101 protein-coding genes, 3 tRNA genes, 1 pseudogene and 1 riboswitch (2 of these 106 only partly in view) are annotated in these 114,182 nt (G+C 70.7%); of the genes and pseudogenes, 56 read left to right on the top strand and 49 right to left on the bottom strand.

Features of this window, described 5'->3' with window-relative positions; genetic code table 11:
• Nucleotides 1-401 carry the end of an LLM class flavin-dependent oxidoreductase gene (locus IG05_RS0120175; protein ID WP_030344451.1) on the top strand. It extends 502 nt beyond the left edge of the window, so 401 of the gene's 903 nt are visible here — the last part of the coding sequence; its start codon lies beyond the left edge, outside the window; the stop codon is at nt 399-401.
• Between the two features lie 139 nt (nt 402-540).
• Nucleotides 541-1,431 carry a Cof-type HAD-IIB family hydrolase gene (locus IG05_RS0120170; protein WP_199808351.1) on the top strand — a complete coding sequence of 297 codons (891 nt, stop codon included), beginning with the start codon at nt 541-543 and terminating at the stop codon, nt 1,429-1,431.
• 28 nt (nt 1,432-1,459) lie between these two features.
• Here IG05_RS0120170 and cydD read toward each other — a convergent pair whose 3' ends face one another.
• Genes cydD through IG05_RS0120155 form a run of 3 tightly spaced genes read right to left on the bottom strand, consistent with a single transcriptional unit; the run spans nt 1,460 to nt 7,560 of the window.
• A complete protein-coding gene (gene cydD / locus IG05_RS0120165; RefSeq protein ID WP_030344448.1) occupies nt 1,460-4,957 on the bottom strand; it encodes a thiol reductant ABC exporter subunit CydD in 3,498 nt (1,165 codons plus the stop codon).
• Nucleotides 4,958-5,016: 59 nt separating this feature from the next.
• Entirely contained in the window at nt 5,017-6,036 is a 1,020-nt protein-coding gene (gene cydB / locus IG05_RS0120160) for a cytochrome d ubiquinol oxidase subunit II (protein WP_030344446.1), read from the bottom strand.
• Nucleotides 6,037-6,051: 15 nt separating this feature from the next.
• Complete coding sequence (locus tag IG05_RS0120155; RefSeq protein ID WP_030344444.1) at nt 6,052-7,560, bottom strand: cytochrome ubiquinol oxidase subunit I; 1,509 nt, start codon at nt 7,558-7,560, stop codon at nt 6,052-6,054.
• Nucleotides 7,561-7,768: 208 nt separating this feature from the next.
• Here IG05_RS0120155 and IG05_RS0120150 point away from each other — a divergent pair, with 208 nt between their 5' ends.
• Nucleotides 7,769-8,146, top strand: a complete 378-nt coding sequence (locus IG05_RS0120150; RefSeq protein WP_030344442.1) for a cyclophilin-like fold protein — start codon at nt 7,769-7,771, stop codon at nt 8,144-8,146.
• Nucleotides 8,147-8,160: 14 nt separating this feature from the next.
• Here IG05_RS0120150 and hisC read toward each other — a convergent pair whose 3' ends face one another.
• Nucleotides 8,161-9,240 (bottom strand): histidinol-phosphate transaminase, encoded by a 1,080-nt coding sequence (gene hisC / locus IG05_RS0120145; protein WP_030344441.1) that lies wholly within the window; start codon nt 9,238-9,240, stop codon nt 8,161-8,163.
• A gap of 454 nt (nt 9,241-9,694) precedes the next feature.
• Between hisC and IG05_RS0120140 the strand changes: the two genes are divergently transcribed.
• From IG05_RS0120140 to IG05_RS0120130, 3 genes are all read left to right on the top strand, one after another.
• Nucleotides 9,695-10,807 (top strand): LacI family DNA-binding transcriptional regulator, encoded by a 1,113-nt coding sequence (locus IG05_RS0120140; RefSeq protein WP_078894338.1) that lies wholly within the window; start codon nt 9,695-9,697, stop codon nt 10,805-10,807.
• A gap of 325 nt (nt 10,808-11,132) precedes the next feature.
• Nucleotides 11,133-12,218, top strand: a complete 1,086-nt coding sequence (locus IG05_RS0120135) for a metallophosphoesterase (protein WP_030344437.1) — start codon at nt 11,133-11,135, stop codon at nt 12,216-12,218.
• A 182-nt stretch (nt 12,219-12,400) separates the two neighbouring features.
• A complete protein-coding gene (locus tag IG05_RS0120130; RefSeq protein ID WP_030344435.1) occupies nt 12,401-13,264 on the top strand; it encodes a membrane protein in 864 nt (287 codons plus the stop codon).
• Nucleotides 13,265-13,343: 79 nt separating this feature from the next.
• Here the strand turns inward: IG05_RS0120130 and thiC are convergent, their stop codons facing one another.
• On the bottom strand, nt 13,344-15,128 hold the full coding sequence (gene thiC, locus IG05_RS0120125; RefSeq protein ID WP_030344433.1) for a phosphomethylpyrimidine synthase ThiC: 1,785 nt from the start codon (nt 15,126-15,128) through the stop codon (nt 13,344-13,346).
• A riboswitch (TPP riboswitch) is annotated at nt 15,121-15,298 on the bottom strand. Its footprint overlaps the gene before it by 8 nt.
• A gap of 80 nt (nt 15,299-15,378) precedes the next feature.
• Between thiC and IG05_RS0120120 the strand changes: the two genes are divergently transcribed.
• Nucleotides 15,379-16,836 (top strand): YibE/F family protein, encoded by a 1,458-nt coding sequence (locus tag IG05_RS0120120; protein WP_037814279.1) that lies wholly within the window; start codon nt 15,379-15,381, stop codon nt 16,834-16,836.
• A gap of 132 nt (nt 16,837-16,968) precedes the next feature.
• Here IG05_RS0120120 and IG05_RS0120115 read toward each other — a convergent pair whose 3' ends face one another.
• The 4 genes from IG05_RS0120115 to IG05_RS0120100 form a co-directional block, all read right to left on the bottom strand.
• Nucleotides 16,969-17,406, bottom strand: a complete 438-nt coding sequence (locus IG05_RS0120115) for an SsgA family sporulation/cell division regulator (protein ID WP_030344430.1) — start codon at nt 17,404-17,406, stop codon at nt 16,969-16,971.
• A 99-nt stretch (nt 17,407-17,505) separates the two neighbouring features.
• Nucleotides 17,506-18,462, bottom strand: coding sequence for an IclR family transcriptional regulator (locus IG05_RS0120110; protein ID WP_420707610.1), 957 nt, complete (start codon nt 18,460-18,462; stop codon nt 17,506-17,508).
• Between the two features lie 195 nt (nt 18,463-18,657).
• Nucleotides 18,658-18,870 (bottom strand): DUF5326 family protein, encoded by a 213-nt coding sequence (locus IG05_RS0120105; protein ID WP_030344425.1) that lies wholly within the window; start codon nt 18,868-18,870, stop codon nt 18,658-18,660.
• A 132-nt stretch (nt 18,871-19,002) separates the two neighbouring features.
• Nucleotides 19,003-19,320: a cupin domain-containing protein gene (locus IG05_RS0120100; RefSeq protein WP_030344424.1), complete on the bottom strand. Its 318-nt coding sequence runs from the start codon at nt 19,318-19,320 to the stop codon at nt 19,003-19,005.
• Between the two features lie 58 nt (nt 19,321-19,378).
• Here IG05_RS0120100 and IG05_RS0120095 point away from each other — a divergent pair, with 58 nt between their 5' ends.
• The 4 genes from IG05_RS0120095 to IG05_RS0120080 all read left to right on the top strand — a co-directional run bounded on the left by IG05_RS0120095 (nt 19,379) and on the right by IG05_RS0120080 (nt 22,080).
• Nucleotides 19,379-19,756 carry a phage holin family protein gene (locus tag IG05_RS0120095; RefSeq protein ID WP_030344422.1) on the top strand — a complete coding sequence of 126 codons (378 nt, stop codon included), beginning with the start codon at nt 19,379-19,381 and terminating at the stop codon, nt 19,754-19,756.
• 7 nt (nt 19,757-19,763) lie between these two features.
• Nucleotides 19,764-20,255, top strand: a complete 492-nt coding sequence (locus tag IG05_RS0120090; RefSeq protein ID WP_030344420.1) for a low molecular weight protein-tyrosine-phosphatase — start codon at nt 19,764-19,766, stop codon at nt 20,253-20,255.
• Nucleotides 20,252-21,400, top strand: a complete 1,149-nt coding sequence (locus IG05_RS0120085) for a cystathionine gamma-lyase (protein WP_030344419.1) — start codon at nt 20,252-20,254, stop codon at nt 21,398-21,400. The genes IG05_RS0120090 and IG05_RS0120085 overlap by 4 nt, the downstream gene beginning before the upstream one ends.
• A 197-nt stretch (nt 21,401-21,597) precedes the next feature.
• Nucleotides 21,598-22,080: an NUDIX domain-containing protein gene (locus IG05_RS0120080; protein ID WP_030344417.1), complete on the top strand. Its 483-nt coding sequence runs from the start codon at nt 21,598-21,600 to the stop codon at nt 22,078-22,080.
• 24 nt (nt 22,081-22,104) lie between these two features.
• Here the strand turns inward: IG05_RS0120080 and IG05_RS49395 are convergent.
• A pseudogene (locus IG05_RS49395) lies at nt 22,105-22,188 on the bottom strand (hydrolase); the annotation flags it as partial.
• A gap of 152 nt (nt 22,189-22,340) precedes the next feature.
• On the opposite strand from IG05_RS49395, the gene IG05_RS0120075 reads away from it, so the two are divergent.
• On the top strand, nt 22,341-23,207 hold the full coding sequence (locus IG05_RS0120075; RefSeq protein WP_030344415.1) for a GNAT family N-acetyltransferase: 867 nt from the start codon (nt 22,341-22,343) through the stop codon (nt 23,205-23,207).
• A gap of 74 nt (nt 23,208-23,281) precedes the next feature.
• Here the strand turns inward: IG05_RS0120075 and IG05_RS0120070 are convergent, their stop codons facing one another.
• Both IG05_RS0120070 and IG05_RS0120065 read right to left on the bottom strand, forming a co-directional pair.
• Complete coding sequence (locus IG05_RS0120070; RefSeq protein WP_030344414.1) at nt 23,282-23,701, bottom strand: GlcG/HbpS family heme-binding protein; 420 nt, start codon at nt 23,699-23,701, stop codon at nt 23,282-23,284.
• Nucleotides 23,702-23,798: 97 nt separating this feature from the next.
• The gene (locus tag IG05_RS0120065; RefSeq protein WP_030344412.1) at nt 23,799-25,007 is read right to left on the bottom strand and encodes an MFS transporter; all 1,209 of its coding nucleotides are present in this window, start codon (nt 25,005-25,007) and stop codon (nt 23,799-23,801) included.
• 145 nt (nt 25,008-25,152) lie between these two features.
• On the opposite strand from IG05_RS0120065, the gene IG05_RS0120060 reads away from it, so the two are divergent.
• Nucleotides 25,153-25,611: a MarR family winged helix-turn-helix transcriptional regulator gene (locus tag IG05_RS0120060; RefSeq protein WP_030344410.1), complete on the top strand. Its 459-nt coding sequence runs from the start codon at nt 25,153-25,155 to the stop codon at nt 25,609-25,611.
• Nucleotides 25,612-25,621: 10 nt separating this feature from the next.
• Entirely contained in the window at nt 25,622-26,074 is a 453-nt protein-coding gene (locus tag IG05_RS0120055; RefSeq protein WP_030344408.1) for a GNAT family N-acetyltransferase, read from the top strand.
• A 93-nt stretch (nt 26,075-26,167) separates the two neighbouring features.
• Here the strand turns inward: IG05_RS0120055 and IG05_RS0120050 are convergent, their stop codons facing one another.
• Both IG05_RS0120050 and dnaB read right to left on the bottom strand, forming a co-directional pair.
• Nucleotides 26,168-27,553 carry a serine hydrolase domain-containing protein gene (locus IG05_RS0120050; RefSeq protein WP_030344407.1) on the bottom strand — a complete coding sequence of 462 codons (1,386 nt, stop codon included), beginning with the start codon at nt 27,551-27,553 and terminating at the stop codon, nt 26,168-26,170.
• A 71-nt stretch (nt 27,554-27,624) separates the two neighbouring features.
• Nucleotides 27,625-29,103 carry a replicative DNA helicase gene (dnaB, locus tag IG05_RS0120045; RefSeq protein ID WP_030344405.1) on the bottom strand — a complete coding sequence of 493 codons (1,479 nt, stop codon included), beginning with the start codon at nt 29,101-29,103 and terminating at the stop codon, nt 27,625-27,627.
• Nucleotides 29,104-29,584: 481 nt separating this feature from the next.
• On the opposite strand from dnaB, the gene IG05_RS0120040 reads away from it, so the two are divergent.
• Nucleotides 29,585-30,922 carry an MATE family efflux transporter gene (locus IG05_RS0120040; protein WP_030344403.1) on the top strand — a complete coding sequence of 446 codons (1,338 nt, stop codon included), beginning with the start codon at nt 29,585-29,587 and terminating at the stop codon, nt 30,920-30,922.
• Between the two features lie 102 nt (nt 30,923-31,024).
• Here the strand turns inward: IG05_RS0120040 and rplI are convergent, their stop codons facing one another.
• From rplI to rpsF, 4 genes are all read right to left on the bottom strand, one after another.
• Entirely contained in the window at nt 31,025-31,471 is a 447-nt protein-coding gene (gene rplI, locus IG05_RS0120035; RefSeq protein WP_030344398.1) for a 50S ribosomal protein L9, read from the bottom strand.
• Between the two features lie 18 nt (nt 31,472-31,489).
• Nucleotides 31,490-31,726: a 30S ribosomal protein S18 gene (gene rpsR / locus IG05_RS0120030; RefSeq protein ID WP_003949403.1), complete on the bottom strand. Its 237-nt coding sequence runs from the start codon at nt 31,724-31,726 to the stop codon at nt 31,490-31,492.
• A 57-nt stretch (nt 31,727-31,783) separates the two neighbouring features.
• Nucleotides 31,784-32,362 (bottom strand): single-stranded DNA-binding protein, encoded by a 579-nt coding sequence (locus IG05_RS0120025; RefSeq protein ID WP_030344397.1) that lies wholly within the window; start codon nt 32,360-32,362, stop codon nt 31,784-31,786.
• Nucleotides 32,363-32,440: 78 nt separating this feature from the next.
• Nucleotides 32,441-32,731 carry a 30S ribosomal protein S6 gene (gene rpsF, locus IG05_RS0120020; RefSeq protein ID WP_030344396.1) on the bottom strand — a complete coding sequence of 97 codons (291 nt, stop codon included), beginning with the start codon at nt 32,729-32,731 and terminating at the stop codon, nt 32,441-32,443.
• 275 nt (nt 32,732-33,006) lie between these two features.
• Between rpsF and IG05_RS0120015 the strand changes: the two genes are divergently transcribed.
• The 3 genes from IG05_RS0120015 (at nt 33,007) to IG05_RS0120005 (ending at nt 35,676) form a co-directional block, all read left to right on the top strand.
• Entirely contained in the window at nt 33,007-33,321 is a 315-nt protein-coding gene (locus IG05_RS0120015) for a hypothetical protein (RefSeq protein ID WP_030344395.1), read from the top strand.
• A 119-nt stretch (nt 33,322-33,440) separates the two neighbouring features.
• Complete coding sequence (locus tag IG05_RS0120010; RefSeq protein ID WP_030344394.1) at nt 33,441-34,559, top strand: lipid II:glycine glycyltransferase FemX; 1,119 nt, start codon at nt 33,441-33,443, stop codon at nt 34,557-34,559.
• Between the two features lie 85 nt (nt 34,560-34,644).
• Nucleotides 34,645-35,676 (top strand): alanine racemase, encoded by a 1,032-nt coding sequence (locus IG05_RS0120005; protein ID WP_030344393.1) that lies wholly within the window; start codon nt 34,645-34,647, stop codon nt 35,674-35,676.
• A gap of 128 nt (nt 35,677-35,804) precedes the next feature.
• On the opposite strand, the gene IG05_RS0120000 is transcribed toward IG05_RS0120005, so the two are convergent.
• Together IG05_RS0120000 and IG05_RS0119995 are read right to left on the bottom strand one after the other, a co-directional pair.
• Entirely contained in the window at nt 35,805-37,358 is a 1,554-nt protein-coding gene (locus IG05_RS0120000; RefSeq protein WP_199808350.1) for a glycosyltransferase family 87 protein, read from the bottom strand.
• 129 nt (nt 37,359-37,487) lie between these two features.
• The gene (locus tag IG05_RS0119995) at nt 37,488-40,205 is read right to left on the bottom strand and encodes a transglycosylase domain-containing protein (RefSeq protein ID WP_199808349.1); all 2,718 of its coding nucleotides are present in this window, start codon (nt 40,203-40,205) and stop codon (nt 37,488-37,490) included.
• A gap of 396 nt (nt 40,206-40,601) precedes the next feature.
• Here IG05_RS0119995 and IG05_RS0119990 point away from each other — a divergent pair, with 396 nt between their 5' ends.
• The 3 genes from IG05_RS0119990 (at nt 40,602) to IG05_RS0119980 (ending at nt 43,782) form a co-directional block, all read left to right on the top strand.
• Nucleotides 40,602-41,285 (top strand): PadR family transcriptional regulator, encoded by a 684-nt coding sequence (locus IG05_RS0119990; protein WP_030344390.1) that lies wholly within the window; start codon nt 40,602-40,604, stop codon nt 41,283-41,285.
• Between the two features lie 43 nt (nt 41,286-41,328).
• Entirely contained in the window at nt 41,329-42,411 is a 1,083-nt protein-coding gene (locus IG05_RS0119985; RefSeq protein WP_030344389.1) for an inositol-3-phosphate synthase, read from the top strand.
• Nucleotides 42,412-42,501: 90 nt separating this feature from the next.
• Nucleotides 42,502-43,782: an MFS transporter gene (locus IG05_RS0119980; RefSeq protein WP_030344388.1), complete on the top strand. Its 1,281-nt coding sequence runs from the start codon at nt 42,502-42,504 to the stop codon at nt 43,780-43,782.
• Between the two features lie 94 nt (nt 43,783-43,876).
• Here the strand turns inward: IG05_RS0119980 and IG05_RS0119975 are convergent, their stop codons facing one another.
• Entirely contained in the window at nt 43,877-45,319 is a 1,443-nt protein-coding gene (locus IG05_RS0119975) for a CCA tRNA nucleotidyltransferase (RefSeq protein WP_030344386.1), read from the bottom strand.
• 257 nt (nt 45,320-45,576) lie between these two features.
• Between IG05_RS0119975 and IG05_RS0119970 the strand changes: the two genes are divergently transcribed.
• From IG05_RS0119970 to trxA, 7 genes are all read left to right on the top strand, one after another.
• Nucleotides 45,577-47,949 (top strand): DUF6049 family protein, encoded by a 2,373-nt coding sequence (locus IG05_RS0119970; protein ID WP_030344384.1) that lies wholly within the window; start codon nt 45,577-45,579, stop codon nt 47,947-47,949.
• 45 nt (nt 47,950-47,994) lie between these two features.
• The gene (gene murJ, locus IG05_RS0119965) at nt 47,995-50,334 is read left to right on the top strand and encodes a murein biosynthesis integral membrane protein MurJ (RefSeq protein WP_030344382.1); all 2,340 of its coding nucleotides are present in this window, start codon (nt 47,995-47,997) and stop codon (nt 50,332-50,334) included.
• Nucleotides 50,335-50,452: 118 nt separating this feature from the next.
• Nucleotides 50,453-52,174: a protein kinase family protein gene (locus IG05_RS0119960; protein WP_030344380.1), complete on the top strand. Its 1,722-nt coding sequence runs from the start codon at nt 50,453-50,455 to the stop codon at nt 52,172-52,174.
• 26 nt (nt 52,175-52,200) lie between these two features.
• Complete coding sequence (gene sigM / locus IG05_RS0119955; RefSeq protein WP_030344379.1) at nt 52,201-52,950, top strand: RNA polymerase sigma factor SigM; 750 nt, start codon at nt 52,201-52,203, stop codon at nt 52,948-52,950.
• Nucleotides 52,947-53,825 (top strand): membrane protein, encoded by an 879-nt coding sequence (locus tag IG05_RS0119950; protein WP_030344377.1) that lies wholly within the window; start codon nt 52,947-52,949, stop codon nt 53,823-53,825. Before sigM ends, IG05_RS0119950 begins: the two co-directional genes overlap by 4 nt.
• A gap of 155 nt (nt 53,826-53,980) precedes the next feature.
• Nucleotides 53,981-54,949 carry a thioredoxin-disulfide reductase gene (trxB, locus tag IG05_RS0119945; protein WP_030344376.1) on the top strand — a complete coding sequence of 323 codons (969 nt, stop codon included), beginning with the start codon at nt 53,981-53,983 and terminating at the stop codon, nt 54,947-54,949.
• A 48-nt stretch (nt 54,950-54,997) separates the two neighbouring features.
• Nucleotides 54,998-55,330 (top strand): thioredoxin, encoded by a 333-nt coding sequence (gene trxA, locus IG05_RS0119940; RefSeq protein WP_030344374.1) that lies wholly within the window; start codon nt 54,998-55,000, stop codon nt 55,328-55,330.
• An 85-nt stretch (nt 55,331-55,415) separates the two neighbouring features.
• Here trxA and IG05_RS0119935 read toward each other — a convergent pair whose 3' ends face one another.
• From IG05_RS0119935 to rpmH, 9 genes are all read right to left on the bottom strand, one after another.
• Complete coding sequence (locus IG05_RS0119935) at nt 55,416-56,033, bottom strand: GNAT family N-acetyltransferase (protein ID WP_030344372.1); 618 nt, start codon at nt 56,031-56,033, stop codon at nt 55,416-55,418.
• Between the two features lie 323 nt (nt 56,034-56,356).
• Nucleotides 56,357-57,454: a ParB/RepB/Spo0J family partition protein gene (locus tag IG05_RS0119930; protein WP_030344370.1), complete on the bottom strand. Its 1,098-nt coding sequence runs from the start codon at nt 57,452-57,454 to the stop codon at nt 56,357-56,359.
• Complete coding sequence (locus IG05_RS0119925) at nt 57,451-58,524, bottom strand: ParA family protein (RefSeq protein ID WP_078894346.1); 1,074 nt, start codon at nt 58,522-58,524, stop codon at nt 57,451-57,453. The genes IG05_RS0119930 and IG05_RS0119925 overlap by 4 nt, the downstream gene beginning before the upstream one ends.
• Nucleotides 58,525-58,847: 323 nt before the next feature.
• Nucleotides 58,848-59,564 carry a 16S rRNA (guanine(527)-N(7))-methyltransferase RsmG gene (gene rsmG / locus IG05_RS0119920; RefSeq protein ID WP_030344367.1) on the bottom strand — a complete coding sequence of 239 codons (717 nt, stop codon included), beginning with the start codon at nt 59,562-59,564 and terminating at the stop codon, nt 58,848-58,850.
• A gap of 117 nt (nt 59,565-59,681) precedes the next feature.
• Nucleotides 59,682-60,194 (bottom strand): protein jag, encoded by a 513-nt coding sequence (locus tag IG05_RS0119915; RefSeq protein WP_030344365.1) that lies wholly within the window; start codon nt 60,192-60,194, stop codon nt 59,682-59,684.
• 15 nt (nt 60,195-60,209) lie between these two features.
• Nucleotides 60,210-61,481, bottom strand: coding sequence for a membrane protein insertase YidC (yidC, locus tag IG05_RS0119910; protein ID WP_030344364.1), 1,272 nt, complete (start codon nt 61,479-61,481; stop codon nt 60,210-60,212).
• Between the two features lie 3 nt (nt 61,482-61,484).
• Nucleotides 61,485-61,850, bottom strand: a complete 366-nt coding sequence (gene yidD, locus IG05_RS0119905) for a membrane protein insertion efficiency factor YidD (RefSeq protein WP_030344362.1) — start codon at nt 61,848-61,850, stop codon at nt 61,485-61,487.
• Nucleotides 61,847-62,218, bottom strand: a complete 372-nt coding sequence (rnpA, locus tag IG05_RS45470) for a ribonuclease P protein component (RefSeq protein ID WP_078611778.1) — start codon at nt 62,216-62,218, stop codon at nt 61,847-61,849. The genes yidD and rnpA overlap by 4 nt, the downstream gene beginning before the upstream one ends.
• A 21-nt stretch (nt 62,219-62,239) precedes the next feature.
• Entirely contained in the window at nt 62,240-62,377 is a 138-nt protein-coding gene (gene rpmH / locus IG05_RS0119895) for a 50S ribosomal protein L34 (RefSeq protein WP_003956500.1), read from the bottom strand.
• Between the two features lie 394 nt (nt 62,378-62,771).
• On the opposite strand from rpmH, the gene dnaA reads away from it, so the two are divergent.
• The 9 genes from dnaA (at nt 62,772) to IG05_RS0119850 (ending at nt 75,705) form a co-directional block, all read left to right on the top strand.
• Complete coding sequence (dnaA, locus tag IG05_RS0119890; RefSeq protein WP_078894336.1) at nt 62,772-64,724, top strand: chromosomal replication initiator protein DnaA; 1,953 nt, start codon at nt 62,772-62,774, stop codon at nt 64,722-64,724.
• A 1,054-nt stretch (nt 64,725-65,778) separates the two neighbouring features.
• Nucleotides 65,779-66,909, top strand: a complete 1,131-nt coding sequence (dnaN, locus tag IG05_RS0119885; protein ID WP_030344357.1) for a DNA polymerase III subunit beta — start codon at nt 65,779-65,781, stop codon at nt 66,907-66,909.
• A gap of 190 nt (nt 66,910-67,099) precedes the next feature.
• Nucleotides 67,100-67,975: a phosphogluconate dehydrogenase (NAD(+)-dependent, decarboxylating) gene (gnd, locus tag IG05_RS0119880; protein WP_030344355.1), complete on the top strand. Its 876-nt coding sequence runs from the start codon at nt 67,100-67,102 to the stop codon at nt 67,973-67,975.
• Nucleotides 67,976-68,021: 46 nt separating this feature from the next.
• The gene (recF, locus tag IG05_RS0119875) at nt 68,022-69,143 is read left to right on the top strand and encodes a DNA replication/repair protein RecF (RefSeq protein WP_030344350.1); all 1,122 of its coding nucleotides are present in this window, start codon (nt 68,022-68,024) and stop codon (nt 69,141-69,143) included.
• On the top strand, nt 69,140-69,670 hold the full coding sequence (locus IG05_RS0119870) for a DUF721 domain-containing protein (RefSeq protein ID WP_030344348.1): 531 nt from the start codon (nt 69,140-69,142) through the stop codon (nt 69,668-69,670). Before recF ends, IG05_RS0119870 begins: the two co-directional genes overlap by 4 nt.
• Before the next feature lie 384 nt (nt 69,671-70,054).
• Nucleotides 70,055-72,124, top strand: a complete 2,070-nt coding sequence (gyrB, locus tag IG05_RS0119865; protein WP_030344346.1) for a DNA topoisomerase (ATP-hydrolyzing) subunit B — start codon at nt 70,055-70,057, stop codon at nt 72,122-72,124.
• 42 nt (nt 72,125-72,166) lie between these two features.
• The gene (gene gyrA, locus IG05_RS0119860) at nt 72,167-74,761 is read left to right on the top strand and encodes a DNA gyrase subunit A (protein WP_030344344.1); all 2,595 of its coding nucleotides are present in this window, start codon (nt 72,167-72,169) and stop codon (nt 74,759-74,761) included.
• Between the two features lie 18 nt (nt 74,762-74,779).
• Nucleotides 74,780-75,517, top strand: coding sequence for a DUF3566 domain-containing protein (locus IG05_RS0119855; RefSeq protein ID WP_030344343.1), 738 nt, complete (start codon nt 74,780-74,782; stop codon nt 75,515-75,517).
• 111 nt (nt 75,518-75,628) lie between these two features.
• Nucleotides 75,629-75,705: transfer RNA gene (locus IG05_RS0119850), tRNA-Ile, on the top strand.
• Nucleotides 75,706-76,031: 326 nt separating this feature from the next.
• On the opposite strand, the gene IG05_RS0119845 is transcribed toward IG05_RS0119850, so the two are convergent.
• Complete coding sequence (locus IG05_RS0119845; RefSeq protein ID WP_030344341.1) at nt 76,032-80,075, bottom strand: WD40 repeat domain-containing protein; 4,044 nt, start codon at nt 80,073-80,075, stop codon at nt 76,032-76,034.
• 488 nt (nt 80,076-80,563) lie between these two features.
• Between IG05_RS0119845 and IG05_RS0119840 the strand changes: the two genes are divergently transcribed.
• A complete protein-coding gene (locus IG05_RS0119840) occupies nt 80,564-81,040 on the top strand; it encodes a hypothetical protein (RefSeq protein ID WP_030344339.1) in 477 nt (158 codons plus the stop codon).
• Nucleotides 81,041-81,115: 75 nt separating this feature from the next.
• A complete protein-coding gene (locus IG05_RS0119835) occupies nt 81,116-81,334 on the top strand; it encodes a ferredoxin (RefSeq protein WP_030344337.1) in 219 nt (72 codons plus the stop codon).
• On the opposite strand, the gene IG05_RS0119830 is transcribed toward IG05_RS0119835, so the two are convergent.
• Both IG05_RS0119830 and IG05_RS0119825 read right to left on the bottom strand, forming a co-directional pair.
• Nucleotides 81,324-82,100, bottom strand: a complete 777-nt coding sequence (locus IG05_RS0119830) for a glycosyltransferase family 2 protein (protein WP_420707609.1) — start codon at nt 82,098-82,100, stop codon at nt 81,324-81,326. The two genes, IG05_RS0119835 and IG05_RS0119830, sit on opposite strands and share 11 nt — an antisense overlap.
• A gap of 173 nt (nt 82,101-82,273) precedes the next feature.
• Nucleotides 82,274-82,615, bottom strand: a complete 342-nt coding sequence (locus IG05_RS0119825; protein ID WP_030344333.1) for a DUF6344 domain-containing protein — start codon at nt 82,613-82,615, stop codon at nt 82,274-82,276.
• A 349-nt stretch (nt 82,616-82,964) separates the two neighbouring features.
• Here IG05_RS0119825 and IG05_RS49390 point away from each other — a divergent pair, with 349 nt between their 5' ends.
• Complete coding sequence (locus IG05_RS49390) at nt 82,965-83,093, top strand: DLW-39 family protein (RefSeq protein ID WP_003999697.1); 129 nt, start codon at nt 82,965-82,967, stop codon at nt 83,091-83,093.
• Between the two features lie 273 nt (nt 83,094-83,366).
• On the top strand, nt 83,367-84,725 hold the full coding sequence (locus IG05_RS0119815; RefSeq protein ID WP_037814290.1) for a hypothetical protein: 1,359 nt from the start codon (nt 83,367-83,369) through the stop codon (nt 84,723-84,725).
• Here the strand turns inward: IG05_RS0119815 and IG05_RS0119810 are convergent.
• Together IG05_RS0119810 and IG05_RS0119805 are read right to left on the bottom strand one after the other, a co-directional pair.
• The gene (locus IG05_RS0119810; protein ID WP_030344330.1) at nt 84,689-86,269 is read right to left on the bottom strand and encodes a serine/threonine-protein kinase; all 1,581 of its coding nucleotides are present in this window, start codon (nt 86,267-86,269) and stop codon (nt 84,689-84,691) included. The genes IG05_RS0119815 and IG05_RS0119810 overlap by 37 nt on opposite strands.
• Nucleotides 86,270-86,415: 146 nt before the next feature.
• Nucleotides 86,416-86,964 (bottom strand): helix-turn-helix domain-containing protein, encoded by a 549-nt coding sequence (locus IG05_RS0119805; RefSeq protein WP_030344328.1) that lies wholly within the window; start codon nt 86,962-86,964, stop codon nt 86,416-86,418.
• 182 nt (nt 86,965-87,146) lie between these two features.
• On the opposite strand from IG05_RS0119805, the gene IG05_RS0119800 reads away from it, so the two are divergent.
• Nucleotides 87,147-87,219: transfer RNA gene (locus IG05_RS0119800), tRNA-Ala, on the top strand.
• Nucleotides 87,220-87,294: 75 nt separating this feature from the next.
• Here the strand turns inward: IG05_RS0119800 and IG05_RS0119795 are convergent.
• Nucleotides 87,295-87,996, bottom strand: a complete 702-nt coding sequence (locus IG05_RS0119795) for a DUF5324 family protein (RefSeq protein ID WP_030344327.1) — start codon at nt 87,994-87,996, stop codon at nt 87,295-87,297.
• 268 nt (nt 87,997-88,264) lie between these two features.
• On the opposite strand from IG05_RS0119795, the gene IG05_RS0119790 reads away from it, so the two are divergent.
• Together IG05_RS0119790 and IG05_RS0119785 are read left to right on the top strand one after the other, a co-directional pair.
• Nucleotides 88,265-88,795, top strand: coding sequence for a peptidylprolyl isomerase (locus tag IG05_RS0119790; RefSeq protein WP_030344325.1), 531 nt, complete (start codon nt 88,265-88,267; stop codon nt 88,793-88,795).
• A gap of 103 nt (nt 88,796-88,898) precedes the next feature.
• A complete protein-coding gene (locus tag IG05_RS0119785; protein WP_030344323.1) occupies nt 88,899-89,786 on the top strand; it encodes a rhomboid family intramembrane serine protease in 888 nt (295 codons plus the stop codon).
• A gap of 298 nt (nt 89,787-90,084) precedes the next feature.
• Here the strand turns inward: IG05_RS0119785 and crgA are convergent, their stop codons facing one another.
• Complete coding sequence (gene crgA, locus IG05_RS0119780; protein WP_030344322.1) at nt 90,085-90,339, bottom strand: cell division protein CrgA; 255 nt, start codon at nt 90,337-90,339, stop codon at nt 90,085-90,087.
• Nucleotides 90,340-90,491: 152 nt separating this feature from the next.
• On the opposite strand from crgA, the gene IG05_RS0119775 reads away from it, so the two are divergent.
• The 6 genes from IG05_RS0119775 to IG05_RS0119750 all read left to right on the top strand — a co-directional run bounded on the left by IG05_RS0119775 (nt 90,492) and on the right by IG05_RS0119750 (nt 94,750).
• Nucleotides 90,492-91,280, top strand: coding sequence for a DUF881 domain-containing protein (locus IG05_RS0119775; RefSeq protein ID WP_030344320.1), 789 nt, complete (start codon nt 90,492-90,494; stop codon nt 91,278-91,280).
• Between the two features lie 21 nt (nt 91,281-91,301).
• On the top strand, nt 91,302-91,991 hold the full coding sequence (locus tag IG05_RS0119770) for a class E sortase (protein ID WP_030344319.1): 690 nt from the start codon (nt 91,302-91,304) through the stop codon (nt 91,989-91,991).
• A 63-nt stretch (nt 91,992-92,054) separates the two neighbouring features.
• Nucleotides 92,055-92,216, top strand: a complete 162-nt coding sequence (locus tag IG05_RS46990) for a hypothetical protein (protein WP_030344318.1) — start codon at nt 92,055-92,057, stop codon at nt 92,214-92,216.
• Nucleotides 92,213-92,851: an aminodeoxychorismate/anthranilate synthase component II gene (locus IG05_RS0119760; protein ID WP_030344316.1), complete on the top strand. Its 639-nt coding sequence runs from the start codon at nt 92,213-92,215 to the stop codon at nt 92,849-92,851. The genes IG05_RS46990 and IG05_RS0119760 overlap by 4 nt, the downstream gene beginning before the upstream one ends.
• Nucleotides 92,848-93,963, top strand: coding sequence for a class E sortase (locus tag IG05_RS48435; RefSeq protein ID WP_030344315.1), 1,116 nt, complete (start codon nt 92,848-92,850; stop codon nt 93,961-93,963). Before IG05_RS0119760 ends, IG05_RS48435 begins: the two co-directional genes overlap by 4 nt.
• A gap of 28 nt (nt 93,964-93,991) precedes the next feature.
• Nucleotides 93,992-94,750, top strand: coding sequence for a class E sortase (locus IG05_RS0119750; protein ID WP_030344313.1), 759 nt, complete (start codon nt 93,992-93,994; stop codon nt 94,748-94,750).
• A gap of 63 nt (nt 94,751-94,813) precedes the next feature.
• Here IG05_RS0119750 and pknB read toward each other — a convergent pair whose 3' ends face one another.
• From pknB to IG05_RS0119720, 6 genes are all read right to left on the bottom strand, one after another.
• On the bottom strand, nt 94,814-96,826 hold the full coding sequence (gene pknB, locus IG05_RS0119745; protein ID WP_030344312.1) for a Stk1 family PASTA domain-containing Ser/Thr kinase: 2,013 nt from the start codon (nt 96,824-96,826) through the stop codon (nt 94,814-94,816).
• Between the two features lie 195 nt (nt 96,827-97,021).
• Nucleotides 97,022-98,509 carry a peptidoglycan D,D-transpeptidase FtsI family protein gene (locus IG05_RS0119740; RefSeq protein WP_030344311.1) on the bottom strand — a complete coding sequence of 496 codons (1,488 nt, stop codon included), beginning with the start codon at nt 98,507-98,509 and terminating at the stop codon, nt 97,022-97,024.
• Nucleotides 98,506-99,948 carry an FtsW/RodA/SpoVE family cell cycle protein gene (locus IG05_RS0119735; RefSeq protein WP_030344310.1) on the bottom strand — a complete coding sequence of 481 codons (1,443 nt, stop codon included), beginning with the start codon at nt 99,946-99,948 and terminating at the stop codon, nt 98,506-98,508. The genes IG05_RS0119740 and IG05_RS0119735 overlap by 4 nt, the downstream gene beginning before the upstream one ends.
• Nucleotides 99,949-99,975: 27 nt before the next feature.
• On the bottom strand, nt 99,976-101,544 hold the full coding sequence (locus IG05_RS0119730; protein ID WP_030344309.1) for a Stp1/IreP family PP2C-type Ser/Thr phosphatase: 1,569 nt from the start codon (nt 101,542-101,544) through the stop codon (nt 99,976-99,978).
• A 140-nt stretch (nt 101,545-101,684) separates the two neighbouring features.
• Nucleotides 101,685-102,212, bottom strand: coding sequence for an FHA domain-containing protein FhaB/FipA (locus IG05_RS0119725; RefSeq protein WP_030344307.1), 528 nt, complete (start codon nt 102,210-102,212; stop codon nt 101,685-101,687).
• Nucleotides 102,213-102,222: 10 nt separating this feature from the next.
• A complete protein-coding gene (locus IG05_RS0119720; protein ID WP_030344305.1) occupies nt 102,223-103,077 on the bottom strand; it encodes an FhaA domain-containing protein in 855 nt (284 codons plus the stop codon).
• A gap of 428 nt (nt 103,078-103,505) precedes the next feature.
• Between IG05_RS0119720 and IG05_RS0119715 the strand changes: the two genes are divergently transcribed.
• The 4 genes from IG05_RS0119715 to IG05_RS0119700 all read left to right on the top strand — a co-directional run bounded on the left by IG05_RS0119715 (nt 103,506) and on the right by IG05_RS0119700 (nt 106,857).
• Nucleotides 103,506-103,589: transfer RNA gene (locus IG05_RS0119715), tRNA-Leu, on the top strand.
• A gap of 489 nt (nt 103,590-104,078) precedes the next feature.
• Nucleotides 104,079-105,578 carry a DUF2252 domain-containing protein gene (locus IG05_RS0119710; RefSeq protein WP_234335935.1) on the top strand — a complete coding sequence of 500 codons (1,500 nt, stop codon included), beginning with the start codon at nt 104,079-104,081 and terminating at the stop codon, nt 105,576-105,578.
• 87 nt (nt 105,579-105,665) lie between these two features.
• Nucleotides 105,666-106,478 (top strand): J domain-containing protein, encoded by an 813-nt coding sequence (locus tag IG05_RS0119705; protein WP_030344301.1) that lies wholly within the window; start codon nt 105,666-105,668, stop codon nt 106,476-106,478.
• 49 nt (nt 106,479-106,527) lie between these two features.
• On the top strand, nt 106,528-106,857 hold the full coding sequence (locus IG05_RS0119700) for a rhodanese-like domain-containing protein (protein ID WP_030344299.1): 330 nt from the start codon (nt 106,528-106,530) through the stop codon (nt 106,855-106,857).
• A gap of 152 nt (nt 106,858-107,009) precedes the next feature.
• Here IG05_RS0119700 and IG05_RS0119695 read toward each other — a convergent pair whose 3' ends face one another.
• The 6 genes from IG05_RS0119695 to paaA all read right to left on the bottom strand — a co-directional run bounded on the left by IG05_RS0119695 (nt 107,010) and on the right by paaA (nt 112,035).
• Nucleotides 107,010-108,152, bottom strand: coding sequence for an acyl-CoA dehydrogenase family protein (locus IG05_RS0119695; protein ID WP_030344297.1), 1,143 nt, complete (start codon nt 108,150-108,152; stop codon nt 107,010-107,012).
• A gap of 272 nt (nt 108,153-108,424) precedes the next feature.
• A complete protein-coding gene (locus IG05_RS0119690) occupies nt 108,425-109,489 on the bottom strand; it encodes a 2Fe-2S iron-sulfur cluster-binding protein (RefSeq protein WP_030344295.1) in 1,065 nt (354 codons plus the stop codon).
• Nucleotides 109,489-110,034, bottom strand: a complete 546-nt coding sequence (gene paaD / locus IG05_RS0119685; RefSeq protein WP_030344294.1) for a 1,2-phenylacetyl-CoA epoxidase subunit PaaD — start codon at nt 110,032-110,034, stop codon at nt 109,489-109,491. Before paaD ends, IG05_RS0119690 begins: the two co-directional genes overlap by 1 nt.
• Nucleotides 110,028-110,759, bottom strand: a complete 732-nt coding sequence (gene paaC / locus IG05_RS0119680) for a 1,2-phenylacetyl-CoA epoxidase subunit PaaC (protein WP_030344292.1) — start codon at nt 110,757-110,759, stop codon at nt 110,028-110,030. Before paaC ends, paaD begins: the two co-directional genes overlap by 7 nt.
• Nucleotides 110,756-111,043: a 1,2-phenylacetyl-CoA epoxidase subunit PaaB gene (gene paaB / locus IG05_RS0119675; RefSeq protein ID WP_014673816.1), complete on the bottom strand. Its 288-nt coding sequence runs from the start codon at nt 111,041-111,043 to the stop codon at nt 110,756-110,758. Before paaB ends, paaC begins: the two co-directional genes overlap by 4 nt.
• Nucleotides 111,040-112,035, bottom strand: coding sequence for a 1,2-phenylacetyl-CoA epoxidase subunit PaaA (paaA, locus tag IG05_RS0119670; protein WP_030344290.1), 996 nt, complete (start codon nt 112,033-112,035; stop codon nt 111,040-111,042). The genes paaB and paaA overlap by 4 nt, the downstream gene beginning before the upstream one ends.
• 455 nt (nt 112,036-112,490) lie before the next feature.
• On the opposite strand from paaA, the gene IG05_RS0119665 reads away from it, so the two are divergent.
• A complete protein-coding gene (locus IG05_RS0119665; protein ID WP_030344288.1) occupies nt 112,491-113,264 on the top strand; it encodes a DUF5819 family protein in 774 nt (257 codons plus the stop codon).
• Nucleotides 113,261-114,182, top strand: partial view of an HTTM domain-containing protein gene (locus IG05_RS0119660; protein ID WP_030344286.1) — the 5' portion only. It continues 290 nt past the right edge of the window; 922 of the gene's 1,212 nt are visible here — the first part of the coding sequence; its start codon is at nt 113,261-113,263; the stop codon falls past the right edge of the window. Before IG05_RS0119665 ends, IG05_RS0119660 begins: the two co-directional genes overlap by 4 nt.

The raw sequence follows: 114,182 nt of genomic DNA, 5'->3' as shown, positions 1-114,182 counted from the left end.
GGCTGCCGTTCGCCGTGGCGGCCACCGGCCCGCGCGGCCTGAAGCTCGCCGCGCGGCACGGCCAGGCGTGGGTGACCACCGGCGACCCGAAGCTGTACGAGAACGGCACGCCGGAGCAGTCCGTCGAGGCCCTGCGCGGGCAGATCGGCAAGCTGTCCGAGGCGTGCGAGGCCATCGGGCGGGACGCCGCCGGGCTGGACAAGGTCCTGCTCACCGGCTTCACCCCGGACCGCGGCCGGCCCCTCGCGTCCCTGGACGCCTTCGTGGACTTCGCCGGCCGCCACCGGGAGCTGGGCTTCACCGAGATCGTGATCCACTGGCCCGTCCCGGACTCCGACTTCGCCGCGGACGAGAAGGTCTTCGAGCGGATCGCCATGGAGGCCCTCGCCCAGCTGGACTGAGCGGTCGACCGGGCCTTCTGGGCGGGGTCCCTGAGCGGGCCTCAGCGGGCTTCCCGACCGGGCTTCCCGAGCCGGGCGGGCCCTCCTGGACGTCATCTGTGTCTCATCCGTGCACAGTCACGCACGGCCGTGCAGGCATATGCGCGAGAATGACCGGGTGACCTCAGCGACCAGACAGCCCGGGACCCCTGCCGCCGCCACCCCCGCGCGGCTGATCGCCACCGACCTCGACGGCACCCTGCTGCGCGACGACAAATCGGTCTCCCCGCGGACCGTCGCCGCCCTGGCCGCCGCCGAGGAAGCCGGGATCGAGGTCTTCTTCGTCACCGGCCGGCCGGCCCGCTGGATGGACGTGGTCAGCGACCACGTCCACGGCCACGGCCTGGCCATCTGCGGCAACGGCGCCGCCGTGGTCGACCTGCACGGCGGCCCCGGCGCCCACCGGTTCGTGAAGGTCCGCGAAATGCGCCGGGAGAACGCGCTGAAGGCCGTGCGGCTGCTGCGCGACGCGGCACCCGGCACGGTGTTCGCGGTCGAGCAGACGTACGGCTTCCACCAGGAGCCGGACTATCCCAAGCTGCACATGGAGATACCCGACACCCTCCTGCCCGCCGAGGAACTGCTCGCCCCGGACGGCCCCGACGCCGACCAGCCCGTCCTCAAGATCCTCGCCTACCACCCCTCCCTCGACCCCGACGCCTTCCTCACCCTGGCCCGGCTGGCCGTCACCGAACACGCCAACGTCACCCGCTCCAGCCCCAGCGCCCTGCTCGAACTGAGCGGCCCCGGCGTCTCCAAGGCCAGCACCCTCGCCCTGTGCTGCGCCGAGCGCGGCATCTCGCCCGAGGAGGTCGTGGCCTTCGGAGACATGCCCAACGACGTCGAGATGCTGACCTGGGCCGGCCGGTCCTACGCGATGGGCAACGCCCACCCGGCCGCCATCGCCGCCGCGTCGGGCCGCACGGTCGCCAACAACGACGACGGTGTCGCCGTGGTGATCGAGCAGCTGCTGGCGGACCGGGTGCGGTAGCGCCGCGGAGCCCGGGCGCGACACCTCGTCAGGCCGCCTGCAGCGCCTCCGTCTCGGCCTCCCGGCGCGCCATCTCCCGTAGCGGCCCGGCCTCGGCCATCAGCGTCTCGTACGGCCCCCGCTGCACCACTCGGCCCGCGTCGAGCACGATCACCTCGTCGACGGCGTCCAGCCCCGCCATCCGGTGGGTGATCAGCAGCGTCGTACGGCCCTCCGTGGCGGCCAGCAGATCGGCGGTCAGCGCGTCGGCCGTCGGCAGGTCCAGGTGTTCGGCGGGCTCGTCCAGGACCAGCACCGGGAAACCGGCGAGCAGCGCGCGGGCCAGCGCCAGCCGCTGCCGCTGGCCGCCGGACAGCCGCGCCCCGTGCTCGCCGACGAGCGTGTCCAGGCCGTCGGGCAGCGAGTCCACCCAGTCCAGCAGCCGGGCCCGGGCCAGCGCGCCGCGCAGATCGCCCTCGGCCGCGTCCTTCCTGGCCAGCAGCAGGTTCTCGCGCACCGAGCTGTCGAAGAGGTGCGCGTCCTGCGCGCACAGCCCGACGAGCCGCCGTACGTCGTCACCGGCCAGCGCGCACGCGTCCACACCGGCGAGCGTGTACGAACCCGCCTGCGGGTCGAGGAACCGCAGCAGCACCTGCGCGAGGGTCGTCTTGCCGGAGCCGGACGCCCCCACCACCGCGACCCGGCGCCCCTGCTCCAGGGTCAGGTCGACCCCGGCCAGCGCGTCCTGCCGCTGCCCCTCGTACCGTGCGACCACGCCCTGGACGACCAGCGGGAACGGCGAGGCGGGCGCCTGGCGGGGCGACTCCGGCTCGCGTACGGGCTCGGGGGCGTCCAGCACCTCGTACACGCGCTCCGCGCTGCGCCGCACCCGCTGCCGGTACCGCACGGCGAGCGGCAGCCCGACCACGGCTTCGAAGGCGGCCAGCGGGGTCAGGACCACCACGGCCATCGCCACACCGCCCAGCCGGCCGGACGCCACCGCCTGGGCGCCGAACACCGCGGTGCCCGTGACGGTCAGCCCGGAGATCAGCGCGGTCAGCCCGTCCCCGAGCCCGGTGACCGCGGCGGACCGCGCGGCGATCCGGGTGAGGGTGCCGTCGGCCCGGCGGGCCGCGTCCGCACGGGCCGGCAGCGCACCGGCGACGGCCAGCTCGGCCGTGCCGGTGAGCAGGTCGGTCACCCGGGTCGCGAGGACGCCCCGGGCGGGCGCCAGCCGCTGCTCGGCCCGCCGGGCCACGGCCGCGGTCAGCAGCGGGACGCCGGCACCGGCCGCCAGCAGGCCCACGGCGAGGACGGCACCGGCCTCGGGCAGCAGCCAGGCCGTGAAGCCGACCGAGGCGGCGGACACGGTGAGGGCGACTCCGGCGGGCAGCAGCCAGCGCAGCCAGTAGTCCTGGAAGGCGTCCACGTCCGCGACCAGCCGGCTGAGCAGATCACCGCGCCGGACGCCGCGCAGCCCCGCGGGAGCCAGTCGCTCCAGCCGCCGGTACACCGCCACCCGGGTGTCGGCCAGCATCCGCAGCACGGCGTCGTGCGACACCAGCCGCTCGGCGTACCGGAACACGGCCCGCCCGATCCCGAAGGCCCGGGTCGCGGTCACCGCCACCATCAGGTACAGCACCGGCGGCTGCTGCGAGGCCCGCGAGATGAGCCACCCGGAGGTCGCCATCAGCCCGACCGCACTGCCGACCGCCAGGCTTCCCAGCCCCAGGGCCCCGGCCAGCCGCCCCGACCACCGCCGTCCGTCCCCCCGCACCCGAGCCAGCACACGCCGCGCCCGCCCGGCCGTCGGGTCGCCCTCCAGCCCGGCGAGCCGGGGGGCGGGTTGGCCAGGGCGGGAGTCCAAGGGGCGGAGCTCCCTGGGAGGTCCGCTGTACCCAGGGCGCCGTACGGACTCGGCACCTCCCAGCCGTACCACCCTGTCGGCCACCCCCAACAGCGCCGGCCGGTGCACGACGACCAACACGGTGCGCCCCACGGCCAGCCTCCGCACCGCTGCTACGACATCCTCCTCCGTCGCCCCGTCCAACGCGGCCGTCGGCTCGTCCAGCACCAGTACAGGCCGATCCGCGAGAAACGCCCGGGCCAGCGCCAGCCGCTGCCGCTGTCCCGCCGACAGCCCCGCCCCGTCCTCCCCGAGCACGGTGTCGACACCATCCGGCAGCCCCGCCACGAACTCCCACGCCCCCGCGTCCCGCAGGGCCCGGCGCACAGCGTCGTCATCGGCCCCCGGCCGGGCCAGCCGCACGTTCTCCGCAATGGTCCCCGCATACAGATGCGGCCGCTGCGGCACCCAGGCGATCCGCGACCGCCACTCCGCCAGATCCAGTCCGGCGAGATCCGCACCCCCGATCCGCACCCGCCCCTCGGTGGGCCGTACGAACCCCAGCAGCACAGCCAGCAGCGTCGACTTGCCCGCCCCGCTCGGCCCGACCAGCGCCACGGTCTCCCCGGGCCGCACGGTGAACGACACACCGGTCACCGCGTCCGAATCCCGCCCCGGATAACGAACGGTGACCCCTTCGAAGGACACGGCACCCGCAGGCACCGCACCGGCACCCGACGCCGGCACCGGCGTCTCCAGCACCGTGAAGATCTCCTCCGCCGCGGCCAGCCCCTCCGCCGCCGCGTGGTACTGCGCCCCCACCTGCCGCAGCGGCAGATAGGCCTCGGGCGCCAGCACCAGGATCACCAGCCCGATGTACAGGTCCATCTCTCCGTGCACGAGCCGCATCCCGATCGTCACGGCGACCAGCGCCACGGACAGCGTGGCCAGCAGCTCCAGTGCGAAGGAGGAGAGGAAGGCGATCCGCAGGGTCCGCAGCGTGGCCTGCCGGTACTCACCGGTGATCCGCCGAATGGACGCGGCCTGCGCCTTGGCCCGGCCGAACACCTTCAGCGTGGGCAGTCCCGCGACGACGTCCAGGAAGTGGCCGGACAACCGCGACAGCAACCGCCACTGCCGGTCCATCCGGGACTGGGTCGCCCAGCCGATCAGCATCATGAAGACCGGGATCAGCGGCAGCGTCCCGACGATGATCGCCGCCGACACCCAGTCCTCGGTGACGATCCGCGCCAGCACCGCCACCGGCACCACCACGGCGAGGCCCAACTGCGGCAGGTAGCGCGAGAAGTAGTCGTCCAGGGCGTCGACGCCGCGGGTGGCCAGGGTGACCAGCGAGCCGGTCCGCTGACCGCTCAGCCACTCCGGCCCGAGCGCCGCGGCCCGGTCGAGCAGCCGCCCGCGCAGTTCGGACTTCACGGCCGCACTCGCCCGGTGCGCCGCGAGTTCGGTGAGCCACGCGACAACCGCTCGCCCCACGGCCACGACAGCCAGCAACAGCAGGGGAGTGCGCAGCTCAGCGGCCGACTGCCCGTGCTGGAACGCTCCGACGACGATCTCGGCGACGAGCATCGCCTGGGCGATGACCAGACCGGCGCCCACGGCACCCAGCCCGACGACCGCCACGAGGAAGAGCCGGGTGGCGCGGGCGTACCGCAGAAGGCGTGGATCGATCGGTTTCACGTGAAACAGGCCCTTCGGTCCAGAGGGTGTGTTTCACGTGAAACACACCCTCGGCGGACTCAGTGCGCGGCGCCGCCGGCGGCGTCGGCAGCGAGGTGCTGCGTGCCGATCCGCTTGCGGAACACCCAGTAGGTCCACCCCTGATAGAGCAGGACGACCGGTGTGGCGATGACCGCCAGCCACGTCATGATCTTCAGGGTGTACGGGCTGGACGAGGCGTTGGTGACCGTCAGGCTCCAGTCCCCGTTCAGCGTGGACGGCATGACGTTCGGGAAGAGCGACAGGAAGAGCATCGCCACGGCGGCCACGATGGTGACGCCGGACAGTGTGAACGCCCATCCCTCGCGTCCGAGCTGGTTGGCCACGAGGGCGGCCACCAGAGCGACGACAGCCACGATCAGGGCGATCAGGCTCGTGCCGTCACCGCTGTCGGCCTGCGTCCACAGCAGGAAGGCGAGCGCCACGACGGCCGCGACCAGCCCGGCCCACCGGGCCAGCTTCCGCGCCCGTACCCGGACGTCCCCGACGGTCTTCAGCGCGGTGAACACCGCCCCGTGGAAGGTGAACAGCGTGAGCGTCACCAGACCGCCGAGCAGGGCGTAGGGGTTGAACAGGTCCCCGACGCCGCCGACGTACTCGAAGTGCCGGTCGATCTTCACACCCCGCACGATGTTCCCGAAGGCCACGCCCCACAGGAACGCCGGGAGCAGCGACGTCCAGAAGATCGCCGTCTCCCAGTTGCGCTGCCAGGTCTCCTCCGGCCGCTTGGCCCGGTACTCGAAGGCGACACCCCGGACGATCAGGCAGACCAGGATGACCAGGAACGGCAGGTAGAAGCCGGAGAAGAGGGTGGCGTACCACTCCGGGAACGCGGCGAAGGTGGCACCGCCCGCGGTGAGCAGCCACACCTCGTTGCCGTCCCAGACCGGGCCGATGGTGTTGATCAGCACCCGGCGCTCGGGCCGGCTCCGGGCCAGCAGCTTGGTGAGGATGCCGACTCCGAAGTCGAAGCCCTCCAGGAAGAAGTAGCCGGTCCACAGGACGGCGATCAGGACGAACCAGACGTCGTGAAGTTCCATGGCTGTTCCCTCGGCCTAGTAGGAGAAGGCCATCGGCTTGTCGGCGTCACTGGTGTCGCCGCCGATCTTCGTGGGCGGGTTGAGGTCGGCCTCCGTCAGCTCGGGCGGGCCGGCCTTGACGTACTTCGCGAGCAGCTTGACCTCGACCACGGCGAGGATCGCGTAGAGCGCGGTGAAGACGGCCATCGAGGTGAGGACCTCGCCCTGGGAGACACCGGGGGAGACCGCGTCCCGGGTCCGCAGGACGCCGTAGACGACCCACGGCTGACGGCCCATCTCGGTGAAGATCCAGCCCCAGGAGTTGGCGATCAGCGGGAAGGCCATCGTCCAGGTCGCGATGCGCCAGAACCAGGGGCCGAGGTTGGGGCTGAGCGCCTTGTTCTTGAACAGCACCAGGTGCGGCACCTCGTCCTCGCCGACCCGCAGGTGCTGCGGCAGCAGGAACTTTTTGCGGGTCAGCCAGAGACCGGCCACGCCGATGGCGAGGGAGGCCATGCCGAAGCCGATCATCCAGCGGAAGCCCCAGAAGGCGACCGGGATGTTGGGCCGGTAGTCACCGGGCCCGAACTTCTGCTGCTCGGCCTTGTTGACGTCGTTGATGCCGGGCACGTAGGAGGTGAAGTTGTCATTGGCGAGGAAGGACAGCAGGCCCGGGATCTCGATGGCCACGCTGTTGTGGCCCTTGTCCACGTCGCCGTAGGCGAAGATCGAGAACGGCGCCGGCTTCTGCCCGTCCCACAGCGCCTCGGCGGCGGCCATCTTCATCGGCTGCTGCTTGAACATCACCTTGCCGAGCGTGTCGCCGCTGACCGCGGTGAGCAGACCGGCGATGACCACGGTGACCAGGCCCAGCCGCAGCGAGGTCTTCATCTCGCGGATGTGCTTCTTGCGGGCCAGGTGGTAGGCGGAGATGCCCACCATGAAGGCGCCACCGGTCAGGAAGGCCGCGGAGAGGGTGTGGAAGGCCTGGCTGAGGGCGGTGTTCTGGGTCAGCACGGCCCAGAAGTCGGTCAGCTCGGCCCGTCCCTTCGCCTGGTCGATCTTGTAGCCGACCGGGTGCTGCATCCAGGAGTTGGCCGCGAGGATGAAGTACGCCGACAGGACCGTGCCGATCGAGACCATCCAGATGCAGGCCAGGTGGATCTTCGGGGGCAGCTTGTCCCAGCCGAAGATCCACAGGCCGATGAAGGTGGACTCGAAGAAGAATGCGATCAGCGCCTCGAACGCCAGCGGGGCGCCGAAGATGTCACCGACGAAGCGCGAGTAGTCCGACCAGTTCATGCCGAACTGGAACTCCTGCACGATGCCGGTGACCACGCCCATCGCGATGTTGATCAGGAAGAGCTTGCCCCAGAACTTCGTCGCCCTGAGGTACTTCTCCTTCTCCGTGCGCACCCAGGCCGTCTGCAGCCCGGCCGTGAGGGCGGCCAGGGAGATCGTCAGCGGGACGAACAGGAAGTGGTAGACGGTGGTGATGCCGAACTGCCAGCGCGCCAGTGTCTCGGGCGCCAAAGCCAGGTCCACGTCGTCACTCTCCTTACTACGCCGTGGTACAGCGGCGATTTGCCCCTTTTGCTACACACATACGGAGCAAACGGGACGCGCTTGTGAACGCGTTCACATTCACAAGCCATTATGACGCACTGATTTTCGGCCGCGGAAGGGGGGTCCCCCCTTCGCCTCCGCGTCAAGATCTTGGCAGCGACTTCAACATCTTGTTGAATTGCGCGCCATGCAGATACGCATCTCCTGGCCTGCGGGCAACATCACCGCGACCCTCGACGCAAGCACCCCGACCGCACAGGCCCTCGCCAAGGCCCTTCCGCTCTCCTCGACCGCGCGCATCTGGGGCGAAGAGGTGTATTTCGGCACGGGTGTCTCTGTTTCACGTGAAACGGACGCCCGACAGGTCGTGGAACCGGGCACGGTGGCCTTCTGGACGGACGGCGACGCACTCGCCCTCCCCTACGGCCCCACGCCGATCTCACGAGGCGAGGAATGCCGCCTCGCGAGCCCCTGCAACCTCCTCGGCAGCCTGGACGGGGACGCCGGTCTCCTGGCAACCGTGCGCGCCGGCGACCCCGTCCGGGTGGAGCTGATCGAGGAGTAGAGCCGACTGCCGAGCTAGACCTCCTTGCGGAATCCCTCGGCCACCTTCAGGAAGATGTCGTTCGCCTCGGCCTCGCCGACCGTGACCCGCACACCCTCGCCCGGGAACGGCCGGACCACCACACCGTGCTCCTCACAGGCCTGCGCGAACGGGACCGTACGCTCCCCCAGCCGCAGCCACACGAAGTTGGCCTGCGTCTCCGGCACCGTCCACCCCTGGGACCGCAGCGCGTCGACCACGCGCGTGCGCTCGCACACCAGCGAGCCGACCCGGCCCAGCAGCTCGTCCTCGGCCCGCAGCGAGGCGACCGCCGCGTCCTGCGCCAGCTGGCTCACCCCGAACGGCACCGCCGTCTTGCGCAGCGCCGCCGCCACCGGCTCGTGGGCGATCGCGAAACCGACGCGCAGTCCGGCCAGCCCGTACGCCTTGGAGAACGTCCGCAGAACGCAGACGTTCGGCCGCTGCCGGTACAGCTCGACACCGTCGGGCACCTCGGTGTCGCGGATGAACTCCCGGTAGGCCTCGTCCAGCACCACCAGTACATCCTCGGGCACCCGGTCGAGGAACCGTTCCAGCTCGGCCCGTCGCACCACCGTGCCGGTCGGGTTGTTGGGGTTGCAGACGAAGATCAGCCGCGTGCGGTCGGTGATCGCGTCCGCCATCGCGTCCAGGTCGTGCACATCACCCGGCGTCAGCGGCACCTGCACCGAGCGGGCGCCGCTGATCTGCGCGATGATCGGGTACGCCTCGAACGACCGCCAGGCGTAGATCACCTCGTCGCCGGGACCGCTGGTGGCCTGGATCAACTGCTGGGCGACCCCCACCGAACCGGTGCCGGTGGCCAGGTGGGAGAGGGGCACACCGAAGCGGTCGGACAGCTCGTTCATCAGCCCGGTGCAGCCCATGTCCGGGTAGCGGTTGAAGTCGCAGGCCGCCGCCGTCACGCTCTCCAGCACGCCGGGCAGCGGCGGGTACGGGTTCTCGTTGGAGGACAGCTTGTAGGCGACCGGGCCGCCGGTCGCGGCCGGCTTGCCCGGCTTGTAGGTGGGGATACCCTCCAGCTCGGCGCGCAGCTTGGGGCTCGTCTCGCTCACCGCAGTCCTCCTCGCGACCACCGGCGGCCCGTCGACACCACCGGCTTCCAATACTCCTCACCTTAAGAGGATTCCGCCCCGCTGCGAACAGGTCCGGGCACCCGGCAGCGCGGGGAACCTTCCCGGGGGAGCGGTGGATCCCGCGCCGTCCCCCGGCATCCAGGGCATCGCCGTACGAAGGCGTACGTTTCGGGGGGCGCGCCGTACATATATCTATGCGCCGGTGGCTTGCGCCGTGGCGCGCGTCCCCCGTGAAGGTGAGTTGAGACCTCTTCGAGACATCCGGCACTTGGCAGGCCCATCCGCGTCGACAAGTAACGTCTTACCATTGGATCGCTCAACTGCCTTGTTTTCACAGGCAGTTGACCTCCGTTGACCATGCAGAAACGTGCCTGTCAACGCGTGCATATGCGTCCGCACTACCCCACCACATGAGCCCTACTATCGGCTCGCCATGACAGCAGCAGGGAAGCACCAGGTGAGCCGCGCGGAAACCTCACGTCGAGGCAGTCGGCCGGGCCGGGCGGGCATCAGAGACGTAGCCGCCGCCGCCGGGGTCTCCATCACGACCGTGTCCGACGCCCTCAACGGCAAGGGCCGGCTCCCGGATGCCACCCGGCGCCATGTCCGCGAGGTGGCCGACCGGCTGGGGTACCGGCCCTCGGCCGCCGCCCGCACCCTCCGTACCGGCAAGTCGGGTCTGATCGGCCTGACCGTGACGACGTACGGGGATGAACCTTTCACCTTCACGGAGTTCGCGTACTTCGCCGAGATGGCCCGGGCCGCCACCTCGGCCGCGCTCGCCCGCGGCTACGCCCTCGTCATCCTGCCCGCGACCTCCCGGCACGACGTCTGGTCCAACGTCGCCCTGGACGGCACGGTCGTCATCGACCCCTCCGACCAGGACCCGGTGGTCAGCGAGCTCGTCCGGCAGGGCCTGCCGGTCGTCTCCGACGGCCGCCCGGCCGGTTCGCTGCCCGTCACCGCCTGGGTCGACAACGACCACGAGGCCGCCGTCCTCGGCATCCTCGACCACCTCGCCGACGCCGGCGCCCGCCGCATCGGCCTGCTCACGGGCACCACGACGGACACCTACACCCACCTGTCGACCACCGCCTACCTGCGCTGGTGCGAACGCGTCGGCCAGGATCCGGTCTACGAGGCATACCCGGCGCACGACCCGTGCGCGGGCGCCGTCGCCGCCGACCGGCTGCTCGCCCGGCCCGACCGGCCCGACGCGGTCTACGGCCTGTTCGACCCCAACGGCACCGATCTGCTCGCCGCCGCCCGCCGCTACGGCCTCCGCGTCCCGGACGACCTACTGCTGGTCTGCTGCAGCGAGTCCACCGTCTACGCCAGCACCGAGCCGCCCATCAGCACGCTCTCGCTGAAGCCGCGCCGTATCGGCACCGCCGTCGTCCAGCTCCTCATCGACGCCATCGAAGGTGTCGACTCCGACCATCCGGTCGAGCAGGTGATACCGACGGAGCTGATCGTGCGCACCTCCTCCCAGCGGCGGCCCCCGCGCACGACGGTCAGCCCGCCGCGGACACCGGACGACACGTAACGCCGCCACCGCACCGGCCCGGGGCCCGGCCGGTGCGGTCCGGACCGGCCGGTGCGACGTGGGCAGGACGCCGACGCGCACCCGGCCGGCCGAGGACCGGCGGGCGTGACATCGGCCGGTCGACGCCCCGATCGGCCGACAGCCCGTCGAACATCTGCCCAAACGGGGCGAAAGCCGCGGGGAACCGGAGTCTTGTTCCGATTCACCACCCCTGGGTCATCACACGGCGCGACGCGCATTCCTATGATGGGCCCACGACACCGCGGACCGCTGCGACCAGGCAGTCCGAAGCGGTGCAGATGCGGCGCGATGGTGGAGGGGTCTGATGACTCAGGGGGCCGGTCAGGGACCCGAGGCGGAGCGGACGGCGACGCTGCGCGACTTCCGGGTACCCGCGTACGTCCATGAGACCGCTCCGTACGTCCGCAACATCCACCCCGGCGACGTCGTCCCGCCCGCCGACGAGGCGTACCCCGAGGGCTACACGCCCACACAGCGCGACCTGCCCGTCATCAACCGCGGCGACACCGTCCAGGTCCCCGTCGAGCCCGCCACCGCGCCCGCCGCGCCCGCGCCGCAGCCCGCGCCCGGCCCCGGACCGCTCTACGTCGTCGGTGACGTCCACGGCTACCTGGACGAGCTGGTGGCCGCCCTTCGGGAGCAGGGGCTGATCGACGCCTCGGGCCAGTGGTGCGCCGGCACGACCCGGCTGTGGTTCCTCGGCGACTTCACCGACCGCGGTCCCGACGGCATCGGCGTCATCGACCTGGTCATGCGACTGTCCGCCGAGGCCGCTGCCGCGGGCGGCTACTGCAAGGCCCTGATGGGCAACCACGAGCTGCTGCTGCTCGGCGCCAAGCGGTTCGGCGACACCCCCGTCAACTCCGGCGCGGGCACCGCCACGTTCCAGGCGGCCTGGCTGCTCAACGGCGGCCAGAAGACCGACATGGACCGCCTCCAGGACCACCACCTGCAGTGGATGGCCCGTCTCGACGCCGTCGAGGAGGTCGACGGCTATCTGCTGCTCCACTCCGACACCACCGCCTATCTCGACTACGGCGACTCCATCGAGGCGGTCAACGACACCGTCCGCGAGACGCTGACCCGCAACGACGCCGACGAGGTCTGGGACCTCTTCCGCAAGTTCACCAAGCGCTTCTCCTTCCGCGACGAGGGCGGCGCCGACGCCGTGCGCTCCCTCCTCGATACGTACGGCGGCGCCCGGGTCGTTCACGGGCACAGCCCCATTCCCTACCTCCTCGGCGAGGTCGGCTCCGAGGACGGCGAGGAGAACAGCGGCCCGGTCGTCGAGGGACCGCACATCTACGCCGACGGGCTGGCGATCGCCATGGACGGCGGCGTGACCATGGCCGGAAAACTGCTGGTCCAGCAACTTCCGCTGGACCGCTGACCGTTCGGCGGGCAGGCGTTTCCCCGGCTGCCTCCGCGCAGGGAGGAACGCAATTTCCGGCAATCCCCTGTCGACGCGCGCCGTAACGGCTCTACCATCGGCTTATCCGTAGCAGGCTCCCCTCCGTTTCTGCCCGACGGCTCGCCGGCGTGCGAGCCACAAGCCCTACGGAGCATCGGGGGATGCACATGAACAGCGTTCCGCAGCACCTGCAGAGCGAGGACCGCCAGGAATTCGAGCGGCTCCTCGATGAGGCGCTGCGCTCCGCACCGCACCGACCGGAACTGGCCGCCGTCGGCCGGCGGCTCAACCTCGAACAACTGCGCACCATGGCACTCGGCGCCTCCGCCCTGATCACGGCAGCCGCGACGGCCGAGTACCAGCACTACGTCAAGCTCCGCGACGAACTGCGCCAGCCGGCGCTGTCCGTCCCACCCACCACCGAGAACTCCGACGCGACGGGCCCCGGTTCGGCCACCACGGCCCTCGCCGCCTCCCTCGGCGAAGCCGCCGAGAGCACCGGCGCGGGCGCCATCGCGGTCGTCGCCGTCCTGGCTCCCGTCCTCTCCGGAACCGCCGCGGCGATCTTCCTGCTCGTCGGCTACATCCTGAAGATGCTGGACCCCGGGCACACCCTCGCCCGGACCCTGCTCACCACCGGCTGGGTGTTCGGCGCCATCACCGCGGCGGCGATCCTCGTCGCCGCCGTCGGACTGCTGCTCACCGCCCTGCGCAACAGCACCCCCGCGGACGAGAGGGCCCGGGACGCGGCCCACGAGGAGCTGTCCAGGGCCCGGGAGGCATGGCGGGACGCCCTGCTGGAGCGCGGCATCCTGCCCTTCCTCCAGGAGGCGCTCACCGAGCCCGGCACGGCCACCGTGCCGCACCCGGCGCCGCCCGCGCCGCCCGGCCGCATGCCGCGCCTGGGCTACGGCCGGCCCGGCTTCAGCAGCCCCGACGACGGCACCGGCTCCGGCCGCCCCAGCTTCACCAGCCCCGACTACACGAGCCCGGACTTCGGCGGCCCCGAACACCAGCCCGAGTGACCCCGCCCCGGGGCCCGGGATCCGCGCCTCACGTGCCGCCTCCCGGCGGCCCGGAGACGCGGGCCCTGGCACCCGGCCCTCAGTCCGCGATCGGCAGGTACACCCGGTTGCCCGCCTCGGCGAACTCCTTCGACTTCTGGGCCATGCCCTCCTCGATCTCGGCCCGGCTGCCCCCGTGCTCCCGCCGGATGTCCTGCGAGATCTTCATGCTGCAGAACTTCGGGCCGCACATCGAGCAGAAGTGGGCCGTCTTGGCGGGCTCGGCCGGCAGGGTCTCGTCGTGGAACTCCCGTGCCGTGTCCGGGTCCAGAGCCAGGTTGAACTGGTCCTCCCACCGGAACTCGAAGCGGGCGTCGGACAGCGCGTCGTCCCACTCCTGCGCGCCGGGGTGCCCCTTGGCGAGATCGGCCGCGTGCGCGGCGATCTTGTAGGTGATGACACCGGTCTTGACGTCGTCCCGGTTGGGCAGGCCCAGGTGCTCCTTGGGCGTGACGTAGCAGAGCATCGCCGTGCCCCACCAGGCGATCATCGCGGCACCGATGCCGGAGGTGATGTGGTCGTACGCCGGTGCGACGTCCGTGGTCAGCGGGCCGAGCGTATAGAACGGAGCTTCATCGCAGATCTCCTGCTGAAGGTCGATGTTCTCCTTGATCTTGTGCATCGGGACGTGTCCCGGGCCCTCGATCATGGTCTGTACGTTGAAACGCTTGGCGATCCGGTTGAGTTCCCCGAGCGTCCGCAACTCCGCGAACTGCGCCTCGTCGTTGGCGTCCGCGATCGACCCCGGCCGCAGACCGTCGCCCAGCGAGTACGTGACGTCGTAGGCGGCGAGGATCTCGCACAGCTCCTCGAAGTTCTCGTACAGGAACGATTCCTTGTGGTGCGCCAGGCACCACGCGGCCATGATCGAGCCGCCGCGCGAGACGATGCCGGTCTTGCGGTTGGCGGTGAGCGGGACGTACGCCAGCCGGACGCCCGCGTGGACGGTCATGTAGTCCACGCCCTGCTCGGCCTGCTCGATGACGGTGTCCTTGTAGATCTCCCAGCTCAGTTCCTCGGCCCTGCCGTCGACCTTCTCCAGGGCCTGGTAGAGCGGCACCGTGCCGATCGGGACGGGGGAGTTGCGCAGGACCCACTCGCGGGTGGTGTGGATGTTGCGCCCGGTGGACAGGTCCATGACCGTATCGGCCCCCCAGCGAGTCGCCCAGGTCATCTTCTCGACCTCCTCCTCGATGGAGGACGTCACCGCGGAGTTGCCGATGTTGGCGTTCACCTTCACCAGGAACCGCTTGCCGATGATCATCGGCTCGATCTCCGGGTGGTTGACGTTGGCCGGCAGCACGGCCCGCCCGGCCGCGATCTCCTCGCGGACCACCTCGGGCGCGACGTTCTCCCGGATGGCCACGTACTCCATCTCGGGGGTGATCTCGCCCCGGCGCGCGTACGCGAGCTGCGTGACCGCCTGGCCGTCGCGGCCCCGGCGCGGCTGGCGCGGGCGTCCGGGGAACACCGCGTCCAAATTGCGCAGTCCGCCACGCGGAGAGGTGTGCTTGAGCCCGTCGTCCTCGGGACGGACCGGACGGCCCGCGTACTCCTCGGTGTCGCCCCGGGCGATGATCCAGTTCTCCCGCAGCGGCGGCAGGCCGCGGCGGACGTCCGTGTCGACGAGCGGATCGGTGTACGGGCCGGATGTGTCGTACAGCGTGACCGACTGCCCGTTGGTGAGGTGCACCTGACGGACCGGCACGCGCAGGTCGGGGCGCGAGCCCTCGACATACGCCTTGTGCCAGCCGATGGACTTCCCGGCCTCCTGCGACTTCTCGCCCTGAGCGGAGGCAGGCGTGCGTGCGTCCTTGTTGGTCATGAGACCTACTCCCTACGCCGGCATTACCCGGTAACAGGTTCGGCGGTCGACGCAGCGGTGTCCGTCTGCCGACGCTTCCTGTGGAACATCGGGTGTTCCACGTGAAACATCGCGTGTACGGAGGTCAGCGCCCTCTCAGCCCGGTGCTCCGAGCTCCCGCGTGTGCAAAGGTGCCTCCACGCTAGCGTCATGTGTGGCGCGGTGAACAGTGGGCCCCCACCGTTCTTGCGATGATCGGGCGGTGACCAGGATGGAGCAGTACCCCTATCAGCCGCCCGAGCCGCACCGCCCAGGCGGTTCGGACCAGGGCGTCGCCGACGGCCACGGAGCCCGTGAAGGCAGCGGTGATGCCGCTCCCGCGCAGGTGCATCCGAACGGCCACGGCCACTCAGGCCGCCCTGGTCACACGCATGGCCACAGCCACAGCCACGGGCCCGCCGCCCCCGTGTCCAAGCACCTGCGCAAGGTCATCGCGGCGATCCTGGTCCCCTTCACGGCGGCCGTCCTGGTGGGCCTCGTGGTGCTCTGGCCCGGCTCGGCCCCGGCCCACAAGCGCTCGGGTGTCGGTTTCGACCGGCAGACCCAGCAGGCCACGGTCACCCGGGTCGTCGAGGTCAGCTGCAAGTCGGTGAACGCCTCCGGTGGCACCCCGGCCGGCGACCCGGCCACCGCCGAGGGCACAGCCGCGCAGCAACAGGGCGGCGGCACCTGCAAGAAGGCGACCGTCCAGGTCGACACGGGCAAGGACAAGGGCCGTACGTTCACCGAGATCGTGCAGCCGGACCAGACGCGGCAACTGCATCGGGGCGAGAAGGTCGTGGTCGCCTACGAGCCTTCGGCGCCCAGGGAGTTGCAGTACGCGGTGACCGACGTGGACCGCAAGTTCCCCATGGCGCTGCTCGCGGGCATCTTCGCGGTGGCCGTCGTCGTGGTGGGCCGGCTGCGCGGTGTCATGGCACTGGTGGCGCTGGCCGTGAGCTTCCTGGTGCTGACGCTGTTCATCCTGCCGGCGATCCTGGAGGGGGCGAACCCGCTGGTGGTGGCCGTGGTGGGGTCCAGCGCCATCATGCTGATCGCGCTGTACATGTGCCACGGCCTGTCGGCGCGTACCTCGGTGGCCGTGCTCGGCACGCTCATCTCTCTCTCGCTGATCGGCGCGCTCGGTTCGCTCTTCATCGGCTGGGCGGCGCTGACCGGCAACACGGACGACAGCACCGGCCTGATCCACGGCCTGTATCCGTCAATCGACATGAGCGGTCTGCTGCTGGCCGGTGTCATCATCGGTTCGCTCGGCGTCCTGGACGATGTCACGGTGACGCAGACGTCGGCCGTGTGGGAGCTGCACGAGGCGAACCCGTCGATGGGCTGGCGCGGCCTGTACCGGGCAGGTATCCGGATCGGCCGCGACCACATCGCGTCCGTGGTCAACACCCTCGTTCTCGCCTACGCCGGTGCCGCCCTGCCGTTGCTGCTGCTGTTCTCGATCGCGCAGAGCAGCGTCGGGACCGTGGCCAACAGCGAGCTGGTGGCCGAGGAGATCGTGCGCACGCTGGTGGGCTCGATCGGTCTGGTCGCCTCGGTCCCGGTCACCACCGTGCTGGCCGCCCTCGTCGTGTCGGCCGACCGGACCGGCCCGGCCGCCGCGGCACCCGCCGGGGCGCAGCCCGCACCGGCACGAGGCGGCCGGGGGCGGCGCCGGAAGCAATGAGCGGGGACAGGCCGGGAGCGGCGCGGACGGCGTGCGGGCCACCCGCGGTACCGCCGGACAAGCCCGCTGCAGAAGCGTTCCTGCACTGTTCCGTGCGGCACCGCGAAGCATCGCCACCCCTGTCGTAACGCTTCAGCCGGCGCTCTGCTCCTCGGCCAGGATGCGGTCCAGAGCCTCGTCGAGATGAGCGTCGAAGTCGGCCAGCGCGCCCTCCTGACCGAGCGGGACGAGCTTGTCCGTGCGGTCGAGGAAGGCCACGAGCGGTGGCGCCGACGAGCGGAACAGAGCCTGGTCGCCGCCGACCTGAAGCCGGATCAGCACCTCACCCAGCACCTCGGTATCGGTGGGGGCGATGTGCACGTCCCCCTCCCCGCACGGACGGCCGACCCCGTCGATCAGCAACTCCCGCCCGAAGGCCCAGGTCACCGGGGCGTCACCGGGCAGATGGAAAGTGAGCCGCACGGCATAGGGATCACTGGTCTCGTAGCGCAACTCCACTGGAATGCGGAAGGAGAGCTCCTCCGACACGAGAAAGCTCATCATGACTTCTGCCTGTACGGACTCGCGCATCGCCTACCCCGTCATATGACATCGACTGGCCGGGATTGATCCCTCTGACCGTGGTCAAATCTTGCTCAACGTACACAAGAGATCACAAGGAGTGAGTTTTCAGATACTGATAGAGAGGGTGAGCGCTCCCAGGTGCCGCCCGATCTCCGCCTGGAGCCGGTGGGCCGCGGGCAGCAGCCGGTCGGCCTGGCGGGCGGGGAGGGAGATGGCCATGGTGGCCGCGGTGGCGCCGACCGTGATGGGGACGGCCGCGCAGACCGTGCCGACCGCGTACTCCTGACGCTCGACCACCGGTTCCATGCGCCGCGTCCGGGCCAGCCTCCGTAGCAGCGCGTCGTTGTCCCGCACCGTGTACGGCGTCAGGGGCTGCACGGGATACCGGGCCAGGTGATCGCGCCGCGCGTCCTCGTCCAGCTGGGAGAGCAGGCACTGGCCGATGGCGTGGGCGTGGCCGGTCTCGCGGAAGTCCGCCCACTCCTCGACCGCGGGCGCCTGACGGGAGGCGGAGACGCACATGACCTCGATCTCGCCGTCCCTGTACCTCGCGTAGTACATCGGTACACCGATGGAATCTCGCCAGTGCGCGAGCGTGTCCGCCACCATGCTGCGACGTTTCTGCTGCGCTCCGCTGCGGCCCAGCCGCTCGGTCGCCTCACCGAGGAAGAACAGCCCCTTCTCGCGGTGCAGATAGCCCTCGTGCACCAGGGTGCGCAGCAGGTGGTACGTCGTGGGCAGCGCGAGGCCGGTCTCGCGGGCGAGTTGTTTGGCCGGGGCGCCGTACGGGTGGGCGGCGACCGTCTCCAGCAGGCGCATGGCGCGCTGGACGGACCCGATGAGGGTGGCGGGGGGCGCGGCGGTCGCCGGGGATTCCGGCCGGACGGCGCAGGACGGTGGTCCGGAGCGGTCCGCCGGCTGCGGGGCGCCACCGGAGAGGTCCCCGGCGTGGGGCTGGCCGGGGACGGCCACGGGAGCCGGCCGCCGGACGGGGGACGCGCTGCGGTGCGGTGGTGCGGGGGGTGCGTGGGGTTCTGCCGGTGCGGTGTCAACCGAGGCCAAGGGTCACTCCCGAAGCGCGAGGGGGCAGCCCGTGCGCATGAGCACGGAGGGGGGTCTGCGCCACCCACGGGGCGGGACCCCGTGGGGAGTTCCGGACTTTAACCGCCTGCCACCGCGCGCAGACGGCTCCCGGGGAAACTTCCCTCCCCCGAGGGAACCGGTACCCCCGTCATGGGTGACCGGCTCCCGCGCGCCTCACCAGTCGCTACGGGACGCGGAGTTCGCCGTGAACTTGCGCACGACGTAGATCAGCCCGCCGACGAGGGCGATGAAGACCAACGCCTTGAACAGCAGGCCGATGACGAATCCGACCACACTCGCTATCAGGCCGCCGAACACGACCAGGGCGATGACCGGCACCGCGACCCACTTTACCCACCACGGCAGCCCCGCGAAGATCTCTCGCATCGCCCTCGTCCTTTGCGTCTCGTTCGTGTCGATGTTCCGTGTTCGATGCTAGGGCCGCGGAGGGCCGTCGCGGGGGCCTCGCATCCCTTGTCGTCCCCTGACCTGTCCCCTAGGGAACCCTGAGCCGGAACCTCACGCCTCGGGCGGAGAGAACACCACGAGTACCCTGAGGTCCTCGCTGATGTGGTGGAACTTGTGGGCGACTCCGGCGGGCACGTACACGACACTGCCCCGCGCCACCTCGGTCGTCTCCAGACCGACCGTGATCGAGGCCCGGCCGCTGACCACGAGGTACACCTCGTCCTGACCATGCGGCTGCTGCGGGTCGTGCGCGCCCGCGTCCAGCCCGTACAGGCCGACCGACATGTTCCGCTCGCGCAGGAACTGCAGGTAAGCGCCGTCGTTGGCGGCGCGTTCCGCCTCCAGATCGTCCAGCCGAAATGCCTTCATCGTCGCTGCCGCCTCGCCTCACTGCTCGCTGTTGCTCCGGTCTGTCACGATCAGACACATGAAGAATTTCCTAGTCAAGACGATCGCCAACGCGGGCGCCCTGGCGGTCGCGGTATGGCTGCTCGACAAGATCACCTTGACCGGTGACAGCACCGCCAAGAAGGCCGGCACGCTGATCGTCGTCGCGTTGATCTTCGGCTTGGTGAACTGGCTGGTCAAGCCACTTCTGAAGGTGCTCACCTTCCCCCTGTTCATCCTGACGCTGGGTCTGATCACCCTGGTCGTGAACGCGCTGATGCTGCTGCTGACCTCCTGGGTGTGCGGCAAGCTCCACCTGAGTTTCCACGTGGAGGGATTCTGGACGGCCGTGCTCGGCGGTCTGATCGTCTCCGTCGTCTCCTGGGCGCTGCACATCGTCCTGCCCGACGAGGACTGACAAGGCCATGACCTACCGCGTCTGCTTCGTGTGCACCGGCAACATCTGCCGCTCACCGATGGCCGAGTCCGTCTTCCGCGCGCGCGTGGCGGAGGCCGGGCTGGAGGACCTGGTGGCGGCCGACAGCGCCGGTACCGGCGGCTGGCACGAGGGCGAGCCGGCCGATCCGCGCACCGTCTCCGTCCTGGAGGAGCACGGCTACGACAGCGAGCACACGGCCCGTCAGTTCCTGCCGTCGTGGTTCGCCCGCCTCGACCTCGTCGTCGCCCTCGACGCGGGCCACCTCCGAGCGCTGCGCCGCCTGGCGCCCAGGGAGGAGGACGCGCGCAAGATCCGGCTGCTCCGCTCCTTCGACCCCGCCGCCGACGACGACCTGGACGTACCGGACCCGTACTACGGGGGCCGGGACGGCTTCGAGGAGTGTCTTGAGATGGTGGAGGCGGCGAGCACCGGTCTGCTCGCCGCCGTACGGGAAGAACTGGAAGGACGGGCCGCATGAGCGACGCCACGAAGGACGACGGCCGCACCGGCGACGGCACGCGCGCGGTACGGGCGGGGCTGCCCGAGCCGGTCAAGCACGAGCCGACCCTGCCCGGGCCGGTGTTCGCGGCGCACTTCCATCTGCCCGGCGAGGTGACGGGCCCGTACTCCTACGGCCGCGACGACAACCCGACCTGGACGCTGCTGGAGCAGGCCGTCAGCGAGCTGGAGGCGCCCGGGCGGGAGGACGCCCAGACGCTGGTCTTCGCCTCCGGCATGGCGGCGATCTCCGCCGTGCTGTTCTCGCAGCTGCGCGCCGGGGACGCGGTCGTGTTGCCGTCCGACGGCTATCAGGTGCTGCCGCTGGTCGGCGCCCAGCTGGAGGCGTACGGCATCGAGGTGCGCACCGCGCCGACCGGCGGTGACGCCCAGCTGGAGGTGCTCGACGGGGCACGGCTGCTGTGGATCGAGTCCCCGTCGAACCCCGGGCTGGATGTGTGCGACATCCGGCGGCTGGCGGAGGCGGCCCACGCGCGGGGCGCCCTGGTGGCCGTCGACAACACCCTCGCCACCCCGCTCGGGCAGCGTCCGCTGGAGCTGGGCGCCGACTTCTCCGTGGCCAGCGGCACCAAGCAGCTCACCGGGCACGGCGATGTCCTGCTGGGCTATGTCACCGGTCGCGACGCCGAGGCGATGGCCGCCGTACGCCGCTGGCGCAAGATCGTCGGTGCGATCTCCGGGCCCATGGAGGCCTGGCTCGCGCACCGGTCCATCGCCACGCTCCAGTTGCGCGTCGAGCGGCAGAACGCCACCGCCCTCGCCGTCGCGCAGGCACTGCGACAGCGCCCCGAGGTGTCCGGCCTGCGGTACCTGGGCCTGCCCGACGACCCCTCGCACAAGATCGCCTCGCAGCAGATGCGCCGCTACGGCTGCGTCGTCTCCTTCACCCTGCCCACGCGCGAGCACGCCGAGCGTTTCCTCGCGGCCCTGCACCTGGTGGAGGACGCCACGAGCTTCGGCGGGGTCCGGTCCACCGCCGAGCGCCGCCGCCGCTGGGGCGGGGACGCCGTCCCGGAGGGCTTCATCCGCATGTCCGTGGGTGCGGAGGACCCCGAGGACCTGGTGGCCGACGTACTGCGCGCCCTGGACGAGTCCGCCGGGTAGGCGCCTCGGTGTCCGGCACCGGACCTTCAGGACGGTCCGAGTCTCCCCCTCGCGGCCCGGACCGTCGTCGGCTTTCGGCGAATCGGCTCCGGCCCTCCGGCCCGCAGGGCGCGCCGCCCACGGGAGTGCACACGCCGCGGTCGTGTCGTGGCGCTTTGTGATGTTTCACGTGGAACCAGCCGGGCCACATTTCTCCCATGACCGTCCGACCCGTGGTCAAGCGCACCGCCCGTGCTGTTCTCCTGGACGGTGACGACCTGATCTTGATCAAGCGCACCAAGCCTGGCGTCGATCCCTACTGGGTCACCCCCGGTGGCGGAGTCGAGCCGGAGGATTCGACCGTCGTGGACGCCCTGCACCGGGAGGTGTACGAGGAACTCGGCGCCAAGATCACCGATGTGGTGCCGTGCTTCGTGGACACGGTGGAACACATCGGTGAGGACGGCGGCGCGAGCGGGGTGAAGGTGCAGCACTTCTTCGTGTGCCGGCTGGAGTCCATGGACCCGTCCCTGCGCCACGGTCCCGAAGTGGAAGAGCCGGCCGGCGAGTACGAGATCGTCCGCATCCCGTTCACCCGAGTCGGCATCGCCTCCGTGCATCTCGTCCCGCTGTCCCTGCGTCACTACCTCGACGGGAACATCGAGGGGGTACGCGCCATGCACGCTCCCGACCTCGGGTAGGCACAAACAGCCAGGGAGCCGCCCCAGCCCCGGCTGGCGGGAAATCTCCACGGGCGCGGTGGTGCCGCGCAGCAGCCTGCCGTCGCGATCGAAGAGATGAAGTCTCGCCGTGCCCGGAGGTGGGTCGGCTGCCGATGTTTCACGTGAAACACCCGCAGCTGTCCGGGAGCTGTCCGCCTGGCCACGAGATGGCCAAAAGCACCTGCGTCCACATCGAAACGGGTGGACGGCGGGGGTGCCGGTCGGACAGCCTGACCTGCGTGCCGACTCCTTCCCTCGCCGCTCTGCCCATCCGCCGTCTTACGCTTCGCGACCTCACCGCGTGCGCCGACCTGTCCGAAGACCGGGGGTGGCCACGTGAGGAACACAAGTGGGGCCTGCTCCTCTCGGCCGGGAAGGGCTTCGGTATCGATGACCCCGAGGGCGGTCTCGTCGCCGCCTGTGTGGTCACGGAGTACGGCGCCTGGCAGCGGCCGGATCTCGGCGCCATCGGCATGGTCCTGGTGGCCGGCCGCCACGCCCGCCGTGGCGTCGGACGCCGCCTCATGCGGCATGTCCTGTCGGCCATGGGGACCACTCCACTGACCCTGCACGCCACGCCGTTCGGCCGGCCCCTCTACGAGGAGCTGGGCTTCAAGGTGACGGGCCGGGCCGAGATGCTGACGGGCCGCTTCGCATCCGGCGGGCCGGAACCCTCCGTCGCCACGCGTGCCGCCACCGCCGAGGACCTTCCCGCCATCCTCCGCCTCGACGAGGAGGTGTTCGGCACCGACCGCACGCCCCTCATCACCCGACTGCCCGCCTTCGCCGATCAGTTGCGGGTGGCCGAGGAAGACGGCCGGCTCATCGGCTACACGGCGGCGTGGCCCAACATGGACACCCATGTCGTCGGTCCGCTGATCGCCCGGGACACGGAGACCGCCAAGGCGCTCATCGCCTCGCTGGCGGCCCGCACGGAGCGACCGCTGCGCACCGACATCGACGTGCGCCACGAGGAGCTGCTGGCCTGGGCGAAGGAGCGGGGTCTCGCCTCCATCGCCTTCAACTCGGTGATGACCTACGGCATCACGGACCTGCCGGGTGACTGGACCCGGAGGTTCGCACCGCTCACGGTCGCCGCGGGCTGAGCCCTCCTGCGGCATACGTCCGGCCCCGCCGCTCGAAGCGACGGGGCCGGCGTCATGGGGGCCCGGGCCGGGGCTCAGGCGAGCGCCTGGACGGCCGCGGTGGCGAAGCCGTGGTCCTGCTCCGGCGCACCGCCGCCGACACCGATGGCTCCGATCAGCCGGCCGTCGCGGTGGACCGGGACACCGCCCGCGATGAAGAGCAGCGGCCGGTCCAGGGCCGTCGGCAGCGTGTGGAAGAGGCCACCGGGCTGGACGGCGTCGACGAGGTCGGCGGTGGGGGCGTTCAGCTGGAGGGCCGTGTAGGCCTTGCGGGTGCTGGTCTCGCCGGAGATCAGCACGGCCCGGTCGTCGCGGCGGAAGGCGAGCAGGTGGCCGCCGGCGTCCAGGACGGTGACGCTGACCGTGACTCCGGCGTCCTCGGCCGCCCGGCGGGCCGTGGCGACGAGCAGCTCGGCGTCCTCGGTGGTGAGCGGGGTGACGGCGGTGGTGCTCATGGACCAGTCTCCTTGCATGGTGCTGTGGCGGGTGTTTTCCGTACCGGGTGGACCCCCGGCACGGACGTCTGTGCGTTACGGGTGGTGAGGCGCCCGCTCAGTGGTGGGCGGGCGCGCGCTGCTCCGCCGGGGTACCGGAGGCGATCACGGTGCCGTGCGCGCCGTCGCGGCGCTCCAGGGCTGCCGAGAGGAAGGCGAGGACCAGGGCGGCGGCGGCGAGCGCGGCGCCGACCCAGTTGGGGGACGTGTAGCCGAGGCCGGCCGCGATCACCAGGCCGCCGAGCCAGGCGGACAGGGCGTTGCCCAGGTTGAAGGCGCCGATGTTCACGGCCGAGGCGAGCGTCGGGGCGCCGTGCGCCTGGTCGAGGACGCGCTTCTGCAGCGGCGGCACGGTGGCGAAGCCCAGGGCGCCGATCAGGGCGATGGTCACCGCAGCGGCGATCTTGTTGTGGGCGGTGAGCGTGAAGAGGGCCAGGACGACCGCCAGGGCGCCCAGGGACACGTACAGCATCGGCATCAGGGCGCGGTCGGCGAACTTGCCACCGAAGAGGTTGCCGACGACCATGCCGAGGCCGAACAGGACCAGCAGCCAGGTGACCGAACCGTCGGCGAATCCGGCGATGTGGGTCATCATCGGCGCGATGTAGGTGATGGCCGCGAAGACACCGCCGAAGCCGAGGACGGTCATCGCCATGGCGAGCAGGACCTGGGTGTTCTTGAAGGCGGCCAGCTCGTGCCGCAGGTGTACGCCCTCCGGCCGCGGCAGCTCGGGCACGAGCCTGGCGATACCGGCGAGACCGATGACGCCGAGGCCGGCGACGATGCCGAAGGTGACGCGCCAGCCGGCGCTCTGTCCGACGAACGTGCCCAGCGGGACGCCGACGACGTTGGCGACGGTCAGACCGGTGAACATCATGGCGATGGCGCCGGCCTTCTTCTCGGGCGCGACGAGTTCGGCGGCGACGACGGAGCCGATACCGAAGAAGGCACCGTGGGCGAGCGAGGCGATCACTCGTCCGATCAGCATGACCGCGAAGGTCGGGGCCACGGCGGAGACCAGGTTTCCGACGATGAACAGGCCCATCAGCAGCATCAGCATCCGCTTGCGCGGGACCTTGGTGCCGAGCACGGTCATCAGCGGGGCGCCGACGACCACGCCGAGCGCGTAGCCCGTCACGAGCAGGCCCGCCGTGGGGATGGAGACCCCGAAGTCGCCCGCGACCTCGGGCAGCAAGCCCATGATCACGAACTCGGTCGTTCCGATTCCGAAGGCCCCGATCGCGAGGGCCAGAAGCGCGAGAGGCATAGAGGGGGTACACCCTTCCCAAAAGATTGCAGGAGCGCTTTGCGTTCGTTCACAATAGTTGCAGACGCGGGCTATATGCAAGCGCAGACTATTGCAGCAGTGCTCTACCCTTGTGGTGAGCCGCCCGGGACGGAGGAGAACCCCCATGACAGCGACGGACCCCGCGCTCACCGCTCTCGCCCAGGGCTGGTGTGCCCTCTCTGCGCTGCACGGCAGGATCGAGGCGCACATCGAGCGCGCACTGCAGGCCACACACGACCTGAGCGTGCGCGAGTACTCCCTGCTGGACGTGCTCAGCAGGCAGCACGACGGTGAGGGCGGGCATCTGCAGATGAAGCAGGTCGCCGACGCGGTCGTGCTCAGCCAGAGCGCCACCACCCGCCTGGTGACCCGGTTGGAGGACCGCGGCCTGCTGGAGCGCTACCTGTGCCCCACCGACCGGCGCGGCATCTACACCAACGTCACCCCGGCGGGCCTGCGGCTGCTGGAAGAGGCGCGGCCCACCAACGACGCCGCGCTGCGTGAGGCCCTGGACGACGCCGCCCAGCATCCCGAACTGGCCCCGCTGGTCCGTGTGGTGGAGTCGCTGAACGTGTCCGCGTAGGGTGCGACACATGGACGATCTTGAAATACGGGCCGCCACCACCGACGACCTGCCGGCGATCGTCGCCATGCTCGCCGACGATCCGCTCGGCGCCCAGCGCGAGTCGCCCGGCGATCTGGCGCCCTACGAGACGGCACTCAAGCGCCTCGCCGCCGACCCGAACCAGCATGTCGTCGTCGCCGTGCGCGCAGGCCGCGTGATCGGGACCCTCCAGCTGACGATCATCCCCGGGCTCTCCCACAGGGGGGCGACCCGCGCGCTCATCGAGGCCGTGCGCATCCACGCCGACGAGCGCGGCAGCGGGCTCGGCAGCCGGCTGATCGAGTGGGCGATCGACACCGCCCGGGCGCTCGACTGCCACATGGTGCAGCTCACGTCCGACAAGAGCCGCACCGACGCCCACCGCTTCTACGAGCGGCTGGGCTTCACGGCTTCCCACGAGGGCTTCAAGCTGCGGCTCTGACCGCGCCCTGAGCCGCCGGACGCGTCACGGAGCGGGAGGCCGGAAGGGGCAGGGGTGCGTTTCACGTGAAACCCACCCCTGGACAGTCACGGACTAGCCGATGCCGCGCCATCCCTGCGGATCCACGCCGCCGGGCACCGGGGCCTCGGAGTCGTACGGCTGCCGGGTGAACACGAACGAGCCGAGATCGAGGTGGCTCACGGATCCGTCGGGACGCCGTACGGGCCGCAGCAGCTCACCGGCGTAGTACCCCTCCAGGCCCGTCCAGGTGCCGTCGCCGTTCGCCCGGAAGCGGGCCCTGCGACCGCCGCCGGCCAGCGGTGCCAGGGAGAGAAGACCATCGGCGGTCGCGCGCAGCCCGAAGGCATGAGTGCCCCAGTACCACTGCCCCACCAGCTCCAGCACCGCCGGATCGACCTCGCGCAGTGGCCGCCAGGGCTCCGGGATGCGCGGCTCCGCCTCGGCGACGATCCGGACGAGGTCGGCTCCCACGGCACCCAGCAGCGGTCCGCTGGTGCAGTTCGCCAGCACCACCGCGGCCACGTCGTCCTCCACGCTGATGCTCAGGTTCGCCAGGAAGCCGGGCAGGGAACCGGAGTGCCCGACGAGCAGCCGGCCCTCGCGGCGCTGGATCTGCAGCCCCAGTCCGTATGTCACCCCGTCCAGCACGTCCGCGGCCTCGGCGGGCGCCGCCGGGGTGCGCATCTCCCGCACCGAGTCCGCACTCAGGACCCGGTCGTCCCCCCGGGCCAGGAACGCGGCGAACCGCGCGAGGTCCCCGGTGGTCGACCAGAGCTGACCGGCCGGCGCCATCCGCCCCAGGTCCTCCGACGGTTCGGGCAGCATCGCGTCGGCCCACGGGTGCACGGCCCAGCCACCCGCGTGCGGGAAGACCGGCTGCATGCTCGTCCGGTGCAGGCCGAGCGGCTCCAGGACCTCGTCGCGCAGCACCTCCTCCCACGAAGCGCCGCGCAGCTCTTCCACCAGGGCGCCGAGCACGGTGTAGCCGGGGTTGGAGTAATGGTGCCGCCGGCCGACGGGATGCAGCAGGGGCTGTTCGCCGAGCACATCGTTCAGCTCGGGCCGCAGGGACCCGGGCGTCCGTTCCCACCAGGGCGCGGGTGATTCGGCCGCCAACCCCGCGGTGTGCGCGAGGAGTTCCGCGATCGTCGCCTCCCCCGCACCGGTGCCCGGCAGGTGCTTCTCCAGCGGATCGCCGAGATCGAGCGCGCCCTCGTCGCGCAGCCGCATCACCAGCACGGCGGTGAAGGTCTTGGTGATGGACCCGATCCGGTACTGCACGGTGTCGTCCGGACCGTGTCCGTCCACCGAGGTCCGCGCCCCGTGCCACACGGCCTGCCCGTCCCGCACGACGGCGGCGACCAGCGACGGAGCCCGTCCCTCGGTCTGCGCGACGGCGATCCGGTGCAGCAGGGCTCGGCGCGTGCCGGGGAGCAGCGCTTCCTGTGTTGTCGTCATGGGGCCAGTCCACCCGGTACGGAGGCGGGCGTCGAATCCATTTGCCGGGCACCTCGTCGGTGCCCGGCGGATCAGGTCTGGGCCATGTCCACGAAACGGGAGTAGTGGCCCTGGAACGCGACCGTGATGGTGGCCGTCGGACCGTTTCGGTGCTTGGCGACGATCAGGTCGGCCTCGCCCGCGCGCGGTGACTCCTTCTCGTAGGCGTCCTCGCGGTGCAGCAGGATGACCATGTCGGCGTCCTGCTCGATGGAGCCGGACTCACGCAGGTCGGAGACCATCGGCTTCTTGTCGGTGCGCTGCTCGGGACCACGGTTGAGCTGGGAGAGGGCGATGACCGGGATCTCCAGCTCCTTCGCGAGCAGCTTGAGGTTTCGGGACATGTCCGAGACCTCCTGCTGACGGCTCTCGGCGCGCTTGGAGCCGCCGGACTGCATCAGCTGGAGGTAGTCGATGACGACCAGCTTCAGGTCGTTGCGCTGCTTGAGGCGGCGGCACTTGGCCCGGATCTCCATCATCGACAGGTTCGGGGAGTCGTCGATGTAGAGCGGCGCGGCCGACACGTCCGGCATCCGGCGAGCGAGCCGCGTCCAGTCCTCGTCCGTCATCGTGCCGGACCGCATGTGGTGCAGGGCGACCCGCGCCTCGGCGGACAGCAGACGCATCGCGATCTCGTTGCGGCCCATTTCGAGCGAGAAGATGACGCTCGGCAGGTTGTTCTTGATGGAGGCGGCCCGCGCGAAGTCCAGGGCGAGGGTCGACTTACCCATGGCGGGCCGGGCCGCGATGACGATCATCTGCCCGGGGTGGAGGCCGTTCGTCAGCGAGTCGAAGTCGGTGAACCCGGTGGGCACCCCGGTCATCTCACCGCTGCGTGAGCCGATCGCCTCGATCTCGTCGAGGGCGCCCTCCATGATGTCGCCCAGGGGAAGATAGTCCTCGCTGGTGCGCTGCTCGGTGACGGCGTAGATCTCGGCCTGGGCGCTGTTGACGATCTCGTCCACGTCGCCGTCGGCCGCGTATCCCATCTGCGTGATGCGGGTGCCGGCTTCGACCAGGCGGCGCAGGACGGCCCGCTCGTGGACGATCTCCGCGTAGTACTCGGCGTTGGCCGCCGTCGGGACGGTCTGGACGAGGCTGTGCAGATACGCGGCGCCGCCGACCTTGTTGATCTCGCCGCGCTTGGTGAGTTCGGCGGCGATGGTGATCGGGTCGGCCGGCTCGCCCTTGGCGTAGACGTCCAGGATGGCGGTGTAGATCGTCTCGTGCGCGGGCTTGTAGAAGTCGTGGCCCTTGAGGATCTCGACGACGTCGGCGATGGCGTCCTTGGACAGCAGCATGCCGCCCAGGACCGACTGCTCGGCGTCCAGGTCCTGCGGCGGGATCCGCTCGAAGGACGAACCTCCGCCGTCCCAGGTCCCGTTGTCCCGGCCCCGGTCGTGCTGTTCGTCACGACCCCGGCCGCCGTCACTGCGCCGACGGGAGGCCGGCAGACGATCACTGGGCCCGCTGTCGGCCCACGGATCGTCCAAGGGCTCGGAAATGCTCACCGAGCCACCTCCTCCCGTCCGCACGGCGGACCTCGCCGTGTCCTCTTTTGTACGGCACGACACTGACAACTGAGAGGCCCAACTCCGGTTCTGGCACGTCTGATTTGTGACGATTCTCCGACCGGAAGAAGAGCGCTTGCCGGGCCGGAGGAAGGAGCGGGCGCCGGACAACCGTAGGCCCGTCGGCACCGTCAGCCAATCTGGTTATCCACAGGCCATGTGGACGACCGCCCCGATGCTGTGGAGAACTCGGCGAAACCTGTGCACGACCCGGTGGAAAGCCCTGTGAACAAGCCCTCGATCTCCGGACCAACAAGCCGTTGACCTGCACTTTTATGATCCACCGGCTGTGCAGAGAAAAAACTTCCCCAGTCGGGCCAAGATCGCCTCGAACGGCACCCGAAAGGACACACCCTTCGACCGGAAGTAAGGATCACTTGCCAATTGCATCTCTTACCTGTGGACGATTACATTGATGCTCATGACACAGGCTCCAGAGATCCCCAAGGCCACCCGGCGCCGGCACGACCGCGAAATCGTCGCGCTGGCCGTCCCGGCCTTCGGCGCCCTGGTCGCCGAGCCTCTCTTCGTCATGGCGGACAGTGCGATCGTCGGCCACCTCGGGACCGCTCAACTCGCCGGTCTCGGTGTCGCCTCCGCGCTCCTGACCACCGCCGTGAGCGTCTTCGTCTTCCTCGCCTACGCCACCACCGCCGCGGTGGCCCGCCGCGTCGGTGCCGGTGATCTCCCGGCAGCCATCCGCCAGGGCATGGACGGCATCTGGCTGGCGCTGCTGCTCGGCCTTGCCGTCATCGCCGTCGTCCTCCCCCTGGCCTCCGGCATCGTGGACCTCTTCGGCGCCTCCACCACAGCGGCCCCCTACGCCACCACATATCTGCGTGTCTCTTCCCTGGGCATCCCGGCCATGCTCATCGTCCTGGCCGCGACCGGAGTACTGCGCGGTCTACAGAACACCAGGACCCCGCTCTACGTCGCCGTCGCCGGCTTCATCGCCAACGCCGCGCTCAACGCGGGACTGGTCTACGGCGCCGGGCTCGGCATCGCCGGTTCGGCCTGGGGCACGGTCATCGCCCAGTGCGGCATGGCCGCCGTCTATCTGACCGTCGTCGTCCGCGGAGCCCGCCGGCACGGTGCCTCCCTCCGGCCCGATGCCGCCGGTATCCGGGCCTCCGCCCAGGCCGGCGTTCCGCTCCTCGTCCGCACGCTCTCCCTGCGGGCGATTCTCATGATCGCCACAGCCGTCGCGGCACACCTCGGGGACGCCGACATCGCCGCGCACCAGATCGTCCTGTCCCTGTGGAGCCTGCTGGCCTTCGCGTTGGACGCGATCGCCATCGCGGGGCAGGCCATCATCGGCCGCTATCTCGGCGCGGACGACGCGCAGGGGGCTCGCCAGGCCTGTCGGCGCATGATCCAGTGGGGCATCGCGACCGGTGTCGTACTGGGCCTGCTCGTGGTGGCCGCACGACCGGCCTTCCTGCCGCTGTTCACCAGCGACACCGGAGTCAAGGACGCCGCGTTGCCGGCCCTGCTGCTCGTGGCGCTCTCACAGCCCGTCTGTGGGATCGTCTTCGTCCTGGACGGGGTCCTGATGGGCGCGGGTGACGGTCCCTATCTGGCCTGGGCCATGGTCGTCACCTTGGCGGTGTTCGCTCCGGTGGCCCTGCTCGTCCCCACTTTCGGCGGCGGGCTCACCGCGCTCTGGGCAGCGATGACGTTGATGATGACGATCCGCATGCTGACCCTGTGGCTGCGTACCCGCTCGGGACGCTGGCTCGTGACTGGCGCGGCCCGCTGACCGTTTCACGTGAAACATGCCCTCGGCCAGTGAAAAGGGGCCGCACCCTGAAGGTACGGCCCCTTTTCACTGGCTCAAGCGAGCACAGCGATCACGCGGCGATCAGGCCGCGACGACCTCGATGTTGACCTTGGCGGCAACCTCGGGGTGCAGACGCACGGACGTCTCGTGGGCGCCCAGGGTCTTGATCGGAGCGGTCAGCTCGATGCGGCGCTTGTCCACCTCGGGGCCACCGGAAGCCTTGATCGCGGACGCGATGTCGGCCGGGGTGACGGAACCGAAGAGACGGCCGGAGTCGCCGGAGCGGACGGCCAGACGGACCTTCACGCCTTCGAGCTGACCCTTGACCTGGTTGGCCTGCTCGATGGTCTGGATCTCGTGGATCTTGCGAGCACGACGGATCTGCTCGACGTCCTTCTCGCCACCCTTGGTCCAGCGGATAGCGAACTTCCGCGGGATCAGGTAGTTGCGAGCGTAACCGTCCTTGACGTCCACGACGTCGCCCGCGGCACCGAGGCCGGAGACCTCGTGGGTGAGGATGATCTTCATGAGTCGGTCACCCTTCCCTTAGCGCGCGGTGGACGTGTAGGGCAGCAGCGCCATCTCACGGCTGTTCTTCACGGCCGTGGCGACGTCACGCTGGTGCTGCGTGCAGTTGCCGGTCACGCGGCGGGCACGGATCTTGCCGCGGTCGGAAATGAACTTCCGCAGCATGTTCGTGTCCTTGTAGTCCACGTACGTGACCTTGTCCTTGCAGAAAGCGCAGACCTTCTTCTTAGGCTTGCGCACAGGCGGCTTCGCCATGGTGTTTCTCCTGTGTGATCAAGAAGTTGGGGTACGACCCACCCTTGGTCCGAGGACCTAGAAGGGGGGCTCGTCCGAGTAGCCGCCACCGCCGCCGGAGCCTCCGCCCCAGCCGCTGCCACCCTGGTTGCCACCGGCGGGAGCGCCGGTCGCCCACGGGTCCTCGGCCGGAGCGCCGCCGCCCTGCTGGCCGCCACCGGAGCCTCCGCCCCAGCCGCCGCCACCCTGGCCGCCACCGCCGCCGTAACCACCCTGGCCACCGCGAGCGCCACCGGCGGTCTTGGTGACCTTGGCCGTGGCGTTGCGCAGGCTGGGGCCGACTTCCTCGACGTCCAGCTCGTAGACCGTGCGCTTGACGCCCTCGCGGTCCTCGTAGGACCGCTGCTTCAGCCGGCCCTGCACGATGACGCGCATGCCTCGCTGGAGCGACTCGGCGACGTTCTCCGCCGCCTGACGCCAGACCGAGCAGGTCAGGAACAGGCTCTCGCCGTCCTTCCACTCGTTCGTCTGGCGGTCGAAGGTGCGGGGAGTGGACGCGACGCGGAACTTCGCGACCGCCGCACCGGACGGGGTGAAGCGCAGCTCGGGGTCGTCGACAAGATTGCCGATGACCGTGATGACGGTCTCGCCTGCCATGGGGGAACCTCTCGGCGGGTTTGCTGCTCTGGCTGCTTGGTTGCTACTCGAATCCCGAGATCAGCTGAGCGGAAGGGCTCAGTGGGTCTCGGGGCGGAGGACCTTGGTCCGGAGGATCGACTCGTTCAGGTTCATCTGGCGGTCGAGCTCCTTGACGACCGCAGGCTCGGCCTGCAGGTCGATGACCGAGTAGATGCCCTCGGGCTTCTTCTTGATCTCGTAGGCGAGACGACGACGGCCCCAGGTGTCGACCTTCTCAACCTTGCCGCCGCCGTCACGGACGACGGACAGGAAGTTCTCGATCAGCGGGGAGACAGCACGCTCCTCGAGATCGGGGTCGAGGATGACCATCACCTCGTAGTGACGCATGTGGAACCCACCTCCTTTGGACTCAGCGGCCACGGTCGTTCCGTGGCAGGAGGGTTGTGATGCGTACGCAACGGTATCCGCCGCCACTGACAATCGGGGTTCCCTCAGGGGAGCCGGGCAGTGTGACCTCATCAGGTCCGGGGCAGACACCAGTGCAGACGGTACAGACTACCCGCACACCCGCTTCCGGTTGAAATCCGGCCCCCGGAGCCGACAATCTGTACACATCGGGTGTGTGCGGCGCTACCATGCGCCGCTTTCCGCAGGAGGTGCCCATGGCACAGGCATTGCAGCCCAACACCGCCGGATCCCTCTTCGCCACGGACGGCAAGCGCCATCCGCTGCAGGACGCCCTGATGGCGGTGACGTTCGCCCTGGGCCTGCTGTCCTTCATCACGTGCTTCTTCCACAGCCTTCACCTGCTGAGCTCGTGGGCGGGCCTGGTGGCGCTGGCCACGGGGGTCTACGGACAGTGGGTCTCGGTGACCACGCGGCAGCGGTTCTTCCTGATCCTGGGTCTCGGTGCCGCGGGGGTCGGCTTCCTGATCGGCATGGCCCACGGCGGCCTCTTCGGTGGCCTCATCGGCTGACTTCGCCGGGGTCAAGACCCCTACGCCCAGTCGGGGCGCTCGGAAGGCGCAGTAGGCTTCGGCGCGAGAGCCGGAGCCCCTGTACCCATGGGGACACACCAGCCCGAGGAGCGCCCCGAATGAGCCTGACCCTGAGGACCATCAGTCGCGAGCAGCATCTGGCCTTCATCCAGAGCCTGCCGGCGGCGAGCCACATGCAGGTCCCGGCCTGGGCAGATGTGAAGGCGGAGTGGCGCTCGGAGAACCTCGGCTGGTTCGACAAGAGCGGCCAGCTGGTCGGCGTGGGCCTGGTCCTCTACCGCCAGCTGCCCAAGATCAAGCGCTACCTCGCCTACCTGCCCGAGGGCCCGGTCATCAACTGGTACGCGCCGAACCTGGACGACTGGATCCAGCCGATGCTGGCGCACCTGAAGCAGCAGGGCGCCTTCTCGGTGAAGATGGGCCCGCCGGTGATCATCCGCCGCTGGAACGCGGACACCATCAAGAGGGGCATCCAGGACCCGGACATCAAGCGGCTGCGCGACGTGGAGGCCGACTTCATCGAGCCGCGCGCCTTCGAGGTGGCCGACAAGCTGCGCCGCATGGGCTGGCAGCAGGGTGAGGACGGCGGCGCCGGCTTCGGCGACGTGCAGCCCCGCTACGTGTACCAGGTGCCGCTGGCGAACCGCTCCCTGGAAGAGGTCCACAAGAACTTCAACCAGCTGTGGCGCCGCAACATCAAGAAGGCCGAGAAGGCCGGCGTCGAGGTCGTCCAGGGCGGCTACCAGGACCTGGCCGAGTGGCAGCGGCTGTACGAGATCACGGCCGTCCGTGACCACTTCCGGCCCCGCCCGCTGTCGTACTTCCAGCGCATGTGGACGGCCCTCAACACCGAGGACCCCAACCGCATGCGGCTGTACTTCGCCCGCCACAACGGCGTGAACCTGTCCGCGGCGACGATGCTGATCGTCGGCGGCCACGTCTGGTACTCCTACGGGGCCTCCGACAACATCGGCCGCGAGGTCCGCCCGTCGAACGCGATGCAGTGGCGGATGCTGCGCGACGCCTACGCGCTGGGTGCCACCGTCTACGACCTGCGCGGCATCTCCGACTCGCTGGACGAGACCGACCACCTCTTCGGCCTGATCCAGTTCAAGGTCGGCACCGGCGGCCAGGCCGCCGAGTACCTCGGCGAGTGGGACTTCCCGCTGAACAAGCTGCTCCACAAGGCGCTCGACATCTACATGTCGCGCCGCTGAGCCGCGCGGGCGTTTGATTCCATAGCCTTCACAGCTCACACACCTCTGATCCACCGCAGCCACGAGAAAGGTTCCGGGTCCGGCCATGGCGCTCACGCTCTACGTCGACACCGCGCGCTGGCGTGCGCACCACAAGCACGTGCAGGAGCAGTTCCCGGGACTCGTCCCGGTCTGCAAGGGCAACGGCTACGGCTTCGGGCACGAACGGCTGTCGGAGGAGGCCACGCGGCTCGGTGCCGACCTGCTCGCCGTCGGCACGACGTACGAGGCCGCACGCATCAAGGACTTCTTCAGCGGTGATCTGCTGGTGCTGACGCCCTACCGGCGCGGCGAGGAGCCGGTCCCGCTGCCCGACCGGGTCGTCCGCTCGGTGTCGTCCATCGACGGCGTGTACGGCCTCGTGGGCGCCCGTGTCGTGATCGAGGTGATGTCCTCGATGAAGCGGCACGGCATCAGCGAGCACGACCTGCCGCAGCTGCACCAGGCCATAGAGAACGTCCGGCTGGAGGGCTTCGCCATCCACCTGCCGCTGGACCGCACCGACGGCTCGGACGCCGTCGAGGAGGTCATCGGCTGGATGGACCGGCTGCGCGCGGCTCGGCTGCCGCTGCACACGATGTTCGTCAGCCACCTCAGGGCGGACGATCTGGCCCGGCTCCAGCAGCAGTTCCCGCAGACCCGGTTCCGCGCGCGCATCGGCACGCGGCTGTGGCTGGGTGACCACGACGCCACGGAGTACCGCGGTGCCGTGCTGGACGTCACGCGCGTGGCGAAGGGCGACCGGTTCGGTTACCGGCAGCAGAAGGCGGCCTCGGACGGCTTCCTGGTGGTCGTGGCGGGCGGTACGTCGCACGGGGTGGGCCTGGAGGCCCCGAAGGCCCTGCACGGCGTCATGCCGCGCGCCAAGGGCGTCGCACGCGCCGGCCTCGCGACGGTCAACCGGAACCTTTCCCCGTTCGTCTGGGGCGGCAAGCAGCGCTGGTTCGCCGAGCCGCCGCACATGCAGGTGTCGATCCTGTTCGTGCCCTCGGACGCCCCCGAGCCCCAGGTCGGTGACGAGCTGGTGGCCCATCTGCGGCACACCACGACCCAGTTCGACCGCCTCGTGGACCGCTGAGTCCTGAGTCCGTCCGCGACAGCGAGAAGGCCGTACCCGGAGCGTCCGGGTGCGGCCTTCCGCGTGCACAGGCCACGGCGTGCCGGCCGGCCGGGGCTCGCACCGAAGCGGCGTCGCCATGTGTTCGCTCAGAGCGAACGGCCCTTGTGGGCGAGCTCCTCGGGCCGGCCCCAGTCCACCTGTGACCCCTCGACGTACGCGGCGTGCCGCGGCGGATGGGCCGCCGCACCGAGCACGAACGCGTCCTCCGCGCCGTCGAGCACACCGCCCGAGGGATCGTCGTCGCCGGACCGGCGCACCACGTCCCGCTCCGGCATCAGGATGTCCCGTACGACGACGGCGCACAGGTACAGCGTGCCCACCAGGTGCACCACGATCGCCCACTGGTAGCCCTGCGTCGGCAGACCCTTGTGGGCGTCTCCGCTGGTCGTGTAGGCGAGGTACATCCAGATGCCCAGGAAGTACGCCACCTCGCACGCCTGCCAGATGAGGAAGTCCCGCCACTTGGGCCGGGCGAGAACCGCCAGCGGCACCAGCCACAGGACGTACTGCGGGGAGTAGACCTTGTTGGTGAGGACGAAGGCGGCCACCATCAGGAAGGCCAGCTGGGCGAAACGCGGCCGGCGGGGGGCGGTGAAGGTCAGCGCGACGATGCCGAGGAAGCACAGCACCACCAGCACGATGGCCGCGTTGTTGACGAAGTTCGTGGTGGGCGGGTTGCTGGAGTTCTGCGCCCAGATCAGCCAGAAGGAGCCGAAGTCGACACCGCGCTCCTGGCTGAAGGTGTAGAACTTCGCCCAGCCCTCGCGGATGTGGAAGCCCGTCGCGTCGTGCGCGAGCATCACGGGCAGGTTCACCACGAGCCAGGCGGCCACCGCCCCGGCCACCGCCTTGAAGAACTCGCGCCACTTGCCGGCCCGCCAGCACAGGACCAGCAGGGGCCCGAGCAGCACGACCGGATACAGCTTGGCGGCCGTGGCGAGCCCCAGGAGGACACCGAAGGCGATGGCCCGGCCGCGTGCCCACATCAGCATCGCGGCGGCCGTCAGCGCCACCGCCAGCAGGTCCCAGTTGATGGTCGCGGTCAACGCGAAGGCGGGCGCCAGGGCCACCAGCAGACCGTCCCAGGGGCGTCGGCGGTGGGTGCGGGCCACACAGACGGCGATGACGGCGGCGCACACCATCAGCATCCCCGCGTTGACGAACCAGTACCACTGCTCCTGGTGCTGGATGCTGCCGCTGTGCGGCGTCAGCCAGGAGGCCACCTCCATGAACACACCGGTCAGCACCGGGTATTCGAGGTAGTCCATGTCGCCGGGAAGCTTGTCGAAGTACGGCACGAGGTGATCGGCGAACCCGCGGCCCTGGTACAGGTGCGGGATGTCCGAGTAGCAGGCATGCGTGTACTGGCTGCTCGCACCGAAGAACCAGGCGCTGTCATAGCAGGGCGCCTTCTGGACGAGACCGAGGGCGAACATACCGATCGCCACGAGCGCGACGACCCGTACGGGGGTCCACCAGGAACCTCCGAGCAGGGCGTGACGCCCCAGGGGACCGCCGATCAGCTCACTGCCGGCGGCGGCGACCCCGTCCTCCCTGGTCGGCTGCACCGGTTCTGCCACGGCATGCCCCGCGGGCTCGGGCTCGGGCATGCTCGCGGGCGTCATCTCTGCACTGGGCATGGGGCACATCCTGCCGTACCCGCCTGGGAAAAAGCCGGGGGCCGCCGCACCTGGTAGGTGCGGCGGCCCCCGTTTCACGTGAAACACCCCTGGCGGGCGATATGGTCGCCAACCGGTCGGATCACCGGGCTAGCCCGTCTGGCCGCCGAAGAAGCCTCCGTTGCCGTTTCCTCGGGTGTTGCCTGTCCCGGTGGTGTCCGTGACCGTCGGTGTCGGTGTCGTGCCTCCGCCTCCGTCGACACCGCCTGTGTCCACGCCTCCGGTGTCGTTGCCGTTGCCGTTGCCGTTCCCATTGCCGTTCCCGTTGCAGTTCGGGTCCCAGGCGCCGAACTGGCAGGACTCGCTCGCCGAGGGAGAGGGCGTGGTGGTCGTCTTGCTCGGCGACGGGCTCGGCGTTGCGCTCGGCGTCTGGCTCGGCGTGATCGTGACACTCGGGGTCGGGGAGGGGGCGCCCGCCTCGTTCTGCACCGTTCCGATCTCGGGAGCGTCCGGGAAGCCCAGGTCGTTCGTTCCCTTGAGGGCGTCCTGCATGTACTCGGTCCACACGAGTGTCGGGATGTCACCACCGTGGATCGAGTCCACACCGGCCGTGCCGTTCATGGACAGCAGCTTGTGGTCCTTGGGGTTCTCACGGAACATCGCGACGGAGGTCGACAGCTGCTGGGTGTAGCCGACGAACCAGGCCGACTTGTTCTCGTCGGTGGTACCGGTCTTGCCCGCCGCCGTACGACCGAGGGCCCTGGCCTTCTGGCCCGTACCGTTCTGGATCACGTTCTCCAGGACGTTCGTCACGTTGTTGGCGATGTCCGCTTCCAGTGCCTGCTTGGGAGCGGGCTTCGGCTTGACGAAGCTGGGCGCGTCCGCGCCGTTGACCTTGACGGCGGTCACGGAGTACGGGTCCGCCTGCTTGCCCGAGGCGGCGAACGTCGCATAGGCGTCGGCCATACGAATCGCGCTGGGCGTCGACGTACCGATGGCGAAGGACGGGTTGAGGTTCTGCGACATGCTCTGGTCGAGGATGCCGGCCGTCTTGGCCACGTCCCGGACGTGTGTCATTCCCACGTCGACACCGAGCTGGACGAACGGCGTGTTGATGGACTGCTCCATCGCCTTGCGCAGGGTGATGTAGCCCCAGGGCTTGGGACCCTCGTTGTTCTGGTAGAAGGGCGTGTTGTCCTTGTTGAGGTAGTACGACCCATCCGGCTTGTAGACCTTGAGATGGTCGTTGCCGTTGTACTTGCTCAGCGGGGAAACGCCCTGACCGTCGGACTTGTACGTGCCGTACTGCATGGCGGCGGCGAGTACGAACGGCTTCCAGGTCGAACCCACGGGGACGCCGGAGGTGTCGGCGTTGTTGGTGAAGTGCCCGTTCTCGTAGCCGTCGCCGCCGTACAGCGCGACGATCCTTCCGTCCGCAGGCTTCACCGAGGCCGCACCGAACTGGACGTACTTGTCCAGGTCCCGGTGCTTGGGGTCGAGGCGCTCCTTCTGGACGCTCTTGACGGCCTTGGACAGCGCGTTGACCTTCTTCTTGTCGAAGGTCGTGTAGATCTGGTACCCGCCCTTGTCGAACTGCGCCTCCGTGATGTCGGAGTGGGCGAGCACGTACTTCTTCGCCGTGTCGGCCAGGTAGCTGATCTGCCCCGTCATCCCCTTGGTGGCCTTGCGGCCGTCGGGCTGCGGGTACTTCTTGATCGCCTTCTGGTAATCGACGTCGCTGAGGTGCTTGTCCTTGTGCATCTCGCCGAGGATCCAGGCCCAGCGGTCCTCGGAACGCTTCTGGTTGGCCTGGGGCGTCGCCGACTTGTCCAGGTCCTGGTTTCCGGCGGGGTCGTAGTACGTCGGGCCCTTGAGCAGCGCCGCCAGGACGGCGCACTCGCTCGGCTTGAGGTCGACCGCGTTCTTGCCGTAGTAGGTCTGCGCCGCCGCCTGGATGCCGTACGCGCCCCGCCCGAAGTACGAGGTGTTCAGGTAGCCCTGCAGGATGTCGTTCTTCCCGAGCTTCGCGCCCACCTTGATGGAGATGAACATCTCCTTGAACTTGCGGGTGAGCGTCTGGTCCTGGCTCAGGTAGGTGTTCTTCACGTACTGCTGGGTGATCGTCGAGCCACCCTGCGTCTGACCGCCCCGTGCCATGTTGGCCACGGCGCGCGCGATGCCCATGGGGTCCACGCCGGAGTCCTGGTAGAAGGACTTGTTCTCGGCGGAGATCACGGCGTACCGCATCGCCTCGGGGATCTGGTCGATGTTGACGTTCTGCCGGTTCACCCCGGTGCCCGTGGCCACCATCTGGGTGTTGTCGGCCCAGTAGTAGACGTTGTTCTGCGACTTGGCCGCGTCGTTCTCGTTCGGGATCGAGACCATCGCGTAGCCGACGCCGACCATCACCACCAGGCTGCCGACGAAGCCGATGAACAGCCCGCTGACCAGCTTCCACGACGGTACCCAGCGTCCCCAGCCGTCCTTGCCGGCCCTGGGGTAGTCGATGAACCGCTTCTTGCCGGGGGCCGTCGTCGCGCGGCCCCGCCCGCGCCCGGGACCGGTCGGCCCGGAAGGGCCGGACGGGCCGCCGCGCCGGCCACCGGGGGGCGGATTGTCGGCGGTTCTGCGTCGGCCGCCCTTCTGCGCGGCACGGCGGGCCTCGGCACGGCCGCCATAGGGACGATCCTCGCCTCCCGGACCAGTGGCCTCCGACCCATAGGAAGGGGACCCATAGGAGTCGGAAGGAGACTCGGTGGCGCCTCGCGGTGCCGCACGGCGGCCGGAGGACGGGCCGGACTGGCCGCGTCGGGCCTCGGCACGTCCGCCTCCCTGCGGCTGCGGCGGTTTGCGACGGTGCTCGCTCATCGAACGATTACTCCTCGGGCAGGCGCACCCGTGCGCGCCTGGAACGGCGGCTGGTTTCCGGTCCCCCCGAAGTACGGATGTGGTCGGTCCTGCATTCACCCGTACTGCACCAGGGACGACGACGCTCCCCGGGCATCACGCGGTTCCCGGTGGTGTGCATGCCGCACAGACTACGCACCACCAAAACCCGCCGAGCTACGAAGTTCACCCCAAAACAGGCAAGTTGCCTCCTGCGAATCGGTGATGTGATCCCGTTCACCATCACACCTCTTGTCGCTTGCGGTAGGCCGTTCTATCGTGCTGATGTATCGAGTCGATACATCAGCACGAGATAAAGACGCTGACAGACACTGCGAGACCTGCGGGAACGGCCTGCGGGACCGGGAGGAGGCGACGATGAGCCGGCGCTCCGGCATCCTTGAGTTCGCCGTGCTCGGCCTGCTCCGTGAGTCCCCGATGCACGGCTACGAGCTGCGCAAGCGACTCAACACGTCACTCGGTGTGTTCCGTGCGTTCAGCTACGGCACGCTGTACCCCTGCCTCAAGACGCTGCTCGCCAACGGCTGGCTGATCGAGGAGCCCGGAAACACCCACGACGACGCCCTCGCCGCCCCGCTCGCCGGACGCCGCGCCAAGATCGTTTACCGGCTGACCGCGGAAGGCAAGGAGCACTTCGAGGAACTGCTCTCGCAGACCGGCCCCGACGCGTACGAGGACGAACACTTCGCCGCACGGTTCGCCTTCTTCGGGCAGACCTCGCGCGATGTTCGCATGCGCGTCCTGGAGGGCCGGCGCAGCCGCCTGGAGGAGCGCCTGGAGAAGATGCGCGCCTCCCTGGCGCGCACCCGGGAGCGCCTCGACGACTACACACTTGAGCTCCAGCGCCACGGGATGGAGTCCGTGGAGCGCGAAGTGCGCTGGCTGAACGAGCTCATCGAGAGCGAGCGGGCCGGTCGGGACCTGAAGGGTTCCGCATCCGGGGGGTCCGCTCAGCAGGACACCACCAATGGATCGACGGGCGGCCTGCCCCGTCCCGGGGACACCCCCCGGACGGATACGCCCGGCGACACCGCCACGTGAGACCCAGTCAGGGCCTCACTCGTACACACAGGGAGCAACCGGAATGGGTTCGGTTCGCGTAGCCATCGTCGGCGTGGGCAACTGCGCCGCGTCGCTGGTGCAGGGAGTCGAGTACTACAAGGACGCCGACCCGGCGTCCAAGGTCCCCGGCCTGATGCACGTGCAGTTCGGTGACTACCACGTGCGCGACGTGGAGTTCGTCGCCGCGTTCGACGTCGACGCCAAGAAGGTCGGTCTCGACCTCGCCGACGCCATCGGCGCCTCCGAGAACAACACCATCAAGATCTGCGACGTGCCCAACACCGGTGTCACCGTCCAGCGCGGCCACACCCTCGACGGCCTCGGCAAGTACTACCGCGCCACCATCGAGGAGTCCGCCGAGGAGCCGGTCGACGTCGTCCAGATCCTCAAGGACAAGCAGGTCGACGTCCTGGTCTGCTACCTGCCCGTCGGCTCCGAGGACGCGGCGAAGTTCTACGCCCAGTGCGCCCTCGACGCCAAGGTCGCCTTCGTCAACGCCCTCCCGGTCTTCATCGCCGGCACCAAGGAGTGGGCGGACAAGTTCACCGAGGCCGGTGTGCCGATCGTCGGTGACGACATCAAGTCCCAGGTCGGCGCCACCATCACGCACCGCGTCATGGCGAAGCTGTTCGAGGACCGCGGTGTCATCCTGGACCGCACGATGCAGCTGAACGTCGGCGGCAACATGGACTTCAAGAACATGCTTGAGCGTGAGCGCCTTGAGTCCAAGAAGATCTCCAAGACGCAGGCCGTCACCTCCCAGATCCCCGACCGGGACCTCGGCGAGAAGAACGTCCACATCGGCCCGTCCGACTACGTGGCCTGGCTGGACGACCGCAAGTGGGCCTACGTCCGCCTTGAGGGCCGTGCCTTCGGTGACGTCCCGCTGAACCTGGAGTACAAGCTGGAGGTCTGGGACTCCCCGAACTCCGCGGGTGTCATCATCGACGCCCTGCGCGCCGCGAAGATCGCCAAGGACCGCGGCATCGGCGGCCCGATCCTGTCGGCGTCCTCGTACTTCATGAAGTCCCCGCCGGTCCAGTACTTCGACGACGTGGCCCGCGAGAACGTCGAGAAGTTCATCCGCGGTGAGGTCGAGCGCTAAGACGCTCGCACGCGAACGCTCCTGCCAGGGCGGTGAAGGTCCCCGGGTTCCGCGACCCGGGGACCTTCCGCATGTGTGAGGGTGTGATCCATGCCCGTCGTCCGTGACCTGCGCGTCCTGCTGCGCCTGAGGAACTTCCGGCGCCTGCTGTCCGTCCGCCTGCTGTCCCAGGGGGCCGACGGCGTGTACCAGGTCGCACTCGCCGCGTACGTCGTCTTCTCCCCGGAGAAGCAGACCTCGGCCACCGCGATCGCCTCGGCGATGGCGGTCCTGCTTCTCCCTTACTCCCTGGTGGGCCCCTTCGCCGGGGTCCTGCTGGACCGCTGGCGCCGCCGGCAGGTCTTCGTGTACGGCAATCTGCTGCGCGCCCTGCTGGCCGCGGCCACCGCCGCCCTGATGATCGGCAACGCCCCCGACTGGCTCTTCTACGCCTCCGCGCTGTGCGTCACCGCGGTCAACCGCTTCGTCCTCGCCGGGCTGTCGGCCGCCCTGCCCCGGGTGGTCGACGCCGAACGCCTGGTGCTGGCCAACTCGCTCTCCCCGACCGTCGGCACCCTCGCCGCGACCGCCGGCGGCGGGCTGGCCTTCGGCATACGGATCGTGGCCTCCGGCTCCGACGCGGTCGTGGTCCTGTCGGGCGCCCTCCTGTACGGCTGCGCGAGCCTCGCCTCGCTGAGCCTGGCACCCGGCCTCCTCGGCCCCGACCGGCACCCGGCCCGCCCCCGTCTGACCACGGTGCTCGCCGAGACGGCACGCGAGCTGCTCGCCGCCGTCCGGCACCTGGCGGCGCCGCAGCGCAGGGAGGCGGCCTCGGCGCTGGCCGCGATGACGCTGATGCGCTTCTGCTACGGCGCACTGCTCGTCCTGCTGCTCATGCTCTGCCGCTACGCCCTCGCCGATACACCCGAGGAAGGGCTGCGGCTGCTGGGCGTGGCGCTGGCGCTGTCCGGCGCGGGATTCTTCGCGGCGGCGGTGGTGACGCCCTGGGCGGTTGGCCGGCTCGGTCCCGGCCGCTGGATCGTGGTGTGTTCCGCGGCGGCCCTGGTGCTGGAACCGGCCCTGGGCCTTCCGTTCGCCACCGGTCCGCTCATGGTCGCGGCATTCGTCCTGGGCCTGATCACCCAGGGCGCCAAGATCGCCACGGACACCCTCGTCCAGGCCCGCGTGGAGGACGGCTTCCGCGGCCGGATCTTCTCCGTGTACGACGTGCTCTTCAATGTCGCGTTCGTCGGCGCGGCCGGGGTGGCGGCGGTGATGCTCCCTCCGGACGGCCGTTCGGCGGTGCTCGTGGTGGTCGTCGCCGTCGTCTACGGCGTGATCGCCGCCGGACTGACTCGCTCCCTGCGCCGGCAGGACGTCCCGTACCGGTAAGACAGCGGGAGGGGCGATGTTTCACGTGAAACGTCGCCCCTCGGTTCCGTCGTTCCGGACGGCTGTTTCACGTGAAACATCGCCCGGGACTCACTCAGTCCTGTGCGGCCCACCACTCCTTGAGAGCCGCGACCGCGGCATCGTGCTCCATCGGTCCGTTCTCCAGGCGCAGCTCCAGCATGTGCTTGTACGCCTGACCGATGGCCGGACCAGGGCCGACACCGAGGATCTCCATGATCTGGTTGCCGTCCAGGTCGGGACGGATCGCGTCCAGCTCCTCCTGCTCCTGGAGCTGGGCGATGCGCTCCTCCAGACCGTCGTAGGCCCGGGACAGCGCGGCCGCCTTCCGCTTGTTGCGCGTGGTGCAGTCGGAGCGGGTCAGCTTGTGCAGGCGGTCCAGCAGCGGGCCGGCGTCACGCACATACCGGCGGACCGCCGAGTCCGTCCACTCCCCGGTGCCGTAGCCATGGAAGCGCAGATGGAGCTCGACCAGCCGCGAGACATCCTTCACCAGCTCGTTGGAGTACTTCAGCGCGGTCATGCGCTTCTTGGTCATCTTGGCGCCGACCACCTCGTGGTGGTGGAAGGAGACCCGGCCGTCCTTCTCGAACCGGCGGGTGCGCGGCTTGCCGATGTCGTGCAGGAGCGCGGCCAGGCGGAGAGTGAGGTCCGGGCCGTCCTGCTCCAGCTCGATCGCCTGCTCCAGGACGATCAGCGTGTGCTCGTAGACGTCCTTGTGCCGGTGGTGCTCGTCGCTCTCCAGGCGCAGCGCCGGCAGCTCGGGCAGCACATGCCCGGCGAGCCCGGTGTCGACGAGCAGCGTCAGGCCCTTGCGCGGGTGTGCGGAGAGGATGAGCTTGTTCAGCTCGTCCCGGACCCGCTCCGCCGAGACGATGTCGAGGCGCCCGGCCATCTCCGTCATGGCGGTGACGACCTCGGGGGCGACCGTGAAGTCCAGCTGGGCGGCGAACCGGGCGGCTCGCATCATGCGCAGGGGGTCGTCCGAGAACGACGCCTCGGGCGTGCCCGGTGTGCGCAGCACGCGTGCCGCGAGGTCCTCCAGACCCCCGTGCGGGTCGATGAACTCCTTCTCCGGCAGTGCCACGGCCATCGCGTTGACCGTGAAGTCGCGGCGGACCAGGTCCTCCTCGATGGAGTCGCCGTAGGACACCTCCGGCTTGCGGGAGGTGCGGTCGTACGCCTCCGACCGGTAGGTGGTGATCTCGATCTGGTAGCCGTCCTTGTGCGCGCCGACCGTGCCGAAGGCGATTCCCACCTCCCAGACGGCGTCCGCCCATGGCCGGACGATCTTCAGTACGTCCTCGGGGCGGGCGTCGGTGGTGAAGTCCAGGTCGTTGCCGAGCCGGCCGAGCAGCGCGTCGCGGACCGATCCGCCGACGAGGGCGAGCGAGAAGCCGGCCTGCTGGAAGCGGCGGGCGAGATCGTCGGCGACGGGGGCCACCCGCAGCAGCTCGGCGACCGCGCGCTGCTGCGCCTGACTCAGGGCGGAGGGAGTGTCTTCGTTGGGGTTCGGCACAACAGAAGAGGGTACGTGCCCCGCGCGGCCGAGGGCGCCCCCATTGAGCGGTGCGAACACCTCCCGGCATACCCGCTGCAAGCACTGCTCTTGCGGCGTAAGGGCGCTCTCCCCTCGATACTGGATATAGAGGACGGGCCACGGCTGTCCTTCGATCTTGTGGCGGAGACCGCGGCACTTCCGTTCAGCGCGCATCGTTACCATGCGTGGACGCACATTCCGACGACCACTGACGACGACGAGGGACGGGCGAGCGCGTGGCCGAGGCGGCTGACTTCCAGAGGACCAGTGCCTCACCTGCCCGCCGGTGGCTGCGGCGCGCCGGAGCACTGCTCTGTGGGGCGCCACTGCTGGCCGGCCTGCTCCAGCTGCCCGCGGCCGGGCCCGCCCAGGCCGCCTCCTCCGACACGGTGTCCGTCTCCCTGGACTCGCTCAGCCCCAATGCCCCCACGGACGGCGACACGCTGACCGTGTCCGGCACGGTGACCAACAACGGCAAGCAGACCGTCACCGACGCCCATGTGGGGCTGCGGGTGGGCCCCCCGCTGACCACGCGCTCGGCCATCGACTCCGTCGCCCGGCACTCCGACGAGACGCAGGGCAGCACCGGCACCGACGTCGGTGACAAGTACGAGGAGAACTTCGACAAGCTGCCCCCGGGCGTCGCCGAGCACTTCACCATCTCCGTCCCGGTGGACAAGCTCGACCTCGGTGACGACGGGGTCTACGAGTTCGGGGTCGCGCTCTCCGGTCAGACCTCCGCCCAGCCCTGGGACCAGGTGCTCGGCATCCAGCGGACCTTCCTGCCGTGGCAGTCGTCGGACGCCGACACCAGGACGAAGACGACGTTCCTGTGGCCGCTGATCTCCACGGTCCACATGACCGCCAAGACAGGCGCGGGCGAAGCGCAGACGCCGGAGTTCCTCGACGACGACCTGGCCAAGGAGCTGGGCCCCGGCGGCCGGCTGACCCGCATGGTGGAGCTGGGCAAGGACCTGGACGTCACCTGGGTGATCGACCCGGACCTGCTGGCCTCGGTCGACGCCATGGCCGCCGGCAACTACCGGCTCCAGGACCCCGACGGCACCAGCACGCCCGGCTCACGGGAGAACCAGGCGGCCGCCAAGCAGTGGCTGGCCGGCCTGCAGAAGGCGGTGGCCGGCAAGGAGGTCGTCGCGCTGCCGTTCGGTGATCCCGACCTGGCGTCCCTGGCGCACCGCGGTACCAGCGTCACCGGCTCGCTCAGCCACCTCAAGGACGCCAGCGACGTCGCCGCGATCACCGTCAAGACGGTGCTCCACGTCACGCCGAGCACCGATTTCGCCTGGCCGGTGGACGGCGCCGTGGACCCGTCGATCATGAAGGTCGCGACCTCCGCCGGCGCCGACCGGGTGATCGCCCGCAGCGACAGCCTCCAGGAGACCGCCGGGCTGACGTACACGCCGTCCGCCGCCCGCCCGGTCGGCGGCGGCACCACGGCGGTGGTCGCCGACGCCCGGCTGTCCACGGCGTTCGAGGACGACCTGACGAAGGCGGGCTCGGCCACCCTGGCCGTCCAGCGGTTCCTGGCCCAGAGCCTGGAGCTGAACGCGCAGACGGACAAGCAGCGCAGCATCGTCGTCGCCCCGCAGCGCATGCCCACGGCGAGCCAGGCGCAGGCGATGGCGACGGCGCTGAAGGCGCTCCAGGGCGGCACCTGGTCCCAGCCGCAGGACCTCACCGCCACGGCCAAGGACAAGCCCGACCCGGGCGCCACCACGCGCATCCCTTCGCGGTCCGCCTACCCCTCCTCGCTGCGCCGCCAGGAGCTGCGGGGGACGGCCTTCCAGCAGATCGCCCGCACCCAGGACAAGCTCGACCGGTTCCGGGTGGTCCTCACCAACCAGTCCCGCGTGGTCACGCCGTTCGGCCGGGCCATAAACCGCGAGATGTCGGCGTCCTGGCGCGGCCGCAGCGATGCGGCGGACGGTTACCGCGACGGCGTGGAGGACTGGGTCGACGACCTGGCCGAGCAGGTCAAGCTGATCGACAAGTCGGAGACCAAGCTCTCGGGCCGCAGTGCCACCATCCCGGTGACCGTCCAGAACAACCTCGTCCAGCCCGTCGGCCACCTGGTGCTGCGCCTCACCTCGACCCAGCCGACCCGTCTGGAGATCGGCGGCAAGGCCTACGACGAGCAGCCCGTGGAGATCTCCGGCGGGCACAGCCAGTCGGTGAAGTTCACCACCTCGGCCAACGCCAACGGCCGGGTGACGGTCCTCGCCCAGCTGTTCACCGAGGACGGCCAGCCCTACGGCGACGCCGTCAGCTTCGATGTGAAGGTCACCGAGGTCACGCCCACCGTGATGCTGGTCATCGGCGGTGGCGTCCTGCTCCTGGTGCTCGCCGGATTCCGGATGTACACCCAGCGCAAGCGCGCCGCCGCCCGGCAGGCCGAGGAGGACGGCCCCGGCCCGGCGGAGGAGGGCGCTGACGAGCCCGGGAACCCCGAGGCACCCGGGGACCGTCTCACCGGAGAGTCCGGCTCCGCCTCCGGAGCAGACGACCCGGAGCACCCGAGTGACCCTGCGCCGGACACCGCACCGGAAAGCGCCGACCCGTCCGGGACGGGTGAGAGAGTGGACCGTTGAGCGATGTCGTGGCCGGTGGGCCCGGGACGATGAGGTGGGGTAAGCATGAACGCGCCGTACGACGGTGACCGCGGTCAGGGCGCGGCCGGCTCGGGCTACCCCGAGCCGCCGCCCGAGCCCGGCCAGGTGCCGCCGCAGCACGCGGCGGACATGTATCTCCAGGACGCCTACGAGCAGGACCCCTACCGGGCGCACGACCTGTCCGCCCAGGACCCGGTCGCCGAGGCGCTGTACGACCGCGCCGCGCACCCGCCGCCTCCCCCGGGGCCGTATGACCAGCAGCAGCCGCTGTACGCCCCGCCGGCCCAGTCGCCCTACGCCCCCGACCCGAACGTGTGGGCGCAGACCCCGGCGCCGGAGCCGGGGAGCGCCACCCAGTACCTGCCCTACGGCGAAGACCCGCGCACGACCCAGTTCGTCGGCGTGGACGACCTGGTCTCGCACTCCGGCGAGGAGTACCACGAGCCGGACGCCTTCGCGCATCTCTTCAAGGACCAGCAGCAGGGCGGCGGGCACGCGCCCATGGATCCCCCGGCCGTCCCCGGGCCGGCCGCCGCGCCCGGCGCCGGCGTCGGTCCCGGCCAGTACCCCCAGCAGCACGGTCGGAGCCCGCAGCAGGGCCACCCGTACGCCGGGACCGGATACCCGGCGCAGTCCGCGGTGCCCGCACCGGCCGGCGCTCCGGACCCCGCCGGTCCGGCCGCGGCCGTCGAACCGGACGCCTCCGCCGCCGCTGCCGCTCCCGCCAAGAAGGGCGGGCGGGCCACCGGGCTGCTGAAGTCCAGCGCGGTCATGGCGGCGGGCACGATGGTCTCCCGCCTCACCGGCTTCGTCCGCTCCGCGCTGATCGCCGCCGCGCTGGGCCTGGGCTTCCTCGCCGACTCCTTCCAGGTGGCCTACCAGCTGCCGACCATGATCTACATCCTCACCGTCGGCGGCGGCCTGAACTCCGTGTTCGTGCCGCAGTTGGTGCGCTCCATGAAGGAGGACGAGGACGGCGGCGAAGCCTTCGCCAACCGGCTGCTGACCCTCGTCATGGTGGCCCTGGCCGCGCTGACCGGGCTCGCGATGCTCGGCGCGCCCCTGCTGGTGCGGGCGCTGGCCAACCCCGTGGCCAACAATCCGGCCGCGAACGAGGTCGCGGTCACCTTCACCCGGTACTTCCTGCCCTCGATCTTCTTCATGGGCGTCCACGTGGTGATGGGTCAGATCCTGAACGCGCGCGGCAAGTTCGGCGCGATGATGTGGACCCCGGTCCTGAACAACATCGTCATCATCGTGACGCTCGGCATGTTCATCTGGGTCTACGGCACCGCCTCGAACTCGCACATGAAGGTCGAGACCATCCCGCCGGAGGGCCAGCGCCTGCTCGGTGTCGGTGTGCTGCTCGGCCTGGTCGTCCAGGCGCTGGCGATGATCCCCTACCTGCGCGAGACCGGCTTCCGGATCAGGCTGCGCTTCGACTGGCGGGGCCACGGTCTGGGCAAGGCCGCGATGCTCGCCAAGTGGACGGTGCTGTTCGTCCTCGCCAACCAGGCGGGCGCCCTGGTGGTGACCCAGCTGTCCATCGCCGCGGGCAAGGACTCCGGCGTCGCGGGCACCAGCTTCGCCGCCTACGCCAATGCCCAGCTGATCTGGGGTCTGCCGCAGGCCATCATCACCGTTTCCCTGATGGCCGCCCTGCTGCCGCGGATCTCCCGCTCGGCCTCGGAGGGGGACTCGGGAGCCGTCCGTGACGACATCTCGCAGGGCCTGCGCACCACCGCGGTCGCCATCGTGCCCATCGCCTTCGGGTTCATCTCGCTCGGTATCCCGATGTGCACCCTGGTCTTCGGCTCCGCCGGCACCGGCTCGGCCACCAACATGGGCTACATGCTGATGGCCTTCGCCCTAGGCCTGATCCCGTACTCCGTGCAGTACGTCGTGCTGCGTGCCTTCTACGCCTACGAGGACACCCGCACGCCGTTCTACAACACGGTCATCGTGGCCGCGGTCAACGCGGGTGCCGCGGCGCTGTGCTACTTCCTGCTGCCGGCGCGCTGGGCGGTCGTCGGCATGGCCGCCGCCTACGGTCTCGCCTACGCCATCGGTGTGGGTGTCGCCTGGCGCCGGCTGCGCAAGCGGCTCGGCGGTGACCTGGACGGGTCCCGGGTGCTGCGGACGTACGCGCGGCTGGGGATCGCCTCGGTGCCGGCGGCCCTGCTGAGCGGCGCGGCCTGCTACGGCATCGGGCACACCCTCGGCCAGGGCGTGATCGGCTCGTTCGCCGCGCTGGTCGTCGGCGGTGTGGTCCTGTTCGGCGTCTTCTTCGTCGCCGCGCGCAGGATGCGCATCGAGGAACTCAACTCGCTCGTCGGCATGGTGCGCGGGCGCCTGGGTCGGTGAGGCGGGGGTAGCCGCACAACCATCGTCCGCCGCCGCGTGTCGTGCATAGCGGCGGACTGTGGGCACAATTGGTTTCGGCGTCGGACAGCGTGCAACGGATGGGGAGGCAGGGACGACGGTGGCGGAACGGAGCACGGCTGCCGTCGACGTGGCAGACAACAGCGGTGAGCAACCGCTGACCGCGAAGGCGGACCAGTCCACGGCCGACGGGGTGGCCAAGAACCCGGAGCGGGACACGGACAGCGACGAGGCACAGGGGAGCGGCGGATCCGAGGGTCCCGGACGGAAGGCATCGCCTCCCGAACTGCACAGCGGTCACAAGCTCGCCAGACGCTACCGGCTGGAGGAGTGCGTCACCCGTCTGGACGGATTCAGCAGTTGGCGTGCGGTCGACGAGAAACTCCGTCGTGCCGTCGGCGTGCATGTACTGCCCGCGGACCACGCCAGGGCCCGTTCCGTCCTCGCCGCCGCTCGTTCCTCCGCCCTGCTCGGTGATCCACGCTTCGTCCAGGTCCTCGACGCCGTCGAGGAGAACGACCTCGTCTACGTCGTCCACGAGTGGCTGCCCGACGCCACCGAGCTGTCCACGCTCCTCGCCGGCGGCCCGCTGGAGCCGCACGACGCCTACCAGATGGTCAGTCAGGTCGCCTCGGCCATGGCGGCCGCGCACCGGGAGGGTCTCGCCCATCTGCGGCTGAACCCGAACGCCGTACTGCGCGCCTCCACCGGCCAGTGGCGCATCCGGGGCCTGGCGGTGAACGCGGCACTGCGGGGCATCAGCTCCGACACCCCGCAGCGCACCGACACCGAGGCGATCGGCGCCCTGCTGTACGCGGCGCTGACCCAGCGCTGGCCCTACGAGAGCGACGCCTACGGCCTGTCCGGCCTCCCCAAGGACATCGGTCTCATCGCCCCGGACCAGGTGCGGGCCGGTGTGCACCGCGGCCTGTCCGAGCTGACCATGCGCGCCCTCGTCAACGACGGGGCCACGGCGTCCCGGCACGAGGCGCCGTGCACCACGCCGGAGGAGCTGGTGAAGGCGATCGGCGAGATGCCCCGCATCCGCCCGCCCGAGCCGGCGTTCACGGCGCCGCCGGAGTACCAGCGCACGACCTACCAACAGGGCACCTACGGCCGCCCGCCGTTGCACCCCGGTGCCACCCAGCCGATCGCGGCCCCGCCGCCCCCGCTCCAGAGCCGCACCGGCAAGGCCCTGAAGTGGGCGGTGTCGGCCCTGCTGATCGCCGCCCTCGGCCTGGGCAGCTGGCAGCTGGCGGACGCCCTGATGGACCGGGGCGAGAAGTCCGACGACACCCACAAGACCCAGACGACGGACGGCGGCGACAAGAACGTCGTGAAGCCGAAGCCCACCCCGATAAAGATCCAGAACGGCCAGGAGTTCGTCGCCAAGGGCGACCCCCAGAACTCCGGCGCCGAATCGAAGACCTACGACGGCGACGCATCGACGTACTGGAAGACCAAGAGCTACAACGAGGGTCCGACGTTCGCGCCGTACAAGCCGGGCGTCGGCATCGTGTACGACCTCGGCTCGGCGAAGCAGCTCAGCACCGCCGCCCTCGGTCTCCGCTACGGCGGTGACCACACGACGGTCGAGCTGTACGCTGCGGACTCGCTGACGCCGGCGTCGCTGGACTCCATGACGAAGATCGGCAGCGTCACGACCACGGGCACCACCGCCACGGTGAAGGTGACCAAGCCGGTCAAGACGCAGTACGTCCTCGTCTGGCTGACGGCCGTGCCGAACTCGGGGTACGACTCGACGCTGTACGCCAGTGCCGGTTACAAGCAGGCCATCGGCGAAGTGAAGTTCACGGGCTGACGTCTCACCCGGACCGGAGGGGGCAGATGGCGGAGGGCGCCGGATACGACGGAGTGGGCGATAGCGACCTGCTCGCCCGTCACGTGGAAGGCGACCCCGAAGCCTTCGGTGAGATCGTGCGGCGGCACCGGGACCGGCTCTGGGCGGTCGCCCTGCGGACGCTGGGGGACCGCGAGGAGGCCGCTGACGCGGTGCAGGACGCCCTGGTGTCGGCCTATCGGGCCGCCCACACCTTCCGGGGCCAGTCGGCCGTCACGACCTGGTTGCACCGGATCACGGTCAACGCCTGCCTGGACCGGGCGCGCAAGGCGGCCTCGCGCAAGACGGCTCCGGTCGACGACACCGAGCGGCTGGAGCAGCTGCTGGAGCCGCACGAGTCCGCCTCGGCACCGGCCGAGCGGAAAGACGTGCACCGCCAGCTCCTCGAAGCGCTCGGCACCCTTCCGCAGGAGCAGCGGGCCGCCCTGATCCTGGTGGACATGCAGGGCTATCCCGTGGCGGAGGCCGCACGGATCCTGGACGTGCCGACGGGCACGGTGAAGAGCCGATGCGCCCGGGGCAGGGCCAGACTGCTCCCCCTGCTCACGCACCTACGGCCCGGAGGCACCGCAGACCCCGGAGCGGGCGGTACCAGAAGCCCGAAAGAAGGCGGCCCGGGACGGAACCGGGGACAGCGGCCATCCGTCCCACCGGCAACGGGATCCCCGAGTGGGCACCCCCAGGACGCGGGACCGAGCGATTCAGCCGTAGTGAAGGGCGGAGGTGGGCGAGCGTGACTTCCAGGACGGACACGGCCGGGCACCCGGACGTCGCCGAGATCTCCGACCTCACCGAAGGCCTGCTGCCGCCGGACCGCGGCACGGACGTGCGGCGCCACCTGGACGCGTGTGAGGCGTGCGCGGACGTGTACGTCTCGCTGGAGGAGATCCGGGGTCTGCTGGGCTCCGTGCCGGCGGCGGAGCGGATGCCGGACGATGTGGCCGCGCGGATCGACGCCGCCCTTGCCGCCGAGGCACTACCGGCCGTCGGCGACGAGGACACCGCGGACCATGTTTCACGTGAAACATCGACCTCCGCCGACCGCCCCGCAGGCCGTCCGCGTGCGACGACCGGACCGGGCCGCAAGGACAAGCGGGGCCGGCGCCGCGGCCGGCTCGTGCTGGGTGCCGTTCTCACGGCCGCGGTCCTGGGCGCCGGAAGCCTGGTCCTGGCCTCGCTCGGTGACAGCGGTGATCACACGACGGCCCACGGGACGCCGACCGGCCCCGCCGAGACCTTCTCGGGTGACAGCGTGCAGCACCAGGTGAAGACTCTCCTCACCACGGAGAAGGGCTTGCAGCGGGGCAGCGAGAGGCCCCGGCTGAACTCCGACGGCGGCTCCGGCACCCCCGGCTCGACCGAGGGCCCGAACACCTTGATCCAGACCGCGGTTCCGGTTCCCGACTGCGTCCGGCAGGCGCTCCGGCAGAGCGCCGACGTCCTGGGCGCCAAGACGGGAACGTACGCGGGGAAGGCCGCCTACCTCGTCGTCGTGGCCGACGCCGAGGACAGCAAGCGGGTCACCGCATACGTGGTCGAGGCGGGCTGCGTACACCAGCAGACGGCGTCGGCCGGGACGGTTCTGCTGAAGCAGTCCGTCGCGCGTCCCTGACACCGGCTGGAACACTCCTTCGGCCGTCCCCGGGCATGCGTGTGCCCGGACACACCGGGAATGCGCGCCCCGTAGGATCCGTTGGGTGGGGTGAGAGTCCCGAAAGGGACTCGCATCCGGTCGACTGACGCAGACCAGAGACGAGGAATCAAGCCGTGAGCGACGTCCGTAACGTGATCATCATCGGCTCCGGGCCCGCAGGCTACACGGCGGCGCTGTACACCGCCCGTGCATCGCTGAAGCCCCTGGTGTTCGAAGGCGCCGTCACCGCGGGTGGTGCGCTCATGAACACCACCGAGGTGGAGAACTTCCCGGGCTTCCGCGACGGCATCATGGGCCCCGACCTCATGGACAACATGCGCGCCCAGGCCGAACGCTTCGGTGCCGAGCTGGTTCCGGATGACATCGTCTCCGTCGACCTGACCGGTGAGATCAAGACCGTCACCGACACCGCGGGCACGGTCCACCGGGCGAAGGCCGTCATCGTCACCACGGGCTCCCAGCACCGCAAGCTGGGCCTGCCGAACGAGGACGCGCTCTCCGGCCGCGGTGTCTCCTGGTGCGCCACCTGTGACGGCTTCTTCTTCAAGGAGCATGACATCGCCGTGATCGGCGGTGGCGACACCGCGATGGAGGAGGCCACCTTCCTCTCGCGGTTCGCCAAGTCCGTGACGGTCGTCCACCGCCGGGACACCCTGCGCGCCTCCAAGGCGATGCAGGAGCGCGCGTTCGGCGACCCGAAGATCAAGTTCGTCTGGGACAGCGAGGTCGCCGAAATCCGGGGGGACCAGAAGCTCACCGGCCTGAAGCTGCGCAACCTCAAGACCGGCGAGCTGTCCGAGCTGCCCGTGACGGGCCTGTTCATCGCGATCGGCCACGACCCGCGCACCGAGCTGTTCAAGGGCCAGCTGGACCTGGACGAGGAGGGCTACCTGAAGGTCGCCGCCCCCTCCACCCGCACCAACGTGACCGGTGTCTTCGCCGCCGGTGACGTGGTCGACCACACCTACCGCCAAGCGATCACCGCGGCCGGCACCGGCTGCTCCGCCGCCCTGGACGCCGAGCGCTACCTCGCCGCCCTCGCCGACGAGGAGCAGGCGGAACCCGAGAAGACCGCAGTCTGACCTTCCCCTCTCCCCGCCCCACCGCACGACCAAGGTAAGGAGCCCACCGTGGCCGGCAACCTGAAGATTGTTACCGACGACTCCTTCGACCAGGAAGTCCTCAAGAACGACAAGCCCGTCCTCGTGGACTTCTGGGCAGCGTGGTGCGGCCCGTGCCGCCAGATCGCTCCGTCCCTGGAGGCGATCGCTGCCGAGCACGGCGACAAGATCGAGATCGTGAAGATCAACATTGATGAGAACCCCGGCACGGCGGCCAAGTACGGCGTCATGTCGATCCCGACCCTGAACGTCTACCAGGGCGGCGAGGTCACCAAGACCATCGTCGGCGCCAAGCCCAAGGCCGCGCTCCTGCGCGACCTCGAAGAGTTCATCGCCGAGTGACGTTTCACGTGAAACACGAATGGGCCAACCTCCTCGGGTTGGCCCATTCGTATTCGACGGCTTCCCACACAGCCGCCACCTAGCGCTACAGCGGCCTGAGCGCCGGCTCCTTCTGGACCGCTCCCAGGAGCCGGTCGAGTGCCATCTCCACGTCTTCCTTCCAGGAGAGCGTGGACCGCAGCTCCAGCCGCAGCCGGGGGTGCGTGGGATGCTGGCGGACCGTCTTGAAGCCCACGGACAGGAGATGGTCGGCGGGCAGCAGACAGGCGGGCTCCTTCCAGCGGACGTCCCCGAACGCCTCGATCGCCTTGAAGCCCCGGCGCAGCAGATCCTTGGCAACCGCCTGCACCAGCACACGGCCCAGCCCCTGCCCCTGATAGCCGGGCATCACGAATGCCGTCATCAGCTGGACGGCGTCCGGCGACACCGGACTCGTGGGGAAGGCCGTCGAACGCGGGACGTAGGCCGGCGGAGCATAGAGGACGAATCCCGCTGGTACGTCATCGACGTACACCACCCGGCCGCACGACCCCCAGTCGAGCAGGACGGCGGAGATCCAGGCTTCCTTCTCCAGTGCGGCCGTGCCCGCCTTCACTGCCGCTTCGCCGCTGACAGGGTCGAGTTCCCAGAAGACGCACGAACGGCACCGATGGGGAACGTCCTGAAGGTTGTCCAGCGTAAGCGGCACGAGCCGACGCCCCATGAAGGCTGATCCTCGCTTCCTTGGCCCGCCGCATCGTGAGCGGCTGTCAGAGCGCTCCGTCGTCTGAGCAGGCTGCCGACGAATCCGCCGACGGCTCCCAAGCTCAGACCCGCGCTCACCAGTCCGGTGCGGCTCATCGATCGCATGGCCCCTGTCTCCCACTCACAGATGCAGATGCTGTCCGGTGGACGTGCCATACCTGATCGCATCGTATCCACGATGGGATGCACTCGATACCGCCCCACAGCAAAGAGCGGGCCGTGTCCGGTACACACCGGACACGGCCCGCTTTCACTGTCCCACCGGGCGGCACAGCCCGAGGATCAGTCGTGCGTCTCCTCGCCGTCGCCCTGGAGGCTCTTCTGGAGCGCCAGCTTCTCGCCCGGGGCGAGCGTGCTGAGGATCCGTTCGAGGTCGTCCGCGGAGGCGAACTCGACGGTGATCTTGCCCTTCTTCTGGCCGAGCTCGACCTTCACCCGCGTCTCGAAGCGGTCCGAGAGCCGCGTGGCCAGCTCGCTGAGCGCCGGCGAGGGCACGGAGCCGGCCCGGGGCCCCCGGGCGCGGGAGGCCTTCTGGGGCCGCGAGCCCATCAGGGTCACGATCTCTTCCACGGACCGCACCGACAGCCCCTCGGCGACGATCCGGTGAGCCAGCCGGTCCTGCTCCTCCGAGTCCTCGACGGCCAGCAGCGCCCGGGCATGGCCGGCCGAGAGCACACCGGCGGCCACCCGCTTCTGGACGGTCGGGGAGAGCCTCAGCAGCCTCAGGGTGTTGGAGACCTGCGGGCGGGAGCGCCCGATCCGGTCGGCCAGCTGGTCGTGCGTGCAGTTGAAGTCCTTCAGCAGCTGGTCGTAGGCAGCGGCCTCTTCGATCGGGTTCAGCTGCGCGCGGTGCAGGTTCTCCAGCAGCGCGTCCAGGAGAAGCTTCTCGTCGTCCGTGGCCCGGACAATGGCCGGAATGGCTTCCAGACCGGCCTCACGGCAGGCTCGCCAGCGACGCTCACCCATGATCAGCTCGTAGCGAGCGGGTCCGAGCTGCCGCACGACGACGGGCTGCAGGAGGCCGACCTCCTTGATGGAGGTGACCAGTTCCTGGAGCGCGTCCTCGTCGAAGATCTCACGCGGCTGGCGTGGATTGGGCGTGATGGCGTCGAGGGGGATCTCGGCGAAGTGGGCCCCCATCGGAGGCGCAGGCACCTCGGCGTCCGGGATCGCCGGAGCCGCCTCGGGCTCCTGGGCAACCGGCGGCAGCGTGGCCACCTTCGCGGCGGCCACTCCGCGGTCGGTCGTCAGCACCGGCACGGCTGCGGGGGAGGCGGAGACTCCGCCTCCCATCGCCGCCGGGGCCGGGGCCTTCTCGGTCGGGGCAGCGGGGATCAACGCGCCGAGACCACGGCCCAGACCCCTCCGTCGCTCGCTCACTGGATCCCCTCCACCATGCTCGGGTCTTTCTGGGCGCCGATATGGGCCTGGCTCGCGTCGTAGCTGATGCCGGTGCCCTTCAGCGCGATTTCTCGGGCCGCCTCAAGATACGAGAGGGCGCCGCTCGATCCTGGATCGTAAGTCAGCACCGTCTGCCCGTAACTCGGCGCCTCTGAGATACGGACCGAGCGAGGAATACTCGTCCGCAGCACCTCGTCACCGAAGTGGGTGCGCACCTCTTCCGCGACCTGGGACGCGAGGCGCGTCCGGCCGTCGTACATGGTGAGCAGGATGGTCGACACATGCAGGGTGGGGTTGAGGTGCCCCCGCACCAGGTCGACGTTCCGCAGGAGTTGTCCGAGCCCCTCCAGTGCGTAGTACTCGCACTGGATCGGGATGAGGACCTCGGCGCCCGCGACGAGCGCGTTGACCGTCAACAGGCCGAGCGAGGGCGGACAGTCGATGAGGATGTAGTCCAACGGCTGCTCGTACGCCTGGATGGCTCGCTGGAGCCGGCTCTCCCGCGCCACCAGGGACACCAGCTCGATCTCCGCACCGGCGAGATCGATGGTGGCGGGGGCGCAGAAGAGGCCTTCGACGTCCGAGACGGGCTGGACGACCTCGGCGAGAGGCTTGCTCTCCACCAACACGTCATAGATGGACGGCACGTCGGCGTGGTGGTCGATCCCCAGAGCCGTGGACGCGTTGCCCTGCGGGTCGAGGTCGATCACCAGGACACGGCCACCGTGCAGAGCCAGCGAAGCGGCAAGGTTGACGGTCGTCGTCGTCTTGCCGACGCCACCCTTCTGGTTGGCGACCACGATGATTCGGGTCTGCTCCGGTCGTGGCAGGCCTTCGCCGGCGCGGCCGAGAGCCTCCACCGCCAGTTGGGCCGCACGACCGATGGGAGTGTCGTCCATCGGAGGCGGTGTTTCACGTGAAACATCCGCCCCCGTCGACTCGGTACGGGGACCGGGGACCGGATCGGTCATCGGTCCCGCGATGTTGGCGTCGGACCGCAAGGATTCACTCTCCTCGACTTCAGGCTCGCAATGAACAGAGCCTCCCATGTCTTCGGGGTCGTGAACCAGTGAGGCCTGGCGATCTGTGGAGAAATCCACCTCTGTGGACAACTCCGTACCCCCGGAGGGGGGCGGAGCATCGGGGGAAGCGGGACCCTCTCGGAGGGCACCGAGAGGCTTCCGGTCGCGGGGTTCGGCCGCAGCGCGGCCACGACTGATGATGCCGTGCAGCAGTGAGCGACGTTTCACGTGAAACACGATGCACAGCCACTGCGACCGGACCTTCGCGACACTCCGGCTTGCGTAGGTTTGGCAGCTTGTGTGGAGTACGTCTCGTCGTCAGGACGGATCAGCGACGTTCATCACTTGATTCACCGACGACGGCGAGCGCGACCGGTACGGGCCGCCTTGGCGCGCTTCGCGGCGAACCGCACACCGCCCGGGCTCTCCCCGACCTCGACCCGCACCACCGTGGACAGCGGATCCACCACGCCCTCGCCCACATGGAGGACGGACGTCTCCACGGCACCGAGCTTGCTGAGGGCGGTGGCCGCCGCCTTCAGCTCCTCCTCGGCGGTGTCCCCCTTGAGCGCGAGCATCTCGCCGTACGGGCGCAGCAGCGGAATGCCCCAGGCGGCCAGACGGTCCAGCGGCGCCACGGCCCGGGCAGTCACCACATGGACCGGCGGCAGCTTGCCCAGGACTTCCTCGGCCCGGCCGCGCACCACGGTGACATGGTCCAGGCCGAGGAGTTCGACCACCTCGGTCAGGAAGTTGGTGCGCCGCAGCAGGGGCTCCAGCAGGGTGATGTTCAGGTCGTCGCGGACCAGGGCCAGCGGGATGCCCGGCAGCCCGGCACCGGAGCCGACATCGCATACCGTCACCCCCTCCGGCACCGCCTCGGAGAGCACCGCGCAGTTGAGCAGGTGCCGCTCCCACAGGCGGGGCACTTCCCGCGGGCCGATCAGGCCCCGCTGCACGCCCGCCTCGGCGAGCAGCTCCGCATAGCGGACCGCATCGGCGAAGCGATCACCAAACACTTCCCGCGCCTGCTCGGGCGCGGGGGGAAGCTCCGCTGCCTCCGTCACGGGGACCGTCCTTCCGTACAGCGCCGGCGCTTCGCGCACCGGCCACCAGAACTACCAGGCTGACAAAATTCGGCCCCGCCTGCTCAACAGACGGGGCCGGTGAAACGAGAGGACCGATCAGGCGGGCAGCACGACGACGAAGCGCTGCGGCTCCTCGCCCTCGGACTCGCTGCGCAGTCCCGCGGCCTTGACCGCGTCGTGCACGACCTTGCGCTCGAACGGGGTCATCGGCTTGAGCTTCACGGGCTCGCCGCTGCTCTTCACCTCGGCGGCGGCCTTGGCGCCCAGCTCGGACAGCTCGGAGCGCTTCTTGGCCCGGTACTCCGCGATGTCCAGCATCAGCCGGCTGCGGTCGCCGGTCTCCCGGTGCACCGCCAGGCGCGTCAGCTCCTGCAGCGCCTCCAGCACCTCGCCGTCCCGGCCGACCAGCTTCTGCAGATCGCGGCTGCCGGTGTCGCTGATGATCGACACGGAGGCCCGGTCGGCCTCGACGTCCATGTCGATGTCGCCGTCGAGGTCGGCGATGTCCAGCAGACCCTCCAGGTAGTCCGCCGCGATCTCACCCTCCTGCTCCAGGCGGGTGAGGGTGTCTGCACCCTCGGCAGCGGCGGAGGTGGTGCCTTCCGTCACGGGATGGGCTCCTTCTTACTTCTTGGACGGGGACTTGGGCCGCTGCGGTCCACCCTTGCGCTGGCCGGACTGGGCCTTGCTGCGGGTGCCCGAGCCGGGCTTCTGGGACTGCTTGGCATCGGCGGGCTTGGCGTCCTGCGGCTCGGACTTCTCCAGCGACAGGGCGTCCTCCGCCTGCTTGGCCGCACCGGACTGGCGCTGGGACTTGGACTGACGCTTGGGCTGCTGACGCCGGACGGCGGTGGCCGTGGCGGTGCCGGCGACCGCGCCCTCCTCGGTCTGGGCCGCAGCCTGGGTCGCGCTGTGGGCCACCGAGCCGTCGGCCTGGGCGGCGAGACCGGCCTTGTTGAGCGCGTTGATGAACTTGCGCTCGAACTCGTTGCGGTCGCGGCCCTTGGCGACGATCGCCTTGACGATGACCTTCTCGCTGCGCCGGCGGACCTTGCCGTGCTGCGTGACGTGCTTGGTCAGGCGCTCCAGGTAGGCGGCCTGGGCCTTGGAACCCGGGGTCGGGTTGTTGTGGATGACGTACATCTGCTGGCCCATGGTCCACACGTTGGTGGTCAGCCAGTAGACGAGGACACCGACCGGGAAGTTGATGCCGAAGACGGCGAACATGACCGGGAAGACGTACATCAGCATCTTCTGCTGCTGCATAAACGGCGTCTTGACCGTCGTGTCGACGTTCTTCGTCATCAGCTGGCGCTGCGTGTAGAACTGCGAGAACGACATCATGACGATCATGACCGCGGTCACGACACGGACGTCGGTCAGCGTGGCGCCCAGCGCCGCGACCTTGTCCGAGCTGTCCATGAACTTCGCGGCGAGCGGGGCACCGAAGATGTGCGCCTTACGGGCGCTGGCGAGCAGCGGCTCGTTGATGACGCCGATGGTCTTGCCCGTCGCGATGCCGTTGAGCACGTGGTACAGGGCGAAGAAGAACGGGGACTGCGCCAGGATGGGAAGGCACGAGGAGAGCGGGTTGGTACCCGTCTCCTTGTACAGCTTCATCATCTCTTCGGACTGGCGCTGCCGGTCGTTCTTGTAGCGCTCCTGGATCTTCTTCATCTCCGGCTGGAGCGTCTGCATCGCGCGCGTCGACTTGATCTGCTTCACGAAGAGCGGGATCAGGCAGATGCGGATCAGAATCACCAGGGACACGATGGACAGGCCCCAGGCCCATCCGGTGTTCGGGCCGAAGATCGCGCCGTACACCTTGTGGAACTGGACGATGACCCAGGAGACGGGTGTCGTGATGAAGCTGAAGAGGCTGGCAATCGTGTCCACTAATCATGCTCCTTGGGCATGGGACGAGGTCTCTGCGGCCGGGCTCGAAGGAGACTCGGGAACAAGCTTCGCTTCGGTGGCCGGTTCGGCGGCGGAGGGCCCCGCCTTGCGTGCGCGCCACGCGTTGCGCAGCATTTCGTGCCACCGCGGGCGCTTACGCGGCGGAACATGGTCCACCCCGCCGAGCGACCACGGATTGCACCGGAGGATGCGCCAGGCGGTGAGTGCCGTTCCCTTGATCGCACCGTGCCGGTCGATGGCCGTGTAGCCGTAGTGGGAGCACGACGGGTAGTACTTGCACACCGGCCCGAGCAGCGGACTGATCGTCCACTGGTACAGCTTGATCAGAGCCAGCAGCGGGTACTTCATCGCGCGCCCCCTCCCAGCAGCCGCTGTAGGGCGGCATCCAGGTCTCGGGCCAGCTGTGCGTGGTCTGCGTCGCCCGCTCCGGGCAGCGCTCGTACGACTACCAGGCTACCGGGGGGGAACAGGGCGACTCGGTCACGCATCAGATGGCGCAGTCTGCGCTTCACTGTGTTGCGCACGACCGCGCCACCCACGGCCTTGCTCACGACGAAACCCGCACGCGTCGGGGGAGCGCTCTCCCCAGGCGCGTGCGGGTCCGTGGCACCGCTACGAAGGTGGACGACGAGGGTCGGGCGTCCGGCCCGACGACCTCGTCGTACCGCGGTCGCGAAGTCCTCGCGCCGCCTCAGCCGGTTCTCGGTGGGCAGCACGACGTCATGACCTGATCGGGATCAGGCGGACAGGCGGGCGCGACCCTTGCTACGGCGGGACGCGAGGATCGCGCGGCCGGCACGGGTGCGCATACGCAGCCGGAAGCCGTGGGTCTTCGCGCGACGACGGTTGTTCGGCTGGAAGGTGCGCTTGCTCACTCGGGGGCTCCAGAAGAAATCGGTAGTGGCGGGGTGCCGTCCTGGCTGTCACCGTGCGCCCACGAGTAGCTCGCGTCACGCCCGAGTGCACCGCTTCCCGATCACCTGAAGCGATCTGTGCCCATCGGAGGCAGGCGGCAGCAGCCATCGACAACTCGACCTGGTTACGGTACGCGGGGCTGCGCCATTCGGTCAAACCGGGGTCGGCGGGAGACACTGTCCACAGGCTGGGGACAACAACTTGAACCGTACCCGCCGCGCTGACTACCGTGGCTGAACTCCGAATCGTTCCCTTGTCCCCACCCGAGCGGGACCGCCCCGACCACCCATCCGGATTCCATCCCGACCCGTCCCCGGACCACACGTTCGTGGGACTCGTGAGAGAGCGTGCCCTGTGGCTGACGTACCTGCCGATCTTGCCGCAGTGTGGCCACGAGTACTGGAGCAGCTCCTCGGCGAGGGCCGCGGACAGGGTGTGGAGGCGAAGGACGAGCACTGGATCCGGCGCTGCCAGCCACTAGCGCTGGTCGCGGACACCGCCCTGCTCGCCGTACCGAACGAATTCGCGAAGGGCGTCCTGGAGGGCCGTCTCGCGCCGGTCGTCAGCGAGACCCTGAGCCGGGAGTGCGGCCGCCCCATCCGGATCGCGATCACCGTGGACGACTCGGCGGGCGAACCGCCGGCGCCCGCGGCACCTGCCGCCCCGCAGGGCCCGAAGCCGCGCTACGAGGAGCCGGAGCTGCCCTCCGGACCGTACGAGGGCTACGGCCGCCACCGCGGCGCCGAGCAGCTGCCGGGCACCGAGCCGCGCACCGAGCACCCCCCGGCCCGTCCGGACCAGCTCCCGACCGTGCGTCCGGCCTACCCGTCCGAGTACCACCGCCCCGAGCCCGGCGCCTGGCCGCGCCCCGGCCAGGACGACTACGGCTGGCAGCAGCCCCGGCTCGGCTTCCCCGAGCGGGACCCGTACGCCTCGCCCTCGTCCCAGGACGGCTACGGCCAGGGCGCCGACGCGTACGGCTCGCCGGCCCAGGACTACCGCCCGCAGGGCATGGACCGGCCGCCGTACGAGCAGCAGCGCGGCGAGTACGACGGCCCGCGCGCGGAGTACGAACCCTCCCGCCCCGACTACGACACCGGGCGCGGGGAGTACGACCCGTCCCGGACCGAGTACGACCAGCGGGACCCGGTCCGCCGTGAGCTGCCCGAACCGCCGGCGCGCCGCGGCGGCCCCGGCCGTCCCGACGGGCCCCCCACGGGTGCCCCCGGTCCGCTGGCCGCGCAGCCGGCACCGGCGAGCGGCCCCGGCGAGCCGACCGCGCGCCTGAACCCGAAGTACCTCTTCGACACGTTCGTCATCGGCGCCTCCAACCGCTTCGCGCACGCGGCGGCGGTCGCGGTCGCCGAGGCCCCCGCGAAGGCGTACAACCCCCTGTTCATCTACGGGGAGTCGGGACTCGGCAAGACCCACCTGCTGCACGCGATCGGGCACTACGCGCGCAGCCTCTACCCGGGCACGCGTGTGCGGTACGTCAGCTCGGAGGAGTTCACCAACGAGTTCATCAACTCCATCCGCGACGGCAAGGGCGACAGCTTCCGCAAGCGCTACCGCGAGATGGACATCCTGCTCGTCGACGACATCCAGTTCCTGGCGGACAAGGAGTCGACGCAGGAGGAGTTCTTCCACACCTTCAACACGCTCCACAACGCCAACAAGCAGATCGTGCTCTCCAGTGACCGGCCGCCCAAGCAGCTGGTCACGCTGGAAGACCGGCTGCGGAACCGTTTCGAGTGGGGCCTGATCACCGACGTCCAGCCGCCGGAGCTGGAGACGCGGATCGCGATCCTGCGCAAGAAGGCGGTCCAGGAGCAGCTCAACGCCCCGCCGGAGGTGCTGGAGTTCATCGCCTCCCGGATCTCGCGGAACATCCGTGAGCTGGAGGGCGCGCTGATCCGGGTGACGGCGTTCGCCTCGCTCAACCGGCAGCCGGTGGACCTGGGCCTGACCGAGATCGTCCTGAAGGACCTGATCCCCGGCGGCGAGGACTCGACGCCGGAGATCACGGCGACGGCGATCATGGCGGCGACGGCGGACTACTTCGGGCTCACGGTCGAGGACCTGTGCGGCAGCTCGCGCGGCCGCCAGCTGGTCACGGCCCGGCAGATCGCGATGTACCTGTGCCGGGAGCTGACGGACCTGTCGCTGCCGAAGATCGGCGCGCAGTTCGGCGGCCGTGACCACACGACCGTCATGCACGCCGACCGCAAGATCCGCGCGCTGATGGCCGAGCGGCGCTCGATCTACAACCAGGTCACCGAGCTGACCAACCGCATCAAGAACGGCTGACACGGGCCGTATGGCGGCGCCGAGGGCGCCCTGGGGACACGTCTCCCCGGGGCGCCCTTTGCGTGGGCCGGGCGCCGGAGCGATCGCCGGGGCCCCGGCGAGGAGCGGTGGGCACCGGCGGCGAGCGGGGACCGGTGGGCGCCGGAGCGAGGACTGGTGGGCTCGGCGAGGGCCGGCGGGGACCGGGGACCAGTGGGCGTCGGCGAGGACCGGAGGGCATCGGCGAGAACCCTGTTTCCGGGTCCTGCGGCCGGGTCTCGCGGGCCGGGGAGCGTCCTTCGCCCGTCATCCGGTGTTCGATTAATTGCCTGGTTACGGCCACTCTCCACAGATTCGGTGACTTTCTTCCGTCCACATCCTGGGGACTGCGGAGTTGTCCCGAACTGTGTCCACAGGGAAGCTGGTCCCTCGGCTTCCACCCAGCTCAGAGGCCTGTGGAATCGTGGACGAACGATCTCCACAGGCTGTGGACAACTCCGGGATCCACAGCCTGTGCACGGAGTTGTCCACCGGCCGCCCACAGGCTGAGGACGGTTGTCCCCAGTGATCCCCAGCTTCTCCACAGCGCTGTCCACTGTTCGGCAACGCGGCGCACCCCGTCACCGCGTCGAGTGAAAGGCGTCACAGGAAGCTGCCGGGTTGGGGTGTGGGTAACGTGGGTATTCCTGGGGACACAGCTGGGGAGAACTGCCCTCAACCTGTGGGCGGTGTGTGCAGAACTTTCCGTTCTCCACAGACCACCCCAGTTGTCCACCGCCTCCACCCACAGGCCCGGTGGATAAAAAACCTGTGCTGAGCTGGGCAAACGTGGTTATCCACGGTATCCACAGGCCCTACTACTACTCCCAACTAGAGAGAGCTCGGCAATCGCTTTGAAGCGGGGGCTGTGCACAACTCGCCGTCTCGTGCCCGGCTGCCCCTCGGACCGACTTGACCCCGACCGGCACCTACTGTCAGTGGGGTGCGTCAGACTGGTCCCCGGTGTCCTTCCCGCCGCAGTGGGCGGTGACACCGAGTCGGAGGACTCAGTAGCAACAGCAGGAGGCGGCTTACGGTGAAGATCCGGGTGGAACGCGACGTACTCGCGGAGGCAGTGGCGTGGGCGGCACGCAGCCTCCCGGCCCGTCCGCCGGCGCCTGTCCTCGCCGGCCTGCTGCTGAAGGCCGAGGACGGCCAGCTGAGCCTGTCGGGCTTCGACTACGAGGTCTCCGCCCGGGTCAACGTCGAGGCGGAGGTCGAGGAGGAGGGCACGGTCCTCGTCTCCGGCCGCCTGCTCGCCGACATCTCCCGCGCGCTCCCCAACCGGCCGGTGGAGATTTCCACAGACGGTGTACGGGCGACCGTGGTCTGTGGATCGTCCCGGTTCACCCTGCACACCCTGCCGGTGGAGGAGTACCCGGCGCTGCCGCAGATGCCGAACGCGACCGGCACCGTCCCCGGCGAGGTCTTCGCCGCCGCCGTCTCCCAGGTGGCCATCGCGGCCGGCCGTGACGACACCCTCCCGGTGCTCACCGGTGTGCGCATCGAGATCGAGGGCGACACGGTCACCCTGGCCTCCACCGACCGCTACCGCTTCGCGGTCCGCGAGTTCCTGTGGAAGCCGGAGAACCCGGACGCCTCCGCCGTCGCCCTGGTCCCCGCCAAGACGCTCCTGGACACCGCGAAGTCGCTGGGCGCGGGCGACAGCGTCACGCTGGCGCTGTCGGGCTCCGGTGCCGGTGAGGGCCTGATCGGTTTCGAGGGTGCGGGCCGCCGTACGACCACGCGGCTGCTCGAGGGCGACCTGCCGAAGTACCGGACGCTGTTCCCGACCGAGTTCAACTCCGTCGCGGTGATCGAGACCGCGCCGTTCGTCGAGGCCGTCAAGCGTGTGGCGCTGGTGGCCGAGCGGAACACGCCGGTGCGGCTGAGCTTCGAGCAGGGTGTGCTGATCCTGGAGGCCGGGTCGAGCGACGACGCACAGGCTGTGGAAAGGGTCGACGCGCAGCTGGAGGGCGACGACATCTCGATCGCCTTCAACCCGACGTTCCTGCTGGACGGTCTGAGCGCGATCGACTCCCCGGTGGCCCAGCTGTCGTTCACCACGTCCACCAAGCCGGCGCTGCTGAGCGGCAAGCCCGCGCTGGATGCCGAGGCCGACGACGCGTACAAGTACCTGATCATGCCGGTGCGGCTCAGCGGCTGACCGTCGTCCACAGCTGTGCACGGTGCCGGGGGCTCCCGTGGGTACCCGGCACCGTGGCCAGGCGTGTGGGTGCCCTGGATCTCCGCAGGTGAGCGCGTATGCCCACAACTGTGCGGGAGTGCCCCGGTCTAGGCTCGGCTCGGCACGAAGGTGCCCCACACGCCACACAGCGACCTAAGGAACACAACTGATGGAGCTCGGTCTCGTCGGCCTCGGCAAGATGGGCGGCAACATGCGCGAGCGGATCCGCCGCGCGGGCCACACCGTCGTCGGATACGACCGCAACGCGGATGTCGCGGATGTCCACAGCCTGGAAGAGCTTGTGGGCAAGCTCAGCGGCCCGCGCGTGGTCTGGGTGATGGTCCCGGCCGGTGAGGCCACCCAGTCGACCATCGACCGGCTCGGCGAGCTGCTGGAGCCCGGTGACGTGGTCGTGGACGGCGGGAACTCCCGCTGGACGGACGACGAGCGGCACGCCGGGGAACTGGCCGCCAAGGGCATAGGCTTCGTCGACTGCGGCGTCTCCGGCGGCGTCTGGGGCCTGGAGAACGGGTACGCGCTGATGTACGGCGGCGACGCCGAGCACGTCGCCAGGGTGCAGCCGGTCTTCGACGCGCTGAAGCCGGAGGGCGACTTCGGTGCGGTGCACGCGGGCAAGGTCGGTGCCGGCCACTTCGCGAAGATGGTCCACAACGGCATCGAGTACGCCATGATGCAGGCCTACGCCGAGGGCTGGGAGCTGCTGGAGAAGGTCGACTCCGTCACGGACGTCCGCGAGGTGTTCCGGTCCTGGCAGGAGGGCACGGTCATCCGGTCCTGGCTGCTGGACCTCGCGGTGAGCGCCCTCGACGAGGACGAGCACCTGGAGGGCCTGCGCGGTTACGCACAGGACTCCGGTGAGGGACGCTGGACCGTGGAGGCCGCCATCGACAACGCGGTGCCGCTGCCGGCGATCACCGCGTCGCTGTTCGCGCGGTTCGCCTCCCGGCAGGAGGACTCGCCGCAGATGAAGATGATCGCCGCGCTGCGCAACCAGTTCGGCGGCCACGCCGTAGAGAAGAAGTAGGCCGCGGCAGCAGGCCGGAGACAAGCAGGGAGGTCGGCGGACGACCATGCACGTCACGCATCTTTCGCTGGCCGACTTCCGCTCGTACGCCCGGGCCGAGGTCCCGCTCGACCCGGGCGTCACCGCCTTCGTCGGCCCCAACGGGCAGGGCAAGACCAACCTCGTGGAGGCGGTCGGCTATCTGGCGACTCTCGGCAGCCACCGGGTCGCCTCGGACGCGCCCCTGGTGCGCATGGGCGCCGAGCGGGCGGTCGTGCGGGCGCAGGTCCGGCAGGGCGAGCGGCAGCAGCTGGTCGAGCTGGAGCTGAACCCGGGCAGGGCCAACCGGGCCCGCATCAACCGGTCCTCGCAGGTCAAGCCGCGGGACGTGCTGGGGATCGTACGGACCGTGCTGTTCGCGCCCGAGGACCTCGCCCTCGTCAAGGGCGATCCGGGCGAGCGGCGGCGGTTCCTGGACGAGCTGGTCACCGCGCGGTCGCCGCGGATGGCGGGGGTGCGCTCCGACTACGAGCGGGTGCTCAAGCAGCGCAACACCCTGCTGAAGACGGCCGCGCTGGCGCGCCGGCACGGCGGGCGGTCCATGGACATGTCCACGCTCGACGTGTGGGACCAGCATCTCGCGCGCGCGGGTGCCGAGCTGCTCGCCCAGCGGTTGGATCTGGTCGCCGCGCTGCAGCCGCTCGCCGACAAGGCGTACGAGCAGCTGGCCCCCGGGGGCGGGCCGGTCGGGCTGGAGTACAGGCCGTCGGCTCCCGGTGAGGCGCACACGCGCGAGGAGCTGTACGCCCAGCTCATGGCGGCGCTGACCGAGGTCCGCAAGCAGGAGATCGAGCGGGGTGTCACCCTCGTCGGCCCGCACCGGGACGATCTGGTCCTCAAGCTGGGCCAGCTGCCCGCGAAGGGGTACGCCTCGCACGGGGAGTCCTGGTCGTACGCCCTCGCCCTGCGGCTGGCCTCCTACGACCTGCTGCGTGCCGAGGGCAACGAGCCGGTGCTGATCCTGGACGACGTCTTCGCCGAGCTGGACGCCCGCCGCCGGGAACGGCTGGCGGAGCTGGTCGCGCCCGGCGAGCAGGTGCTGGTCACCGCTGCCGTGGACGACGACGTACCGCACGTGCTGGCCGGTGCCCGGTACGCGGTGGCGGACGGGGCGGTGGAACGCGTATGAGCGCACGGGAACCGAAGAAGGACGCCGAGCCCTCCGGGGTCGACCTCGCGCGCGTGGCGTTGCGCGCCGCGAGGGAGCAGGCACGCGCGCGCGGGGACGCGGCGCGGCAGAAGAAGCAGGCGCGGCGGGGCGGCGGTCTGCGTTCCGGCGCGCGGGCCGACGGGCGCGATCCGATGGCGCTGGGCTCGGCGATCAACCGGCTGATCACCGAGCGCGGCTGGGAGACGCCGGCCGCGGTCGGCGGGGTGATGGGCCGCTGGCCGGAGATCGTCGGCGAGGACCTGGCCAAGCACTGCGTGCCGCAGCGGTACGACGAGGACGAGCGGGTGCTGACCGTGCAGTGCGACTCGACGGCCTGGGCGACCCAGCTGCGGGTGCTCGCGCCGACGCTCGTGGCGCGGATCAACGAGGACCTCGGGCACGGCAGCGTACGGATCATCAAGGTGCTCAATCCGGGCGGCCAGCCCCGTCGCTACGGCCCGCTGCGGGCTCCGGGGAGCACCGGACCCGGCGATACCTACGGGTGATCTACCTCACGTCGGAACGCCGTCCCGGCGGTCCCGCGTACCCGCGCGCGGCGGTGTGGATCACTGCCGTACGGCGCCCGGACGGGCCGCGGAGCGCCATCTGACCCCCGAGTAGCCAAGGGTTGACGGCTCAAAGCTCTGAGTGCCGCTGTGAGCCGCTTGGAGCCCCCATCCGTATATCGGGACCCGGCCGAGACCGGTTGAGGGCGGCACATGGGGGCTCAGGTGCCCGCAAACCCCCATCGATGTCAGTGCTACCGGTAGACTGGAAGACAATCCCGCCCCAACGTGGGGACCGCCCGGGAAAAGCTGAGCAACGCTGATCAAGGCTTACCAACGCAACATGCCGCAGCCGCTCCGGCAACCTGCCGACGAGCCCGGCTCGTGCTGTGCCAGAAAGGGCGCTTCGTGGCCGATTCCGGCAACCCCAACGAGAACATCCCGTCCACCGACGCCGGCGTGAACGCCGAGGCCGCGGTCTCCGCGTCCTACGACGCCAGCGCCATCACCGTGCTCGAAGGGCTGGACGCGGTCCGCAAGCGGCCCGGCATGTACATCGGCTCCACGGGCGAGCGCGGTCTGCACCACCTGGTGTACGAGGTCGTCGACAACTCGGTCGACGAGGCGCTGGCCGGTTACGCGGACACCATCGACGTGACGATCCTCGCCGACGGCGGGGTGCGCGTCGTCGACAACGGCCGTGGCATCCCGGTGGGCATCGTGCCCTCCGAGGGCAAGCCGGCCCTCGAGGTCGTGCTGACCGTGCTGCACGCGGGCGGCAAGTTCGGCGGCGGCGGGTACGCCGTCTCCGGCGGTCTGCACGGTGTCGGTGTGTCCGTCGTGAACGCCCTGTCGAGCAAGGTCTCCGTCGAGGTGAAGACGGACGGCCACCGCTGGACGCAGGACTACAAGATGGGCGTCCCCACGGCGCCGCTGGCCAAGCACGAGGCGACCGACGAGACCGGCACCTCGGTGACCTTCTGGGCCGACGCGGAGATCTTCGAGACCACCGAGTACTCCTTCGAGACGCTGTCCCGGCGCTTCCAGGAGATGGCGTTCCTCAACAAGGGCCTGACGATCAAGCTCACCGACGAGCGTGAGTCGGCGAAGGCGGTCGCCGGCGCGGACGAGGCGGGCGCGGACGAGAAGGCCGAGGTCAAGACCGTCACGTACCACTACGAGGGCGGCATCGTCGACTTCGTGAAGTACCTCAACTCCCGCAAGGGAGAGGCGGTCCACCCCACCGTCGTGGCGCTGGAGGCCGAGGACAGGGACAAGAGCCTGTCCCTCGAGGTCGCCATGCAGTGGAACAGCGGCTACAGCGAGGGCGTGTACTCCTTCGCGAACATCATCCACACGCACGAGGGCGGTACGCACGAGGAGGGCTTCCGCGCGGCCCTCACGAGCCTGATCAACAAGTACGCGCGCGACAAGAAGCTGCTGCGCGAGAAGGACGACAACCTCACCGGTGACGACATCCGTGAGGGTCTGACCGCGATCATCTCGGTCAAGCTGAGCGAGCCGCAGTTCGAGGGCCAGACGAAGACCAAGCTGGGCAACACGGAGGCCAAGACCTTCGTGCAGAAGGCGGTCTACGAGCACCTCAACGACTGGCTGGACCGCAACCCGGTCGAGGCCGCGGACATCATCCGCAAGGGCATCCAGGCGGCCACCGCGCGCGTGGCGGCGCGGAAGGCGCGCGACCTGACCCGGCGCAAGGGCCTGCTGGAGTCGGCGTCCCTGCCGGGCAAGCTGTCCGACTGCCAGTCGAACGACCCCACCAAGTGCGAGATCTTCATCGTCGAGGGTGACTCCGCCGGCGGCTCGGCCAAGTCCGGCCGCAACCCGCAGTACCAGGCGATCCTCCCGATCCGCGGCAAGATCCTGAACGTCGAGAAGGCCCGGATCGACAAGATCCTGCAGAACCAGGAGATCCAGGCGCTGATCTCGGCCTTCGGCACGGGTGTGCACGAGGACTTCGACATCGAGAAGCTCCGCTATCACAAGATCATCCTGATGGCGGACGCCGACGTCGACGGCCAGCACATCAGCACGCTGCTGCTGACCTTCCTGTTCCGCTTCATGCGGCCCCTGGTCGAGGCCGGGCACGTGTACCTGTCCCGTCCCCCGCTGTACAAGATCAAGTGGGGCCGGGACGACGTCGAGTACGCCTACTCCGACCGCGAGCGTGACGCTCTGATCGAGATGGGCCGGCAGCGCGGCAAGCGGGTGCGCGAGGACTCGATCCAGCGCTTCAAGGGCCTCGGCGAGATGAACGCCGAGGAGCTGCGCGTGACCACGATGGACCAGGAGCACCGGGTCCTCGGCCAGGTCACCCTCGACGACGCCGCCCAGGCCGACGACCTGTTCTCGGTCCTCATGGGCGAGGACGTCGAGGCCCGCCGCGCGTTCATCCAGCGCAACGCCAAGGACGTCCGCTTCCTCGACATCTGAGTCGGTCTCAGCTGACCGCACCAGGAAGGATCTTCACCAGCAATGGCCGACGAGAACACTCCCGTCACCCCGGAAGAGGGCGGCGAAATCGTGATGCGTGTCGAGCCCGTCGGGCTCGAGACGGAGATGCAGCGCTCGTACCTGGACTACGCGATGTCCGTCATCGTGTCCCGTGCGCTGCCGGACGTCCGTGACGGTCTCAAGCCCGTCCACCGCCGCGTGCTGTACGCGATGTACGACGGCGGCTACCGCCCCGAGCGCGGTTTCTACAAGTGCGCCCGCGTCGTCGGCGACGTCATGGGCAACTACCACCCGCACGGTGACTCCTCCATCTACGACGCCCTGGTGCGCCTCGCCCAGCCGTGGTCGATGCGGATGCCGCTGGTGGACTCCAACGGCAACTTCGGCTCCCCGGGCAACGACCCGGCGGCGGCGATGCGCTACACCGAGTGCAAGATGGCGCCGCTGTCGATGGAGATGGTCCGGGACATCGACGAGGAGACCGTCGACTTCACGGACAACTACGACGGCCGCTCCCAGGAGCCGACCGTCCTGCCGGCCCGCTTCCCGAACCTGCTGATCAACGGCTCGGCCGGTATCGCGGTCGGCATGGCCACCAACATCCCGCCGCACAACCTGCGCGAGGTCGCGGCCGGCGCCCAGTGGTACCTGGAGAACCCGGACGTCTCGCACGAGGAGCTGCTGGACGCGCTCATGGAGCGCATCAAGGGCCCCGACTTCCCGACCGGCGCGCTCGTCGTGGGCCGCAAGGGCATCGAGGAGGCGTACCGCACCGGGCGCGGCTCCATCACCATGCGGGCCGTGGTGGAGGTCGAGGAGATCCAGGGCCGCCAGTGCCTGGTGGTCACCGAGCTGCCGTACCAGGTGAACCCGGACAACCTCGCGCAGAAGATCGCCGACCTGGTGAAGGACGGCAAGATCGGCGGCATCGCGGACGTCCGTGACGAGACGTCGTCCCGTACCGGTCAGCGCCTGGTGATCGTCCTCAAGCGGGACGCCGTCGCCAAGGTCGTGCTGAACAACCTGTACAAGCACACCGACCTGCAGACGAACTTCGGCGCCAACATGCTGGCGCTGGTCGACGGCGTACCGCGCACGCTGTCGCTGGACGCGTTCATCCGGCACTGGGTGACGCACCAGATCGAGGTCATCGTCCGCCGGACCCGGTTCCGGCTGCGCAAGGCCGAGGAGCGGGCGCACATCCTGCGCGGTCTGCTGAAGGCGCTGGACGCGATCGACGAGGTCATCGCGCTGATCCGGCGCAGTGACACCGTCGACGTCGCGCGTACGGGCCTGATGGAGCTGCTGGAGATCGACGAGATCCAGGCCAACGCGATCCTGGAGATGCAGCTGCGCCGGCTGGCGGCCCTGGAGCGGCAGAAGATCGTCCAGGAGCACGACGAACTCCAGGCGAAGATCAACCAGTACAACCAGATCCTCGCCTCGCCGGTCCGCCAGCGCGGGATCGTCAGCGAGGAGCTGGCCGCGATCGTTGAGAAGTACGGCGACGACCGCCAGACCAAGCTGATCCCGTACGAGGGTGACATGTCCATCGAGGACCTGATCGCCGAGGAGGACATCGTCGTCACCGTCACGCGCGGCGGTTACGTCAAGCGGACGAAGACGGACGACTACCGGGCGCAGAAGCGCGGCGGCAAGGGCGTGCGGGGCGCGAAGCTGAAGGAGGACGACATCGTCGACCACTTCTTCGTGTCCACCACGCACCACTGGCTGCTGTTCTTCACGAACAAGGGCCGGGTGTACCGGGCGAAGGCGTACGAGCTGCCCGAGGCCGGCCGGGACGCGCGCGGCCAGCACGTGGCGAACCTGCTCGCCTTCCAGCCGGACGAGGCGATCGCCGAGATCCTGGCCATCCGGGACTACGAGGCGGCGCCGTACCTGGTGCTGGCCACCAAGTCCGGTCTGGTCAAGAAGACGCCACTGAAGGATTACGATTCGCCCCGCTCCGGTGGCGTCATCGCGATCAACCTGCGGGAGCGCGAGGACGGTTCGGACGACGAGCTGATCGGCGCCGAGCTGGTCTCGGCCGACGACGACCTGCTGCTGATCAGCAGGAAGGCGCAGTCGATCCGGTTCACCGCCTCGGACGACTCCCTGCGTCCGATGGGCCGTGCCACCTCCGGTGTCAAGGGGATGAGTTTCCGGGAGGGCGACGAGCTCCTCTCGATGAATGTGGTGCGACCCGGTACGTTCGTGTTCACTGCCACCGACGGTGGGTACGCGAAGCGGACCGCCGTCGACGAGTACCGCGTCCAGGGTCGCGGCGGCCTCGGCATCAAGGCCGCCAAGATCGTGGAGGACCGTGGTTCGCTCGTCGGCGCGCTGATTGTCGAGGAGAACGACGAGATCCTCGCCATCACCCTCTCCGGCGGTGTGATTCGTACGCGAGTCAGCGGGGTCAGGGAGACGGGCCGTGACACCATGGGTGTCCAACTGATCAACCTGGGCAAGCGCGATGCCGTCGTCGGTATCGCACGTAACGCCGAGGCCGGGCGCGAGGCGGAGGAAGTCGACGGCGACGTGGCCGTGGACGAGACCGCCGAGGGTCCCGCGACCACCGGCACGGACGAGGGTGAGGCACCCTCGGCCGAGTAGCACGAGGAGTGAGTCATCGTGAGCGGAGCCACGGGCGCCGGATCGGCCGGTACCTCCACGGGTACGGAAACGGACGGCGGCGGCCGTGGCTCCGCCGCGCGTGCGGGGAGTGCGAGCGATCCGCACACGACCAACCTGAAGCCGGTGAAGGCTTCCGTGACGGAGTCCTCCGGCACGCAGGAATCCCAGCAGGAGTCCCAGGGGGGAACTGTGACGGACACCCGAGGTGCGGGCGCGGCCGGTGAGGCGCGGCCGGCGTCGCCGCTGCCCGGCGAGCGGCGCTCGGAGCAGCCCGACGGGCCCTACCACCCGCCGCAGGCCTATCCGGCGCAGGCCCCCGCGGGTGCGATGCGCAAGCCGCGTACGGGGGTGCGGACGGCGCCGCGGACCCGCAAGGCGCGGCTGCGGGTGGCCAAGGCCGACCCGTGGTCGGTGATGAAGGTCAGCTTCCTGCTCTCCATCGCGTTCGGTATCTGCACGATCGTCGCCTCGGCGGTGCTGTGGATGGTCATGGACGCGATGGGCGTGTTCTCCACGGTGGGCGGCACGATCTCGGAGGCGACCGGTTCGAACGAGGCGAACGGCTTCGACCTCCAGGCGTTCCTGTCCCTCCCCCACGTGCTGACGTTCACGACGATCATCGCGGTCATCGACGTCGTCCTGGCCACGGCCCTCGCGACCCTCGGCGCGTTCATCTACAACCTCTCCGCGGGCTTCGTCGGCGGTATCGAGCTGACCCTCGCGGAGGACGAGTGACCGCCGGACCAGCGGCGTTCTGACGGTCCCCGACAACCGATTTTGGGACTGACGCGGTCGTGCGCTAATCTTCAGGAGTCAGCGCGCGGGACATACACCGCAGAGCGCGGCGGGGCTATAGCTCAGTTGGTTAGAGCGCATCCCTGATAAGGATGAGGCCACAGGTTCAAATCCTGTTAGCCCCACCAGCACGAAGACCCCCGGTCCAACAGGACCGGGGGTCTTCGGCATGCGCCGGGCTCGTTGCCGGGTGGCGTCCAGCGCTTGATGACTTCGGCGGGGATCGGGGGGCTCACGTGTATCCGGAAGTGGTCGGCGAAGAGGGTGAGCTCTGTCGTTGTCGTCATGGCGGCACAGTGCCATGCGGCACCGACAGGGAGGCCGAGGTGACCCGCAGACGGAGAACCCGGCCGCTGGCGACGGGGGATGCACCAGCGACCGGGCTATGGCCAAGGGTAACAAGGTTGTCGGTTCCGTGGGGCCAAGTCCGGGGCGAATCAGGGATGTTGGCCGATCATCGACCGCACGGGGGGTCGTAGGAGAGGCGGGAGAGGTACTCGTGCCACCGGTGCGGGGTGAGGACGCCCCGGGTGACCGAGCAGATGTGCCGGATGGCCGCGTCGGCGTCCAGGCTCCACAGACGGACGGTGTCGCTGCCGCTGGAGACGCCGAGGACGTGGCTGTTCGGGCTGAAGGAGAGGAAGGCGCCGGTCTTGGCGTTGGGGCTCATCGACTGGCCGATCCCGGTCGCCGAGTCCGGCTCGGTGACGTTCCACAGGCGCACCGTGTTGTCGTTGCCGCCGCTGGCCAGGGTGCGGCCGTCGGCGCTGAACGTCACGGACGTGACCGCCTCGGTGTGGCCGGTGAGCGGGTCGCCCAGCGCGCTCGCGGAGGCGGGGGCGGTGACGTCCCACAGGCGGACCGTGTCGTCGTCGCTGCCGCTGGCCAGCGTGTGCCCGTCCGGGCTGAAGGCGAGCGCGTTGACCGGCCCGGAGTGTTCCGGGAGCGGCGTGCCGAGCGGGACCGCGTGCCCGGGGTCGGTCACCTTCCACAGCCGGATCGTGCCGTCCGCGCTGCCGCTGGCGAGCGTGCGGCCGTCCGGGCTGAAGGCGAGGGCGTTGACGTAGCCCCGGTGGCCGGTGAGCGGCTTGCCGAGCGGGACGGCGTGCGCGGGGTCGGTGACGTTCCACAGCTGGATGGTGCGGTCGTCGTAGGCGGTGGCCAGGGTGCGGCCGTCGGGGCTGTAGGCCAGCGCGTCGGGGCCCATGAAGCGGGTGCGCAGGGGCAGCGGCGGGCCGGCGGAGACGGGGTGGGCGGGGTCGGTGACGTTCCACAGGTGGACCGCGCGGACACCGGTGAGGACGGCGAGGGTGCGGCCGTCGGGGGAGAACACCAGGGAGCGCTGGTCGCCGTCGGCGTGCATGAACGGCTTGCCGAGCGGCACGGGCCGGCCGGGCCGGGACACGTTCCACAGCCGGAGCCGGCCGTCCCGGGCGGCGGTGGCCAGAACCCGCCCGTCCGGGCGGAACGCCCCGCTGCGGCCGAGCATGTCCGAGGCAGGCACCGACCACAGGCGCACCTTGCCGTCGCCGCTGCCGGTGGCGAGGGTGCGGCCGTCCCGGCTGAAACCGAGCGCGTACATCTCGCCGCTGCTGCCCGCGAGCGGCTCGCCGATCTGGGACGGGGAGGCCGGATCGCTGACGTTCCACAGGCTCGCCGTGCTGTCGGCGCTCGCGGCGGCCAGCCGGCCGCCGTCGGGGCTGAACGCCACGGACCAGATCGGGCCGGTGTGGCCGGTCAGCGGCGCGCCGATCGCCGCCGCGCGGGCGGGGCGGGTGACGTCCCACAGCCGGATGGTGTCGTCCGCGCTGCCGCTGGCGAGGGTGTGCCCGTCGGGGCTGAAGGTCACCGAGTGCACCAGGTCGGTGTGCCCGCGCAGGATCCGCACCACCGCCGGCCGGCGTGGCGCGGTGACGTCCCACAGCCGGACCGTGTCGTCGTCGCCGCCGGTCGCGAGCGTCCGCCCGTCCGGGGCGAACGCCACGGAGCGCACCGCGGCGGAGTGCCCGCGCAGCGTGGCCAGCGGGGCCGGCCGGTGCCGGTCGGTGACGTCCCACAGCCGGACGGTGCGGTCCTCGCCGGCCGTGGCCAGGGTTCGGCCGTCCGGGCTGAAGGCGACCAGGTAGATGGTGCCGGTGTGACCGGTGAGCGGTGTGCCGAGCGGTGCGGGGCGGGCGGGGTCGGTGACGTCCCACAGCCGGACGGTGCCGTCGTCGCCCGCGGTGGCCAGGGTGCGGCCGTCCGGGCTGAAGACGGCGCTGCTCACCCAGCTGGCGTGGCCGGTGAGCGGCTTGCCGAGCGGGGCCGGGCGGTGGGGGTCGGTGACGTTCCACAGCCGGACAGTGCGGTCGTAGCCGGCCGTGGCCAGGGTGCGGCCGTCGGGGCTGAACGAGGTGAGGTAGACGGCACCGGTGTGGCCGGACAGCGAGGTGGCCAGCGGTGCGTTCACGATGGAGATCAGGCGGCTGTAGGTGCCCTCGTCGCCGGGGCGCAGCTGGTGCGCGACCAGGTCGAGCTGGGCGGCCAGCGACGGATCGGTGTGCTGCACCCGGTCGGCCTCGGCGAGCACCTGCGCGAACACGGCGTCGTCGCGCTGCTTGGAGGCGATCACCGCGGAACCGCCGGCGAGCAGGGCCAGCACCACCAGTGCCGCCACCGCGGCCCGGCTCAGCCACACCGAGCGCTTGCGCAGCCGTACCGAGGCGGCCAGGAACTCCACCGCGCTGCGGGTCAGGAAGGTGTCCCCGGCCGACCGGGCCCAGCTGCGGGCCTGTTCCAGCCGGGAACCCCGGTACAGCAGGGAGCTGTCGCGGCCCGAGTCCTCCCAGGCCCGGCCGTCCTCCTCCAGCCGCTGGCGCAGCAGATGGTCGCCGCGGCCCTCGTCGATCCAGTGCCGCAGCCGGGGCCAGGCGTGCAGCAGCGCCTCGTGGGTGATCTCCACGGTGTCGGCGTCCAGGGTGACCAGCCGGGCCTGCACCAGGGCCTCCAGCGACTCCTCCGTCTTGCCGGGGTCCGCGGACTCCTGCGCCAGCTGCCGCCGGGTGCCGCGCCGCCGGGTGGCCTGGGTGTCCTCGCCCAGCCGGACGAGTCGCAGCAGCAGCAGCCGGGCGGCGGTACGGGCCGCCGGGTCCAGACCGGACCAGGCGCGCTCGGCGGTCGCGGCGACCGCGCCCTGGATGCCGCCCGCCGCGCGGTAGCCGGCCAGCGTCAGCTTCCCGGCCTTGCGGCGCTGCCAGGTGGCCAGCAGCGCGTGCGACAGCAGCGGGAGCACGCCCGCGTCGTGCGCGCCGCGCGGGCCGTCGGCGCTGACCTCGCGCACGATCAGCTCGGCGAGCCCCGGTTCCAGCTCCAGACCCACCGCCTTGGCCGGACCGGTCACCGCCTCGCGCAGTTCGGTGCCGGTCAGCGGGCCGAGCACCATGTGCCGGTGCTGCAGCGCGTCGGCGAGTTCCGGATAGCGGAGGCACTGCTCGTAGAAGTCGGCGCGGATGCCGAGGACGACCTGGACGGGGGCGGGACCGGCGGAGCCGGCGGGCGGGGTGCAGGCGGTGTGCAGGAACTGGATGAACGTACGGCGGTCCGCCTCGTCGGCGCAGAGGGTGAACGCCTCCTCGAACTGGTCCACGATGACGACCGGCCGGGCGTCCGGGCCCCCGTCGTGGGCCGCCCAGACCGCGACCGCCTCGCGCACGGCCCGGGCGAGGTGCGGGGCGCCGCTGCCGGGCAGCGCGGGGTTCTCCGAGGCCTTCCGCTCGGCCCGGCGGGCGACGGCGGCGATCCCGGCCAGCTCCGGGATGCGGCGGACCAGTTCTCCGAGCGGATCGGCACCGGGGACGAGCTGGAGGACCCGCCGGGGCAGGTCGGCCGCGTCCGCCGCCGGGCCGTCCGGGGCGCCGTTGCGGACCGCGGGGACCAGGCCGGCGTTCAGCAGGGAGGACTTGCCCGCTCCGGAGGCGCCGACCAGCATCACCAGGCCGCCCGACCGCTCGGCCGCGCGGAGCTGGTCGACCAGGGCGTTCGTGCTGCGTTCGCGGCCGAAGAACCACCGGGCGTCCTCGCGCCGGTAGGGGGCGAGACCGCGGTACGGGCAGACGCCGCCGGAGACCGGCGGGGCCTGGGCCGGTGGCCGCCGGTTCCGTTCCGCGGGCGGGGCGGGCCGCTCGCCGGTGGGACCGGTCAGGGCCAGCTCCCACAGCCGCTGCCAGTGGGCGAGGTCGTACAGGCCGGTGGAGACCGGGGCGGGCCGCAGGCGCCGCGCCTCCGGGATCAGGATCTGCAGCACCGCGGCGAGGGCGGCGAACTGCGCCGGCACGTTCCGGGCCCGGCGCCAGTCGCTGATCCGCTGCGCCGACACCCGTACGGGCCGGCCGCGCTCGTCGACCCGCTGCAGCCGTACGACCGCCTCGGCGACGCTCTTGAGGGGAGGGTTTCCGGCCTCCTTGTACAGCAGCGCCAGGCGCTCGGCGAAGGCTGTGCGTGCCCCTGAGTCGGAACTCAAGGTCCCACCCCTCACTTTCCCCCGCGTGTCGGACGTCCGGACCGGAAAACTCACCTTATACGGCTGACCTGCGGCGGAGGGGCGGACCGGAGACCGGAACCTCCTTATGCGGGGCCTCAGATGGCAGGATCCGAACCCGGTAGCGGACCCGTCACACACCGTCCGGACAGGCCACCGGCCCGGTGCTCGGAGAGACAGCCCATGGTGCCGAACGTTCTCAGCCGAAATCGCTCAATTCCTGCCGCGCCCGGCGGGTGAGCCCGCGTGCGCCCCGGACAGCGTCCGGCCGCCCCCTGTACCTCGACCCGTGCCGCACCGCCGACATGGCGCGGGTCGACGGCCCGGCACCGTCCGGCACCGGTCCCCACGAGGGGAGGGACCGGTGCCGGACGTGGCGGGAACGACCCCGTACACCCCTGGTCATCTGACGGTCTGTCAGTTACGGTCGCCCCGCCGGTCCTTTCCTTCCCGAAGGGGTGAGGTCTCCCATGGACAAGCAGCGTCCCCGGTGCCCGCGGCCGTCCGGAGAACCCCGCTGGGTCGCGATGTTCCACGAGCCGGCCCGCGGCACCTGGACGGTGGGCGCCGAGTCCCCGTACCGGGAGCCGGTGCTGTACGCCGTCGGCGACATGACCCGGACCGTGCGGGCGCGCGGGGCCGAGGCGGCCGTCGCGCTCTGGGGGCCCGGGGACGGCGGCTGGCGCCGCTACGACGCCCCGTCCGGCCCGCCGCCCCCCGCCCCCGCGCCGGAGCGGTCCGCGACCGGCTCCCCGGAACCGTCCCGGCTGGCCGAGCGGATGACGGACCGCCGCCACCAGGTGCTCATGGCCGGGCTGAGCAAGGCGGGCCTGTACGACCTGGGCCCGGAGGACGGCGAGGCGGTCCGTGTGCTCGCCGAGCGGCTCGACGAGCCGACGGTCCGCCGGGTCGCCCACTGGCTCTCGGCCGCGGGCGGCCCGCGGTAACCCGGCGGTCCGGTTCGACGGGGGTGCGGCCGGGCAGTGACGTCCTGAGGACAGCCGCCCACGCGTGGAGGACGCATGAAGGTCTCCGTCGACCGCTCCCGGTGCTACGGCTCCGCCGAGTGCGCCTACCGGGCGCCGGCCGTGTTCGCGTTCGAGGACGGGTACGGCGTCGTACGGCCCGGCGCCGCGGAGGCGGCCGGGGACCCGCGGGTGCGGGAGGCGGTCCGCGAGGCGGCCGAGAAGTGCCCCTCGCAGGCGGTCCTCCTCGCCGGGCAGGAGCCGGTCAGCGGGTAGGGGCCGGCGGACAGGACCAGCCGAGGGCGGCCAGCGCCCTGGCCCGGGCCTCGGCGACCGCCGTGCGGGCCGCGCGTTCGGCCGGGTCGGTGTGCGCGGGCCGGCCCGTGACCTGGCCCTCCCACTTGCGGTACAGCAGTCCGGCCTCGGCGGTGAACCAGCCGCGGCTCACCGCGTCCAGCGCCAGCAGCAGACCGGTGTCCTCCGAGGCGGGCAGCGCCATCCAGCCGCCCAGGGCGATGAGCAGCTCCCTGCGGACGCACAGGCTCGCCGGGTGGACCGGGGCGCGGAAGTCGTTCCGCTTCCACCGGTCGAGGACGGTGCCGCGCTCGATCGGGCCGTCGTCGGGATCACCGGGGAAGCCGGCCGTGGAACCGTCGGGCAGCAGGTCCAGGACGCGGGACGTCGTCCAGCCGACGGTCGGGTCGGCCTCCAGCACGGCCACGTCCCGGGCCAGCGCGCCCGGGGTGAGCTGGTCGTCGGCGTCCAGCACCTTGACGTAGGCGCCCTCGACGCGCGCCAGCGCGATGGTCCGGGCGACCCCGGGGCCGCCCGGCCGGCCCTGGCGGAAGGACACCCGGGCGTCGTCCGGGACGTGCGGGCGGACCTCCCCGGTCGTGCCGTCCTGCTGCACGACCCAGTCCCACTCCCAGCCCGTGGGCAGCCGCTGCGCGCACAGGGACGCGTACGCGTCCGGCAGGAACCGGGCGGACGGGCCGTGGACAGCGGTGACTACGGTGACGCGCCGGTTCACGGCAGCGCTCACCACCTTTCCGGGTCGTACGTCGGTGGTCTACGAGGTTCTCCGAGCATGTCGTACCGGTGGGCCGGAACGCGCGAGACCCCCGGCCGGATCCGGCCGGGGGTCTTTCCGTGTCGACTGGTGCGTACGCAAGTCGCCGTGCGGTCGAGACGTTGCGGTACTGCGGCGGGGGAGGATCAGCAGTCGAGGGACTCCGCGGGGAAGTCCTGGGACGTGGTCTCCGCCTGGGTGTCGGTGAGCGGGCGGTGCCGGCAACCGGGGGTCTTGCCGTGGGCCTCGGCCCGGATCCGCTGCTTCATCGTGGGGGGCAGGGCCCTGGCGTGTGACCAGACCCAGTGGTGTGTCGCCGGAATCGTCGGGTTCGTGTGCTGCGCGGTGCCGGTGCGGGGGCTCTCGGTCCGGGGTCCGGCCGCGGCGGCGGTCGCGGAGGCGGCGGTGACGAGTCCGAGCGCCGTGCACAGCGCGAGGAAGGCGGTGACGATGGCGGTCCACAGCTTCATGACCTTGTTGTTGGTCATGGCCCCTCACTTTCGGGTTGGGCGATTTGCGTACTTTCCTCATGATGTGTATGAGCGCCGCGAGGTGGTGGACCGACGCCCGTGGCGCCGCGATGTTCCGATGAACACCACTCGGATGGCCGCAAGAGGGAGGAAAACCCCCCAGAACGCGCTGAGGGTGAACGAAGAGGGAGCAAAGTAACCGTCCGTGGGTGCGCCGTCACCCTCCGGGCAGAACCGCCCCCGACCAGGCCTATTGCGCGTGCGGGGGCGGGAGTTGGCCCCCGGCGCAGGTCACCGATCGATATCGGCCGGTGTGTATAGTCGGGCGCCAGAGGTCCCCTACGTCAAGGAAAGACGAGGTCGCGCGGTGAAGAAGCTGCTCCTGGTCGCACTGGCCGCCATCGGCGGGCTCCTCGTGTACCGCCAGATCCAGGCGGATCGCGCCGAGCAGGACCTGTGGACGGAGGCGACTGACTCCGTGCCCACGGGTTCGTGAGTCCCGATACCCGATCTGAACCGACCCCGGCCGCCTGCGCGGTCGGGGTTTTGCGTTGTCCCCGGTGGTCCCGGTGGCCCCGGTGGCCCCGGTGGCCCCGGCGTCCCCGGGTTGCGGGCGCCCGGCGGGTGGGCTAGCGGGCTCACGGAGCGCCGGGAGGGGCGGACGCGATTCGGACGGGCGCGGGCGTTGCCCGGATGGCGCAGCGGCGGCCGGGGCAGGATGGGGCCTGCGGTCCGGGTGCGGCCGTGCGACGACTGGGGGTGGTGGCGCGTGCGGGCGCGAGGCGGTACGGCGGCACGGACGAGACGGCGGGCCGCGGCCGCCCGGCGCGCCCTGATCCTGCTGCCGGCCCTGTGCGCCGCCCTCGCCCTGCCGGCCGCCGCCCCGGCCGCCGCCGACGCCGAGCCGGCGGCACCGCAGCCCTACGCGTTCGCGCCCGGCGCCCGTGCCGTCACCGGCGCCCAGCGGGCCACCGCGGACGCCGCCCTGCTGGACCCCGGCCGCACCTACCGCAGCTCCCTGCCGCGCAACGGCCGGCTGTACTACCGCCTCCGCCTGACCGCCGCCGAGGCGGCGTACGTCCCCGTCACCGCCGTACCGCCCGCGGACACCACCGTCTCCGCCACCGACGGCATCCGCGTCTCGCTCCGGGACGCCAAGGGCACACCCTGCTCCTACGCCTCCGCCCGCTTCGGCGCCACGCTCAGCCCCCGCCCGGTCACCGCCCTGGCCCAGCGAGACACCGGCAAGGCGCTGTGCCAGGGCGGCGGAACCTACTACGTGCTCGTCGAACGGCTCGACGCCGAGGGCTCCGGGACCGCGGCCCGGACCGGCCGGTGGGACCTGGAGATCGCGCCTGCCACGGAACCCGGCCTCACCCGGGCCGCCCCCACCACCGCGCCGCAGACCTGGGACTCCGCCACACCGCAGCCCCTCCCCGGCACCGCCCGCGAGCGCCCCGGCGGCACCGGCTTCACCACCGCACGCCCGCTCGGCCAGGGCGTCTGGCGGACCACCCTGGCACCCGGCGAGACCCGCTTCTACAAGGTGCCGCTGGACTGGGGACGGCAGCTGCACGCCTCCGCCGACCTGGCCGGCGCCCCCGGCCACGGCTATGTCGGCGGCGCGCTGGACCTCTCCCTCTACAACCCCGTGCGCGGCTACGTCGACGACGCCTCCCTCGGCTACACCGGCGTCCCGAAGTCCGCCGCCCTCGTCCCGCTCCCGCCGGTCGAGTACGCCAACCGCTACGCCGTGCCCGCCGCGGTGACCGGCGCGCGCTTCGCCGGCGACTACTACCTCGCCGTCCACCTCAGCGCACAGCTGGCCGGCACGTTCGGGCAGGGGCCGTTCGCCGTCACCCTGCGGGTGCGGGTGGGCGGCCGTGCGCACGCCGGGCCCGGGTACGCGGGCCGGCCCGCGCCCGAGGACGTCTTCACGCTCACCGAGCAGGACCGGGCGGCCGTGCCGACCGCGGGCACCGGGGACGGGACCGGGCACCGGGCGATGCGGCTGGTCGCCGTCGGCGGGATCGGCGCGGGAACCGTACTGCTGCTCGTGCTCGCAGGGTGGACGGTGGCGGCCCGGCGGGCTCACACCCGGGCCAGCGCCCAGAAACCCACCGCGTAGCAGGCCAGCGCCAGCAGCAGGATCGGGATCGCGGCCCTGGCCGGGGGCCCGGGACGGCGGGCCGCGCGCCGCCCGCGACGGCCCCGTGCGCGCCGGACGGGCGGCGCCGGGGACGACGGCGGAGAGGGCGACGGCGGAGGGGAAACCAGCGGGTCGCGGGCGGTGTACGCCGCCGTGGTGGTGTCGGCACGGGGGCCCGGCACCGGGGGCACGGGCGGGGCGGGGTCAGGACCGGGGTACCGGAACAGCTGGGGCGGCGGCAGGCGGAAACTGCCGGTGTCCGAGACGGAGCCGGTGGAGGCGGGCGTACGGGGATCCGTGCCGGCACCGGTACCGGTTCCCGTGCCGGGCCCGGGGCCCAGAGGCCTACCGGAATCCGCGCCGGTGCCGGGACCCCTGCCCGTACCGGAATCCATGCCGGTGCCGGAATCCATGCCGGTACCGGGACCCCTGCCGGTGCCGGGACCCTTGCCCGTACCGGAATCCACGCCCCCACCGAGACCGGTGCCCCCACCCGGATCCGTGCCCCCACCCGGACCCGCGAACGGACCGCTGCCCGGACCCGCGAACGGGCCGCTGTCCGGCGGCGCTTCGGGGAACTCGCCGGTGGCCGGCTCCGCCGTCCCGCCCGGGAGCAGCTCCGGCGCCACACCGGAGGCCTGCCGGAGCGGGCCGTCCGGTCCGAACCCGGCGGGGAGCGGGCCGAGTTGGTCGAAGATCTCGATGATTTCGTCGTCCGGGCCCGGCTCCGGCAGGAGTTCCGCGGCGGCCGCGAGCGCCTTGCGCGCCCCCGTGGCGGTGCGGAAACGGTCCTCGGGGTCCGGCTGGAGCAGCGAGGCGACGACCTGCCAGAGCGGCTCCGGGATGCCCTTGGGCGGGCCGGGCGTGCCGTGTTCCAGGAAGTACTGCACCAGCGCCTTCGTGTCCGGCTTGGCGCCCTCCAGGAGGTACAGGGCGACCAGGCCGACGGCGAACAGGTCGGCCGGGAAGTCGGGTTCGGCGCCCAGCATCTGCTCGGGTGCGAGGTAACCGGGGGTGCCCACCACGAGGTTGGTCTCCGTCAGCCGGGGCTCACCGAGCCGCATGGCGATGCCGAAGTCGGACAGCCGGAGCCGCGGCCGGCCCGTACCGGTGGCCTCCAGGAGCACGTTGGCGGGCTTGATGTCCCGGTGGACGACGTCCTCCGCGTGCACGGCGGCGAGCCCGGACAGCAACTGGTCGAGCAGGGTGCACACGAACACCGGCGGGAGCGGGCCGTAGTCGCCGACCAGGTGGACCAGCGACCCGCCGGCGACCAGGTCCATGGTGAACAGCACCTTGTCGTCGTCGGCGGCCCAGCTGGCCGGCGCGAGCACGTGCGGATGGTCGATGCGCAGCGCCTGCTCCCGCACGAAGCGCAGCAGGGAGTGGGCATCGCGCTGCTGGAGGACCTTCGCGGCCACGTACCGCCGACGGCGGTGGTCCCAGGCACGCCATACGGCGCCCACCCCGCCCCGGCCGATCGGGTCGGCCAGCTCGTACCGGCCGGCGAACACCTCACCCATGGCAGCCGCCGCTCCTCCCCTGGCCCGACGTAACCCGCGCCCCGTGCTCCCCTTGCTTCCCCCGGGTCCCTACCCACGACGGGAGCCCCCGCCCCCTCGCGGTGCGGCCGGCGCGCCGGACCCCCTCCGGTGCGCCGGCCCGGCGGTCAGTTCTGGTGCGACTGGTAGTGCGCGACGGCGTCGGAGGTGCGGCCGGCGCCGTAGACGCGGAGGAACTCGGCGAGTTCGGGGTGGCTCGGGGCGAGGGCGTCCGCGGCGTCGATGATGTCGCCGGCGGCGGCCACCGAGCGGAGCAGCGACTGGATCTCGCGGACCACGCGCTTGACCGTGGGCGCACCCGAACTGTTCGTGGTGTGCGTGGTGTTGCTGAGCACCGAACCCCCCTGCGACTTCTTGATCTCGTCCATGCGCTCGGTCGCCTCGGCGGCGCTGACACTGCCGTCGGCGACCTGGGACGCCAGCTCCTGGAGCAGCTGCACCCGCTGGACCACCGCGGGATTGCCGATCTTCGCGCGCTGGCCGCTCATCAGCTGCGAGAGCATCGGAGCGGACAGGCCCAGGACCGCCGCGAGCCGGGCCTGGTTCAGCCCGAGATCGTCGATGAGCTTACGGAAGAGCGCCCCCAACGGCTCCCCGTACCAGTTCCGCTGCAGCTCCCGCGCTCTCGCGGTGGCTTCCTGCTGTGCGGCGTCCATTGCGTCTCCCCATCGCTTCCCCTGAAAACCGCGGTTCGCTGTAGCGAACCACGCCGAGCATCTTACGGAGAGTGGTCATCCGCGGGGACCCCCAATCTTTTTGCGGGATACGGGGGGTGACCCGGTACTCTGGTCTGCGGCACCCGCCGGAACGCGATTCCTCCGGCCGGGCGCTCCTTTCCGGGGCCTTAGCTCAGTTGGTAGAGCGCCGTCTTTGCATGGCGGATGTCAGGGGTTCGACTCCCCTAGGCTCCACTCGAAAAATGCCCTCCGGCCTGCGAAAACGCAGTGCCGGAGGGCATTTGCCGATAAATCGTCAGTTCTGGGTGCTCACACCTCGTCGTCGCGGTCGGCCGCGTCCTCCTCGGCCTGCTTGGCCTCGACCTCGGCATCCAGGCCCGCCGGGCCGGTGCCGTCGACCGAGGTGAGGCGGTCCTCGTCGGGGACCTCCGTCGCCGCGGGCGGTTCGACCAGCCAGTCCGGGTTGGCCTGCTTGTCCCACCACTTCCAGGCCGCGAAGGCGCCGCCCGCCACGACGGTCAGCACCGCCGCCAGCTTCACGGCACGGCCGGTACGGGAGCGGCGGGCATTGCGCCGGGCCAGCTTCTGGATCTCCTGCGCCGATACCTGGCCGCGCAGCGCGGCCAGCGCGGCGGCGCCGCGCGCGGCGGCCTCGTCGCGTACCGGGGCCGTCGCGGCGACGGCCTGCTCCAGCTTGGGACGTGAGTAGTCGGCGGCCTGCCGGGCGGCCTTGCGGGTACGGACGGCGGCCTCGTGCGCGGCCACGTCCACCTTCGGCGGCACATGGGCGCGGGCCTGCTCCAGGCGTGGGGCGAGCCGGGCGTCGTACTGCACGCGGGCCTGTTCGGCGGCCTGCGACACCACGGGTGCCAGCCGTACGCGTGCCTCCTGCGCGTAGTGCGCGGCACGCTCCTTGGCCGTGTCGGCGTAGGGCGCCACCACTTCCGCGGCGTGCAGCACGCTGTCCTTCGCCGAGCCGGTCGCGGCGCGCACGCTGTCGATGCGGGTCACGGGTTCCTCCTCCTCGGTGGCGTACGGTATTTCGACTTTCCGCCCTTTTACGGATCATGCCTGCCGGGCGCGGGTGCGGCATGCGCGGGCGGGCATATGGGTGCCGATCGCTTGCTCCGGCCTGATCCGGGGCAACAGGCGTCCCCCACGACACTGCCACGAATCGCCGCGCCGCGCCGCGCGCCCCGCGGAAGTCGCGGCCGCCCGGCGACGGGCGGGCGGGAGCGTGGAAGGATCGAAGGCGGCGGACGACAACGAAAGGCGGACCGTGGCCGAGCAGCTGTATGCCACCCTGAAGACCACCCTCGGCGACATCGAGGTGCGGCTCTTCGCGCTGCACGCTCCCGTCACGGTGAGGAACTTCGTCGAGCTGGCCCGCGGGGAGCGGGAGTGGACCCATCCCGGCACCGGCGAGAAGAGCAGAAGACCGCTCTACGACGGCACGGTGTTCCACTCCGTCATCAGCGGATTCATGATCCAGGGCGGTGACCCGCTGGGCAACGGCCTGGGCGGCCCCGGCTACGGGTTCGAGGACGAATGCCATCCCGACCTGGCCTTCGGCGTCCCGTACCTGCTGGCCATGGCCAACGCCGGCCCGGGCACCAACGGATCCCAGTTCTTCATCACCGTCACGCCGAGCACCTGGCTCGACGGCAAGCGGACGATCTTCGGCGAGGTGACCGGCCCGGCCGGCCGGAAGGTGGTCGACGCCATCGCGAACGTGCCGACCGGGCGCAACGACCGGCCGCTCGTGGACGTCGTCATCGAGACGGTGGTCGTCGAGGTGCGCGGGGACTGAGGAAGGGAACCAAACGCACCGCTCGTCCGTAAGGATGAACGGTGCAGGATAGTGCCGTAGGCACCGTACGAGCAGGTACGGGCACGACGACCGAGGGGAACTGATGGACCAGGCCGCAGGGAGCGCGCAGGAGGCCCGCAGCGTGCCCGTGTGCTACCGGCACCCGGACCGCGAGACCGGCGTGCGCTGCACCCGTTGTGAGCGCCCCATCTGCCCCGAGTGCATGGTCAGCGCCTCGGTCGGCTTCCAGTGCCCGGACTGCGTCCGCGACGGCTCCGGTACGGGGCACGCGCCGCAGGTGTCCCGGCCGCGTACGCTCGCCGGCGGTGCGGTCACGGCCGACCCCCGGCTGCTCACCAAGATCCTCATCGGGATCAACCTGGCGGTGTTCATCGCCATCCAGGCCGACCGCTCGCTCCTGGACGACGTGGTGCTCTACGGCGCCTGGCCGCCCAAGCCGTTCGCGCCGACCTCGGGTGTCGCCGGCGGCGAGTGGTACCGCTTCGTGACGTCGATGTTCGCGCACGAGCAGTACTGGCACATCGGCTTCAACATGCTGAGCCTGTGGTGGGTCGGCGGCCCCCTGGAGGCGGCCCTCGGCCGGGCCCGCTACCTGGCGGTGTACTTCGTCTCCGGGCTGGCCGGCGGCGCGCTGACCTACCTGTTCGCCTCCCCGACCACCGCCTCGCTGGGTGCCTCGGGCGCGATCTTCGGCCTGTTCGGCGCCACCGCGGTGCTGATGCGCCGGCTCAACTACGACATGCGGCCGGTCATCGCCCTGCTGGTGATCAACCTGATCTTCACCTTCAACCCGTCCATGAACATCTCCTGGGAGGCGCACATCGGCGGGCTCGTCGCCGGTGTGATCACCGGGTACGCGATGGTGCACGCCCCGCGCGAGAGGCGGTCGCTGGTGCAGTACGGCACCTGTGCCGTCGTCCTGCTGCTGTCGCTGGCGCTGGTGCTGGTCAGAACCGCGCAGCTCACCTGACCGGTTCACCAGAAGCGGGGGAACACCCTGCTACCGAACCGTTGTCCACAGGCTGTGGCCGATCTTGTGCATACGGTGCGGACACAGCTGTGCCCCCTGCCGCTCGGATGTTTTTCCGCAGGTCAGGCAGGGGGCGAACGGATGTCTGACGGGCGCTTGGCCAGTCACACCGGCGTCAACACCCCATGGGTTATCCACAGATCGTCGTTCTTTTCCCCATGTGGAAAACAGCTGTGGATAACTCAGCGGACAGCCGTGGGCAGAGCCGGCAGAGCTGTTTCCGGAGGTGCCGGAAGCGCTACTTCCACTGGGTGGAGACACCGAAGCCGGCGGCGATGAAGCCGAAGCCCACCACGATGTTCCAGTTGTCCAGGCTGTCGATGGGCAGCGAGCCGTCCGTCACGTAGAACACCACGATCCAGGCCAGGCCGATCAGGAACATGGCCAGCATGACGGGCGCGACCCAGGCGCTGGTGGTGAGCTTGATGGCCTGCGCCTGCTTCGCGGGCGGCGGCGTGTAGTCGGCCTTCTTGCGGATACGTGACTTCGGCACGAGGGTCTCTCCTGTCGATGCGCTGCGTGGCCGCGCAGGTAACTGGGTCGGGCTCGGGGCAGCGTACAAGGGGCCAACATGACGACTCTGTGTGCTCCCCCGGGCGTCCGTTAGCGTAGTGCTTCCGTGGCGCCGAAGGAGATAAGGGTACGTTGAGCAATTCTGCCGACTCCCCCGGGACGGGATCAACGGGTGCGGGCCCGGTCCGCAGGCTGCGTCCGCGGCCCGTGCGCATCCTCACGGCCGCCGTGTTCGCCCTCGCCGGGCTGATCTTCTTCACCAGCTTCGACACGGCCAAGGGCACCGACATCCGCCAGGACGGCTCGCTGCTGAAGCTGTCCGACCTGATCCAGCAGCGCAGCCGGAAGAACAAGGAGCTGGACGAGTCCAACGCGACCCTGCGCGACGGCGTGGAATCGCTCGCCGAGAGCGACGACGGCAGCACCCGGGCCCAGGACGAGAAACTCGGCGGGCTGGAGAAGAGCGCGGGCACCCGGAAGCTGACCGGCAAGGCCGTCACCGTCACCCTCAACGACGCCCCGCCCGGCGCCACCGCCAAGCTCCCCGGCTATCCCGAGCCGCAGCCCGACTACCTGGTCATCCACCAGCAGGACCTCCAGGCCGTGGTGAACGCGCTGTGGCAGGGCGGCGCCCAGGGCATCAAGGTCATGGACCAGCGGCTGATCTCCACCAGCGCGGTGCGCTGCGTCGGCAACACCCTGATCCTCCAGGGCCGCGTCTACTCACCGCCGTACAAGATCACGGCGGTCGGGGACCCGGACCGGCTGCAGCAGGCGCTCGCCGCGAGCAAGGCGATCCAGACCTACATGGTCTACGTCAACGTCTACGGTCTCGGCTGGAAAGTCACCGACGACGGGACGGTGACTCTTCCGGGGTACTCCGGCACAGTGGACCTGCACTACGCGAAGCCAGTGGGGTAGACGTCCGTCCGGGAGCCGCCGGTGCGCGTGATCGTCAGGACCGTCAGCGAGCTGTGCATCACCGTCGGCACCCTGATCGTGCTCTTCGTCGTCTACCTGCTGTTCTGGACGGGCGTACGGGCCGACAGCGCGATGAGCGACCAGCTCGACCGGCTGCACCGGCAGTGGTCACAGGGGAACGCGCGGCCGGCCGTGGCCCCGGGCGAGCGGACGGTCACGGTGACCCGGCCTTCCCCGTACCGCCACGGCGAACCCTTCGCGATCATGTACATCCCGCGGCTCGGCCCCGCGTGGCACAAGCCGGTGCTGGAGGGCACGGACGCCGGCACCCTGAAGAAGGGCCTCGGCCACTACGCGGGCACCGCGCGCCTCGGCCGGCAGGGGAACTTCGCCGTCGCCGGGCACCGGCGGACGTACGGGGACCCCTTCGAGGACTTCCCCCGGCTGCGGCCGGGGGACGCGGTCGTGCTCACGGACGGAACGACCTGGTTCACGTATCGGATCGACAAAGGGCCCTACAAAACCGTGCCGACCGACATCGGGGTGATCGACGCTGTCCCCCGGAAGTCCGGGTACCCGCGTCCGGGCCGGTACCTGACCCTGACCACGTGCGATCCGGAATGGGGGCACAGCCACCGGCTGATCGTCTGGGCGCACCTGGATTCCACCCGGCCCGTGGAGGCAGGCGAACCGGGCGCGCTGCGCCGTTAGTCTGGTGACGTACGGCGTGGGTCTGGTGCCGTAGGGGATACGGAAGGGACGGCAAGGGACGGCATGTACGGCTGGATCTGGCGGCATCTGCCGGGCAACGCGTGGGTGAAGGCGCTCCTCTCCCTCCTACTGATCCTGGCCGTGGTCTACGTCCTGTTCCAGTACGTCTTCCCGTGGGCCGAGCCGCTGCTGCCCTTCAACGATGTGACGGTGGACAACCAGTGAGTGCGCGGATTCTCGTCGTCGACAACTACGACAGCTTCGTCTTCAACCTCGTCCAGTACCTGTACCAGCTGGGCGCCGAGTGCGAGGTCCTGCGCAACGACGAGGTGTCGACCTCGCACGCCCAGGACGGCTTCGACGGCGTGCTGCTCTCGCCCGGACCCGGGACGCCGGAGCAGGCCGGTGTGTGCGTGGACATGGTCCGGCACTGCGCGGCCACCGGGGTGCCGGTGTTCGGGGTGTGCCTCGGCATGCAGTCGATGCAGGTGGCGTACGGCGGCGTGGTCGACCGGGCGCCCGAGCTGCTGCACGGCAAGACCTCGCCGGTGGAGCACGAGGGCAAGGGGGTCTTCGCCGGCCTCCCCTCGCCCTTCACGGCGACCCGCTACCACTCGCTGGCCGCCGAGCCCGCCACGGTCCCGGCCGAGCTGGAGGTGACCGCCCGCACCCACGACGGGATCATCATGGGCCTGCGGCACCGTGAACTCCCGGTCGAGGGCGTGCAGTTCCACCCCGAGTCGGTGCTGACCGAGCACGGGCACCGGATGCTGGCCAACTGGCTGGCGGAGTGCGGCGACGAGGCGGCCGTGGCGAGGTCGGCGGGGCTCGCCCCGGTGGTGGGCAGGGCCACGGCGTGACCGCCCTGCGCCCCGAGCGCGAGGACTTGTACGGCGGCGGGAGCCCGTACGAGTCCCCCGCCGGTGCGCGGCCGTACGCGGGACGCCGGCCGGATCCGCCGACGGCGCCGATGCCCCGGCTCACCGAGGACGGTCCCGCGGGGCCGCTGCCTCCCGCCACGGCCGCCGGCGCGCCCGCGGCCGACGAGGAGACGATGGCGCTACGGCTCCCGGCGGGTTTCGGCCCGCAGGGCGGGCCCACAGGCGCCGCTGCGGCCTCTTCCGCCTCCGCCGCTTCCCCGGCCGCTCCGGGCGGCCGTGCGGCCCGCAGAAAGGCCGCCAAGCGGCGTGGCGGGCGGCGGCACGGCGGCCCCCGGGAGACGACGGCTCCCCCGGCGCAGCGGGACCCGCAGCGGCCGCTGACCCGGGTGGAGGCCCGGCGGCAGGCCCGGCTGCGCAAGGCCGGCCCGGCCACCATCGCGAGCCGGGTGATCGGCGAGGTGTTCATCACCACCGGCGTGCTGATGCTGCTGTTCGTCACCTACCAGCTGTGGTGGACCAACGTCCGCGCGCACGCGCAGGCCGGCAGCGAGACGCACCAGCTCCAGGACGACTGGGCCAGCGGCAAGCGGAACCCGGGTGTCTTCGAGCCGGGACAGGGCTTCGCCATCCTGCACATCCCCAAGCTGGACGTGGTGGCGCCGATCGCGGAGGGCATCAGCAACAAGAAGGTGCTCGACAAGGGGATGGTCGGGCACTACGGCGAGGCCCCGCTGAAGACGGCGATGCCCGACGCGAGGACCGGCAACTTCGGGCTCGCGGCGCACCGCAACACGCACGGGGAGCCGTTCCGGTACATCAACCGGCTCCAGGCCGGCGACGCGGTCGTGGTCGAGACGCAGGACACGTACTTCGTGTACAAGGTGACCTCGATGCTGCCGGTCACCCCGCCGTCCAACACCAGCGTGCTCGATCCCGTCCCGCCCGGTTCCGGTTTCACCGGGCCCGGCCGCTACATCACCCTCACCACCTGTACGCCGGAGTTCACCAGCAAGTACCGGCTGATCGTCTGGGGCAAGATGGTCCAGGAACGCCCGCGCAGCAAGGGCAAGCCGGACGCGCTCATCGAGTAGGGCTTCACCGAGTAGGGGCAGAGGAACTGTGGCAGCGACCGCCGACGAGACCGACGAGACCACGGACGCGTCCGAACCGGTTCCGGATACGGCCCCGCGCCGCCGGCGCCCCGGCCGGATCGCGCTGGCGGTCAGCGTCTTCGGGGAACTCCTCATCACGGCGGGCGTGCTGCTCGGCCTGTTCGTCGTCTACTCGCTGTGGTGGACGAACGTGATAGCGGACCGCAAGGCCGACCGGCAGGCCGACGAGGTGCGCGAGCACTGGGCGCGGCAGCAGGAGTCCGGTCCCGGCGCGCTGGACACGAGGGACGGCATCGGGTTCCTGCACGTGCCGGCGATGGGGAACGGCGAGGTCCTGGTCGAGAAGGGCACCGGTACGGACGTCCTCGACGACGGCGTGGCCGGCTATTACACCGACCCGGTCAAGGCCACGCTGCCCACGACCGGCAAGAACGGCAACTTCGCCGTCGCCGCCCACCGGGACGGGCACGGCGCCAAGTTCCACAACATCGACCGGATCGAGAAGGGCGACCCGATCGTCTTCGAGACCCGGGACGACTGGTACGTCTACAAGGCCTACGCCATCCTCCCCGAGACCTCGAAGTACAACGTCAAGGTCCTCGCCCCGGTCCCCGAGGAGTCCGGCAAGGAGCGGCCCGGCCACTACATCACCCTGACGACCTGCACCCCCGTCTACACCTCCCGCTACCGGTACGTGGTGTGGGGCGAGCTGGTCCGGGTGGAGAAGGTGGACAGCAGGCGCACACCGCCGGCGGAGCTGCGCTGAGCATGCGCGTGGGCCCCTGCCGGGACGTCCCGGCAGGGGCCCACGTGTGCGCGGGGGCGCGGGTCAGCCGGTGACACCGCCGAAGAAGTTGGTGCCGCCGCCGTTGCCGCCGTTGCCGCCGTCGTTGCCGCCGTTGCCGCCCGGGCCTCCGACGGTGACCAGGTTGACCGCCGTGCCCTTGTCGACCGGGTTGCCCTGGCCGGGGTCCGACGTGAACACGATGGCGTTGTCGTCCTGCGAGCCGGTGATGTTTCCGACCACCAGGCCCGCCTGTTCGATCAGCTTCCTGGCGTCCTTGAGCTTCTGCCCCTGGACGTTCGGCACCGGCACCTGGGTGTTCTGGGCCTTGCCGACGTTGACCGTGACCGGCGTGTTCTTGCTGACCTGGGCGCCCGCCTGCGGGTTGGTGTTCTGGACCTTGCCGTCCTGGGCGGGGTCGGTGACCGGGGTGTCGTTGCAGGTCGGTGCCAGGCCCTTGGCCTGGAGTTCGGCCTTCGCCTCGTCACAGGACTTGCCGGTGACGTCCGGGACGGTCACCTTCTCCTCGGCCTTAGCGATGATGAGGGTGATCTCAGACCCCTTTTGCCGCTGCTTGCCGCCGATCGGGTCTTGGTCGAGCACGGTGTTCGGGTTATCCGTGGAGATACGGGTCTCCGTCTTCACCGTGAACTTGTAGTCGTCGCCTTCCAGCTTCGCCTTGGCATCATCGAGACTGAGGCCGATGACGCTGGGAACGGTGACCTTCGGCGCGCCCGTGGACACCACCAGGGTGACGGTGCTGTTCTTGTCGACCTTCGTGCCCTGCTCCGGGTTCTGGGAGCAGATGTTCCCGGTGGCCTGGTTCTCGCAGGCCTTCTTGCTGACCGAGACCTTCAGGTCGACGTTGGCGGCCATCTTGCGGGCCGTCTTCTCCGGCTGGCCCACGAACGACGGCACGGGCACCTGGCCGTCGGCCGCGTTCTTGCCGCTGAACGCCCACTTGCCGATCAGGATCGCGCCGATCAGCACCAGCAGGCCCGCGACCACCAGCAGGATCGTGGAGGTGTTGGACTTCTTCTGCTGCTGGCGGCGGCGGTCCGGGCGGTCGTCGTAGCCGTAGCCGCCCTCGTCCGGGTTCATCGGCGGGAGCATGGTGGTCGCCCCGGCCGCGGACTCCGAGCGCAGGGCGGTCGTCGCCTGGTCGTCGGGGTAGCCGCCGTAGCCGACCGCGCCCATCGCGGCGGTGGCCGCGACCGGCTGGCCGTCCAGGCACGCCTCGATGTCGGCGCGCATCTCGTCGGCCGACTGGTAGCGGTAGTTCGGGTCCTTGACCAGCGCCTTGAGGACGATCGCGTCCATCTCCGGCGTGATCTCGGGGTCGAAGACCGACGGGGCCTGGGGTTCCTCCCGGACGTGCTGATAGGCCACGGCCACCGGGGAGTCGCCCACGAAGGGCGGCCGTACCGTCAGCAGCTCGTAGAGCAGGCAGCCCGTCGAGTACAGGTCCGAGCGGGCGTCGACCTGCTCGCCCTTGGCCTGCTCCGGGGAGAGGTACTGGGCCGTGCCGATGACCGCCGCGGTCTGGGTCATGGTCATGCCGGCGTCGCCCATGGCACGGGCGATGCCGAAGTCCATCACCTTGACCTGGCCGTTGCGGGTCAGCATGACGTTGGCCGGCTTGATGTCGCGGTGGACGATGCCGTTGCGGTGCGCGTACTCCAGGCCCTGGAGGATGCCGATGGTCATCTCCATCGCGCGCTCGGGCAGCAGCTTGCGGCCGGAGTGCAGCAGCTCGCGGAGCGTGGAACCGTCGACGTACTCCATCACGATGTACGGGATGGAGACCCCGTCGATGTAGTCCTCGCCCGTGTCGTAGACCGCGACGATCGCGGGATGGTTGAGCGAGGCGGCCGACTGGGCCTCCCGGCGGAACCGGGCCTGGAAGGACGGGTCGCGTGCGAGGTCCGCACGCAGCGTCTTCACCGCCACGGTGCGGCCGAGGCGGGTGTCATGCGCGAGGTAGACCTCCGCCATGCCACCGCGGCCGAGCACCTGGCCCAGCTCGTACCGGCCGCCGAGGCGACGCGGCTCTTCCATAGCTACCTACCAGCCCTCTCCGTCGGTCCCGGCCGTGCACCCGTGTGCACGGCCGGAGGCTGCCGTCCGGGCCTACCGTACCCGGCTCGCTCTGTGTGACCTGGCCAAGCCCGTAACCCGATACAGGACCGGTATCGCAACGTGCGGCGATGTGAAGGGGATGTGAGCGGCCTCACTCCCGGCGATCGGCTGCGGTCACTTCTTGGAGTCGATGACCGCCTCCATGACGTTCTTCGCGATCGGCGCGGCCAGACCGCCACCGGAGATGTCGTCGCGGTTGGCGCCCTCGTCCTCGATCACCACGGCCACGGCGACCGGGGAGCTGCCGTCGGGGAGCTTGGCGTAGGAGATGAACCACGCGTACGGGTTCTCGCTGTTCTCGACACCGTGCTGGGCGGTACCGGTCTTGCCGCCGACCTTGACGCCGTCGATCTTCGCGCGCGTACCGGTGCCCTTCTCGACCACCGTCTGCATCATGTCCTGCAGTATCTGCGCGTTCTTCGGCGACAGCGGCCGGCTCAGCTCCTCCGGCTGGGTCGTGGCGACCGGGTCCAGGTTGGAGGACTGCAGGGAGTCGACCATGTACGGCTTCATCAGCTTGCCGTCGTTGGCGACCGCGGAGGCGACCATGGCCATCTGCAGCGGGGTGGCGGCGGTGTTGTACTGGCCGATGGAGGACAGCGCGGTCTGCGACTGGTTCATGTCGTCCGAGAACACCGAGGCGCTGGAGCGGACCGGGGTGAACTGCTCGGAGGTGAAGCCGAACTTCTTCGCCTCGTCGAGCATCTTGTCGTTGCCGAGGTCGGCACCGATCTTGCCGAAGACGGTGTTGCAGGAGTACTGGAGCGCGACCCGCATGGGCGCGTTCTCGCACGGGATGTTGCCCTCGTTCTTCAGCTGGGTCGTGGTGCCCGGCATGGTCCACGGCAGCGGCGAGTCGGTCTTCTCGTCGGCCGAGGTGTACTTGCCGTTCTCCAGCGCCGCGGCGGCCGTGACCACCTTGAAGGTGGAGCCCGGCGGGTAGGTCTCGCGCAGCGCCCGGTTCAGCATCGGGTCGTTGGGGTTGTACTTCTTCTGGAGCTTCTTCCAGGCCGCAGCGTCGTCGTTGGTGTTGCCCGCGAACGACGAGGGGTCGTACGACGGGTAGGAGGCCAGCGCCAGGATCTTGCCGGTGGAGGGTTCGAGGGCGACGACCGCGCCCTTGCCGCCCTGGTTCTTCAGACCGTCGTACGCGGCCTTCTGGGCGCTGGGGTTGAGCGTGGTGACGACGTTGCCGCCCTGCTGCTCCTTGCCGGTGATCATGTCCAGGGTCTTGCGGAAGAACAGCCGGTCGTCGTTTCCGGTGAGGATGCCGTCTTCGAGGGACTCCAGCTGGGTGGCGCCGAAGGCCTGCGAGGCGTAGCCGGTGACCGGCGCCCACATGGGGCCGTTCTTGTAGGTGCGCTTGTACTTCAGGTCGTTCAGACCGGTCTTGCTGGTCTGGGCGGACCCGGTGATCGGGTCGCCGCCGGACACGATGATGTCGCCGCGCGGCGTGGCGTAGCGGGCGATCGTGACGCGGCGGTTGTTCGGGTCGTCCTTGAGCTTGTCGGCCCGGACGTACTGCAGGTAGTTGTCCCGCAGCAGCAGGGTGAGGACGAGGAGGCCGCAGAAGATCGCGATCCGGCGCAGGGGCTTGTTCATGACGGGCGGACCACCTGGGTCATCTCGGCGTCGGGGTTGGCGGCGGGGGCGGGCGCCGGGCGGCGCGCGGTGTCGCTGATGCGGATGAGGATGCCGATCAGCGCCCAGTTCGCCAGCACGGAGGAACCGCCGTACGCCATGAACGGCATGGTCATACCGGTCAGCGGGATGAGACCCATGACACCGCCGGCCACCACGAAGATCTGGAGGGCGAAGGCGCCGGACAGGCCGACAGCGAGCAGCTTGCCGAAGGGGTCGCGGGCGGCGAGGGCGGTGCGCACGCCGCGTTCCACGATCAGGCCGTAGATCAGCAGGATCGCCATGATGCCGGCCAGGCCCAGCTCCTCGCCGAAGGTGGCGAGGATGAAGTCGGAGTTGGCGGCGAACCGGATCAGGTCCGAGTGGCCCTGGCCCCAGCCGCTGCCGAGGGTGCCGCCGGAGCCGAAGGCCCACAGCGCCTGCTGGAGCTGCTCGGAGTGGCCGGGCTGGCCCTGGCGGCTGAGGGTGTACTCGCGCATCGGGTCGAGCCAGGACTGGACGCGGCTCTTCACGTGCGGCTCGATGCTGGCCACGCCGACCGCGCCCGCCGCGGACATCAGCAGACCGAAGACGATCCAGCTGGTCCGCTCGGTGGCGACGTACAGCATGATCACGAACATGCCGAAGAACAGCAGCGAGGTGCCGAGGTCCGTCTCGAAGACCAGGATGAGGATCGAGATCGCCCAGACGACCAGGATCGGGCCGAGGTCGCGGCCGCGCGGCAGGTAGAGGCCCATGAAGCGGCGGCTGGCGAGGGCCAGGGCGTCCCGCTTCACCATCAGGTAGCCGGCGAAGAAGACGGCCAGGACGATCTTCGCGAACTCACCGGGCTGGAGGGAGCCGAGACCGGGGATGTTGATCCAGATCTTCGCGCCGTAGATGTTGGCACCCAGGCCCGGCACCAGCGGCAGGATCAGCAGGACCAGAGCGCTGAACATGGAGATGTACGTGTAGCGCTGCAGGACGCGGTGGTCCTTCAGGAAGATGAGCACCACGACGAACAGGGCGATGCCCAGGGCCGTGTACAGCAGTTGGCGGGGCGCGGCCGTGACGAAGTTCGGCAGCGACTGCAGCAGCTTGGACTGGTCCAGCCGCCAGATGCACACCAGGCCGAGCCCGTTGAGCAGGGTGGCCAGCGGCAGCAGCAGCGGGTCCGCGTACGGGGCGAACTTGCGTACGGCGACGTGGGCGACGCCGGCCAGCAGGCCGAGCCCGAGGCCGTAGCTCAGCAGGCCCGCGGGGACCCGGCCGTCGAGGGCCAGACCCACGTTGGCGTAGGCGAACACCGGGATGACCACGGCGAAGACCAGCAGGGCCAGCTCGGTGTTGCGACGGCTCGGCGCGCCGATGGCGCCGATCGTGGACGTGTGATGCGTCGACGGGTTCGTAGTACTGCTCATCGTGTGACAGGGCCTCTCACGGCTTGCCTACTGCTTACCGCACAGCGAGACGACCTTCTGCTCATCCTCCGAGAGAGTGGGGCCGGGGCTGGGGGTCGCGGACGGGGTCGTGGACGGAGACTTCGAAGGGGACGCGGGCGACGTCGGGGACGCCGGGGACGTCTTCGAGGCCGACGGGTTCGGGGTCGGGGAGGCCTTGGTGAAGGCGGTCTGCGTGGTGGTGCCCCTGGTGCCGCCGGTCTTCCCGGCGCCCTTCCGGGCGTTCTGCGCGCTCTCGGCGGCCTTGCGCTCGGCCTGCTTGCGGCAGGCGGAGGCCTGCACGGCCAGCTCGTCGACCTTGACCTGGGCGGCCTGCAGTCCACCCTCCGCGATCGTGGCCTTCACCTGCTTCTGCTGGTACGGCGGCAGGTACTTGAGTTCGATCTCGGGGTGGTCCTTCTCCACCTTCGACAGCGACACCCAGGCCAGGTCCTGGCTGATCCCGCGGTACAGCGCGACGTGTTCGTCCTTGGCGCCGACGTAGTACTGGGTCTGCGTCCAGCGGTAACCGCCGTACAGGCCGCCGCCGACGACGGCGAGGGCGAGGACGCCGTAGAGCGAGGTCTTCAGCCATCTGCGCTGCTTGCGCGGCTTGGTCAGCTCGTCCTCGGCGTAGTCGCCGAAGCCGCCCGCCGGGGCGTAGCCGGCGGTGTCGCCGGAGCCGGGCGGGCCGAACTCGCCGCCGCCGTGCCCCTGGCCCTGGCGGCCCAGGTGGGAGGCGCGGCCGGCCGGGGTCTGCATGATGCCGTTGTCGTGCAGGTGGTGCTGGTTCTCTGCGACGGCGCCGACCACGACCGGCTGGTCGGACAGCTGGCCGGCGAGGGTGTCGCCGGTGTCCAGGTCGAGCACGTCGGCGACGATGACGGTGATGTTGTCGGGGCCGCCGCCGCGCAGCGCGAGCTGGATCAGCTCCTGCACGGTCTCCTGCGGGCCCTGGTAGCTGGCGAGGGTCTCCTCCATCGTCTGGTGGGAGACCACGCCGGACAGGCCGTCGGAGCAGATCAGGTAGCGGTCGCCGGCCCGGACCTCGCGGACCGACAGGTCGGGCTCCACGTGGTCGCCGCTGCCGAGGGCGCGCATCAGCAGGGAGCGCTGCGGGTGGGTGGTGGCCTCTTCCTCGGTGATCCGGCCCTCGTCCACCAGCCGCTGCACCCAGGTGTGGTCCTGGGTGATCTGGGTGAGCACCCCGTCGCGGAGCAGGTAGGCGCGCGAGTCGCCGACGTGCACCAGACCGAGCCGCTGGCCGGTCCAGAGCAGGGCGGTGAGGGTGGTGCCCATGCCCTCCAGCTGGGGGTCCTCCTCGACCATGGAGCGCAGCTGGTCGTTGGCGCGCTGCACGGCCACGCCGAGGGAGGTGAGGATGTCGGAGCCGGGCACGTCGTCGTCGAGCGTGACCAGGGTGGAGATCACCTCGGAGGAGGCGACCTCGCCCGCGGCCTGGCCGCCCATGCCGTCGGCGATGGCGAGCAGGCGCGGGCCGGCGTAACCGGAGTCCTCGTTGCCCTCCCGGATCATGCCTTTGTGCGATCCGGCGGCAAAGCGCAGTGACAGACTCATGCGCACCTCGCCCGTCGGCTCCGGGTACAGCCGGTCGTGTCGAGCCACACTGCCCACCCTCCGGTTGGGAGCGCGCCGGAGACCGGGTGGCGGCCTGCCGCTGCGTGCTCGCTCCGCTCGCGCTTATTCATGACGTAGCACTACTTCCGCAGCTCGATCGCGGTCTTGCCGATGCGGATCGGCGCACCCAGCGGGATCGGCGTAGGGGTCGTCAGCCGGGATCGGTCCAGGTAAGTGCCGTTGGTGGAACCGAGATCCTCGATGATCCACTGGCCGTCGCGGTCCGGGTAGATCCGGGCATGGCGGCTGGAGGCGTAGTCGTCGTCCAGCACGATCGTGGAGTCGTGCGCCCGGCCCAGGGTGATCGTCTGGCCCTGCAACGCCACGGTGGTGCCGGTCAGCGTGCCCTCGGTCACGACCAGCTTGGAGGGGGCGTTGCGGCCCCGGCGGCCGCCGCCCTGCTGGGCACGCTGCGGCGGCGGCGCGGCCTGCTGCCGGGCCTGTTGCCGGCCGGCCTGCTGCGGCCGGGCGGCCTCCCTACGCGATCCGCGCTGGGTGACGCGCGTACCGAACAGGTCGCTCCGGATGACCTGCACGGCCACGATCACGAACAGCCACAGTACGGCCAGGAAACCCAGCCGCATGACCGTGAGGGTCAGCTCTGACATTGCCCCCGCTTCACCCTTCGGCTTGCCTATAGATAACGGTGGTGCTGCCCACGACGATCCGCGAGCCGTCGCGGAGCGTAGCGCGGGTGGTGTGCTGCCCGTCCACCACGATGCCGTTGGTGGAGCCGAGATCCTGGATCGTCGAGGGCGTTCCGGTCCGGATCTCGCAGTGCCGGCGGGAGACGCCGGGGTCGTCGATCCGCACGTCGGCGTCGGTGCTGCGGCCCAGCACCAGCGTCGGGCGGGAGATCTGGTGGCGGGTGCCGTTGATCTCGATCCAGTAGCGGGTGCGCGCGCCGCTCATCGGGGGCGCGGCGGGCCGCTGGGTGGCGGGCTGCGGGTAGCCGTACCCGCCGGGGCGGGCGCCGGGCGGCGGCGCGGCCGGCATCGGGGGCGCGCCCGCGGGGGCGGCCGGCGGGTAGCCGTAACCGCCCGGGGCGCTCTGTGCGGGGCGTCCGGCGGGCGCCTGCGGCGCCGCCTGCTGGCTGCTGGAGGAGGCGAGGGTGCGCGAGCGCACCCGGTACAGGCCGGTGTCCAGGTCCTCGGCCTTCTCCAGGTTGACCTTGATCGGCCCCATGAAGGTGTAGCGCTGCTGCTTGGCGTAGTCGCGCACCATGCCGGCCAGCTCGTCGCCGAGCTGCCCGGAGTAGGGGCTGAGGCGCTCGTGGTCCGGCGCGCTCAGCTCCACGATGAAGTCGTTGGGTACGACGGTCCGGTCACGGTTCCAGATCGTGGCGTTGTTGTCGCACTCCCGCTGGAGCGCTCCGGCGATCTCCACGGGCTGGACCTCGGACTTGAAGACCTTGGCGAAGGTGCCGTTCACCAGACCTTCGAGACGCTGCTCGAACTTCTTCAGGACTCCCATGGGGCACCTCCTCCGTCCCTGCCGTCGTCTTGCCTGCTCTGTGCCGCTGCCTTGCCGGGTACTGCCGGTACTGCTCACTGATCGTATCTACGCGCCCGCCAATCAGCCGGTTCCCCCAGCGGCTGCCCTTGGAACTCCTGGCGCGTGTCCTGCTGCCATGGATCGTAGAGGCGGTCCACAACCAGTGTCCCGCACCCGGCTGTGGACCCGGTCCGCCTCCGGGGAGATGACCGGGACCGGTACGAGGTTGATACGAGAAGCGCGTCTGCCTGATACGCACGCCCGTCCGAGCGCCGTCCCGGGTGCGCCCCAGGTGGCGGGGCGGGGCGGGCGGGAAGCGATGTGAATCCACCCCGTACGACGTGCTAATGTTCTGGGTGTCGGAAGGGGCCAGCCCGAAAGGGCCGGGACCGGAAGACACACCCAATGCGCGGGTGGCGGAATAGGCAGACGCGCTGGATTCAGGTTCCAGTGCCCGCAAGGGCGTGGGGGTTCAACTCCCCCCTCGCGCACAGAGAAAACCGTTGAAACGGGTCTCTGCCGGTGACGGAAGTCACGGCGGGGGCCCGTTTCTCGTTGTGTTCCGGTGTGTGAGGGATCGCACAGCCGGGCGCCGTTGGCCTCGTCGGTGAGCTATCTCACGGGCGGGGCCGCGCTGTTGCCGCCTGCGCGGGAGCGATGTCCGGGCCGGGTGGGCTCACCTCCTCCGGAGGCGTCGGGGGCTCATTTCTCCGGAGAGCCGGGGGCTCGCTTCTCCGGAGAGCCGAGGTGACGTGATCGCCGGAGCGGAGGCAACCGTGCTTCGGTGGCGACGGCGACGGGGTCGGCGCGGCCGGCGGCCGGCCCTCCGCCCGCACGAAGATCGCCTCGCATCGGGCCGGCTGCGGGAAGACCACCGGCGCCCTGTGGCCTCCGCCGGGTGCCGCGGCCGTCGCGCCGGCGGAGTTTTCCACAGGGTCTGACGCGTTTCGGCCACCGGTTGTACGGTCTCCTTCGAGTTGATGTTCGTGCCGGCGCCCGTGCGTTCGGCTGGTTCGGGGGAGGCGGTCGGTGTGACCGGAAGCGGTGCGGGCGCGGCGGACGGGACAGGCGCGACGGGCGCGGCGGACGGAGGTGCGCGCCGGCTGCCCCGGGTGCGCGGGTTCGCCCCGTGGCCGCCGCAGGACTCGCCGAAGGCTGAGGGCAAGGCACTGCGGACGAGCGTGCCGCGCTCCGCCCACGCCGCGCTCGACCTGGACACCGCCCGGCCCGACGCGGTGAGCGCGGTGGCCGAGTCCAACGCCGGCCGCATCCCCGAGCTGACCCCGCTGCGCGTGGGGCGGATGGCGGCCACCCCGTTCGCCTTCCTGCGCGGCGCCGCCGGACTCATGGCGTACGACCTCGCCCGCACCCCCTCGACCCGGATCGGCACCCAGATCTGCGGTGACGCGCACGCCGCCAACTTCGGCCTGTACGGCGACGCCCGCGGCGGCCTCGTCATCGACCTGAACGACTTCGACGAGACCGTGTACGGCCCCTGGGAATGGGACCTCAAGCGGCTCGCCGTCTCGCTGGTGCTGGCCGGCCGGGAGGCGGGCGCCGACGAGGACGTCTGCCGCGCCGCGGCCCAGGACGCGGCCGGCGCCTACCGCCGCACCATGCGGCTGCTCGCCAAGCTGCCCGCGCTCGACGCCTGGAACGCCATCGCGGACGAGGAGCTGGTCTCCCACACCGACGCCCACGACCTGCTCGGCACGCTCCAGCGGGTCTCGGAGAAGGCCCGGGCCAACACCAGCGGAAGGTTCGCCGCGAAGTCGACCGAGGCGGCGCCCGACGGCGGACGCCGGTTCGTGCCCGCCCCGCCGGTGCTGCGCCGCATACCCGACGCCGAGGCCGCCGCGGTCACCGCGTCCCTGGAGGCGTACGTCGGCACGCTCGGCGAGGACCGCCACCCCCTGCTCGCCCGGCACGCCGTGCACGACGTCGCCTTCCGCGTGGTCGGCACCGGCAGCGTCGGCACCCGGTCCTACGTCGTCCTGCTCCTCGACCACCGCGGCGAGCCCCTGGTCCTCCAGGTGAAGGAGGCCCGCCCCTCCGCGCTCCTCCCGCACCTGGTCACCGCCGGTTTCGAGGCGCCCGCGGTGGCGCACGAGGGCCGCCGGGTGGTCCTCGGGCAGAAGCGGATGCAGGTCGTCAGCGACGTCCTGCTGGGGTGGACCACGGTGGAGGGGCGCCCGTACCAGGTGCGCCAGTTCCGCAACCGCAAGGGCAGCGTCGACCCGGCCGCCCTCGCCGCCGACCAGGTCGACGACTACGGCCGCATGACCGGCGCCCTGCTGGCCCGCGCCCACTCCCACAGCGCCGACCCGCGGCTGATCGCCGGGTACTGCGGCAAGAACGAGGAGCTGGACGAGGCGATCGCCGACTTCGCCGTGGCCTACGCCGACCGCACGGAGGCGGACCACGCCGACCTGGTCGCGGGCATCCGGGCGGGGCGGATCGAGGCCGAGCCGGGGGTGTGAGGGGGTTCCCGGGGTGTTGTGGGGGGTTTCCCGGGAGCCGGGAACCGCAACCCGGTCCGGACCGGGAGCAGCGGCTACGCTGGGCGGGTGACGACCCCGGAAGCCGACCAGTCCCAGGCCCCCCGCCCCGAGGAGCGGCTGGAACAGGCCGTGCGGGCCGCCGAGCAGGCGTTGATCGAGTACGAGATCGCCGTGGAGACCTTCCGCGTCGAGGTCGAGAACTTCGCCCGCCTGCACGAACAGCGCCTCGGCCCGCTCTACGCCCGCATCGAGGAGCTGGACGCCGAGATCGCCGAGGCGAAGGCCGCCCGCAGCGGTGACCCCGAGGACATCCGCCGCGCGCAGGAGGCCCGCGCCCGGGTGCTGCCGATGCCCGGCGTGGAGGACCTGCTGCACGGCTGGATGGACGGCGCCGGCCTGTTCCCGGAGGCCGTCGCCATGCTCACCGACCAGCCGGTACGGCCCCCGCAGCGGGTACGCCCCAGCGAGGAGGCCCGCAAGCTCTACCGCGAGCTGGCTCGCAAGGCCCACCCGGACCTGGCCCAGGAGGAAGCGGAGCAGAAGCGGCGCGAGGAGTTCCTCGGCCGGGTCAACGCCGCCTACGCCCGCGGTGACGAGGCCCTGCTCAGGGAGCTGGCCGCGGAGTGGGCGGCCGGGCCGGTACCGCCCGAGCGCCGCCCGAGTCCCGCCGAGGAGCTGTACGCCCGCCTCGAATGGCTCGCCCAGCGCAAGGAGCTGCTCACCCTGGTCGCCCGGGAACTGGAGGAGGGCGCGATCGCCGGCATGCTCCGGCTCGCCCCGGACGACCCCGACGGGCTGCTCGACGAGATCGCGGGCCGGCTGCGTGCGGACATCGCCCATCGGGAGGCGGAACTGGCCTCCCTGTCGGGACAGGACTGACCCGCCCCGGGCTTCGGGTAGCGTCGGAGCCATGAATTACGGAGCTGGTGTGCCCACGGTCCAGATCGCGGATCTCAAGGACGGTGACTTCCTGCTGGACGTCCGCGAGGACGACGAGTGGCAGGCGGGCCACGCCGAGGGAGCCCTGCACATTCCCATCAGCGAGTTCGTGGCCCGCTACGGCGAGCTGACCGAGGCCGCCCCGCAGGACGGCCGTGTCCACGTCATCTGCCGCTCGGGCGGCCGCTCCGCCCAGGTCACGACGTACCTGGTCCAGCAGGGAATCGACGCGGTCAACGTCGACGGCGGCATGCAGCACTGGCAGACCACCGGCCGCCCGGTCGTCACCGACGAGGGCAAGCCGGGCTTCGTCCTGTAGCCGGGCCTTGTCGCCGCTGCCGGGCCCTGCCGGCCGCTGACGGTCCCTGTCGGCCACTGGACCATTCCTGCCGGTCCAGTGGGACGGGGTCCGGTACGGCGGGACGGGGGTCCGGTACGGCGGTGTCAGGCGAGGGGATGGGCACGGCGGTGTCAGGCGAGGGGATGGGCGGCCAGCAGGTCGCCGAGCCGTTCCTCGTACGCCGCCGCCGGGCCGAGCGCCAGCTCCAGGTGCTTGGCCCAGGCGTGGTAGCGGTGCAGCGGGTAGTCGGTGTCGGCGCCGAACCCGCCGTGCAGATGCTGTGCCGTCTGCACCACCCGCCGTACCCCCTCCGCCGCCCAGATCTTCGCGACGGCGAGGTCCCCGGCGACGGGCAGCGCACCCGGCGTCCCCGAGGCGATCCGCCAGGCGGCCTGCCACAGGGTGGCCTCCATGGCCCGCAGGTCGATGTACCGGTCCGCGGCCTGCACGGCCACCGCCTGGAACGTCGCGATCGGATACCCGAACTGCTCTCGTTTGCCGGTGTACTCACCGGTCATCCGCAGCACCTGCTCGCCCAGCCCGAGCGCCAGCGCGCACGTGCCCGTCACCAGCAGCGCGTGCAGCCACTCCCACGCGCCGTCGGCCTCGATCACCTCGCCGCCCGCCACCCGGACCGACCGCAGCCGCAGCTCGGCCAGCCGCTCACCGCTGGTGGAGACCTGCTCGGCGAGCACCAGCCCCGCCGCCTCCCGCGGCACCAGCGCCAGCACGGTCCGGTCGCCCGCGACGCCCTCGACGTGCGCCGGTACGACGACCAGGTCCGCGTCGTACGCCCACGGCACCGCCGTCTGCACCCCGTCCAGCAGCCACGCCGGCCCCTCCCGCCGCGCGGTGACGGCTTGTTCGGCCGGGTCGTGGCCGGTACGGCCCTGGGCCGCGACGGTCAGCACCAGCTCGCCCCGGCCGGCCCGCCCCGCCAGCCGGTCCGCCAGTCCGGGACCGCCGTACGCCTGGACGGCCGCGGCGGCTGCGCTGTGTTCCAGCAGGGGCACCCGGGCGAGCACCCGGCCGACCTCGCGCAGCACCAGGCACAGCGCGATCGCGTCCAGGCCCGCACCGCCGTGCTCCTCGGCCAGCAGCAGACTCAGCAGATCGGCGCCGGCGAGCCGGGACCACAGCGCCCGGTCGAAGCCCTCGGCCACGGCACCGGTGGTGAGCGCCGGACTGGGCACCGCGTCCGGCGCGACCCCGGCGAACACCCCCCGCGCCGCCTCGGCCGCCGCCCGCTGCTCCTCGGTGAAGGTGAAGTCCACGGCCTGTCCTCCTGGCGGGTCGGGTCATCCGGCAGTGCGTCCGGACAACCGGACGCGGCCGCATGGATCTGACGGGGCGTCAAGATAGAACAGGTTCTAGGAGAAGGGAACGGATACGCCGGCGAAAGGGAACGGATACGCCGGTGGGAGGGAGCCGACGCGTCAGCGGAAGAGGACAGGCGCGTCAGCGGAAGGGGGCAGGCGCGTCAGCGGGAGGGGACGGACGCGTCAGCGGGAGGGGACGGGCGCGTCAGCGGGAGGGGACGGGCGCGTCAGCGGTCGAAGTCCAGCTCCACCCTCTCCGTCAGCGGATGCGACTGGCAGGCCAGCACGTAACCGGCCTCCGTCTCCTCCGTCTCCAGCGCGAAGTTGCGGTCCATGCGCACCTCGCCCGCGACCAGGAAGGCCCGGCAGGTCCCGCACACCCCGCCCTTGCAGGCGTACGGCGCGTCGGGCCGGTTGCGCAGCACCGTCTCCAGCAGCGACTCGCCCTCCCGCACCGGCCAGCTGCCACCGCGCCCGTCGAGCCGCGCGGTGACGGTGCTGTGCGCGGGCGCCGGAACCATGGCCGCCGGAGCCGACCCCGCGTCCACGTGGAAGATCTCCTCGTGGATCCGGCCCCGCGCCACGCCCAGCTCGCGCAGTGCCTGCTCCGCGCCCTGCACCAGCCCGTACGGCCCGCACAGGTACCAGCCCGCCACTCGCTCCACCGGCAGCAGCGCGGGCAGCAGCCTCGTGAGCCGCTCCCGGTCGAGCCGGCCGGAGGGCAGCCCCGCCTGCTGTTCCTCCCGGGAGAGTACGGTCACCAGCTGGAGCCGCTCCGGATAGCGGTCCTTCAGGTCGGCGACCTCCTCCAGGAACATCGTCGAGGCCGCCGTACGGTCGCTGCGTATCAGGCAGAACCGGGCCTCGCTGTCGCGCGCCAGCAGCGTGGCGACGATGGACAGCACCGGGGTGATGCCGCTGCCGCCGACGATCGCCGCGTACAGACCTGGCGCCGGTTCCACCGTGAAGCGGCCCGCCGGCGTCATCACCTCCAGCTCGTCCCCGACGCCGATCTCCTTGAGCGCGTACGTAGAGAAGGCCCCGCCGTCGACCAGCCGCACCCCCACCCGCAGGCTGCTCGGGCCCTCGCCGGCCGGGTCGGGGGCGGGGGAGCAGATCGAGTAGGTGCGCCGGATCTCCTGGCCGTCGACCCGGCGGCGCAGCGCCAGGTGCTGGCCGGGTGCGTGCCGGTACTCCTCGCGCAGTTCGGGCGGGACGGTGAGGGTGAGGGCGACGGAGTCGTCGGTGAGCCGGTCGACCGCGGCCACCGGGAGCGGGTGGAAGCGGGCCATCACAACTCCTTGAAGTGGTCGAACGGTTCACGGCAGGCCAGGCAGCGGCGCAGCGCCTTGCACGCGGTGGAGGAGAACCGGCTCAGCAGCTCGGTGCCGGCCGACCCGCAGTGCGGGCAGCGGACCGGTTCGGTGGCGGTGTCCGTGTCGCGGGTGCGGGTCGGGCCCAGGGACAGCGGCACCGGGCCGCTGTCGTGGTGCACGCGTGGGGGAGCGATGCCGAACTCCCGGAGTTTCTCGCGCCCTTCGGGGGTGATGTCGTCCGTCGACCAGGCGGGGGAGAGCACCGTGCGGACGGTGACCTCGCGCATGCCGTGGGCGCGCAGCACCCGCTCGATGTCGAGGCTCATCGCCTCCAGGGCCGGGCAGCCGGTATAGGTGGGGGTCAGGTCGACCTCCACCGCGTCGCCGCCCTGGAGGTGCACCGCGCGGAGCACACCCAGCTCCCGCAGGGTGAGCACGGGCAGTTCGGGGTCGGGGACCGCGCCGGCCAGCTCCAGCAGCTCCGCCTCCAGGGCGGTGGTGGCGGGCGTGGCGGTCACCATGACGCCCCCGGGTGGCTGCGGTGCAGGTGCTGCATCTCGGCGAGCATCCTGCCGAACGGCTCGGTGTGCACGCCCTGCCGGCCGGCGCCCGCCGACCAGGCGCCGGTGCGCGGACCCTCGGGGAGGACGAGACCGGCCCGGCCGAACACGTCGGTGACGGACTCCAGCCAGCGCTCCTCCAGGCGGGCCCCGTCGGTGTCGAGGCCCTCCACCGGCTGGAACATCTCCCCGGTGAACCGCCACAGCGCGTCGCAGGCCCGCCGCATCCGCTCGTGGCTGGTCTCCGTGCCGTCGCCGAGCCGCAGCGTCCACTGCTCGGCGTGGTCACGGTGGTAGGCGACCTCCTTCACCGCCTTCGCGGCCAGCGGCGCGAAGGGGCCTTCGCCGGAGGCGAGTTCGGCGTAGAGGAGGTGCTGGTAGGTGGAGAAGTACAGCTGGCGGGCGATGGTGTGCGCGAAGTCGCCGTTCGGCTGCTCGACCAGCTGGAGGTTGTGGAAGGCGCGCTCCTCCCGCAGGTAGGCCAGCTCGTCCTCGTCGCCGGCCATCGACAGCAGCAGCCGGGCCTGGCCGAGCAGGTCCAGGGCGATGTTGGCGAGGGCGACCTCCTCCTCCAGGACGGGGGCGTGACCGGCCCACTCCCCCAGGCGGTGGGAGAGCACCAGGGCGTCGTCGCCGAGGGCGAGTGCGGCGGTCACCGGGACGGTGGCGGGGCCGGCGGCGGTCACAGGTGCTTCACCCCTTCCGGGATCTCGTAGAAGGTCGGGTGCCGGTAGGGCTTGTCGGCGGCCGGCTCGAAGAACGGGTCCTTCTCGTCGGGCGAGGACGCGGTGATCGCGGCGGCCGGGACGACCCAGATGGAGACGCCCTCGCCGCGCCGGGTGTACAGGTCGCGGGCGTTGCGCAGGGCCAGCTCGGCGTCGGGCGCGTGCAGGCTGCCGGCGTGGGTGTGGGAGAGGCCGCGCCGGGAGCGCACGAAGACCTCCCACAGGGGCCAGTCGGTGGTGCTCATGCTCGCGTCGCTCCCGTCCCACCGGTGTCGCCGGTGTGCTTGGCCGCGTAGGCCGCGGCTGCTTCCCGTACCCAGGCGCCCTCCTCGTGGGCGCGCCTGCGCTGGGTGATCCGCTGCTCGTTGCAGGGGCCGTTGCCCTTGAGGACCTCCCAGAACTCCGTCCAGTCGATCGGACCGAAGTCGTAGTGCTCCCGCTCCTCGTTCCACCGCAGCTCCGGGTCGGGCAGGGTGAGGCCCAGGGACTCGGCCTGCGGGACGCAGATGTCCACGAAGCGCTGGCGCAGCTCGTCGTTGGAGTGGCGCTTGATCTTCCACTCCATCGACTGCGCGGAGTGCTGGGACGCGTCGTCGGGCGGGCCGAACATCATCAGCGACGGCCACCACCAGCGGTCCACCGCGTCCTGGGCCATCGCGTGCTGCTCCGGGGTGCCCTTGCTGAGAGCCAGCAGCAGTTCGTACCCCTGGCGCTGGTGGAAGGACTCCTCCTTGCAGATCCGCACCATCGCCCGGGCGTAAGGGCCGTAGGAGCAGCGGCACAGGGGGACCTGGTTGGTGATCGCGGCGCCGTCCACCAGCCAGCCGATCGCGCCGACGTCGGCCCAGGTCAGAGTGGGGTAGTTGAAGATCGAGGAGTACTTCTGGCGGCCGGCGTGCAGCTTGTCGAGCAGCTCGTCGCGGCTGGTGCCGAGGGTCTCGGCCGCGCTGTAGAGGTACAGGCCGTGGCCGGCCTCGTCCTGGACCTTGGCCATCAGGATCGCCTTGCGGCGCAGCGAGGGCGCGCGAGTGATCCAGTTGGCCTCCGGCTGCATGCCGATGATCTCGGAGTGCGCGTGCTGGGCGATCTGCCGGACCAGGGTCGCGCGGTAGGCGTCGGGCATCCAGTCGCGCGGTTCGATGCGTTCGTCGGCGGCCACGGCCGCGTCGAAGGCGTGCTGGTAGGCCGCCGTGTCGACGGTGTCCGGTGCCGTGCGCTGCGCGGCTGCTGTGGCCATGCGGTCCCCCTGACCTCGGGCTCTGCGGTGAACTCTGTCCGAGTGAAGCGTCCCGACCGATCGTTCGGTCCGTGCGTAGTCCATGGTGTGCCGGGCCCGGCGGGGTGTCAACCGCTGTGGAAAACTGCCCGCCCCGCCTGTGGACAAGCCGCCGGAGGCGCGTGCCGCGGTGCCCACGAGCCGCGTGGGACACCGCCGTACGCCCGTCGCGTGGCGAGGACCACCGTGGTTCGGCTCGTACCCGGGGCTGCGCCCGGTGCCCGGGGCTGAGTACCGTTCCGTGCGGGCGCCGAGAAGTGGCGCTCGTGCCGCATGCGGCGCCTGTGACGGCGCCGCGCCACCGGACCGTCCGCTCGGCCGCACCGCAGAGCCGGACGACCGGACCGCACGACCGAGCAGTACACCCGGCAGCACGCCGGGCCGACCGCATGAGCCGAGACGGGGGACGGGACGCGATGGACGCGTACGACGAGGATCCGCGGGGCCCGCAGGGCCCGGACGGGCCGGCCGGGGCGCGTCTCCCGGAAGAGACCGCGGCACCGCCCGAGCCCCCCGCACCCGAGCCCCCCGCACCCGCGCCCCGCACCGGTGTCGCCGCGCTCTCCCCCCGTTACCAGGTCGGGGCCGCGCTGGCGCTCGCGGTGGTCGCCGTGGCCGCCTGTGTGCACCTGCTGATGGTGTTCCTCAGCCTCGCCCCCGCGAACACGGTCACTAAGCAGCACGGCAAGGCGATAGAGGAGTGGGTGTACCCGGAGTTCGAGCAGAACTGGAAGCTGTTCGCCCCGAACCCGCTGCAGCAGAACATCGCCGTACAGGTCCGCGCGGAGGTGCGGACGCGGGACGGCGCGCTGCGCACCACCGGGTGGACCGACCTCTCCGCGCAGGACGGCGCCGCCATCGACGGCAACCCGGTGCCCAGCCACACCCAGCAGAACGAGCTGCGCCGGGCCTGGGACTTCTTCGCCGCCACGCACGGCACCGACAACCGTCCCGTCGGCCTGCGCGGCTCCCTGTCCGAGCAGTACCTGCGGCGGATCGTGGTGATGCGCCTGTACCGGGACGACCCGACGAGCCGGGAGGGCGTGATCCAGCGCGTGCAGGTCCGTTCCAGCACCACCAATGTGCAGCCGCCGTCGTGGAGCCGGGAGCAGGTGTCCGACAAGCCCGCCTACCGCCTGATGCCCTGGTGGTCCCTGACGTCCGACGAGGCCGCGGGAGGCGTGCGGTGAACCGTCTCTCCCTGACGCTGTCGCGAGGTGTCGCCCGGGTCACCGAGGCGGCCCTCGGGCCGTACCAGAGCGCCGTGGTCCGGATCGGCTTCGCCGGCACCTGGCTGCTGTTCCTGCTGCGCGAGTTCCCGCACCGCCAGGAGCTGTACGGCCCCTCCGGACCGTGGGGCTGGAACCTCGCCAAGCAGCTGACCGCCGACAACCACGCGTTCACGGCGCTGCTGTGGTCCGACGGGCAGCTCTGGTTCGAGTGCTGCTACGCGCTGGCCGTCCTCGCGAGCGCGGCCCTGCTGCTGGGCTGGCGCACCCGGACCGCGTCCCTGCTGTTCATGGTGGGCGTGCTGTCCCTGCAGAACCGCAGCGTGTTCGTCGGCGACGGCGGCGACAACGTGCTGCACCTGATGGCCTTCTACCTGGTGTTCACGCGCTGCGGGCAGGTGTGGTCCCTGGACGCGCGGCGCGCGGCCCGGGACGAGGCGGCCCGCGCCCGCGGGGAGCGGGTGCCCGCCGACCGGGTGGGCCCCGTGCTCTGGGCGGTGCTGGGCGCGGCGCTCGGCACGGCGACGCTGACCGGGCGGTTCGACAACGGCTGGCTGGTCCCGGCGCTGCTGTGGACGGCCTGGGCCGGGCTCGGCCTGTGGTGGGCCGCCGGACGCCGGGCGGCCTGGGAGCAGCCGCGGATCCTGCTGGACGTCGTCGCCAACGTGCTGCACAACGGCGCACTGGCCGTGATCATGGCGGAGGCCTGCCTGATCTACGCCACGGCGGGCTGGTACAAGATCCAGGGCTCGCGCTGGCAGGACGGCACCGCCGTCTACTACCCGCTCCACCTGGACTACTTCTCGCCCTGGCCCGCCCTGGCCGACCTGATGTCGTCCAGCGGCACGATCATGATGATCGTGGCCTACGGGACGGTCA

Source organism: Streptomyces sp. NRRL S-1022 (assembly GCF_000720135.1).
GTDB lineage: Bacteria > Actinomycetota > Actinomycetes > Streptomycetales > Streptomycetaceae > Streptomyces.
Note: the sequence above shows the minus strand (reverse complement) of the source record. Positions and strands in the feature narration are given on the sequence as shown.

What these genes read in the sequence shown, in the direction of transcription:
- IG05_RS0120170 (WP_199808351.1), top strand. Translation starts at nt 541, where the DNA reads ATGCGCGAGAATGACCGGGTGACCTCAGCGACCAGACAGCCCGGGACC.
- cydB (WP_030344446.1), bottom strand. Translation starts at nt 6,036, where the DNA reads ATGGAACTTCACGACGTCTGGTTCGTCCTGATCGCCGTCCTGTGGACC.
- IG05_RS0120150 (WP_030344442.1), top strand. Translation starts at nt 7,769, where the DNA reads ATGCAGATACGCATCTCCTGGCCTGCGGGCAACATCACCGCGACCCTC.
- IG05_RS0120140 (WP_078894338.1), top strand. Translation starts at nt 9,695, where the DNA reads ATGACAGCAGCAGGGAAGCACCAGGTGAGCCGCGCGGAAACCTCACGT.
- IG05_RS0120135 (WP_030344437.1), top strand. Translation starts at nt 11,133, where the DNA reads ATGACTCAGGGGGCCGGTCAGGGACCCGAGGCGGAGCGGACGGCGACG.
- IG05_RS0120130 (WP_030344435.1), top strand. Translation starts at nt 12,401, where the DNA reads ATGCACATGAACAGCGTTCCGCAGCACCTGCAGAGCGAGGACCGCCAG.
- thiC (WP_030344433.1), bottom strand. Translation starts at nt 15,128, where the DNA reads ATGACCAACAAGGACGCACGCACGCCTGCCTCCGCTCAGGGCGAGAAG.
- IG05_RS0120120 (WP_037814279.1), top strand. Translation starts at nt 15,379, where the DNA reads ATGGAGCAGTACCCCTATCAGCCGCCCGAGCCGCACCGCCCAGGCGGT.
- IG05_RS0120115 (WP_030344430.1), bottom strand. Translation starts at nt 17,406, where the DNA reads ATGCGCGAGTCCGTACAGGCAGAAGTCATGATGAGCTTTCTCGTGTCG.
- IG05_RS0120105 (WP_030344425.1), bottom strand. Translation starts at nt 18,870, where the DNA reads ATGCGAGAGATCTTCGCGGGGCTGCCGTGGTGGGTAAAGTGGGTCGCG.
- IG05_RS0120100 (WP_030344424.1), bottom strand. Translation starts at nt 19,320, where the DNA reads ATGAAGGCATTTCGGCTGGACGATCTGGAGGCGGAACGCGCCGCCAAC.
- IG05_RS0120095 (WP_030344422.1), top strand. Translation starts at nt 19,379, where the DNA reads ATGAAGAATTTCCTAGTCAAGACGATCGCCAACGCGGGCGCCCTGGCG.
- IG05_RS0120090 (WP_030344420.1), top strand. Translation starts at nt 19,764, where the DNA reads ATGACCTACCGCGTCTGCTTCGTGTGCACCGGCAACATCTGCCGCTCA.
- IG05_RS0120085 (WP_030344419.1), top strand. Translation starts at nt 20,252, where the DNA reads ATGAGCGACGCCACGAAGGACGACGGCCGCACCGGCGACGGCACGCGC.
- IG05_RS0120080 (WP_030344417.1), top strand. Translation starts at nt 21,598, where the DNA reads ATGACCGTCCGACCCGTGGTCAAGCGCACCGCCCGTGCTGTTCTCCTG.
- IG05_RS0120070 (WP_030344414.1), bottom strand. Translation starts at nt 23,701, where the DNA reads ATGAGCACCACCGCCGTCACCCCGCTCACCACCGAGGACGCCGAGCTG.
- IG05_RS0120065 (WP_030344412.1), bottom strand. Translation starts at nt 25,007, where the DNA reads ATGCCTCTCGCGCTTCTGGCCCTCGCGATCGGGGCCTTCGGAATCGGA.
- IG05_RS0120060 (WP_030344410.1), top strand. Translation starts at nt 25,153, where the DNA reads ATGACAGCGACGGACCCCGCGCTCACCGCTCTCGCCCAGGGCTGGTGT.
- IG05_RS0120055 (WP_030344408.1), top strand. Translation starts at nt 25,622, where the DNA reads ATGGACGATCTTGAAATACGGGCCGCCACCACCGACGACCTGCCGGCG.
- IG05_RS0120050 (WP_030344407.1), bottom strand. Translation starts at nt 27,553, where the DNA reads ATGACGACAACACAGGAAGCGCTGCTCCCCGGCACGCGCCGAGCCCTG.
- IG05_RS0120040 (WP_030344403.1), top strand. Translation starts at nt 29,585, where the DNA reads ATGACACAGGCTCCAGAGATCCCCAAGGCCACCCGGCGCCGGCACGAC.
- rplI (WP_030344398.1), bottom strand. Translation starts at nt 31,471, where the DNA reads ATGAAGATCATCCTCACCCACGAGGTCTCCGGCCTCGGTGCCGCGGGC.
- rpsR (WP_003949403.1), bottom strand. Translation starts at nt 31,726, where the DNA reads ATGGCGAAGCCGCCTGTGCGCAAGCCTAAGAAGAAGGTCTGCGCTTTC.
- IG05_RS0120025 (WP_030344397.1), bottom strand. Translation starts at nt 32,362, where the DNA reads ATGGCAGGCGAGACCGTCATCACGGTCATCGGCAATCTTGTCGACGAC.
- rpsF (WP_030344396.1), bottom strand. Translation starts at nt 32,731, where the DNA reads ATGCGTCACTACGAGGTGATGGTCATCCTCGACCCCGATCTCGAGGAG.
- IG05_RS0120015 (WP_030344395.1), top strand. Translation starts at nt 33,007, where the DNA reads ATGGCACAGGCATTGCAGCCCAACACCGCCGGATCCCTCTTCGCCACG.
- IG05_RS0120010 (WP_030344394.1), top strand. Translation starts at nt 33,441, where the DNA reads ATGAGCCTGACCCTGAGGACCATCAGTCGCGAGCAGCATCTGGCCTTC.
- IG05_RS0120005 (WP_030344393.1), top strand. Translation starts at nt 34,645, where the DNA reads ATGGCGCTCACGCTCTACGTCGACACCGCGCGCTGGCGTGCGCACCAC.
- IG05_RS0120000 (WP_199808350.1), bottom strand. Translation starts at nt 37,358, where the DNA reads ATGCCCAGTGCAGAGATGACGCCCGCGAGCATGCCCGAGCCCGAGCCC.
- IG05_RS0119995 (WP_199808349.1), bottom strand. Translation starts at nt 40,205, where the DNA reads ATGAGCGAGCACCGTCGCAAACCGCCGCAGCCGCAGGGAGGCGGACGT.
- IG05_RS0119990 (WP_030344390.1), top strand. Translation starts at nt 40,602, where the DNA reads ATGAGCCGGCGCTCCGGCATCCTTGAGTTCGCCGTGCTCGGCCTGCTC.
- IG05_RS0119985 (WP_030344389.1), top strand. Translation starts at nt 41,329, where the DNA reads ATGGGTTCGGTTCGCGTAGCCATCGTCGGCGTGGGCAACTGCGCCGCG.
- IG05_RS0119980 (WP_030344388.1), top strand. Translation starts at nt 42,502, where the DNA reads ATGCCCGTCGTCCGTGACCTGCGCGTCCTGCTGCGCCTGAGGAACTTC.
- murJ (WP_030344382.1), top strand. Translation starts at nt 47,995, where the DNA reads ATGAACGCGCCGTACGACGGTGACCGCGGTCAGGGCGCGGCCGGCTCG.
- sigM (WP_030344379.1), top strand. Translation starts at nt 52,201, where the DNA reads ATGGCGGAGGGCGCCGGATACGACGGAGTGGGCGATAGCGACCTGCTC.
- IG05_RS0119935 (WP_030344372.1), bottom strand. Translation starts at nt 56,033, where the DNA reads ATGGGGCGTCGGCTCGTGCCGCTTACGCTGGACAACCTTCAGGACGTT.
- IG05_RS0119925 (WP_078894346.1), bottom strand. Translation starts at nt 58,524, where the DNA reads ATGGGAGGCTCTGTTCATTGCGAGCCTGAAGTCGAGGAGAGTGAATCC.
- yidD (WP_030344362.1), bottom strand. Translation starts at nt 61,850, where the DNA reads ATGAAGTACCCGCTGCTGGCTCTGATCAAGCTGTACCAGTGGACGATC.
- gnd (WP_030344355.1), top strand. Translation starts at nt 67,100, where the DNA reads ATGGAGCTCGGTCTCGTCGGCCTCGGCAAGATGGGCGGCAACATGCGC.
- recF (WP_030344350.1), top strand. Translation starts at nt 68,022, where the DNA reads ATGCACGTCACGCATCTTTCGCTGGCCGACTTCCGCTCGTACGCCCGG.
- IG05_RS0119870 (WP_030344348.1), top strand. Translation starts at nt 69,140, where the DNA reads ATGAGCGCACGGGAACCGAAGAAGGACGCCGAGCCCTCCGGGGTCGAC.
- gyrA (WP_030344344.1), top strand. Translation starts at nt 72,167, where the DNA reads ATGGCCGACGAGAACACTCCCGTCACCCCGGAAGAGGGCGGCGAAATC.
- IG05_RS0119840 (WP_030344339.1), top strand. Translation starts at nt 80,564, where the DNA reads ATGGACAAGCAGCGTCCCCGGTGCCCGCGGCCGTCCGGAGAACCCCGC.
- IG05_RS0119835 (WP_030344337.1), top strand. Translation starts at nt 81,116, where the DNA reads ATGAAGGTCTCCGTCGACCGCTCCCGGTGCTACGGCTCCGCCGAGTGC.
- IG05_RS0119825 (WP_030344333.1), bottom strand. Translation starts at nt 82,615, where the DNA reads ATGACCAACAACAAGGTCATGAAGCTGTGGACCGCCATCGTCACCGCC.
- IG05_RS0119810 (WP_030344330.1), bottom strand. Translation starts at nt 86,269, where the DNA reads ATGGGTGAGGTGTTCGCCGGCCGGTACGAGCTGGCCGACCCGATCGGC.
- IG05_RS0119805 (WP_030344328.1), bottom strand. Translation starts at nt 86,964, where the DNA reads ATGGACGCCGCACAGCAGGAAGCCACCGCGAGAGCGCGGGAGCTGCAG.
- IG05_RS0119785 (WP_030344323.1), top strand. Translation starts at nt 88,899, where the DNA reads ATGGACCAGGCCGCAGGGAGCGCGCAGGAGGCCCGCAGCGTGCCCGTG.
- IG05_RS46990 (WP_030344318.1), top strand. Translation starts at nt 92,055, where the DNA reads ATGTACGGCTGGATCTGGCGGCATCTGCCGGGCAACGCGTGGGTGAAG.
- pknB (WP_030344312.1), bottom strand. Translation starts at nt 96,826, where the DNA reads ATGGAAGAGCCGCGTCGCCTCGGCGGCCGGTACGAGCTGGGCCAGGTG.
- IG05_RS0119740 (WP_030344311.1), bottom strand. Translation starts at nt 98,509, where the DNA reads ATGAACAAGCCCCTGCGCCGGATCGCGATCTTCTGCGGCCTCCTCGTC.
- IG05_RS0119735 (WP_030344310.1), bottom strand. Translation starts at nt 99,948, where the DNA reads ATGAGCAGTACTACGAACCCGTCGACGCATCACACGTCCACGATCGGC.
- IG05_RS0119730 (WP_030344309.1), bottom strand. Translation starts at nt 101,544, where the DNA reads ATGAGTCTGTCACTGCGCTTTGCCGCCGGATCGCACAAAGGCATGATC.
- IG05_RS0119725 (WP_030344307.1), bottom strand. Translation starts at nt 102,212, where the DNA reads ATGTCAGAGCTGACCCTCACGGTCATGCGGCTGGGTTTCCTGGCCGTA.
- IG05_RS0119720 (WP_030344305.1), bottom strand. Translation starts at nt 103,077, where the DNA reads ATGGGAGTCCTGAAGAAGTTCGAGCAGCGTCTCGAAGGTCTGGTGAAC.
- IG05_RS0119710 (WP_234335935.1), top strand. Translation starts at nt 104,079, where the DNA reads ATGTTCGTGCCGGCGCCCGTGCGTTCGGCTGGTTCGGGGGAGGCGGTC.
- IG05_RS0119690 (WP_030344295.1), bottom strand. Translation starts at nt 109,489, where the DNA reads ATGGCCCGCTTCCACCCGCTCCCGGTGGCCGCGGTCGACCGGCTCACC.
- paaD (WP_030344294.1), bottom strand. Translation starts at nt 110,034, where the DNA reads ATGGTGACCGCCACGCCCGCCACCACCGCCCTGGAGGCGGAGCTGCTG.
- paaB (WP_014673816.1), bottom strand. Translation starts at nt 111,043, where the DNA reads ATGAGCACCACCGACTGGCCCCTGTGGGAGGTCTTCGTGCGCTCCCGG.
- paaA (WP_030344290.1), bottom strand. Translation starts at nt 112,035, where the DNA reads ATGGCCACAGCAGCCGCGCAGCGCACGGCACCGGACACCGTCGACACG.
- IG05_RS0119665 (WP_030344288.1), top strand. Translation starts at nt 112,491, where the DNA reads ATGGACGCGTACGACGAGGATCCGCGGGGCCCGCAGGGCCCGGACGGG.